The 114,927-nt window shown below is 74.1% G+C and carries 90 protein-coding genes, 3 tRNA genes and 1 pseudogene; 45 read left to right on the top strand and 49 right to left on the bottom strand.

Translation table 11 applies throughout. The features are described from left to right. Nucleotides 1-158 precede the first annotated feature (158 nt). From ACFQ8T_RS11230 to ACFQ8T_RS11210, 5 genes are all read left to right on the top strand, one after another. Nucleotides 159-1,826, top strand: coding sequence for a glycoside hydrolase family 13 protein (locus ACFQ8T_RS11230; protein ID WP_430546613.1), 1,668 nt, complete (start codon nt 159-161; stop codon nt 1,824-1,826). Nucleotides 1,827-1,911: 85 nt separating this feature from the next. After that, the gene (locus ACFQ8T_RS11225) at nt 1,912-3,306 is read left to right on the top strand and encodes an extracellular solute-binding protein (protein WP_430546612.1); all 1,395 of its coding nucleotides are present in this window, start codon (nt 1,912-1,914) and stop codon (nt 3,304-3,306) included. Nucleotides 3,307-3,308: 2 nt separating this feature from the next. Continuing rightward, nucleotides 3,309-4,274 carry a carbohydrate ABC transporter permease gene (locus ACFQ8T_RS11220; protein WP_430546611.1) on the top strand — a complete coding sequence of 322 codons (966 nt, stop codon included), beginning with the start codon at nt 3,309-3,311 and terminating at the stop codon, nt 4,272-4,274. Then, on the top strand, nt 4,271-5,218 hold the full coding sequence (locus tag ACFQ8T_RS11215) for a carbohydrate ABC transporter permease (RefSeq protein ID WP_430546610.1): 948 nt from the start codon (nt 4,271-4,273) through the stop codon (nt 5,216-5,218). Before ACFQ8T_RS11220 ends, ACFQ8T_RS11215 begins: the two co-directional genes overlap by 4 nt. Before the next feature lie 99 nt (nt 5,219-5,317). Beyond that, nucleotides 5,318-6,805 (top strand): helix-turn-helix domain-containing protein, encoded by a 1,488-nt coding sequence (locus ACFQ8T_RS11210; RefSeq protein ID WP_430546609.1) that lies wholly within the window; start codon nt 5,318-5,320, stop codon nt 6,803-6,805. Between the two features lie 107 nt (nt 6,806-6,912). Here ACFQ8T_RS11210 and ACFQ8T_RS11205 read toward each other — a convergent pair whose 3' ends face one another. The 3 genes from ACFQ8T_RS11205 to ACFQ8T_RS11195 all read right to left on the bottom strand — a co-directional run bounded on the left by ACFQ8T_RS11205 (nt 6,913) and on the right by ACFQ8T_RS11195 (nt 9,495). Next, entirely contained in the window at nt 6,913-7,230 is a 318-nt protein-coding gene (locus tag ACFQ8T_RS11205; RefSeq protein ID WP_430546608.1) for a hypothetical protein, read from the bottom strand. After that, complete coding sequence (locus ACFQ8T_RS11200; protein ID WP_430546607.1) at nt 7,227-7,784, bottom strand: DUF6529 family protein; 558 nt, start codon at nt 7,782-7,784, stop codon at nt 7,227-7,229. Before ACFQ8T_RS11200 ends, ACFQ8T_RS11205 begins: the two co-directional genes overlap by 4 nt. Before the next feature lie 118 nt (nt 7,785-7,902). Then, nucleotides 7,903-9,495: an alpha-N-arabinofuranosidase gene (locus ACFQ8T_RS11195; RefSeq protein ID WP_430546606.1), complete on the bottom strand. Its 1,593-nt coding sequence runs from the start codon at nt 9,493-9,495 to the stop codon at nt 7,903-7,905. Nucleotides 9,496-9,631: 136 nt separating this feature from the next. On the opposite strand from ACFQ8T_RS11195, the gene ACFQ8T_RS11190 reads away from it, so the two are divergent. From ACFQ8T_RS11190 to ACFQ8T_RS11175, 4 genes are all read left to right on the top strand, one after another. After that, nucleotides 9,632-10,981, top strand: a complete 1,350-nt coding sequence (locus ACFQ8T_RS11190) for an ABC transporter substrate-binding protein (protein ID WP_430546605.1) — start codon at nt 9,632-9,634, stop codon at nt 10,979-10,981. Nucleotides 10,982-11,040: 59 nt separating this feature from the next. After that, nucleotides 11,041-12,003 carry a carbohydrate ABC transporter permease gene (locus ACFQ8T_RS11185; RefSeq protein ID WP_430546604.1) on the top strand — a complete coding sequence of 321 codons (963 nt, stop codon included), beginning with the start codon at nt 11,041-11,043 and terminating at the stop codon, nt 12,001-12,003. After that, nucleotides 12,003-12,890 (top strand): carbohydrate ABC transporter permease, encoded by an 888-nt coding sequence (locus ACFQ8T_RS11180; RefSeq protein ID WP_430546603.1) that lies wholly within the window; start codon nt 12,003-12,005, stop codon nt 12,888-12,890. Before ACFQ8T_RS11185 ends, ACFQ8T_RS11180 begins: the two co-directional genes overlap by 1 nt. 79 nt (nt 12,891-12,969) lie before the next feature. Then, nucleotides 12,970-14,058: a LacI family DNA-binding transcriptional regulator gene (locus ACFQ8T_RS11175; protein ID WP_430546602.1), complete on the top strand. Its 1,089-nt coding sequence runs from the start codon at nt 12,970-12,972 to the stop codon at nt 14,056-14,058. On the opposite strand, the gene ACFQ8T_RS11170 is transcribed toward ACFQ8T_RS11175, so the two are convergent. The 6 genes from ACFQ8T_RS11170 to ACFQ8T_RS11145 are packed head-to-tail and all read right to left on the bottom strand — an operon-like array spanning nt 14,042 to nt 20,001. Then, on the bottom strand, nt 14,042-15,340 hold the full coding sequence (locus ACFQ8T_RS11170) for an MFS transporter (protein ID WP_430546601.1): 1,299 nt from the start codon (nt 15,338-15,340) through the stop codon (nt 14,042-14,044). The genes ACFQ8T_RS11175 and ACFQ8T_RS11170 overlap by 17 nt on opposite strands. Next, entirely contained in the window at nt 15,337-15,960 is a 624-nt protein-coding gene (locus ACFQ8T_RS11165) for an ArsR/SmtB family transcription factor (protein WP_430546600.1), read from the bottom strand. Before ACFQ8T_RS11165 ends, ACFQ8T_RS11170 begins: the two co-directional genes overlap by 4 nt. A gap of 56 nt (nt 15,961-16,016) precedes the next feature. After that, entirely contained in the window at nt 16,017-16,727 is a 711-nt protein-coding gene (locus ACFQ8T_RS11160) for a DUF624 domain-containing protein (RefSeq protein ID WP_430546599.1), read from the bottom strand. Further along, on the bottom strand, nt 16,724-18,109 hold the full coding sequence (locus ACFQ8T_RS11155) for an arabinan endo-1,5-alpha-L-arabinosidase (protein ID WP_430546598.1): 1,386 nt from the start codon (nt 18,107-18,109) through the stop codon (nt 16,724-16,726). The genes ACFQ8T_RS11160 and ACFQ8T_RS11155 overlap by 4 nt, the downstream gene beginning before the upstream one ends. 2 nt (nt 18,110-18,111) lie before the next feature. Beyond that, entirely contained in the window at nt 18,112-19,017 is a 906-nt protein-coding gene (locus tag ACFQ8T_RS11150) for a carbohydrate ABC transporter permease (protein WP_430546597.1), read from the bottom strand. A 15-nt stretch (nt 19,018-19,032) separates the two neighbouring features. Beyond that, nucleotides 19,033-20,001: a carbohydrate ABC transporter permease gene (locus tag ACFQ8T_RS11145; protein ID WP_430546596.1), complete on the bottom strand. Its 969-nt coding sequence runs from the start codon at nt 19,999-20,001 to the stop codon at nt 19,033-19,035. Nucleotides 20,002-20,271: 270 nt separating this feature from the next. Here ACFQ8T_RS11145 and ACFQ8T_RS11140 point away from each other — a divergent pair, with 270 nt between their 5' ends. Beyond that, on the top strand, nt 20,272-21,531 hold the full coding sequence (locus ACFQ8T_RS11140) for an MFS transporter (RefSeq protein ID WP_430546595.1): 1,260 nt from the start codon (nt 20,272-20,274) through the stop codon (nt 21,529-21,531). On the opposite strand, the gene ACFQ8T_RS11135 is transcribed toward ACFQ8T_RS11140, so the two are convergent. After that, nucleotides 21,438-22,352, bottom strand: coding sequence for a helix-turn-helix domain-containing protein (locus tag ACFQ8T_RS11135; protein ID WP_430546594.1), 915 nt, complete (start codon nt 22,350-22,352; stop codon nt 21,438-21,440). The two genes, ACFQ8T_RS11140 and ACFQ8T_RS11135, sit on opposite strands and share 94 nt — an antisense overlap. Next, nucleotides 22,349-25,039, bottom strand: coding sequence for a flippase-like domain-containing protein (locus tag ACFQ8T_RS11130; protein ID WP_430546593.1), 2,691 nt, complete (start codon nt 25,037-25,039; stop codon nt 22,349-22,351). Before ACFQ8T_RS11130 ends, ACFQ8T_RS11135 begins: the two co-directional genes overlap by 4 nt. 205 nt (nt 25,040-25,244) lie before the next feature. On the opposite strand from ACFQ8T_RS11130, the gene ACFQ8T_RS11125 reads away from it, so the two are divergent. The 4 genes from ACFQ8T_RS11125 to ACFQ8T_RS11110 are packed head-to-tail and all read left to right on the top strand — an operon-like array spanning nt 25,245 to nt 30,774. Then, entirely contained in the window at nt 25,245-26,888 is a 1,644-nt protein-coding gene (locus ACFQ8T_RS11125; protein ID WP_430546592.1) for an ABC transporter substrate-binding protein, read from the top strand. A gap of 21 nt (nt 26,889-26,909) precedes the next feature. Continuing rightward, nucleotides 26,910-27,953 (top strand): ABC transporter permease, encoded by a 1,044-nt coding sequence (locus ACFQ8T_RS11120; protein ID WP_430546591.1) that lies wholly within the window; start codon nt 26,910-26,912, stop codon nt 27,951-27,953. Next, a complete protein-coding gene (locus tag ACFQ8T_RS11115; RefSeq protein ID WP_430546590.1) occupies nt 27,953-29,041 on the top strand; it encodes an ABC transporter permease in 1,089 nt (362 codons plus the stop codon). Before ACFQ8T_RS11120 ends, ACFQ8T_RS11115 begins: the two co-directional genes overlap by 1 nt. Continuing rightward, on the top strand, nt 29,038-30,774 hold the full coding sequence (locus ACFQ8T_RS11110; RefSeq protein WP_430546589.1) for a dipeptide ABC transporter ATP-binding protein: 1,737 nt from the start codon (nt 29,038-29,040) through the stop codon (nt 30,772-30,774). The genes ACFQ8T_RS11115 and ACFQ8T_RS11110 overlap by 4 nt, the downstream gene beginning before the upstream one ends. 26 nt (nt 30,775-30,800) lie before the next feature. On the opposite strand, the gene ACFQ8T_RS11105 is transcribed toward ACFQ8T_RS11110, so the two are convergent. From ACFQ8T_RS11105 to ACFQ8T_RS11095, 3 genes are read right to left on the bottom strand one after another with little or no spacing between them, the layout of a single operon-like run. Further along, nucleotides 30,801-31,595, bottom strand: a complete 795-nt coding sequence (locus ACFQ8T_RS11105; RefSeq protein WP_430546671.1) for a CPBP family intramembrane glutamic endopeptidase — start codon at nt 31,593-31,595, stop codon at nt 30,801-30,803. Nucleotides 31,596-31,646: 51 nt separating this feature from the next. Further along, entirely contained in the window at nt 31,647-31,937 is a 291-nt protein-coding gene (locus tag ACFQ8T_RS11100; protein WP_430546588.1) for a hypothetical protein, read from the bottom strand. Next, nucleotides 31,934-32,881, bottom strand: a complete 948-nt coding sequence (locus ACFQ8T_RS11095) for an SPFH domain-containing protein (protein ID WP_430546587.1) — start codon at nt 32,879-32,881, stop codon at nt 31,934-31,936. Before ACFQ8T_RS11095 ends, ACFQ8T_RS11100 begins: the two co-directional genes overlap by 4 nt. A 155-nt stretch (nt 32,882-33,036) precedes the next feature. Here ACFQ8T_RS11095 and ACFQ8T_RS11090 point away from each other — a divergent pair, with 155 nt between their 5' ends. The 4 genes from ACFQ8T_RS11090 to ACFQ8T_RS11075 are packed head-to-tail and all read left to right on the top strand — an operon-like array spanning nt 33,037 to nt 35,777. Beyond that, the gene (locus tag ACFQ8T_RS11090) at nt 33,037-33,714 is read left to right on the top strand and encodes a hypothetical protein (protein WP_430546586.1); all 678 of its coding nucleotides are present in this window, start codon (nt 33,037-33,039) and stop codon (nt 33,712-33,714) included. Continuing rightward, nucleotides 33,707-34,009 carry a transcriptional regulator gene (locus ACFQ8T_RS11085; protein WP_429763150.1) on the top strand — a complete coding sequence of 101 codons (303 nt, stop codon included), beginning with the start codon at nt 33,707-33,709 and terminating at the stop codon, nt 34,007-34,009. Before ACFQ8T_RS11090 ends, ACFQ8T_RS11085 begins: the two co-directional genes overlap by 8 nt. Then, nucleotides 34,006-34,989, top strand: coding sequence for an ABC transporter ATP-binding protein (locus ACFQ8T_RS11080; RefSeq protein ID WP_430546585.1), 984 nt, complete (start codon nt 34,006-34,008; stop codon nt 34,987-34,989). The genes ACFQ8T_RS11085 and ACFQ8T_RS11080 overlap by 4 nt, the downstream gene beginning before the upstream one ends. After that, on the top strand, nt 34,986-35,777 hold the full coding sequence (locus ACFQ8T_RS11075) for an ABC transporter permease (protein ID WP_430546584.1): 792 nt from the start codon (nt 34,986-34,988) through the stop codon (nt 35,775-35,777). Before ACFQ8T_RS11080 ends, ACFQ8T_RS11075 begins: the two co-directional genes overlap by 4 nt. Nucleotides 35,778-35,859: 82 nt before the next feature. On the opposite strand, the gene ACFQ8T_RS11070 is transcribed toward ACFQ8T_RS11075, so the two are convergent. The 3 genes from ACFQ8T_RS11070 to ACFQ8T_RS11060 form a co-directional block, all read right to left on the bottom strand. Continuing rightward, nucleotides 35,860-38,397 (bottom strand): heavy metal translocating P-type ATPase, encoded by a 2,538-nt coding sequence (locus ACFQ8T_RS11070; RefSeq protein ID WP_430546583.1) that lies wholly within the window; start codon nt 38,395-38,397, stop codon nt 35,860-35,862. A 194-nt stretch (nt 38,398-38,591) separates the two neighbouring features. Continuing rightward, nucleotides 38,592-38,972: a heavy-metal-associated domain-containing protein gene (locus ACFQ8T_RS11065; protein WP_430546582.1), complete on the bottom strand. Its 381-nt coding sequence runs from the start codon at nt 38,970-38,972 to the stop codon at nt 38,592-38,594. 46 nt (nt 38,973-39,018) lie between these two features. Next, nucleotides 39,019-39,363 carry a metal-sensitive transcriptional regulator gene (locus ACFQ8T_RS11060; RefSeq protein ID WP_430546581.1) on the bottom strand — a complete coding sequence of 115 codons (345 nt, stop codon included), beginning with the start codon at nt 39,361-39,363 and terminating at the stop codon, nt 39,019-39,021. A 104-nt stretch (nt 39,364-39,467) separates the two neighbouring features. Here ACFQ8T_RS11060 and ACFQ8T_RS11055 point away from each other — a divergent pair, with 104 nt between their 5' ends. Further along, a complete protein-coding gene (locus ACFQ8T_RS11055) occupies nt 39,468-45,809 on the top strand; it encodes a hypothetical protein (RefSeq protein ID WP_430546580.1) in 6,342 nt (2,113 codons plus the stop codon). A gap of 34 nt (nt 45,810-45,843) precedes the next feature. Here the strand turns inward: ACFQ8T_RS11055 and ACFQ8T_RS11050 are convergent, their stop codons facing one another. The 15 genes from ACFQ8T_RS11050 to hemE form a co-directional block, all read right to left on the bottom strand. Further along, nucleotides 45,844-48,129, bottom strand: a complete 2,286-nt coding sequence (locus tag ACFQ8T_RS11050) for a glycoside hydrolase family 3 N-terminal domain-containing protein (protein WP_430546579.1) — start codon at nt 48,127-48,129, stop codon at nt 45,844-45,846. 103 nt (nt 48,130-48,232) lie between these two features. Further along, complete coding sequence (locus tag ACFQ8T_RS11045; protein ID WP_430546578.1) at nt 48,233-49,408, bottom strand: glycoside hydrolase family 1 protein; 1,176 nt, start codon at nt 49,406-49,408, stop codon at nt 48,233-48,235. A gap of 40 nt (nt 49,409-49,448) precedes the next feature. Continuing rightward, complete coding sequence (locus ACFQ8T_RS11040) at nt 49,449-50,366, bottom strand: alpha/beta fold hydrolase (protein ID WP_430546577.1); 918 nt, start codon at nt 50,364-50,366, stop codon at nt 49,449-49,451. After that, a complete protein-coding gene (locus ACFQ8T_RS11035) occupies nt 50,363-52,063 on the bottom strand; it encodes an ABC transporter ATP-binding protein (RefSeq protein WP_430546576.1) in 1,701 nt (566 codons plus the stop codon). The genes ACFQ8T_RS11040 and ACFQ8T_RS11035 overlap by 4 nt, the downstream gene beginning before the upstream one ends. Next, entirely contained in the window at nt 52,060-53,028 is a 969-nt protein-coding gene (locus ACFQ8T_RS11030; protein ID WP_430546575.1) for an ABC transporter permease, read from the bottom strand. Before ACFQ8T_RS11030 ends, ACFQ8T_RS11035 begins: the two co-directional genes overlap by 4 nt. A gap of 5 nt (nt 53,029-53,033) precedes the next feature. Further along, nucleotides 53,034-54,014, bottom strand: coding sequence for an ABC transporter permease (locus ACFQ8T_RS11025; RefSeq protein WP_429730146.1), 981 nt, complete (start codon nt 54,012-54,014; stop codon nt 53,034-53,036). Nucleotides 54,015-54,144: 130 nt separating this feature from the next. Beyond that, nucleotides 54,145-55,806: an ABC transporter substrate-binding protein gene (locus ACFQ8T_RS11020; protein WP_430546574.1), complete on the bottom strand. Its 1,662-nt coding sequence runs from the start codon at nt 55,804-55,806 to the stop codon at nt 54,145-54,147. 159 nt (nt 55,807-55,965) lie between these two features. Then, nucleotides 55,966-57,096: a LacI family DNA-binding transcriptional regulator gene (locus tag ACFQ8T_RS11015; RefSeq protein ID WP_430546573.1), complete on the bottom strand. Its 1,131-nt coding sequence runs from the start codon at nt 57,094-57,096 to the stop codon at nt 55,966-55,968. A 326-nt stretch (nt 57,097-57,422) separates the two neighbouring features. Beyond that, nucleotides 57,423-57,947: a cysteine hydrolase family protein gene (locus tag ACFQ8T_RS11010; protein ID WP_430546572.1), complete on the bottom strand. Its 525-nt coding sequence runs from the start codon at nt 57,945-57,947 to the stop codon at nt 57,423-57,425. A 53-nt stretch (nt 57,948-58,000) separates the two neighbouring features. Beyond that, complete coding sequence (hemL, locus tag ACFQ8T_RS11005) at nt 58,001-59,335, bottom strand: glutamate-1-semialdehyde 2,1-aminomutase (RefSeq protein WP_430546571.1); 1,335 nt, start codon at nt 59,333-59,335, stop codon at nt 58,001-58,003. Between the two features lie 2 nt (nt 59,336-59,337). Continuing rightward, nucleotides 59,338-60,303, bottom strand: a complete 966-nt coding sequence (gene hemB / locus ACFQ8T_RS11000) for a porphobilinogen synthase (RefSeq protein ID WP_430546670.1) — start codon at nt 60,301-60,303, stop codon at nt 59,338-59,340. A gap of 56 nt (nt 60,304-60,359) precedes the next feature. After that, nucleotides 60,360-61,217, bottom strand: coding sequence for a uroporphyrinogen-III synthase (locus tag ACFQ8T_RS10995; protein WP_430546570.1), 858 nt, complete (start codon nt 61,215-61,217; stop codon nt 60,360-60,362). Beyond that, a complete protein-coding gene (gene hemC, locus ACFQ8T_RS10990) occupies nt 61,214-62,302 on the bottom strand; it encodes a hydroxymethylbilane synthase (RefSeq protein ID WP_430546569.1) in 1,089 nt (362 codons plus the stop codon). Before hemC ends, ACFQ8T_RS10995 begins: the two co-directional genes overlap by 4 nt. Before the next feature lie 132 nt (nt 62,303-62,434). Next, entirely contained in the window at nt 62,435-63,955 is a 1,521-nt protein-coding gene (locus ACFQ8T_RS10985) for a protoporphyrinogen/coproporphyrinogen oxidase (RefSeq protein WP_430546568.1), read from the bottom strand. Next, entirely contained in the window at nt 63,952-65,112 is a 1,161-nt protein-coding gene (gene hemE / locus ACFQ8T_RS10980; protein WP_430546567.1) for a uroporphyrinogen decarboxylase, read from the bottom strand. The genes ACFQ8T_RS10985 and hemE overlap by 4 nt, the downstream gene beginning before the upstream one ends. 49 nt (nt 65,113-65,161) lie before the next feature. Here hemE and ACFQ8T_RS10975 point away from each other — a divergent pair, with 49 nt between their 5' ends. From ACFQ8T_RS10975 to ACFQ8T_RS10965, 3 genes are all read left to right on the top strand, one after another. After that, a complete protein-coding gene (locus ACFQ8T_RS10975) occupies nt 65,162-66,568 on the top strand; it encodes a glutamyl-tRNA reductase (RefSeq protein ID WP_430546566.1) in 1,407 nt (468 codons plus the stop codon). Between the two features lie 176 nt (nt 66,569-66,744). After that, nucleotides 66,745-67,119, top strand: coding sequence for an SHOCT domain-containing protein (locus ACFQ8T_RS10970; RefSeq protein ID WP_430546565.1), 375 nt, complete (start codon nt 66,745-66,747; stop codon nt 67,117-67,119). A gap of 108 nt (nt 67,120-67,227) precedes the next feature. After that, nucleotides 67,228-68,178, top strand: coding sequence for a Ppx/GppA phosphatase family protein (locus ACFQ8T_RS10965; protein ID WP_430546564.1), 951 nt, complete (start codon nt 67,228-67,230; stop codon nt 68,176-68,178). A gap of 39 nt (nt 68,179-68,217) precedes the next feature. On the opposite strand, the gene ACFQ8T_RS10960 is transcribed toward ACFQ8T_RS10965, so the two are convergent. From ACFQ8T_RS10960 to ACFQ8T_RS10945, 4 genes are all read right to left on the bottom strand, one after another. Beyond that, entirely contained in the window at nt 68,218-68,505 is a 288-nt protein-coding gene (locus tag ACFQ8T_RS10960; protein WP_430546563.1) for a DUF6510 family protein, read from the bottom strand. Next, on the bottom strand, nt 68,505-69,215 hold the full coding sequence (locus ACFQ8T_RS10955) for an FAD-binding oxidoreductase (protein WP_430546562.1): 711 nt from the start codon (nt 69,213-69,215) through the stop codon (nt 68,505-68,507). The genes ACFQ8T_RS10960 and ACFQ8T_RS10955 overlap by 1 nt, the downstream gene beginning before the upstream one ends. After that, a complete protein-coding gene (locus ACFQ8T_RS10950) occupies nt 69,212-69,805 on the bottom strand; it encodes a molybdopterin-dependent oxidoreductase (RefSeq protein WP_430546561.1) in 594 nt (197 codons plus the stop codon). Before ACFQ8T_RS10950 ends, ACFQ8T_RS10955 begins: the two co-directional genes overlap by 4 nt. A gap of 95 nt (nt 69,806-69,900) precedes the next feature. Next, entirely contained in the window at nt 69,901-71,277 is a 1,377-nt protein-coding gene (locus tag ACFQ8T_RS10945) for a CoA transferase (RefSeq protein ID WP_430546560.1), read from the bottom strand. Nucleotides 71,278-71,436: 159 nt separating this feature from the next. Between ACFQ8T_RS10945 and ACFQ8T_RS10940 the strand changes: the two genes are divergently transcribed. The 5 genes from ACFQ8T_RS10940 (at nt 71,437) to ACFQ8T_RS10920 (ending at nt 77,057) form a co-directional block, all read left to right on the top strand. Then, nucleotides 71,437-72,270 carry a DUF5926 family protein gene (locus ACFQ8T_RS10940; protein WP_430546559.1) on the top strand — a complete coding sequence of 278 codons (834 nt, stop codon included), beginning with the start codon at nt 71,437-71,439 and terminating at the stop codon, nt 72,268-72,270. 367 nt (nt 72,271-72,637) lie between these two features. Then, nucleotides 72,638-73,435 (top strand): glycosyltransferase family 2 protein, encoded by a 798-nt coding sequence (locus ACFQ8T_RS10935; protein ID WP_430546669.1) that lies wholly within the window; start codon nt 72,638-72,640, stop codon nt 73,433-73,435. Nucleotides 73,436-73,576: 141 nt separating this feature from the next. Then, entirely contained in the window at nt 73,577-74,746 is a 1,170-nt protein-coding gene (locus tag ACFQ8T_RS10930; protein WP_430546558.1) for an ROK family protein, read from the top strand. Further along, nucleotides 74,743-75,717 (top strand): ChbG/HpnK family deacetylase, encoded by a 975-nt coding sequence (locus ACFQ8T_RS10925; RefSeq protein WP_430546557.1) that lies wholly within the window; start codon nt 74,743-74,745, stop codon nt 75,715-75,717. The genes ACFQ8T_RS10930 and ACFQ8T_RS10925 overlap by 4 nt, the downstream gene beginning before the upstream one ends. Further along, nucleotides 75,714-77,057 (top strand): MFS transporter, encoded by a 1,344-nt coding sequence (locus tag ACFQ8T_RS10920; protein ID WP_430546556.1) that lies wholly within the window; start codon nt 75,714-75,716, stop codon nt 77,055-77,057. Before ACFQ8T_RS10925 ends, ACFQ8T_RS10920 begins: the two co-directional genes overlap by 4 nt. Nucleotides 77,058-77,066: 9 nt before the next feature. Here ACFQ8T_RS10920 and ACFQ8T_RS10915 read toward each other — a convergent pair whose 3' ends face one another. The 5 genes from ACFQ8T_RS10915 to ACFQ8T_RS10895 form a co-directional block, all read right to left on the bottom strand. Further along, nucleotides 77,067-78,284, bottom strand: a complete 1,218-nt coding sequence (locus ACFQ8T_RS10915) for an MFS transporter (protein WP_430546555.1) — start codon at nt 78,282-78,284, stop codon at nt 77,067-77,069. Nucleotides 78,285-78,425: 141 nt separating this feature from the next. After that, nucleotides 78,426-80,102: a glycoside hydrolase family 13 protein gene (locus tag ACFQ8T_RS10910; protein WP_430546554.1), complete on the bottom strand. Its 1,677-nt coding sequence runs from the start codon at nt 80,100-80,102 to the stop codon at nt 78,426-78,428. A gap of 48 nt (nt 80,103-80,150) precedes the next feature. Continuing rightward, nucleotides 80,151-81,041 (bottom strand): carbohydrate ABC transporter permease, encoded by an 891-nt coding sequence (locus ACFQ8T_RS10905; protein WP_430546553.1) that lies wholly within the window; start codon nt 81,039-81,041, stop codon nt 80,151-80,153. Beyond that, complete coding sequence (locus ACFQ8T_RS10900; protein ID WP_430546552.1) at nt 81,041-81,967, bottom strand: carbohydrate ABC transporter permease; 927 nt, start codon at nt 81,965-81,967, stop codon at nt 81,041-81,043. The genes ACFQ8T_RS10905 and ACFQ8T_RS10900 overlap by 1 nt, the downstream gene beginning before the upstream one ends. A 30-nt stretch (nt 81,968-81,997) precedes the next feature. Further along, nucleotides 81,998-83,266, bottom strand: a complete 1,269-nt coding sequence (locus ACFQ8T_RS10895; RefSeq protein ID WP_430546551.1) for an ABC transporter substrate-binding protein — start codon at nt 83,264-83,266, stop codon at nt 81,998-82,000. 194 nt (nt 83,267-83,460) lie between these two features. Between ACFQ8T_RS10895 and ACFQ8T_RS10890 the strand changes: the two genes are divergently transcribed. Further along, nucleotides 83,461-84,672 (top strand): ROK family transcriptional regulator, encoded by a 1,212-nt coding sequence (locus ACFQ8T_RS10890; protein ID WP_430546550.1) that lies wholly within the window; start codon nt 83,461-83,463, stop codon nt 84,670-84,672. A 26-nt stretch (nt 84,673-84,698) separates the two neighbouring features. Here ACFQ8T_RS10890 and ACFQ8T_RS10885 read toward each other — a convergent pair whose 3' ends face one another. Then, nucleotides 84,699-85,091: a MerR family transcriptional regulator gene (locus ACFQ8T_RS10885; RefSeq protein WP_429763191.1), complete on the bottom strand. Its 393-nt coding sequence runs from the start codon at nt 85,089-85,091 to the stop codon at nt 84,699-84,701. Nucleotides 85,092-85,378: 287 nt separating this feature from the next. Between ACFQ8T_RS10885 and ACFQ8T_RS10880 the strand changes: the two are divergent. Together ACFQ8T_RS10880 and lgt are read left to right on the top strand one after the other, a co-directional pair. After that, a pseudogene (locus tag ACFQ8T_RS10880) lies at nt 85,379-86,894 on the top strand (SulP family inorganic anion transporter). Between the two features lie 47 nt (nt 86,895-86,941). Beyond that, nucleotides 86,942-87,964, top strand: a complete 1,023-nt coding sequence (gene lgt / locus ACFQ8T_RS10875; protein ID WP_430546549.1) for a prolipoprotein diacylglyceryl transferase — start codon at nt 86,942-86,944, stop codon at nt 87,962-87,964. Between the two features lie 4,651 nt (nt 87,965-92,615). Here lgt and ACFQ8T_RS10870 read toward each other — a convergent pair. Continuing rightward, the gene (locus tag ACFQ8T_RS10870; RefSeq protein WP_430546548.1) at nt 92,616-93,731 is read right to left on the bottom strand and encodes a diacylglycerol/lipid kinase family protein; all 1,116 of its coding nucleotides are present in this window, start codon (nt 93,729-93,731) and stop codon (nt 92,616-92,618) included. Nucleotides 93,732-93,923: 192 nt separating this feature from the next. On the opposite strand from ACFQ8T_RS10870, the gene serS reads away from it, so the two are divergent. Both serS and ACFQ8T_RS10860 read left to right on the top strand, forming a co-directional pair. Further along, complete coding sequence (gene serS, locus ACFQ8T_RS10865; RefSeq protein WP_430546547.1) at nt 93,924-95,195, top strand: serine--tRNA ligase; 1,272 nt, start codon at nt 93,924-93,926, stop codon at nt 95,193-95,195. After that, nucleotides 95,192-95,998 (top strand): HAD family hydrolase, encoded by an 807-nt coding sequence (locus ACFQ8T_RS10860; RefSeq protein ID WP_430546546.1) that lies wholly within the window; start codon nt 95,192-95,194, stop codon nt 95,996-95,998. The genes serS and ACFQ8T_RS10860 overlap by 4 nt, the downstream gene beginning before the upstream one ends. A 51-nt stretch (nt 95,999-96,049) precedes the next feature. On the opposite strand, the gene ACFQ8T_RS10855 is transcribed toward ACFQ8T_RS10860, so the two are convergent. Beyond that, nucleotides 96,050-96,370, bottom strand: coding sequence for a winged helix-turn-helix transcriptional regulator (locus ACFQ8T_RS10855; protein WP_430546545.1), 321 nt, complete (start codon nt 96,368-96,370; stop codon nt 96,050-96,052). A 167-nt stretch (nt 96,371-96,537) separates the two neighbouring features. On the opposite strand from ACFQ8T_RS10855, the gene ACFQ8T_RS10850 reads away from it, so the two are divergent. Further along, complete coding sequence (locus ACFQ8T_RS10850; protein ID WP_430546544.1) at nt 96,538-96,834, top strand: DUF1330 domain-containing protein; 297 nt, start codon at nt 96,538-96,540, stop codon at nt 96,832-96,834. 34 nt (nt 96,835-96,868) lie between these two features. On the opposite strand, the gene map is transcribed toward ACFQ8T_RS10850, so the two are convergent. Next, complete coding sequence (map, locus tag ACFQ8T_RS10845; RefSeq protein WP_430546543.1) at nt 96,869-97,651, bottom strand: type I methionyl aminopeptidase; 783 nt, start codon at nt 97,649-97,651, stop codon at nt 96,869-96,871. A gap of 222 nt (nt 97,652-97,873) precedes the next feature. On the opposite strand from map, the gene ACFQ8T_RS10840 reads away from it, so the two are divergent. From ACFQ8T_RS10840 to ACFQ8T_RS10830, 3 genes are all read left to right on the top strand, one after another. After that, the gene (locus ACFQ8T_RS10840) at nt 97,874-99,262 is read left to right on the top strand and encodes an ABC transporter substrate-binding protein (RefSeq protein WP_430546542.1); all 1,389 of its coding nucleotides are present in this window, start codon (nt 97,874-97,876) and stop codon (nt 99,260-99,262) included. Between the two features lie 110 nt (nt 99,263-99,372). Continuing rightward, nucleotides 99,373-100,362, top strand: coding sequence for a carbohydrate ABC transporter permease (locus tag ACFQ8T_RS10835; RefSeq protein ID WP_430546541.1), 990 nt, complete (start codon nt 99,373-99,375; stop codon nt 100,360-100,362). Then, on the top strand, nt 100,359-101,321 hold the full coding sequence (locus ACFQ8T_RS10830; protein WP_430546540.1) for a carbohydrate ABC transporter permease: 963 nt from the start codon (nt 100,359-100,361) through the stop codon (nt 101,319-101,321). The genes ACFQ8T_RS10835 and ACFQ8T_RS10830 overlap by 4 nt, the downstream gene beginning before the upstream one ends. Before the next feature lie 172 nt (nt 101,322-101,493). On the opposite strand, the gene ACFQ8T_RS10825 is transcribed toward ACFQ8T_RS10830, so the two are convergent. Further along, nucleotides 101,494-101,937, bottom strand: a complete 444-nt coding sequence (locus ACFQ8T_RS10825) for a DUF805 domain-containing protein (RefSeq protein ID WP_430546539.1) — start codon at nt 101,935-101,937, stop codon at nt 101,494-101,496. Between the two features lie 254 nt (nt 101,938-102,191). On the opposite strand from ACFQ8T_RS10825, the gene ACFQ8T_RS10820 reads away from it, so the two are divergent. Beyond that, complete coding sequence (locus ACFQ8T_RS10820) at nt 102,192-103,022, top strand: DMT family transporter (RefSeq protein WP_430546668.1); 831 nt, start codon at nt 102,192-102,194, stop codon at nt 103,020-103,022. Nucleotides 103,023-103,060: 38 nt separating this feature from the next. Here the strand turns inward: ACFQ8T_RS10820 and ACFQ8T_RS10815 are convergent, their stop codons facing one another. Together ACFQ8T_RS10815 and ACFQ8T_RS10810 are read right to left on the bottom strand one after the other, a co-directional pair. Further along, entirely contained in the window at nt 103,061-103,654 is a 594-nt protein-coding gene (locus tag ACFQ8T_RS10815; RefSeq protein WP_430546538.1) for a bacterial proteasome activator family protein, read from the bottom strand. A gap of 56 nt (nt 103,655-103,710) precedes the next feature. Further along, nucleotides 103,711-104,688, bottom strand: a complete 978-nt coding sequence (locus ACFQ8T_RS10810; RefSeq protein ID WP_430546537.1) for an NAD(P)H-quinone oxidoreductase — start codon at nt 104,686-104,688, stop codon at nt 103,711-103,713. 181 nt (nt 104,689-104,869) lie between these two features. Here ACFQ8T_RS10810 and ACFQ8T_RS10805 point away from each other — a divergent pair, with 181 nt between their 5' ends. The 5 genes from ACFQ8T_RS10805 (at nt 104,870) to ACFQ8T_RS10785 (ending at nt 110,735) form a co-directional block, all read left to right on the top strand. Further along, on the top strand, nt 104,870-108,667 hold the full coding sequence (locus ACFQ8T_RS10805) for an ATP-binding protein (RefSeq protein WP_430546536.1): 3,798 nt from the start codon (nt 104,870-104,872) through the stop codon (nt 108,665-108,667). Nucleotides 108,668-108,700: 33 nt separating this feature from the next. After that, nucleotides 108,701-109,150, top strand: a complete 450-nt coding sequence (locus tag ACFQ8T_RS10800) for a roadblock/LC7 domain-containing protein (RefSeq protein ID WP_079573344.1) — start codon at nt 108,701-108,703, stop codon at nt 109,148-109,150. Between the two features lie 10 nt (nt 109,151-109,160). Next, nucleotides 109,161-109,577 (top strand): DUF742 domain-containing protein, encoded by a 417-nt coding sequence (locus tag ACFQ8T_RS10795; RefSeq protein WP_429730019.1) that lies wholly within the window; start codon nt 109,161-109,163, stop codon nt 109,575-109,577. Between the two features lie 406 nt (nt 109,578-109,983). After that, nucleotides 109,984-110,538 (top strand): GTP-binding protein, encoded by a 555-nt coding sequence (locus ACFQ8T_RS10790; RefSeq protein ID WP_429731380.1) that lies wholly within the window; start codon nt 109,984-109,986, stop codon nt 110,536-110,538. A gap of 112 nt (nt 110,539-110,650) precedes the next feature. After that, a tRNA-Ser gene (locus ACFQ8T_RS10785) sits at nt 110,651-110,735 on the top strand. Nucleotides 110,736-110,790: 55 nt separating this feature from the next. Here ACFQ8T_RS10785 and ACFQ8T_RS10780 read toward each other — a convergent pair. Beyond that, nucleotides 110,791-112,665 (bottom strand): GMC family oxidoreductase N-terminal domain-containing protein, encoded by a 1,875-nt coding sequence (locus ACFQ8T_RS10780; RefSeq protein WP_430546535.1) that lies wholly within the window; start codon nt 112,663-112,665, stop codon nt 110,791-110,793. 112 nt (nt 112,666-112,777) lie between these two features. Between ACFQ8T_RS10780 and ACFQ8T_RS10775 the strand changes: the two genes are divergently transcribed. The 3 genes from ACFQ8T_RS10775 (at nt 112,778) to putP (ending at nt 114,801) form a co-directional block, all read left to right on the top strand. Continuing rightward, nucleotides 112,778-112,869 (top strand) — tRNA-Ser (locus ACFQ8T_RS10775). 155 nt (nt 112,870-113,024) lie between these two features. Beyond that, nucleotides 113,025-113,097, top strand: a tRNA-Arg gene (locus ACFQ8T_RS10770). A gap of 192 nt (nt 113,098-113,289) precedes the next feature. Continuing rightward, a complete protein-coding gene (gene putP / locus ACFQ8T_RS10765) occupies nt 113,290-114,801 on the top strand; it encodes a sodium/proline symporter PutP (RefSeq protein WP_430546534.1) in 1,512 nt (503 codons plus the stop codon). Nucleotides 114,802-114,927 lie beyond the last annotated feature (126 nt).

Below are 114,927 nucleotides of genomic sequence, written 5' to 3'. Positions count from 1 at the left end.
GCCCGGGGGTCCGGGGCCCCCCCCCCGGGCCGTTCCTCTGCGCGCGTCTGTTCGCTGTTGATGTCGCGGTTCGATAACGCTGCTGTCAAGTTCTTGCGCTGTATGCGTCACATCATTACTGTCCTGCTCATCGACGGCGACGGGGAAGGGGCTCATCGGTGAGCAAGGGGCACGACGCCGAGTGGTGGCGCAGCGCGGTGATCTATCAGGTCTACCCGCGCTCGTTCGCCGACGGGAACGGCGACGGCACGGGCGACCTCGCCGGGGTGCGGCAGCGCCTCGGGTACCTCCGGGACCTCGGGGTCGACGCGATCTGGTTCACCCCCTGGTACGTGTCGCCGCTGGCGGACGGGGGGTACGACGTCGCGGACTACCGCGCGATCGACCCGCAGTTCGGCACGCTCGCCGAGGCGGAGGCGCTCATCGCCGAGGCCCGCACCCTGGGGATCCGCACGATCGTCGACGTCGTCCCGAACCATGTCTCGGACGAGCACCCGTGGTTCCGCGACGCCCTGGCCGCCGGCCCCGGGTCGCCGGAGCGCGAGCGGTTCTGGTTCCGGCCCGGCCGGGGGGAGAGCGGCGACGAGCTGCCCACCCGCTGGGTCTCCGACTTCCAGGGCACCACCTGGACCCGCACCACGAACGCCGACGGCACCCCCGGCGAGTGGTACCTGCACCTGTTCGCCCCGTCGCAGCCGGACCTCAACTGGGACCACCCCGACGTGCGCCGCGAGCACGAGGAGATCCTGCGCTTCTGGTTCGACCGCGGCGCCGCCGGCATCCGCATCGACTCCGCCGCGCTGCTCGTCAAGGACCCGGCGCTGCCCGAGGTCCCGGAGCACCCGGCGCCGGGGGAGCACCCGCACGTCGACCGGGACGAGCTGCACGACGTGTACCGGGCCTGGCGGGCGGTGGCCGACTCCTACGACGAGCCGCGCGTGCTGGTCGGCGAGGTGTGGCTGCCGGACACGGACCGCTTCACGCGGTTCCTGCGCCCCGACGAGATGCACACGGCGTTCAACTTCGACTTCATGGCGCGCCCGTGGGACGCCAAGGCGCTGCGCGAGTCGATCACGACGACGCTCGACGCGCACGCCCCCGTCGGCGCACCGGCCACCTGGGTGCTGTCCAACCACGACGTCACCCGGCCGGTGACCCGCTACGGGCGCGCGGACTCGTCGTTCGCGTTCGCGGCCAAGCGCTTCGGCACCCCGACGGACCTCGACCTCGGGCGCCGCCGGGCCCGCGCCGCGGCCCTGCTCGTCGCCGCCCTGCCGGGCGCCCTGTACGTCTACCAGGGCGACGAGCTGGGCCTCCCCGAGGTCGAGGACCTGCCGCGCGAGCTCATCCAGGACCCGATGCACGACCGCTCCGGCGGCGTCGACCCCGGCCGCGACGGCTGCCGCGTGCCGCTGCCCTGGACGCGCGGCGGCCGCTCGTTCGGCTTCGGCCCCGACGGCGGCGCTCCGCCCTGGCTGCCGCAGCCGGCGGCGTGGGGCGGGCTGTCGGTCGAGGCGCAGGAGGCGGACCCGGCGTCGACGCTCGCCCTGTACCGCCGGGCGCTCGCGGCCCGGCGTGCCGAGCCCGCCCTGCACCACGGCGGCCTGCGCTGGCTCGACGCCGTCGGCGACGTCCGGGTCGGCGACGCCGCCCTCGCGTTCGCCCGCGGCGACGGCCACGGCGCCGCCGGGCTGGTGTGCGTCGTCAACCTCGGGCCCGAGCCCGTCCCGCTTCCGGCCGGCGCCGACGTCGTGCTGCACAGCGCCGACCCCCGCGAGCCGCTCACGCGGATCGCCACCGACGTCGCGGTCTGGCTCCGCCCGTGAGCCGGCTCGCCTGAACCCTCCTGCCCGCACCGACCAGCTGCACCACCGCGATTCCTTCGACGGTGACATCGACAAGGGAGTGACGATGAAGTCCACACGAAAGCCGGCCGCGCTCGCCCTGGTGGGCGCGCTCACGGCGGGCGCCCTCGCGGCATGCTCCGGCGGGGGCGACCCGCAGGACGAGAGCACGAACTCGGCGGGTCAGGTCACCCTCTCGGTGGTCTCCCTGCTGCCCGGGTCCACCGAGGAGGCGGTCGCCGCCTTCGAGGACCAGGTCGCGGAGTTCGAGAAGGCGAACCCCGACATCGACGTCCAGCCCGAGGAGTACGAGTGGAAGGCGACGACGTTCGCCGCCCAGCTCGCGGGCGGCACGCTGCCCGACGTCTTCGAGATCCCGTTCACCGACGCCCAGGGCCTGGTGGAGAACGGCCAGCTCGCCGACATGGACGCCCAGTTCCGCGCCCTGCCGTACGCCGAGCAGTTCAACCCGACGATCCTCGAGGCCGGCACGGGCGAGGACGGCCACGTGTACGCGATCCCCGCGAAGAACGCCTACCCGGTCGCCCTGCACTACAACCGCCAGCTCTTCGAGTCGGCCGGCCTCGACCCCGACAGCCCGCCGACCACCTGGGATCAGGTGCGCGAGTACGCGAAGAAGATCGCCGACGCCAACCCGGGCGTCGCCGGCTACGCCACGATGACCCAGAACAACACGGGCGGCTGGCAGCTCACGGCGCAGACCGTCGCGCGCGGCGGCCGCACCGTCGAGACCGACGCGGACCAGAAGGCCACGGCGACCCTCGACAACGCGGGCACCAAGGAGACGCTCCAGTTCCTCCACGACCTGCGGTGGGAGGACGAGTCGATGGGCGGCAACTTCCTGCTCGACTGGGGCAGCATCAACCAGGAGTTCGCGGCGGGCCAGGTGGGCATGTTCACCTCGGGCTCGGACATCTACACCTCGCTGGTGCAGACCAACGCCGTCGACCCGGACACCTACGGCCTCGCGCCGATCCCGCTGTCAGACGCCCCCGAGGCGGCCACGCTCACCGGCGGCACCCTCGCGGGGGTCCCGGCGAACGTGGACGACGGCGTCAAGGACGCCGCGATCAAGTGGATCGACTTCTTCTACCTCAACAAGCTGGTCGACGAGGACCGCGCCGTCGCCGACGCCGAGACCCTCGCCAAGAACGACCAGCCCGTGGGCACGCCCGTCCTGCCGATGTTCTCGAAGGAGCAGTACGAGCTGAACCAGGAGTGGATCGCGGACTACGTCAACGTGCCGCTCGACCAGATGTCGGCGTTCACCGACGCGATGTTCGACCTGCCGCTGGCCGGCGAGCCGTCGCAGAAGACGCAGGAGGTGTACGCGCTGCTCGACCCGGTCGTGCAGGCGGTGCTCACGGACGAGGGCGCGGACATCGACGCCCTGCTCGCCGACGCGAACACGCAGGCCCAGGCGCTGCTCGACCAGGGCTGACCGTGACCGTCACCACCACTCCTCGCGGCGACGTCGCCGCACCCGCGCGGGCGGCCGGTGCCGGCCGCCCGCGCCGCGGCCCGGCCACCTGGCTGCGCGGGGGCGGCCTGCACAGCCTCGTGTTCCTGCTCCCGCTGCTGGTGATCTTCGGCGTCTTCTCGTGGTTCCCGATCGTGCGCGCCGTGATCATGAGCGTGCAGGAGACGAACCTCGTCACCGACCCGACGTTCGTCGGGCTGGACAACTTCCGGCACGTGCTGGCCGACCCGCTGCTGTGGAAGGCCGTGCAGAACACGCTGTACTTCGCGTTCCTGGCCCTGCTGTTCGGCTACCCCGTGCCCCTGGTCGCCGCCGTGCTCATGCGCGAGGTGCGCCGCGGCCGCGGCCTGTACTCGGCCCTCGCGTACCTGCCGGTCGTGGTGCCGCCCGTCGTCGCCGTCCTGCTGTGGAAGTTCTTCTACAAGGGCGGGCCGACCGGCGTGTTCAACACGATCCTCGGCTGGGTGGGTCTCGGCCCGTACCCGTGGCTGCAGGACGCGTCGTGGGCGATGCCGTCCCTCGTGCTCGCCGCGACCTGGGCCGGCGCCGGCGGCACGGTGATCATCTACCTGGCGGCCCTCACGAGCGTGCCCGCCGAGCTGTACGACGCCTCCGAGGTGGACGGCGCCGGGCTGTGGCGCAAGATCTGGCACGTCACGCTGCCGCAGCTGCGCGGGGTGCTGTTCATCACGCTGATCCTGCAGGTCATCGGCACGGCGCAGGTGTTCCTCGAGCCGTACCTGTTCACCGGGGGCGGGCCGAACAACGCCACCGTGACCGTGCTGCTGCTCATCTACCGGTACGCGTTCCAGAACAGCCTCGGCGGCGACTACGGCGCCGCGACCGCGCTGTCGCTCATGCTGGCGGCGGTCCTCGCGGTCTTCTCCGTCCTCTACTTCCGGCTCACCCGGTCCTGGAGCACGTCATGACGCCCTCGTCCACCGCACGTCCCGCCCCGGCGCGCGCCGCGCGCCGTCGCGCCACCCCCTCCGACGACGGCGACCGCGGCGCGCTGTCCGCGCCCGACTGGCGCCGTCCCGCGGTCCGCTGGGGGATGGGCGGCACGCACGTGCTGCTGCTCGTGCTGCTCGTCGTCGTCGGGCTGGGCCCGATGCTGCTGCTGGCGAAGTACGCCGTCACCCCGACGCAGGACATCCTGCGCACGCCCCTGGCCCTGTTCCCGCACGGCATCGCGTGGGAGAACCTCGAGCGGGCGTGGAACGACGTCCAGGTCAGCCGGTACTTCTTGAACACCGTGTGGCTGGCGCTCGGGTCGTGGGCCGTGCAGCTCGTGGTCGCGACGACGGGCGGATACGCGCTGTCCGTGCTGCGGCCGCGCTACGGGAAGGTGGTGCAGGCGCTCGTCCTGTCGACGATGTTCGTGCCCGCCGTCGTGCTGCTCGTGCCGCTGTACCTGACGATCCTCGACCCGCCGCTGCTGGGCCGGTCGCTCGTCGACAGCTTCTGGGCCGTGTGGCTCCCGGCCGGCGCGAGCGCGTTCAACGTGCTGCTGGTGCAGCGGTTCTTCGACAACCTGCCGCGCGAGGTCTTCGAGGCCGCGCGGGTCGACGGGGCCGGGCCGTACCGGCTGTTCTGGTCGATCGTGCTGCCCATGTCGAAGCCGATCCTCGGCGTCGTGTCCGTGTTCGCCGTCATCGCGGCCTGGAAGGACTTCCTGTGGCCGCTGCTGGTGCTCAAGGACCCGGCGATCCAGCCGCTGTCGGTGCGGCTGCCCGCGATCGAGGCGTCCACCGAGCTGGGCGTCTTCCTCGCGGCCCTGGCGATCTCGACCGTGCTCCCGGTGGCGATGTTCCTGGTCTTCCAGCGGCTGTTCCTGCGCGGCGCCGGGCTCGGGGGAGCGGTCAAGGGCTGACGGGTTCACCCGCGGTGTCGTTGACGCCTGGATCGTCCCAATGCTGGTATATGCGCAGATCTGACAGGTGCGCAGATCAGCGACTCCCGGAGGAATGACGTGACCCAGCACGACCCCACGACCGACACGACGGGCTCCGCCCGCGCCACGGTGCGCTACCGCGGGCGGCACCTGCCGATGGTCGCGGTCGTCGTCGCCGCGACCATCGCGACCGCCCTGGCGTACAGCGGCATGGTGCTGTTCGGCCTGGAGGTGGCGGGGATGTCCCCGGCGGAGGCGTACGCCCTCGCCGGATTCCTCGAGGTCAGCCTCGTCGCCGTCGCCCTCATGGCACGCAACGCCGCCCTGGAGGGGCGGCCGTACGGGGTGCTCCTCACCCTGACGTGGATCCTGTCCGGCACGTCCGGCATGTTCGCGGCGCTGCACGAGATCGCCGTGCCGGACGCGAGCACGCCGTACATGGTCGCGTTCCGGTTCGTGCCGCCGCTGGTCGCCGCCCTCATGTGGCACCTGGCGCTGGTGGGCGAGCGCCACCTCGTCACGGGGCACACGCTCGACGAGCGCCGCCGCGAGCACCGCGTGCACCAGTACGTCACCGCCCTCGAGCTGTGGCGCGACGCGCGCCTCGACAGCTCCGGGAACCACGCGGGTATGCGCAAGGTGCGGACGGCGCACAGCCGCCAGCGGGCCGCCCGCGACGCCGCGCTGAAGCTGCTCACGGTCGAGGACTTCGAGCGGCGCATGCAGGTCTGGGTGGAGCGGCTCGAGGCCGCCGAGCGGCACGGCAACCGCCTCGACCTCATCGGCGCCAGCTCCGTCGAGCGCGGCGTCGCCCGCGGTGCGGCGGCCTCGGGCCCGCGCGCGCTGCCGGCGCCTGCCGCGCCGGCGCCGACGGCCCTGCGGCAGCCCGCCCCCGAGCCGGTCGCCACGACGACGGCGGTGGAGGGCGGCGCGTTCGCCGACGACGCCTTCGCCGACGACCTCCAGGCGGCGCTCACGGGCGCGACGCCCGTCGTCGACGAGGCCGGGCGCCGGGACGACGCGGTGGACGACGCCGCGGTGCAGGCCTGGTTCGACGACGTGGACGAGGACCTGGGGCCGGACCCGGCGGTCGAACCCGTCGTGCAGGTCGGCGGCGCCGAGGACGGTGACGCGCCGGAGCTCCTGCCCGCCGACGTGGAGGTGGACAGCGGGCTGCCGGGCACGCGCGAGCCGCTGCCGGGGACGGGCCACACCCGCCGGGTCGAGGTGTTCGACCTGCTCCGGCAGGCGGACCCGGCGCTGGGCGGCGCGCTCGCGCAGCGGTCCGCGTTCCTCACGGCCCACGGCACGTCGCCGGACGGGGACGCCACGGAGGACACCACTTTCGACGTCCCGGTCGAGCGTGCGGCGCCACAGGCGCCCGCGGTCACGGCGGAGGAGCCCGCGGCCGCGACGGCCGACGAGCAGCCCGACGACCGGGGCGACCGCGACCGCCGGATCGTCGAGCTCGCCGACGACGGGCTCACGCACCGGGAGATCGCCGAGCGCTTCGACGTGTCCCGCGCGACGGTGAGCCGCATCGTGAGGCGGCACGCCACCGTCTGAGTCCCGTCGGGGCGCCGGTCAGCGCCACGCGGCCAGCATCGCGCCGACGGTCGCGGCGGCCAGCGCGATCAGCACCAGCGTGGGCAGGCGCTGCCGGAACGGTCGTCTCATCCTCGCCCCCGGTCCGGACCGCTGCGGTCCTCGTCGTCGTCCTGCTCGTCGTCCTGCCGGTCCTCGTCGTCGTCACGCTCGTCGTCCTGCCGGTCCTCGAGCTCGTCCTGCTGCTCGTCGCGCTGGTCCTGGCGCTCCTGGCGCTCCTCGCGCTCCTCGCGCTCGGCCTCGGACGGCGGGCCGGCGGCGGAGAACCAGGCGAAGCCGCCGACGCCGGCGACCAGCGCGACGGCGAGGCCCTCGACGACGTCGCGGCGCGACGGTCCCGGACCGCCCGGGGCGGGAGCGTCGGGGGCGGCACCGGGACCCGTCACGCGATGCCCCCGGTGAGGTACCAGAGTGCGGAGGTGGACCAGACGAGGGCCAGCAGCGCCACCACCGCGCCGCCGAGCAGGGGCAGCACGGCGGGCGGCAGGCCGCGCACGCGCAGGGCGAGCATCTTGACCGTGAACGCGCCGTAGAACAGGCAGCCGGCGACGGAGTGCACCAGCACCCGCGCGGGGTCGTCCTCCAGCCCGATCGACCAGACGCACGCGAAGGCGACCGGCAGCGTGAGCCCGAACGCGGCCACGCCGCTCCACCGGTGCAGCACGCCGACCCAACCCGGGGCCTGCCGGGAGCCCGGCAGCCGGCCGTACATCGCCAGGGCGGAGACGAGCTGGACCAGGAGCAGCGCGACGGCGCCGGTGGACAGCCACACCTTCATCGCCAGCATGTCGGTGAACCACAGGGTCAGCAGCGGGGCGCCGTCGCCCGGGTGGGCGTCCGCGTACGAGCCGAGCGCCGCCGCCACGGCCACGCCGGCCACCGTCGCGGCGGCCAGGGCCCAGCGCCACGACGCGCGGGGGACCGCGGGGGACTCGCCCATGCGGTCACAGTGCCCGGTCGGGCGGTTGCCGGCCACCGGACACGACGCGGCACAGGCGGTGGCGCACCTTCCGAGGCCTCGGAAGGTGCGCCGCCGCCTGAGCGGCGTCAGCGGCGGCTCAGGCGCGGGCGAACGTCCCGGCGAACGCCGTCCAGGACTCGGGGGCGAGGCGCACGCGGGTGTTGCCGCCCTCGCCGGCGGTCGCGGCGGAGGCGACGTCGACCGTGGACCAGCAGGCCTCGGCGACCTTCGCGGCGTGCTCCGGGCCCTCGATGGCGGGCTCGTGGTCCGCCACCATCTGCCAGCCCTCGGTGAGGCCGAGCGCGGCGCCGACGTGGGCCAGCTCCACCTCGGCCACCCGGTCGGACCGGTTGGTGAGGAACAGGCCGAGCGAGCCGTCGTCGTCCACCGTCGCGGCGGCGGTGACGACCGGCGCGGCGCCGTGCTGCGCGGTGTCGTACGTCGGCGCGTCCACGCGCACGTCGAGCGCCGTGCCGCGGGCGAGGCGCGACGTCGTCGCGAACGGGTGGAACGTGGGCTGGCGCCACGCCTCGCCGCCCGGCGCGGTCATGATCGGCGCGATCACGTTGACGAGCTGCGCGAGGCACGCGACGGGCACGCGGTCGGCGTGGTTGAGCAGGGTGACCATGAGGTCGCCCACCACGACGGCGTCGAGGCCGGAGTAGACGTCCTCGATGATGCGCGGGGCGTCGCGCTGGATCGGCAGGTTCTCCTCGCCGCCGAAGCGGGTGGTGTTGTACCAGACGTTCCACTCGTCGAAGCTGATGGTGATGGCCTTGTCGCTGCGCCGCTCGGCGCCGACGGCGTCCGCCGAGGCGACGACCCGGTCGATGAACCGGTCCATGGCGGTGCCCGACGCGAGGAAGGACGCGCGGTCGCCGTCGATCTCCTCGTAGTAGGCGTGCATGGAGATGTGGTCCACCAGGTCGTACGTGTACGACAGGACGGTGCGCTCCCACTCGCCGAACGTCGGCATCTGCATGGACGACGAACCGCACACGATCAGCGAGATCGACGGGTCGACGAGCTTCATCGCCTTGCCGGCCTCGGCGGCGAGCTTGCCGTACTCGTGAGCGTCCTTCTGCCCGATCTGCCACGGGCCGTCCATCTCGTTGCCGAGGCACCACAGCGTCACGCCGTAGGGCTTCTCGCGGCCGTTGGCGATGCGCAGGTCGGCCCACCGGGTGCCGGCCTCGCCGTTGCAGTACTCGACCAGGGCGGCCGCGGCGTCGACGCCGCGGGTGCCGAGGTTGACCGCCATCATCGGCTCGACCCCCTCGCGCTCGGCCCACTGCAGGAACTCGTCGGTGCCGACAAGGTTCGGCTCGACGGTGCGCCAGGCGAGGTCGAGGAACGGCTTGCGCTGCTCGACCGGGCCGACGGCGTCCTCCCACACGTAGTTGGAGACGAAGTTGCCGCCGGGGTAGCGCACCATCGGCACGCCCAGCTCGTGGACCAGGTCCGCGACGTCGCGGCGGAAGCCGTGCTCGTCCGCGGCGGGGTGACCCGGCTCGTAGATGCCGGTGTACACGGCACGGCCGAGGTGCTCGACGAACGAGCCGAACAGGCGTCGGTCGACGGCGCCGCGGCGGAAGTCGGGGTGCAGGGTGACGCGGGCGCCTGCGGCGGCGCCGGGGGCGTGGTCGGGAGCGGCGGGGGCGGGGCGGGCATCGGTGTGGGGAGCCGTCATGGGTCTCACGTTCCTCGTCGAAGTGGGCGATGGTGAAGCCACCGTGTACAACGATGTAGAGTCAACCACGGTCGCCGCGCGCGGCACCAATCGGCCCAGGAGGATCTGGGTCCGGACGACTCGAGGAGGAATCGGCATGCGCAGAGGCTTGCGACGCGCCGTGGCGGCGACGGCCGCCGGTCTGGCCGGCCTGTCGCTCGCGGCGTGCGCGCCCGGCGACGACGCCGGCCCGGCGAACCACACGAGCTGCACCAACGAGATCACCAAGCCCGACGCCACCCGCGTCACCCTCTGGGCCTGGTACCCCGCCGTCGAGCAGATCGTGGACACGTTCAACGACCAGCACGACGACGTCCAGATCTGCTGGACCAACGCGGGCCAGGGCGCCGACGAGTACGGCAAGTTCTCCACCGCCCTCGAGGCGGGCACCGGCGCGCCCGACGTCATCCAGCTCGAGTCCGAGATCCTGCCGACCTACACGATCCTCGACGGGCTCGCCGACCTCGCGCCGTACGGCGCGGCCGAGCTCGAGGACCAGTTCCCGGCGGGCGCCTGGTCCGACGTCTCCTCCGGGGGCTCGGTGTTCGCCGTCCCCGTCGACGGCGGCCCCGTCGGCATGCTCTACCGGGCCGACATCTTCGAGACGTACGGCGTCGAGCCGCCCACCACCTGGGACCAGTTCGCCCAGGCCGCGCAGGACCTGCGCGACGCCGGCTACGACGGCTACATCACCAACTACGCCACGAACGGCGGCGCGTTCAACTACGCGCTGTTCGCGCAGGCCGGCTGGGCACCGTTCGCCTACGACCCGGCACAGCGCGACCAGATCGGCATCGACGTCGACACGCCCGAGGCGCGCCACGTCCTGTCCTACTGGGAGGACCTCATCGACCGCGGCCTCGTGTCGAGCGACGACGCCTTCACCAGCGACTACAACACGTCCCTGGTGGACGGCACCTACGCCGTGTACATCGCCGCCGCGTGGGGCCCGGGCTACCTCGAGGGGCTGTCGGACGCCGACTCCGGCGCCGAGTGGAAGGCCGCGCCGCTGCCGCAGTGGGACCCGGCGAACCCGGTCCAGGTGAACCAGGGCGGCTCGGCGCTCGCGGTCACCTCCCAGGCCACGGACCCCGAGGCGGCCGCCACCGTCGCGATGGAGCTGTTCGACGACGAGGAGACGTGGAAGATCGGCGTCGAGGACGCCGGCCTGTTCCCGCTGTGGAACCTCGCGCTCGACGCGCCGTGGTTCACCGACCGCCGCTACCCGTTCTTCGGCGGCCAGCAGGTCAACCGCGACGTCTTCCTCGACGCGGCGGCCCGGTACCCGGGCTTCACGTTCAGCCCGTTCCAGGTGTACGCGTACGACCGCCAGACCATGGCCCTCTACGACATGGTCGAGGGCGACTCGACCGCCGCCGACGCGCTGGCGACCATCCAGGACAGCCTGGTGCGCTACGCCGAGCAGCAGGGGTTCACGGTCCGATGACGCGCACAGGATCGACAAGCACAGGGTCGACAAGCACCGCACCGACCGGAGGGGGCTCCGTGACGACCTCGACGACTTCCGCCGCGCCGGCGACGGCGCAGCGCGTCCGCGCCGCGGGCGGACGACGCGGGCAGAGCCTGCTCGACACGAAGCGGCAGTGGTGGGGCTGGCTGTTCCTCGCCCCGTTCACGGTCGTGTTCGTGCTGTTCCTGCTGGTGCCGCTCGGGTACGCCTTCTGGCTCAGCCTGCACACCAAGGGCATCGCGACCGGGGGCGAGAGCGTCTTCACCGGCGTGGCCAACTACGTGCGCGTGTTCACCGACGCGGACTTCCTGTCCGGCATGGCGCGGGTGGGCCGGTTCGTGCTCGTCATGGTGCCGATCCAGATCGGCCTCGCCGTGGCGATCGCGCTCGTGCTCGACACGCTGGCCACCCGCCTGTCGAAGGCGTCGCGGCTGCTCGTCTTCGTGCCGTACGCCATCCCCGCCGTCATCGGCGCGCTCATGTGGGGCTTCCTGTACAGCCCGCGGTTCGGCCCCGCGAACGACGTCTTCGGGCTCTTCGGCCTGGCCGCGCCCGACTTCCTCAGCCGCGACCTCGTGTTCGGCTCGCTGGTCAACATCGTGACCTGGCAGTGGGTGGGCTACTACATGATCATCGTCTACGCCGCGCTGCGGGCGATCGACCCGTCGGTGTACGAGGCCGCCAGGCTCGACGGCGCCGGGAACTGGGCGATCGCGTTCCGGATCAAGATCCCGATGATCGCCTCGTCGATGGTGATGATCGTGGTGTTCGCGCTCATCGGCACCCTGCAGTTCTTCACCGAGCCGACGGTGCTGCGGTCGGTCGCGCAGGGCGCGATCCCCACCACCTACACCCCGAACATGTACGCGTACTCGATGGCGTTCTCCTACAGCCAGTTCAACTACGCCTCCACGATCGCGTTCGCGCTGGGGATCCTCGTGTTCATCGGGTCGTACGTCTTCCTGTACGCCACCCGCAAGCAGAGCGGACTGAAGTGATGACGACCGTGACGACGCAGCAGACCCCCGCGCGCCGGCCGCGACAGCGCCGGATCGGCTCCCACGTGTTCCTGCTCCTCGCGGTGCTCTACTTCGTCGTGCCGCTGTGGTGGCTCGTCGTCGGGTCCACGAAGTCGAACAGCGGCCTGTTCGTGGGCTCCGGCGGTGCTCTGTGGTTCAACGACGAGTTCGCGCTGTGGGACAACGTGAAGCAGCTGTTCACGTACCAGGGCGGCATCTACTGGACGTGGATGCGCAACTCGTTCGTGTACGCGATCGTCGGCGGCGTGGGGTCCACGGTGCTCGCCGTGCTGGCCGGGTACGCCCTGGCCAAGTACCGGTTCCGCGGCCGCAACCTCTACTTCTCCATGCTGCTGGGCTCCGTGATGGTGCCGCTCACGGCGCTGACCATCCCGACGTTCGTGCTGCTCAGCCAGCTCGGCATGATCAACACGATGTGGGCCGTGATCCTGCCGTCGCTGCTCAGCCCGATCGGCGTCTACCTCGTGCGCGTGTACGCCGTCGACGCCATCCCGGACGAGATGCTCGACGCCGGGCGGGTCGACGGCGCGGGGGAGCTGCGCCTGTTCTTCCGCGTCGCGCTGCCGCTGCTGCGGCCGGCGTTCGTCACGGTCCTGCTGCTGACGACCGTCGCGACGTGGAACAACTTCTTCCTCCCGCTGGCGGTGCTGCGCGACCCGCAGCTGCTGCCCGTCACGGTCGGCATCAACCAGTGGCAGGCGCTGTCGAACGCGGGCGCGGGCGGCGAGCAGGTGTGGAACCTCATCACCACCGGCGCGCTCGTGTCGATCCTGCCGCTGATCGTGGCGTTCCTCGCCCTGCAGAAGTACTGGCAGGGCGGCCTGTCCCTGGGGTCGATCAAGTGACCGTCGTCGCGCCGGCCGGGCGGCCGCGCCGTGCGGCCGGTGCCCTACGCTGTGGGGGGCGAACGGGGAGGTGAGCGGCATGCGCGTGACCATGCACGACGTGGCCCAGCGGGCGGACGTGTCGATCAAGACGGTGTCGAACGTCGTCAACGGGTACCCGCACATCCGGCCCGAGACGCGCCGGCGTGTCGAGGAGGCGATCGAGCACCTCGGCTACCGCCTCAACACCACGGCCCGCAACCTGCGCACGCAGCGCACGGACATGATCACCCTGGCCGTGCCGGAGCTCAAGCTCCCGTACTTCGCGGAGCTCGCGGACTCCGTGATCCGCTCGGCGGAGGAGCAGGGCCTCACCGTGCTCATCGAGCAGACAGGGTCGGTGCGCGAGCGCGAGATCGAGCTGCTCGACGGCCGCCGGCGCCACCTCACGGACGGCGTGATCTTCTCGCCGCTGGCGCTCGGGCAGGACGACGTGGGGCTGTTCGAGGTCGACTTCCCGCTGGTGGTGCTGGGCGAGCGCGTCTTCGACGCCCCCGCCGACCACGTGACGATGAACAACGTGGCCGCGGCGCGCGCCGCCACCCTGCACCTGGCGTCGCTGGGCCGGACGCGGATCGCGGTCGTCGGCGCGCACGAGGGCGAGCTGGTCGGCTCCGCCGCCCTGCGGACCGAGGGCTACCGGCAGGGTCTGGAGGCCGCCGGGCTCCCGTACGACCCCGCGCTGGTCTCCGAGGCCGGGCTGTGGCACCGCTCGACCGGATCGGAGGCGATGGCGCGGCTGCTCGACTCCGGCGTCGAGATCGACGCCGTCTTCGCCCTCAACGACGCGATGGCCCTGGGCGCGCTGCACGCGCTGCACGCCCGCCGGATCGAGGTGCCGGGCGACGTCGCGCTGATCGGCTTCGACGACGTCGACGACGTGCGGTACTCCGTGCCGACCCTCAGCTCCGTGGACCCGGGGCGCGAGCAGATCGCCCGCACGGCGGTGGACCTGCTCGTCGAGCGGATCGCCGGTGGTGACGAGCGTCCGTTCCGCCGGGTGGTCCCGGACTCGCGCGTCGTGGGCCGGGAGTCCACCGGCGACGCCGCGGAGGGCATGGAGAAGGTGGTGGCCGTCCAGCCCGGCGGCAACGAGGAGATCGGGTCGCCGGTCAGCGCGACGGCGTGACGACCGGCGGCATCTCCCGAGGTGCCGGCATCTCCCGCAGGCCGCGCAGCGGGCTGCGCAGCGCGCTGAGGCAGGCGGCGCAGTGCACCGCCGCCATGAGCACCACGGTCTCGCGCACGCCGAGCACCTCGCCCAGGGCTCCTGCGGCGAGCCCGGCGAGCGGCATCGTGCCGAAGTTGACGAACTGGCTGGTCGTGACGACGCGACCCATCAGGGGCTGCGGCACGTAGCGCTGCCGCCAGGCCCCGCGCAGCACGTTCCCGGAGACGACCGCGAGCCCGACCAGGAAGAGGCCGGCGACGGTCCACGCGACCTGCGCGCCGCCGCCCCCGAGGCCCACCAGGAGCGCGGGCGGCCCGCCGGCGACGATGAGCAGCACCGTGGCGCGGGCGCTGCCGAGGCGCCGGCTGAGCCAGGTGGCCACGGTCGCGCCGAGCAGCCCGCCGCACGCGCCGACGGTCATCACGACGCCCAGCGCGGACGGGCCGAGGCCGACGGTGTCCACGAGGAACAGCACGAGCAGCGCGGTGTACCCGGTGAGGCCGAAGTTGGAGATCCCGCCCACGACGACGAACCAGCGCAGGTAGCGGTCGGAGGCCACGAACGCCACGCCCTCGCGGATGCGCACCCGTAGCGGCGCCTGGGGCGGCCGCTCCGGCTGCCGCACCGGTCGGACGCGCCAGAGGCAGAGGGCCGAGACGAGGAAGCTCGCCGCGTCCAGGGCCAGCCCGGCGGCGGCGCCGAGGGCCTGCGCCATCGCGCCGCCGATCCCCGGCCCTGCCACCTGCATGCCCGACTCCGTGCCGAGCAGGCGCGCGTTCGCGGCCTCGAGCTGCTCGTCGGGCACGATCTGGGGGAGGAAGACGGTGTAGGCGGTGCGGAAGAAGACGGTGCTGACGCCCGCGGCGAGCGCGGCGCCGACGAGGTGCGGCAGGGTCAGCGCGTCGAGCGCGGCGGCGACGGGGACGCTGCCGACGGCGACGGCGGCCACCAGGTCGGCCACGATCATCACGGCCCGTGCCGGGAGCCGGTCGACCCACGCGCCGGCGGGCAGGCCGATCACGAGCCACGGCAGCCACGCCGCCGCCGTGAGCAGGCCGACCACCGCGGCCCCGGCGTCGAGCTCGAGCACCGCGACGAGGGGGAGCAGCACCGACGTGGTGGCGTTGCCCAGCACGCTGACGCCCTCGCCCACCCAGAGCCGCCGGAAGCCGCGGTTGCGCGCGAGCGGGACGACGGCGGCGCCGGCCGTGGCGGCGCGGCGGCCCGTGGTGGCGGTCATGGCTGGGCGGGGAACCCGCGGCCGAAGACGAGCACGGGCTCGCGCTCGACGCCGTCGTCCGGGCGCGGGCGCTCGGCCCAGCGCACGAGGACGGCCGTGATCTCCTCGCCCAGCGCGACGAGCTCGGCGGGGGACAGGTGCACCCACGTCTCGGTCGCGAACGCGGCCCCGTCCCACTCGGGAGCCGAGCCGGCGTTCGCCTGCCACTCCCGGACCCGGTCGAACTGGCGCTGGAGGTGGAGCGCCTCGGCGGCCTGGGCGGCGGTGACGGCCGCGGAGTCCCCGGCGAACTCCTGGCGCGACCAGCGCAGCCGCGGCGCGACGAGGCGCCACCAGCGCTCGCGGCGGTCGCGGGCCAGCTCGGGGGCCTCGGCGACGAGGCCGGCGTCGTGCAGCACCTTGAGGTGGTGGCTGGCGCTGCCGACGGCCTGCCCGGTGCGGCGCGCGAGCGCGGACGCGGTGGAAGGACCGTCGACCTTGAGCGCGTCCATGAGGCGGGCGCGGTACGGGTTGGCGAGGGCGGCGAGCGCCTTCGCCTCGGTGACGGTGCGCACGCCCTGCTGCGGGTCGGGTGCGCCGTCCTGCGGGGTGCCCTCGGGAGAGGTGGGTGGCTGCGTCATCCCGCCACCGTAGACCCACAAGAGATGTTGTACAAGAGTTCTTGTGGAACTCTGGGTCAGGCCGCGGGGCCTCCCGAGACCTGGGCGTCGATCCGGTCGAGCCGGTCGGCGGCGAGGCGGCCGGTGGCCCACAGCCAGAAGCCGGGGCCGACCAGCACGGCCAGGAGCGGCAGCGCCCAGACGGCGGCGAGCAGGGCAGCGGCCACCACGAGGACCGCGAGCGACGTCGCCGGGCCGAGCAGGGGGAGCAGCAGCAGGAGCCGCCAGGTCGCCACGGGCCCGCTCGCGTACCGCGCGACCACCACCGGCCAGCAGGCGAGCACGACGGCGCCCCACGCGCCGACGGCCAGCAGGCCCCCGGTGAGGACCGCGCGACCGGGTCCGCCGACGAGGCCCGACCCGTCGAGCAGGCCCAGCGCCGCGCCGTCGAGCCACAGCAGGCCGGCGACCGCCCAGACGGGGGCGAAGAGCGCGGCGGTGCGGGCGAAGCCGTCGCGCCACGTCCGCCAGAACGTCCGCCACGGCGTGGGCTCCGCCGTCATCCGGGCGGCGACGACCCCGCCCGCGCGCAGCGCCGGGCCGAGGCCGAGCAGCACGCCCCCGGCGAGGGTGCCCAGCACCACCATGGCGGAGACCTCGACGAGGAGCGTCGCCCAGCGCAGCGCGAGCATGACGCCGCCCGCCCAGCCGGGCACCTCCGCCTCGGCGACGGCGGTGCGCACCGCGCCCTCCGCAGGTCCGGTGCGGTCCGGTGCGCGAGCCGTCACGGGAGCCTCGTCGCGAGGGTGACGCGACCCGCGTCGTCGAGCGCCTCGAGGCACAGGGTGGCGCGGCCGCGGACGCCGTCCCACGCCGGGTGCACGACGGCGGAGACGGCCGCGCCGTCGGGGGCGGTCCAGGCGAACCGTCCGCCGCCCAGGGCCCGCACCGCGGTCCGGGCGTCCAGCGGCCCGACGACGCCGTCCTGCACGTGCGTCGGGTCGGCGCCCGGGGTGAGGCGCTCCCACGTGCCGTCGAGGACGGCAGGGTCGGCCGGCCAGCGCGAGACGTCGTCCACCTCCCGCTCGGCGCCGGCCCAGGGCTGCGGGGCGACGAGCGGCCAGCCGTCGTGCGTCCACACCAGCCGCCGCACCTGGAGCCGGTGCTCGGTGGGGGCGTCGGCGTCGCGGACGTGGTGCACCAGGAGCTGGCGCACGTGCGAGCCCGCCTCGGGGGCCGCGGCGTGCACCCGCTCGGTGAGCACGGACGCGTGGCCGGGCGCGAGGATCCCCGGGCCGCCGGCGAGGCGGTGCCCGGACAGCACCGGCACGCCGACCGCCCACGGGTCGGCGTCGACGTCGGTCATGAGATGGCCGACACGGTCGCGGTACGGGCCCGGGACGGCGTCGCCGACGGCCGCCCGGAGGTGATAGCTGCCCCCGAGCGAGTCGTAGGAGACGAGCAGCGCCCAGCCGCCGCCGGGCCGGGGGAGCACGAACGCCCCCTCGACCGCGCCGTCGGCCGCCCGCGCCCGGTGCGCCAGGAGGCGGCCCGGCGCGGCGTGCAGCTCGCCCGGCGCGGGCACGAACCCGTCCGCCACGAACCCGGTCGCGGCGTCGAGGGGGAGCGCGTGGATCCCGCCGAAGAACGACCCGTACACGAGCCACTGCGTCCCGTCCGGCGCGGTCACGACGTTGGCGTCGATGGCGTTGGGGTGGCCGAGCCCGGCCGGCGGGTCGGCGTGCTCGCTCGACACGACGACACCCTGGTCGGTCCACGGGCCCGCCGGGTGCGGCGCCTCCGCCAGGCCGATCGCCGAACGGCGCGAGCCGAACGTCGAGGCCGAGTAGTACATGCGCCAGGTGGTGCCCGCCGGAGTACCGACCCGCACGACCTCGGGCGCCCAGAGGCCCTCGGCGCCCGACCACGCCGCCGCGGGCGCGGGCACGCCCGGCAGCGCCCAGCCGTGGAAGTCCCAGGTCACGAGGTCGGTCGAGCGGCGCACCTGCACGCCCCCGCGCACGGGGCCGTCGGAGCGCGCGTCCGTGGAGAAGAGCCAGTAGACGCCGTCGTCGTCCCGCACCGCGGTGGGGTCGTGCACGTGGCGGCCGCCCCAGGTCGCCGTGTCGAGGGCGGTGTCGGTCGTGGCGTCGGTCGTGGTGTCCGTCATCGTCAGCCCTTCGTGCCGGTGAGGGCGACGGACTCGATGATCTGCCGCTGGAAGATCAGGAAGACCACGAGGATGGGCAGCACGGCGACGACGGACGCGGCCATGATCAGCGGGTAGTCGCGCTGGGTCGCGTACTGGACGTTCATGTTCGCGATGACCACCTGCAGCGTCTGCTTCTCGGGGGTGTTCAGGTACAGGATCGGCGCCAGGTAGTCGTTCCAGACCGCCATGAACCACAGGATGAACTGGGCGGCGACGGCGGGCCGGATGATCGGCATGATCATGCGCCAGAAGATCTGCCAGTAGGAGGCGCCGTCGATCTTGGCCGCCTCGACGAGGGAGTCCGGCACGCTCGACAGGTACTGGCGCAGGAAGAAGATCATCACGATGTTGCCGAAGATCGCCGGCACGATCAGGGGCCACAGCGTGTCCACCCAGCCGATCTTCGAGAACATCACGAACTGCGGGATCATGATCGTCGGGAACGGGATCATGATGCCGGTGAGCAGGCCGATGAAGATCGCGTTCTTGAACGGCATCCGCATCTTGGCGAGGGCGAACGCCGCCAGCGAGCACGTGAACGTCCCGATCACCGTGACGCTGAGCGACACGACCAGGCTGTTCTTGATGCCGTCGAGAACGTAGGAGTCCGTCCACATGCGGACGTAGGTGTCCCACTGGGGGACCTCCGGGATCCACACCGGGGGGAGGGCGAAGACCTCGAGCTTCGTCTTCAGGGACGTGGAGAGCATCCACACCAGCGGGGCGATCATGAAGACCGCACCCGCCGCGAGGACGACCCACACGATCGTGTCGGTGAGGCGCGAGCGTGCCGAGCGGCCGAGGCGCGTGCCCATCGGGGCGCCGGTCGTGGTGGCGGTCGTGGGAGCGGGCGTCGTGGTGGTCATGGTGTCTCCCTGGCCTCAGTCGACGACGAAGCCGGCGTTGCGCCGGTTCAGCCGGAACTGGATGAGCGTGATGACGAGGATGAGGAGCCCGAGCACCACCGACATCGCGGTGGCGTAGCCCATCTGCTGGTACCGGAACGCCTGGAGCCAGATGTGGTAGACGACGGAGGCCGTGGAGTACTCCGGCCCGCCGGTGGGCGTCATGATCTGGATCTCGATGAAGATCATCGCGCCGCCGATGACCTGCGTGACGATGAGGAAGAACGTCACCGGCTGCACCATCGGCAGCGTGATGGAGCGGAACTTCTGCCAGCCGCCGGCGCCGTCGAGCTCGGCGGCCTCGTAGAGGGAGCGGGGCACGGACTGGATCGCGGCCAGGTACAGCAGCATCGAGTACCCGAGCCCCTTCCAGACCGCCATCATGATGATCGCGGGCTTGGCCCAGACCGGGTCGGCCAGCCAGTTCGGGCCGTCGATCCCGAAGAGCCCCAGGAACTGGTTCACCAGGCCGAAGTCGCCGTTGTAGGCCCACTGCCACAGGATCGCGATCGCGGCGATGGACGAGATCACGGGGACGTAGTAGATGGCCCGGAACGCGGCGCGACCGAAGATCTTCCGGTTCATCATCACGGCGAGCGCGAGCGAGATCGCCAGCCCGATCGGGATGCCGATCATGTAGAAGAACGTGTTGAACAAGGTCTGGCGGAACCGCTCGTCGCCCAGCAGGGCGACGTAGTTGTCGAGCCCGATGAACTGCATCGGCCCCAGCCCGTTCCACCGGGTCAGCGACGCGTACAGCGCGAAGAGGGTGGGGTAGAGGATGAAGAGCAGGTAGCCGAGCACGGGCGCCGCGACGAACAGCAGCGCCCACCTCTTCTCGGTGCGGTGGAGCCGCGAGGTCCCGCCGCGTCGTGGCGGCGCGGGAGCGGGGTCCGGCGCCGGGAGGCGGGTGCCGGCCGTGGCCGGCGTGGCGGTGGACGTCATCGCAGACTCCTTCGTCCAGGGACGTGCGAGGGGGACGAGCGGGGGAGGTGCGGTGGGGGGGCCCCCGGGGGGGGGGGGCCCCCCCCCCCCCCCCCCCCGGCCCCGGGGCCGCGGCGCGCCCCCCGGCCGCCCCCCCCCCCCCATCCTGCGAGCGGCGGGCCTCCGGCGTCCCCGGCCCCGGGGGCGGACGGCGTCCGGCGCGTGGCGTCTGGATCGAGTCCGTCGGCGTCCCGGTCGGCCCGGGTGCCGCCGCGCGTTGTTGCGACCTGCATGACGACGAACCCGATCGACACCGCCGCGGCTCCCGCGGCGGCCACCACGACGGCCACCACGGCGGTCACGGGGGCGCCCGGCCCCCTCCCGCGCCGACGCGCCGCGCTGGCGCTGGCCACGATGTTCCTGGGCAGCTTCTCCCTCGTGACGGCGGAGTTCCTGCCGCCCGGGGTGCTCACCCCGGTGGCGCAGGACCTCGGGGTGACCGAGGGCGTCGTGGGCCTCTCCGTGAGCGCCACGGCCCTCACCGCGCTGCTCACCGCCCTCGTGCTGGGCTCGCTGTTCCCGCGCACCGACCGCCGCACGCTGCTCGTGGTGCTCGCGCTGGGCGCGGTCGCCTCCAACGTGCTGGTGGCGCTGGCGCCGAGCATCGGCGTGCTCATGGCGGCCCGGCTGCTGCTGGGCGCGGCGCTGGGCGGCTACTGGTCGATGTCGCTGGTCATCGCGACGCAGCTCGTCCCCGCGGACCGGGTGGGCAGGGCCATGATGGTGGTGAACGCCGGCACGACCGTCGCCACGGTGGCCGGCGTGCCGCTGGGCGTGATCCTCAGCGCCGCGGCCGGCTGGCGGGTCGTGTTCGTGGCCGCCGCGGTGATCACGGTGGTGACGGCGGTCGCGATGCGCGTCGCCCTGCCGCCCGTGGCGCCGACGCCGGGCATCGGCTGGTCGGCGACGGGCCGGGCGCTGCGGTCGCCGGGCGTCGGCCTGGGCCTCGTGGCGATCGTCGCGGTCATCGGCGGGCACTTCGCCGGCTACACGTACGTGCGGCCCGCGCTGTCGCAGCTGCCGGGGTCCGACGTCGGGCAGGTCGCGGTGCTGCTCGCGCTGTTCGGCGTGGGCGGCCTGGTCGGGAACTTCGCGATCGGGGCGCTCGTCGACCGGCACCTCGCGGTGCTGCTGCTCGCAGTGCCCGTGGCGATCGGCGCGGGCGTCGCCGCCGTCGGGCTGGCGTCCGCCCTGCCGCTGCTCGTGTACCCCGCGGTGATCGTGTGGGGCGCGGCGTTCGGCGGCGTCCTCAACGTGGTGCAGGTGTGGATCACCCGCATGATGCCCGGCCAGGTCGAGGCGGGCAGCGGGCTCGTCGTCGCGGCGTTCCAGACGGCGATCATCCTCGGCTCCGCGGTGGGCGGCCTCGGCGTCGACTCCGTGGGGGTCGGCTGGACCTACCTCGTGGCGGCGGTGGCCGCCGTCGCGGGCGGGGTCCTGGTGCGCAGCACGCTGTCGCGGCGGTACTCGGACGGCGTCGCGCCCGTGTGACGGCGGAAGGCGCGGCCGAACGCCGTGTCCGAGCCGTAGCCCAGACGGCGGGCGATCGTCGCGACCGGCAGGTCGCCCGCCGTCAGGAGGCAGCGCGCGTGCGCCACGCGCACCTGCGCCAGGTAGCGCCCGGGCGTCAGCCCCGTCGCGGAGCGGAAGCGGGCGGCGAACCCGGACCGGGAGGCGAGCGCCACGCGGGCCAGGTCGTCCACCGTCCACTCGCGGCCGGGGTCGGCGTGGATCGCGGCGACGGCGCTCGCCAGGCCCGGGTCCTCGCGCTGCATCAACCAGCGGGCCGGGGCACAGCCGCGCGCGTACCAGGCGCTGATCGCCATCGACGCGACGAGCGTGACGACCCGGTCGCCCAGCACGCTGCGCGGGGCGCGGTAGTCCTCGACCAGCGAGCGCAGCATCGTCGCGGCCGTCGGCTCGGTCTGCGGCAGCTCGGTGAGGAGCACGACGGCGGGCAGCACGCCCGCGCCGTCGTCCGCGCCCACGGGCGCCACCCGCACGCACTGCACGGCGGCGGTCGAGAGCGCGTGCACCTCGAAGCGCGGGCCGTGCGGCAGGAACAGGAAGTCGCCGGGCGCGAGGTCGGCGACGTCGCCCACGCCGCGCACGCGCACCAGGCCGTCGGTGACGAGCAGGAGCGCCGCGTCCCCGGAGGCGTGCTCGGCCCACTCGCCGGCGGCCAGCGTGTGCCGGGACCGTGCCACGAAGCGCCACTGCAGCCCCGCGAGCACGCGGTCGAGCTCCTCCGCGGCGGCCGACGCCGACGACGTGCTCGACGAGCAGCCGGGCGCAGAGCCCACCGCCGTCACAGGTCGCCGGTCTTCTCGAGGCGCTTCATCGCCACCCAGCCGATCGGCACGCGGGCCCAGTAGGTGACGACGCGGTAGAGCATGGTCACGGTGACGGCGAGCGACGCCGGGATGCCGGCGGCGGTGAGCCCGGCGATGAGCGCGCCCTCGACGCCGCCCAGGCCGCCGGGCGTGGGCACCATCGCGCCCACGGAGTTGCCGACCAGGTAGATCACCGCGACGTCGATGAGGTTGAGCGACTGCCCGAACGCGGCCAGGGCGAAGTCGAACGCCAGCACGTACCCGAGCGTCATGACGACGTTGCCCCCGAGGCCCAGCGCGAGGCGGGTGGGCTGGCCCAGCATCGCCGACAGCCGGGGCCAGACCTGCTCGAGCGTCGGGCGCGCCTTCTCCCACGCCCACCGGCGGACGGAGGGCACCAGGAGCGTGGCGACGACGGCGATGCCGACGCCGGCGATCGCCAGCAGCACGGTCGTCGACGGCAGGTCGATGAGACCGCCCGACCCGGTGGACACCGACAGCACGACGAGCAGCAGCACCGTGACGACGAACTGCGACAGCTGCACCAGCGCGACCGTCGCGACCGCCATCGGCGTGGTCACGCCGCGCCGGGTGAGCATGCGCAGGTTGAGCGCCGCGGGCCCGATGCCCGCCGGGGCGGCGAGCGCGACGAACGAGCCGGCCATCTGCGTGAGCGTGGCGCGCCACAGCGGGAGCTTCTCCGGCGAGAAGGCGCTGAACGTCAGGGCCGCGCCGAACCAGGTGAGGGCCCCGAGCAGGAACGACGCCGCGACCCACCACGGGTTCGCCTCGGTGATCGCCGAGGCGATCTCCTCGAAGTTCAGGGTCGTGACGACCACCGTGACGGCGACGATCGTCAGCGTGAGCATGATGACCGTGCGGGCGCCGAAGCGGGTGATGTTCTGGGGCTGCACGTCCGCCTGCGGCAGCCGCTCGACGAGGGCCTCGCGCAGCTCGTCCAGCAGGCCCTTCGCGCGCCGCACCTCCTCGCGCGTCGGGCTGGGCAGCGCGATGGACTGCAGCAGCGGCCCGATGGCGGCGATGTCCTCGTCGGGCAGGGCGCGCACCGCGGAGGCGAGCGCGCGACGCGCCCCGACCCGCAGGGCCAGCAGCGCGAGCATCTGCGTGAGGTCCAGGCGTCGCGACAGGGTGCCCGACGCGATCTCGCCCTGCTCCCAGCCGGTGAGCCACACGTGCGGCGCGCCGGAGAGGTCCCGGTGCACCAGCACGACGTCGGGCGTGAGGGCGTGGTGGGTCAGCCCGGCGTCGTGCGCCCGCCGCAGCTGCTCCCACGCCTGGGCGAGCACGGCGTCGCCCCGCGGCCCGTCGAGGTCGTCGGGCTCGAGGTCGCGCAGGGAGACGGCGCCGCGCGCGTGCTCCTGCACCAGCACCACCGAGTCGTCGGCGACGCCGATGCCCTCCAGCCGAGGGGTGCGCACGCCGGCCGCCTGGGCGGCGTACGCGAGCAGGGCGGTGCGCTCGGCCGCGGCGCGCAGCGAGATCGCTGCGCGGCCCTCCAGGCCGCGCAGCCGCAGGGCGCGCCACAGCCGCTGCACCGTGGTCAGCACCTGTCGGTCGCCGTCCAGCACGACGACGTCGCGGCGGGGCTCGCCGTCGCCGGTGAACAGCGCGTACACCCGGTTGTCGCCGGAGCGGGTGAGGGCCACGGCCGCCGCGTCCGCGGTCGTGGGGTCCGGCGGGAGGGTGTGTTCCTCGTCCTCCGGGGCGTCCACGACGTCGCCGTCGGCGTCGTAGGAGGCCACCGGGTCCTCCGGCAGGGCGGGAGGGCCGTCGGCGTCCGCCTCGGCGTCGTCGACGACGGCGGAGACGTCGCGCACCCGCACCAGCGCGGTCGGGTGGAACCCGGCCCGCCGCACCGCCGCCACGAGGTCGGCGCCGTACGCGCGCTCGCTGCGCACGCCGGACACGTACTGCACCGCCTGCCCGGCGAGGCGGCCGAGCAGCAGGGCGACGAGCACGCCCGGCAGCGACACCTGCCCCGTGATGAGCACGATGAACAGGGCCAGGTACAGCACGTTCCACGACCAGCGCACCGTCCGCCGGCGGGTGCGCGGCCCCGCCGTGGTGAGCAGGCCGGCGATCGCCGCCACGTACCCGGGGATGGTGAGCTGCCACGCGCCGTCGGTGAACACCGACAGCCCGCGCATCAGCTCGTCGCTGCCGAAGCGGGAGATGGTCAGGGCCGTGACGACGCCGAGCACGAGCCCGAGCGCGGCGGCGCAGATGGACTCCACCACCTGGCGGCCCAGCCGGCGCCAGCCCAGCTCGATCAGCACGGCCGCGGGCACGAACAGGGTGATGAGGCCCTCGAGGAGCGCGACCGGGATGAACAGGATGCGCGCCAGCAGGGAGCTGAAGGTCCGCACGTCCTGGGTGACGCCCTCGGTGGTGGCGTGCGCGACGACCGACAGCACCAGCACCAGGGCCACGCCCAGCGCGCTGACCACCATGCCGAGCATGTCGGACGGGTGCCGCACCCGGGCCTCGGGGGTGTCGACGACGCGCACGAGGTCGGTCGGCGTGCCCTGGTCCGAGGTGTCGTCGCCGAGCAGGGCCCGGAGCGGGCCGGTCGGCGGCGCCGTGTCGCTCGCGGGGCTCCGGTGCGGAGGATCCTGGGCAGGACCCGCGGTGCTCGCTCCGGACATGCCGGAAAGTCTAGGTGTTACCGGGCCTCACGGCCTGTGACACGAGGTAGAGAGCGGTGGTAGGTTCCCGGACCACGATGCGAACCTGCCTCCGGGTGTGACCCACACCCGTGACGGGAGCGACACACCGGTGTGCTAGAAACCCGCATCGTGACGAGTCCGCGGCCACCCGCCGCGGCCGGCCTGGACGAAGGGGACCACGACCATGAGTGCCATCAGAGGCTCGCGACGGCTGCTCGCCGGCGCCGCAGGGACCGCAGCGCTCGCGCTGGTGCTGACCGCGTGCGGCGGCGGTTCGGGCGACGGCGGGAGCGGCGACGGCGGCGGCAGCGCCGAGTCGCTGGTCGTCGGGACCACGGACAAGATCACGTCGCTCGACCCGGCCGGGTCGTACGACAACGGGTCGTTCGCGGTGATGAACCAGATCTACCCGTTCCTCATGAACACCCCGTACGGCAGCCCGGACGTCGAGCCGGACATCGCCGAGTCGGCGGAGTTCACGTCGCCCAAGGAGTACACGGTCAAGCTCAAGCCGGGCCTGAAGTGGGCCAACGGCAACGACCTCACCTCCTCCGACGTCAAGTTCACCTTCGACCGCCAGCTCGCGATCGCGGACGAGAACGGCCCGTCGTCGCTGCTGTACAACCTCGACTCGGTGGAGACGCCGGACGACACGACCGTCGTCTTCAAGCTCAAGAGCGAGAACGACCAGATCTTCCCGCAGATCCTGTCGTCCCCCGTCGGCCCCATCGTGGACGAGGACGTCTTCTCGGCCGACGCCGTGACGCCGGACCAGGAGATCGTCGACGGCAAGGCGTTCGCCGGCCAGTACTCGATCACGAGCTACAAGACGAACGAGCTCATCAGCTACGAGGCGTACGACGGCTACCAGGGCATCCTCGGCGCGGCCAAGACGCCGAAGGTCGCCGCCAAGTACTTCACGGACGCCTCCAACCTCAAGCTCGAGGTGCAGGACGGCTCGGTGGACGTCGCCCTCCGGTCGCTGTCGCCCACGGACATCGAGGACCTCCGCGGCGACGACGCGGTGAAGGTCGTCGACGGGCCCGGCGGCGAGATCCGCTACATCACGTTCAACTTCAACACCCAGCCCTACGGCGAGAAGCAGTCGGACGCCGACCCGGAGAAGGCGACCGCGGTCCGCCAGGCCGTCGCCGACCTCATCGACCGCGAGGCCCTGGCCGACCAGGTCTACAAGGGCACCTACACCCCGCTGTACTCCTTCGTCCCGGACGGCCTCACCGGCGCCACGGAGCCCCTCAAGGAGATGTACGGCGACGGCCAGGGCGGCGCCGACGCCGACGCGGCGAAGAAGCGCCTCGACGACGCCGGGGTCACCACCCCGGTCGAGCTGAACCTGCAGTACTCGAACGACCACTACGGCCCGTCGTCGGGCGACGAGTACGCGCTCATCAAGGACCAGCTCGAGGCGGACGGCCTGTTCACGGTCAACCTGCAGACCACCGAGTGGGTGCAGTACTCCAAGGACCGCACGTCCGACGTCTACCCGGCCTACCAGCTCGGCTGGTTCCCGGACTACTCGGACGCGGACAACTACCTCACGCCGTTCTTCCTCAAGGAGAACTTCCTGGGCAACCACTACGTGAACCAGGACGTGGAGGACATGATCCTCGAGCAGGCCGTCACGGCCGACGAGGCGAAGCGCACCGAGCTCCTGGGCCAGATCCAGGAGGCCGAGGCCGAGGACCTGTCGACCGTCCCGTACCTGCAGGGTGCGCAGGTCGCGGTCACCGGCGCCGACGTCACGGGCGTCGAGGACACGCTGGACGCGTCGTTCAAGGTCCGCTACGCCGCGATGGCCAAGGGCTGAGAGACGGACTGAGCACTTCTCGTGTCTGCACGTAGCACGGCAGGGAGCGCACTGGGACGCTACGTCCTGGTGCGCTTCCTGCTCATCATCCCCACCGTGTTCATCCTGGTCACCACTGTCTTCGTGCTCATGCGCGCGACCGGTGACCCCATCACCGCCGCGCTGGGCGGCAAGCTTCCGCCCGACCAGCTCGCCGAGCTGATCCATGCGGCCGGCTACGACCGACCCATCGTCGTCCAGTACTGGGAGTACCTCACCGGGATCTTCTCCGGCGACTTCGGCACCACGATCAGCGACAACCGACCGGTCACCGAGGTGCTCACGACCTACGGGACGGCGACGCTGGAGCTCGCGTCCTACGCGATCGTCGCGGCTCTCGTGCTGGGCGTCCCGTTCGGCATGGTCAGCGGCTACTTCCGCGACCGTCTGCCCGACGCGGTGCTCCGCATCCTCGCGATCCTCGCGTACGCGACGCCGGTGTTCTTCGCCGGCCTCATCCTCAAGCTGGTGTTCTCCGTCTGGCTGGGCTGGTTCCCGGTGGCAGGCCGCGTGTCCACCGACGGGGAGATCGCGATGCAGCTCGCCGGGGCCGACTCCGGGTTCATGCTGATCGACGCGTTCAAGACGGGGGACCCCGAGGTCGTGCTCGACGTGCTGTCGCACGCCGCGCTGCCGGCGATCGCGCTCGGCCTGCTCACCGCCGGCGTGTTCCTGCGCCTCGTGCGCACCAACATGATCGGCACCCTCGGTACCGGCTACATCGACGCGGCCCGCTCGCGGGGCGTCAAGGAGAGCCGCCTCGTGCGCAAGCACGCGTGGCGCCCGGCGCTCATCCCGATCATCACCGTGGCCGGCATGCAGGTCGCGATGCTGCTCGTGGGCGCCGTGCTCACCGAGACCACGTTCGAGTGGCGCGGCCTCGGCTTCCAGCTGTCGGAGTACCTGCAGGCGCGCGACTTCGTCGCCGTGCAGGGGATCGTCGTGCTGATGGCCGTGGTCGTGGCGGTGACGAACTTCCTCGTGGACGTCCTCGCCGCCCTGATCGACCCGAGGGTGAGGTACTGATGACCAGCGGAGAGATCACGAGCGTCGGCACGGCCGGCGCAGCCCCCGAGCACGTCGCCGGCCGCGGGGCCTGGTTCAAGAAGCTGCCGGTGGTGCACCAGGTGCGCCAGAGCGTCGGGCTCCAGCGGGGCATGCTCATCGCGGGCCTCGTCCTGACGACGCTGTTCGTGCTGGTCGCGGTCTTCGCGCCGCTCCTGGCACCGTACGGCTGGTCGCAGCTGCGCAGCGGGGACGGCGTCGCGTTCGGTGCCCAGCAGCCGCCGTCCGCGGAGCACTGGTTCGGCACCACCGTCGGCGGCTACGACGTCCTGTCCCGCGTGGTGTGGGGCGCGCAGACGTCCCTGCTCGTCGTGCTCGTCGCGGTCGTGGCGTCGATCGTCGTGGGCGTGCTGCTCGGCCTGGTGTCGGGGTACTTCGGCGGCTGGCTCGACCGGGTGCTCGTGGTGATCGCGGACGCGATCTACGCGTTCCCGTCCCTGCTGCTCGCGATCCTGCTCGCCATCGTCATCTCGGGCGGGCAGTCGAGCATGTGGGGCGGCATCCTCGCCGCCGCGCTGTCGATCACCGTGGTGTTCGTGCCGCAGTACTTCCGGGTGGTGCGCGCCGAGGTGGTGCGGATCAAGGCGGAGGCGTTCGTCGACTCGGCGCGCGTGCTCGGCACCGGGCACTGGCGCATCATGACCCGGCACGTGCTGCGCAACTCCACGCGCACGCTGCCGCTCATCGTCACGCTCAACGCGTCGGAGGCGATCCTCACGCTCGCCGGCCTGGGGTTCCTCGGCTTCGGCATCGAGCCGACGGCGGCAGCCGAGTGGGGTTACGACCTGCAGCGCTCGCTCGCCGACGTCACCTCGGGCATCTGGTGGACCGCGCTGTTCCCGGGTCTCGCCATCGTCCTCGCGGCGATGGGCATGACCCTCGTGGGCGAGTCGCTCAACGACCTGGCCGACCCGCGCCTGCGCTCGCGCGCACGCTCCGGCCAGGTGGCGGGGGCGGTCGCGGCGACGTCGGTCGAGGCGGACGCCTCCGACCCGGAGAACCCGGCGTCCGCCGAGCACTCGGAGAACCCGAAGGGAGACGACGCATGAGCGCCGAAGCATCGAACAGCGCCGTCGCGTCGCACGACGCCGTCGCGCCGAACGGCGCTGTCGCGTCGGTCAGGGACCTCGAGGTCTCGTTCGCCACGGACGCCGGCCCCGTGCGGGCCGTCGCCGGCGTGAGCCTCGACGTCCAGCCGGGCGAGGTGCTCGCCGTCGTCGGCGAGTCCGGCTCGGGCAAGACCGTCACGGCCAAGACCATCCTGGGCCTGCTGCCGGAGACGGCGACCACGAGCGGCGCCGTCGTCCTCACGGGGCGCGACGGCGCGGCGACGGACGTCGTCGCGGTCTCGGCGTCGAAGCTGCGCCAGGTGCGCGGCCGCGACGTGGCGATGGTGTTCCAGGAGCCCTCCAGCGTGCTCAACCCCGTGTACACGGTGGGGTGGCAGATCGCCGAGGGCATCCGTGCGCACGGCGACGTGTCGAAGAAGGAGGCGCGGCGGCGGGCGATCGAGGTGCTCGGCACGGTCGGCATCCCCGACCCCGAGCACCGCGTGGACCACTACCCGCACCAGTTCTCGGGCGGGCAGAAGCAGCGCATCGTCATCGCGATGGCGCTGGTGCTGGGGCCGAGCCTCATCGTCGCGGACGAGCCGACGACGGCGCTGGACGTCACCGTCCAGGCCGAGATCCTCGACCTGCTGCGCCACCTGCGCGACGAGACCGGCACGGCGATCGTGCTCATCACGCACAACATGGGCGTGGTGGCGGACCTGGCCGACCGGGTCGCCGTGATGTACCAGGGCAAGGTCGTGGAGCAGGCGGCGGTGGGCGACCTGTTCGCCGACCCGCAGGCCGACTACACGAAGGCGCTGCTCAAGGCCGTGCCGCGCATCGGTGAGGGCGCCGTCCGCGCCGTCGAGCGCGCCGCCGCCCGCCCCGAGGGATGGGCGGCGTCCGAGCCGGTGGTGCGGGCCGAGGGCCTGACCATCACGTACCCGGGGCGGTTCCGGCAACCGGCGTTCACCGCGGTGGACGGCGTGGACCTCGCGATCCGCCCCGGCGAGGTGCTGGGGCTGGTCGGGGAGTCGGGCTCGGGCAAGACGACGATCGCCCGCGCGATCGCCGGCCTCACGCCCGTGAGCGGCGGGTCGCTGCAGGTGCTCGGCACCGAGATGCGCGGCGCCAGGGGGCGTGACCTCAAGGCGATGCGCCCGCGGCTAGGGTTCGTGTTCCAGGACCCGGCCACGTCGTTCAACCCGCTGCTGACCATCGCCGAGTGCGTGGCGGAGCCGCTGGTCGTGCACGGACGGGTGCGCAACCCGGAGGCCGCGCGCGGCCGCGTCGACCAGCTGCTCGAGGCCGTCCAGCTGCCCCGCAGCTACGGCGACCGCTTCCCGCACGAGCTGTCCGGCGGGCAGCGGCAGCGCGCGTCGCTGGCGCGCGGCCTGGCGCTCGACCCGGAGCTGCTCATCGCCGACGAGCCGACGTCGGCCCTCGACGTGTCGGTGCAGGCGCGGGTGCTGGAGCTCTTCGCCGAGCTGCAGAAGGAGCTCGGCTTCGCCTGCCTGTTCGTGTCGCACGACCTCGCCGTCGTGGACCTCCTGGCCGACCGCATCGCGGTGCTCTACCGCGGGCACCTGGTCGAGGAGGGCACGGGCGAGCAGGTGCTCGGCGCGCCGCGCGAGGACTACACGAAGCAGCTGCTGGCCTCGCTGCCGGTGCCCGACCCTGAGGCGCAGGCCGTGCACCGGGAGGAGCTGCTCGCCCTCCGGCGGGGCTGACCCGGCGGGACGCGCTCGGCCTCCGATCAGAGGCCGAGCGCGTTCTTCCACCCCTGCGGCAGGAGCGCGTAGCCGACGAAGGCGACGACGTCGAGCAGGGTGTGCGCGACGACGAGCGGCACCACCCGCTGCCGGCCCCACCGGCTGGTGTAGAACCACGAGAACACCAGCCCCATCACGACGTTGCCGAAGAACGGGCCGATGCCCTGGTACAGGTGGTACGAGCCGCGCAGCAGCGAGCTCCACACCACGAACCACAGGCGGGACCATCCGAGGTCGCGGGTGCGCTCGTGCAGGTACGCGACGGCCACGACCTCCTCGAGCAGACCGTTCTGCAGGGCGGCGAGGACGAGGACCGGCACCGTCCACCAGTGCTCGTTCAGGGCGCTGGCCTGTACCTGGACCGTGATGCCGAGCAGGCGGCCGAGGGCGTAGAACGCGAGCCCCGGGATGCCGATGGCGGCTGCCAGCGCGAAGCCCCATGCGACGTCGCGGCCGGGTCGCGCGTCCTCCAGACCCCAGTCGAGGCCGATCCGACGACGCGTGCCCCGCCACGTGGCGCCCGCCCGCCCGCTGAGCAGGTACAGCGCCAGCGCGACCGGGACCAGCGCGAAGAAGATCCCCAGCAGCTGGTAGGTGAGGTCGAGGAGCGAGCGGTCCGACTGGCTGGCGTTGAGGGTCGCGGACTGCTCCGCGAGCGGGGTCTCGGCCGTGAGCCTCGCGATGATGTTGACCAGGGCGTACACGCCGCTCTGCCCCAGGCTGAGGCCCAGCACGATCCAGATCTCGGCGGTGGTGCGGCGTCGCGCCGCGGGCGTCATCGTCTGCGGGTCGGCCACCGTCCGGTTATAGCACCCGCCCCTGGACGGCGATCAGGAGGACGGGGGGCGTCCGGGACGCCGGGTGGGCGCCGCGTCGCGCGGGAGCCGCCCGGCGTCCTTGAGCGCCCGGCGCAGCAGCAGGTCGATCTGGGCGTTGACGCTGCGCAGGTCGTCGGCGGCCCAGCGGGCGACGGCGTCGTGGATCGCGGGGTCGAGGCGCAGCAGCACCTGCTTGCGCGCGGGCCGGGCGGGACGCCCGAGACCCTCAGGACGCTCGGCGCCCGGGGACGACGGCGCGTCGTCCCCGGGCTCTTCCCCAGGTGCAGGGGGTGCGGGCGTCACTGGTACAGCGATCCCGCGTTGACGACGGGGGTGGCGCGGCTCTCGCCGCACAGCACCACCAGCAGGTTGGAGACCATGGTGGCGCGGCGTTCGTCGTCGAGCGTGACGACGCCCTCGGACTCGAGGCGGTTCAGCGCGTCCTCGACCATCGAGACGGCGCCCTCGACGATCCGCGAGCGGGCGGCGATGATCGCGCCCGCCTGCTGGCGCTGCAGCATGGCCTGGGCGATCTCCGGGGCGTAGGCGAGGTTCGAGATGCGGGCCTCGACGACCTCGACGCCGGCGACCGCGACGCGGGCGGCGACCTCCGCCGCGATCTCCCCGGACACGAGCTCCGTCGCGCCGCGCAGCGACTCGACGCCGTCCCCGCCGTCGTACGGGTGGGACATGGCCACGTGCCGCAGCGCAGACTCGGCCTGCACGGAGACGAAGTCGTCGTAGTCCTCGACGGCGAAGCTCGCCCGGGCGGTGTCGGCCACCTGCCAGACGACGATCGCGGCGATGTTGATGGGGTTGCCGTCGGCGTCGTTGACCTTGAGCTCGCTGGTCTCGAAGTTGCGGACCCGCACCGACACGCGGCGCTTCGTGCTGAGCGGCACGGTCATGACCAGGCCCGTGCGGCGGATCGTGCCGAGGTAGCGGCCGAACAGCTGCACGACCAGCGTCTCGCCGGGGCTGATCACGGAGATGCCGGTGAGCACCGCGAGCGCGAGCAGCAGGCCGACGGCCAGGAGCCACACCATGGCCGGGGCGTCGTTCGAGACGGCGCCGAGCGTGCCGAGCGCGAGGACGAGCAGGGACAGGACCACGCCGAGGACGGCGCCGCCCGCGCCGACCGACCAGGCGGCGCGTTCCTCCACCTCGACGCGGGTCCCGTCGTGGCCGACGGGACGGCCGGCGGGGGTACCGCCGGTGGTGGCCTGCGGGGGAGTGCTGTCGCTCATCGATGCTCCAGGGTCGGGGGACGCGCGGGTCGGGTGCGCTGCGATAGCAAAGTGATATCACATTTCCGAGGGGTTGTGCACGGAGCCGCTCAGTGCCATGATCGACAAAGCAGTTTGCAGCGCAAAGTCGTCTGCAGGATCTCCGAGAGGCAGCGATGACCGAACACCCCGACCGCCCTGGCGACGCCAACGACGACGCGGGGCTGGCCGCCGCCGACTCGCTCCGGCTCATCCGCGAGCAGCAGGACCGGGCCCGCGCGGCCCTCGGGCCGGACGGCCGCGCACTCTACGGCGCGTGGGGCGTCGCGTGGCTGGCCGGCTACCTCGTGCTGTGGTTCAGCGCGCAGGGCCGCGAGCAGCCGGAGGCCTGGGCGTACTGGGTCTTCGCCGGCGCCCTCGCCGCGGCCGTCGTGTTCACGATGGTGCACACCATGAGCCGCACGTCCGGCACGCGCGGCGTCTCCGCCCGGACGGGCGCGATGTACGGCTGGGCGTGGATGCTCGGCTTCCTCACCTTCAGCGCGTTCCTCGGCGGGCTCGCCCGTGCGGGAGCGGACGGGGAGCTCATGGGCCTCGCCAGCAACGGCGGCGCGTGCCTCGTCGTCGGGCTGCTGTACCTGGGCGGGGCGGTCGCGTTCGACGACCGCTCCCTGTTCGTCCTGGGCGGGTGGATCCTGCTGGTCGCCGCGGCCGCGACGCTCGCCGGCCTGCCCCTCACCTACCTCGTGATGGCGTTCGCCGGCGGGGGCGGCTTCCTCGTGATGGCCCTCGTCGAGCACCTGCGCATCGTGCGCCGACGGCGCCGGGCGGGGGAGGGGGCGGGCCGTGGCTGACGCCCTCGACCCGGTCATCCACGCGCCCGCCCGGCTGCGCGTCGTCGCGACACTCGCCGCCCTGGACGCCGGCGACGAGCTGAGCTTCCCCAGGCTGCAGAAGCTGCTCGACATGACCGCCGGGAACCTGTCCACCCATCTGCGCAAGCTCGAGGACGCGGGCTACGTCCGCGTCACCAAGACCCACGAGGGCCGCACCCCCGCGACCTACCTCGCGCTCACCCCGCAGGGGCGCCGCGCGTTCGAGGACTACCAAGAGGCCCTGACCGGCCTGCTGAGAGGAGCCGGATCATGACCCGCACCCGCCCCCCGGAGCGTGCACCCGCCCGGGTCGACGCGCCGTCCGCGCCCGACGCCGCGCCCGACGCTCCGTCCGACCCCGGGCACGCAGCGGTGCCCGCCGTCGTCGCCGTGCGCGGCGTCACCCGGCGGTTCGGCGACGTCGTCGCGCTCGACGACGTGTCGCTCGACGTCGGCCCCGGCGAGCTCGTGGGGCTGCTCGGGCCCAACGGGGCCGGCAAGTCCACGCTGCTCTCGCTGGTCAGCGGCCAGCGCCGCCCCGACGCGGGCACCGTGCGCCTGCTGGGCGGCGACCCGCGCGACGCCGCCAGCCGCACCGGCCTCGGCATCACCCCGCAGGAGACGGGGCTGCCCGCCACGCTGCGGGTGCGCGAGGTGGTCGACTTCGTGGGCGGGCACTTCGCCGACCCGGTGCCCACGGGCGAGCTGCTGGAGCAGTTCGGGCTCGCCGACCTGGCCCGCCGCCAGACGGGCGCCCTGTCCGGCGGGCAGAAGCGGCGGCTCGCCGTCGCGCTGTCGCTGGTGGGGCGGCCGCGCGTCGTCCTGCTCGACGAGCCCACCACCGGGCTCGACGTCGGTGCCCGCCAGGCGCTGTGGGACGCGATCCGCGCCTACCACGCGGCCGGCGGCACGGTGCTGCTCACCAGCCACTACCTCGAGGAGGTGCAGGCGCTGGCGCAGCGCGTCGTCGTCATCGACCGCGGCGTGGTGCGGGCGGACGACACGCTCGACGCCATCCTGCGACGCGTGGGCCTGCGCCGGGTGGCGCTCCGCGCGACGGCGGACCTGGCCGCATGGCCCGGCGTCGTGCGCTCCGAGCGCCTCGACGACGGCACGCAGGAGCTGTACACGGCGGACGCCGACGAGCTCGTCCGGTCGCTGGTGCGCGTCGACGTGGACTTCCACGACCTCCGCATCCGGGGCGCGAGCCTCGAGGAGGCGTTCGAGGAGATGGTGACGGAGGCGGCACGATGAGCGCGACGACGCCCCCCGCCCGGGCGGGGAGGGCCCCGGGACCGCTGCGGCTGACCTGGCTGCACCTGCGTTACCAGTTCCTCGAGACGGTGCGCGTGCCCATCGCGGTGCTCGGCAACATGCTGTTCCCGGCGTTGGCGATGTTCTTCTTCGTCGTGCCGCAGCGCGAGGTCGCGAACAACCCGCTGTGGGCGACCATGTCGGTGGCGAGCCTCGGCCTGTTCGCCGTCTGCTCGGCGAGCCTGTTCACCTACGGGCTGGGCGTGGCCGAGGACCGGCAGCTCCCGTTCGACCCGTTCCTGCGCTCCCTGCCGGCCGGCCCCGGCCCGCGGATGGTCGCGCGGATCGGCAACGGCGCGATCTTCGCCCTGTTCGGGCTGGTCCCGCTGATCCTCATCGGCTGGCTGTTCACCGCCGCGACCGTGACGTTCGGGCAGCTGCTCGCCGGGGTGGCCACGATCCTGCTGGTCTCCGTGCCGTTCGTGCTGCTCGGGATGGCGGTGGGGTACTCGCTGTCCGCGAAGGCCGCGCTGCCGGTCGTGCAGGCGATGCTGTTCCCCCTGGCGTTCGCGGGCGGCCTGTTCCTGCCGCCGCAGGCGTTCCCGGAGTGGCTGGACGCGATCTCGCAGGCCACCCCGACGCGCGCCGGTCGTGACCTGCTGGTGCAGGCGCTCACCGGCGAGCCCGCCTACGGGCTGGCGTGGGTCGTGCTGCTGGGCTGGACCGCGCTGTTCGCCGTCCTCGCCGTCGGCGCCTACCGCCGCGACGAGGGCCGCCGCTTCCGCTGATCCCGGGGAAGCGTTGTGGGTGGGATCGTGGCCCGGGTTCGCACCGAGAACGGGCCACGATCCCACCCACAACGCTTCGCGGTCAGCCGGCGCGGCGCAGGCGCAGCGAGTTGCCGACGACGATGACGGACGACGCGGCCATGGCCGCCCCGGCGATCATCGGGTTGAGCAGCCCCGCCGCGGCGAGCGGGATGGCCGCCACGTTGTAGGCGAACGCCCAGAACAGGTTCTGCTTGATCACGCGCAGCGTGCCGCGCGAGAGCCTGACGGCGGCGGGCGCGGAGCGCAGATCGCCGCGGACGAGCGTGATGTCGCTCGCCTCGATCGCGACGTCGGTGCCCGTGCCCATCGCGAGCCCCAGGTCCGCGGTGGCGAGGGCGGCGGCGTCGTTCACGCCGTCGCCGACCATCGCCACGACCCGGCCCTCGGTGCGCAGTCGCGTCACGACCGCCGCCTTGTCCTGCGGCAGCACGCGGGCGATGACGTCCTCCTCGGCGATGCCGACCTCGCGGGCGGCGACGCGGGCCGCACCCTCGCCGTCGCCGGTGAGCAGCACCGGCCGGAGCCCGAGGTCGCGCAGCTCGCGCACGGCCTCGGCGGACGTCGCCTTGACCGGGTCGCGCAGCACGACGACGCCGCGGGCGGCACCGTCCCACGCGACGACGACGGCGCTCGCCCCGGTCGCCTCGGCGTCGGCGAACGCTGCCGCCAGTCCGTCCGTGCCGCCGACGTCGAACGCGACGCCCTGCCCGGCCAGCCATGACGGTTGCCCCACGAGCACCCGCCGGGCGTTCAGCCCGCCGTCCGCGGCGAGCCCGGCGAGGCCCGAGTGCGCCCGCCGCACGACCGCCTCGACCCCGCCGCCCGGCGTCGCGCGGAAGTCGAACGCCTGCAGCGCGCCGATCCCGACGCCGTCCGCCCCCGTCCCGACCGAGCTGTCGGGGCCAGGACCCTCAGAGCCTGCTCGTGGCCCTGACAGCTCGCGTGCGGCGGCGGCCACCGCGTGGGCGATCGGGTGCTCGCTGAGGGCCTCGACGGCGCCGGCGTACGCCAGCACCTCCCGCTCCCGCGACGTGTCGGGGCCAGGACTCCCAGAACCTGCTCGTGGCCCTGACAGGTCGGGGACGAGCACGCGCTCCACCTGCATGCGGCCCTCGGTGACGGTGCCGGTCTTGTCGAGCACGACGGTGTCGACGCGGCGCGTGGACTCCAGGATCTCCGGGCCCTTGATGAGGATGCCGAGCTGCGCGCCGCGGCCCGTGCCGACCAGCAGCGCGGTGGGCGTCGCGAGGCCGAGGGCGCACGGGCACGCGATGATCAGCACCGCGACGGCGGCGGTGAACGCGAGCTGGACGTCGGCGCCGGCCACCAGCCAGCCCACCAGGGTGAGCACGGACAGCCCGATGACGATCGGCACGAAGACGGCGGAGATGCGGTCGGCGAGCCGGGCGACGGGCGCCTTGCCGGTCTGCGCCTGCGACACGAGCCGCCCGATCTGCGCGAGCGTGGTCTCCTCGCCCACGCGCGTGGCGCGCACCAGCAGGTGGCCGGACGTGTTGACGGTCGCGCCGGTGACGGCGTCCCCGGGGGCGACGTCGACCGGGACCGGTTCGCCCGTGAGCAGCGACGTGTCGACGGCGCTCGCGCCCTCGACCACCTCGCCGTCGGTGGCGACCTTCTCGCCCGGCCGCACGACGAACACGTCGCCGACGGCGAGGTCCGCGACGGGCACGCGATCGGTGACGCGCCCGCCGTCGGGACCGGTCAGCGGCGCGCCGTCGGGGCCGAGCCGTACGCGTTCGGCGTCCTTCGCGCCCAGCTCCAGCAGGGAGCGCAGGGCGTCGCCGGCGCGGCGGCGGGAGCGGTGCTCGGCGTACCGGCCGGCGAGCAGGAACGTCGTGACGACCGCCGCGACCTCGAAGTACAGCTCGGGCGCGCCGCCCGACTCGGACGGGATCAGCGACGGCCGCATCCGCATCCCGAGCTCGCCCGTGCCGCCGAGGGTGAGCGCCCACAGCGACCACAGGGTCGCGGCGATCACGCCGAGGGAGACCAGCGTGTCCATCGTGGACGCGCCGTGCCGGGCGGCCCGCGCCGCGGCGGTGTGGAACGGCCACGCGCCCCACGTCACGACCGGCAGCGCGGCGGCGGCGACCACCCACTGCCAGCCCGTGAACTGCAGCGCGGGGATCATCGACAGCGCGACCACCGGCACGGTGAGCACCGCGGACGCGACGAGCCGACGGCGCAGGTCCGCGCCGCGGGCGTCGCCCGGGGCCGAGGTGTCAGACGTGTGGTGCGCAGGGGTGCGCTGAGCGTCCGACTGGTCGGGGGCGGGCGGTGCGACGTCGCGGCGGCCGGTGACGCGGGCGCCGTAGCCGGCCTTCTCGACGGCTTCGACCAGCGCGGCGTCGTCGACGGGCGCGGTGAGCTCGACGTGGGCGCTCTCGAGCGGCAGGTTCACCGTCGCGGTGACGCCGTCGACGCGGTTGAGCCGCTTCTCGACGCGCGCCACGCACGACGCGCAGGTCATGCCCTCGATGGCGAGGTCGATCTCCAGGATCGGAGGGCCGGCGGCGGGCCCTGCCGGGTCGACCGGCGAGGACGTGGGGGTGCTCATGAGGGTGACTCCCTGAGGTGCTGGGTGGAGGTCACCCGCGACGACCCGGGGCGGCGGGGTCGCGGTGGGGGCGCCGGGTCGGGGGACGACGGCGCGGCGCGGAGGGCCTGGGTCGCGGCGGCCCGGTCCGGGGCGGGCGGGGCGGGCGACGGTTCGGCAGGCGGTCCGCGGGGGTGGCTCCGGGGAGCGGGGACTCAGGCGCGCGGGGGCACGGCCAGGTCGTAGGTCTTCTGCGCCGGGGCGGTCTCGGTGGCGGAGGCCTCACCGGTGCCGCAGCCGCAGGCGCAGTTGTGCGCCTCCTGGCGGGCGGGCGCCTGAGCGGCCTGCTGGGCGGCGAGCGCGTCCTGCTGGACGGCGACGGACTCGACGTCGTAGCCGGCCTCGTCGACGGCCTCGCGCAGCGCGGCCTCGTCGAGCGGGGCGTCGGAGAAGACGGTGACGTCGGAGGTACCGCCGACGTGCAGCTCGACCGAGACGTCCTCGACGCCGGGGACGGCGGAGAGGTCCTTGGTCACGTGCGCGACGCAGTTGCCGCAGGTCATGCCGGTGACGCCCAGGGTGGTGACGGTGCTCATGCGTGCTCCTTCATCGAGGGTGGATCAGCAGGGAGTGAGACGTGGGTCAGGACCGGACGAGCCGGCCGATGGCGTCGGCCGCCTCCTTGACCTTCGCGGCGCCCTCGGCCTCGGACGCGCGGGCCGCGTCGACGACGCAGTGGCCCAGGTGGTCCTCGACGAGGCCGATGGAGACGGCCTGCAGCGCCTTGGTCACGGCGGACACCTGGGTGAGGATGTCGATGCAGTAGACGTCCTCGTCGATCATGCGGGCGATGCCGCGCACCTGGCCCTCGATGCGGCGCATGCGCTTGAGGTAGGCCTCCTTGTCGGAGGCGTAGCCGTGCGGGCCGTCGTGCGGGTGGCCGCCGTCGGTCGCGAGGTCGGGGAGGGGCATGCCGGTGTCGGTCATGAGTCCACCATACCCCTAGGGGGTAACGTGTCAAGCCTGCCGCCCGGCTGCCCGCGCCCGCGGCGCCGCCTGCCCCTAGTCTCGCCATGAGGGGTGGAGGCGGTATGCGCACTGCGATCCGGCGGGTGGCTGCGGCCCTGGGCGTGCTCGCGCTGGCCTTCGTCACGCTCACGCTTCCCGCGGCCGCGCCCGCGTCGGCGGCCCCCACGCAGCCGTTCACGGTCAAGTTCTCGACCAACGCCAACGGCGCGCTCACGACCGTCGGCAACAACCTCCTGACCTGCAGCGCGTCCTCGTCCTGCACGAACGCACAGAACGGCGCGGCCACCGACAACAACGGCTTCACCATGACGCAGCTCGACGCCGACGGGATGCCCGGGACGACCAACTCGTCCGCGTCCCGGCTCGACCTGCCCGAGGGTGCGACCGTGCTGTGGGCGGGCCTGTACTGGGGTGCGCGGCTGGACGCCGGGTCCGGGGGGCAGAGCGCGTCCGCGAGCGCGATCGGCGGGATGTCGCTGCGCGCCCCCGGGGACACCGGCTACCGCACGGTCGCGGCGTCGACGGCCACGCACGACCAGTTCGGCCCCAACACCTCGAGCTACGGCGCGTACCAACGCTTCGCCGACGTCACGACGATCGTCAGGTCCGCGGGCAACGGGAGCTACTGGGGCGCGAACGTGGCCGCCGCGACCGGGCAGGACCGGTACGCCGGCTGGGCTCTCACGGTCGCGTACTCGGCCCCCGGCCTGCCGCTGCGCAACCTCACCGTGTTCGACGGGTTCGACGTCGTGAGCAACAGGAGCCCGCAGTCGGTGCAGGTCTCAGGGTTCCTCGCGCCGCGGTCGGGCACGGTCGACGCGCAGCTGACGATGGTGGCCTACGAGGGCGACCTCTCGCAGACCGGCGACTACACGAGGCTCGACAGCACCCAGCTGGCGACGGCGGCGTCGCCGGGTTCCAACTTCTTCGACTCCACCAACGACAGCAACGGGTCGTCGGTCGCCACCCGCACGCCCGCGCACCGGAACATGCTCGGGTTCGACGTGAAGAACCTCGGCGCCTCGGGGGTGATCCCGAACGGCGCCACGAGCGCGACCTTCACGTTCTCCAGCAACGGGGACGTCTACTACCCGGGAGTGGTGGGCCTGGCGATCAACCTCTACGCCCCCGACTTCACGGCGTCGGCCAAGACGGTCGTGAACCTCAGCGGGCACAGTCCGGCACGCCCGGGCGACACGCTGGAGTACACCGTCCACTACTCCAACACGGGGCAGGACCCCGCTGTCGACGCCGTGTCGGAGGACGACCTGCCGCCCGGCACCTCTTACGTGCCGGGGTCGTTGCGCTACCTCGCGTCGCCGGTGTCGCCGCCGGGCGAGCTCACCGACGGCGCAGGCGACGACCGGGGTGAGGTCGACGGGCGGACGGTGCGCGTCCGCGTGGGGACGGGGGCGACGGCGTCGGCCGGGGGCACGGTCGACATCGGCGCGGCGCCCGCCTACGCGTTCCAGGTGACGCTGGACGACGACGCGGGCGGGACCACCGTCGCGAACCTCGCGAACCTCGACTACGCGACGGCGACCACCGGGACGGCGGCGCGCTACACGACCCAGCCCGCGACCGTGGACGTGGCGCGGCAGGCCGACGTGTCGGTCACCAAGACGATGTCCCCCGACCCGGCGGCGGTCGGTCAGGACGTGACCGCGACGCTCGTCGTCCGCAACGACGGGCCGAACGCCGCCACGGACGTGACGGTCACAGACCCGGTGCCCGCCGGCTGGGACGGCGTGACCGCGACGTCTACGGCCGGGACCTGCTCCGTGGCCGAGGGGACCGTGAGCTGCGCGCTCGGTGACCTCGCCGACGGGGCGACCGCGACCGTGACCCTCACCGGCACGACGTCGTCGGGCTCGACGGCGACGTCCCTGACCAACGTCGCGACGGTGAGCACGTCGTCCCTGGACCCGACGCCCGCGAACAACGTCTCCGGCGCCACCGTCACGCTCGCGCGGCGGGCCGACCTGTCGGTCACCAAGACGCCGTCCCCGACGACGGCCGGCCCGGGCGCCGAGACGACCTGGACCCTCCGGGTGTCGAACGCCGGGCCGTCCGACGCACGTGCCGTGCGGATCACCGACGCGCTCGACGACGCCGGCCGGGCCACGCTCACCGGCGCGACGATCACGTCGGCGGACGGGTCGGCCCCCGCGTGCGAGGAGCCGACGGGCCGCGGGGCGACCTGCACGCTCGACAGGCTCCCTGCGGGGGCGACGGCGACCGTGACCGTCACGGGGACGCTCGCGACGAACCTCACGGCGGGCGCCACCGTCGCGAACACGGCGACCGTGTCGTCGGCGACGCCCGACCCGGCGACCGACGACAACACCGCGACGGCGACCGTGACAGCGTCCGCCCCGGAGGCCGACGTCCGGGTCACCAAGGCCGGGCCGGCCGACGTGGTGGCGGGCCGGAGCATCGCGTGGACGGTGACCGCCACGAACTACGGGCCCGCGGACGCGACCGGCGTGGTGGTCACGGACGCCGTCCCCGACGGGGTCACCGGCGTCGGGGCGACGACGTCCCGCGGCGACGCGTGCACCGTCGAGGTCCGGACGGTCACGTGCCCGGTCGGCGCCCTGCCGTCCGCCGGCGCGGGCACGGCGGGAGCGGCGGTGACGATCACGGTGACCGGCCTCGTGGCGCCCGGGGCGACCGGCACGCTCCGCAACACCGCGACGGCGACGTCCACGTCCACCGACCCGGCGGGCGGGAACGACACCGCCACGTCCGACACCGCGGTGCGCGCCGAGTACGACCTCGCCGTGACCAAGACGGCCAACCGCACGACCCTGCCGGGCGAGGCGCCGCGGCCGGTCGACTACCGGATCACGATCACCAACAACGGCCCGTCCGCGGCGCGCGACATCGACGTGAGCGACGCCCTGCCCGACGCGCTGGACCTGCGCGGGGCGGACCCCGTCACCGGGTGCGCGGCGGACGTCACCGCGGACGGGTTCACGTGCACGGTGCCCGGCCCGGTCGCGCCCGGCGAGACCGCCGTCGTCACCGTGGCGATGCAGGCCGACGAGGTGCTCGCGGGCGGCCCGGACGTCGTGCAGACGGTCACGATCGACGCGCCGGGGGACACCGACCCGTCGAACGACGAGGCGTCGTGGACGCTCAGCGGGCTCCCGTTCGTGGACCTCTCGCTCGCCAAGACGGCTGACGCCACGGTGACGGCGGGGGGCACCACCACCTACGACCTCGTCGTCACCAACACGAACGACCCCGGCGACGTCACGGAGAACCTCGCCGCCCTCCGCCCGGTCCTCACGGACACGCTGCCGGACGGCATGACCTTCCAGGGCGCGACCGTCACCTCCGGCGGCGGTCAGAGCGTCACCTGCGGCACCAGCGGGCAGACGCTCACCTGCCAGCTGGGGGCCAACCTGGACGCCGGGACGTCGGCGACGGTCGAGGTCACGGTCGACGTGGCGCCGGACGTCGCGGCCGGGGCCACGCTGGTGAACGCGGCCACGGTCGTCACGGGGAACATGGAGACCAACCCCGACAACAACCTGGCGAACAACAGCGCGCAGGCGTCCAGCACCGTGGACGCCGAGGCGGACGTGGCGGTCACCGGTCTCTCCGTCGAGCCCGTCGACCCGGAGGCGACCGGCCCCGGCACCCATCGGCGGGTCCACCTCACGGTGTCCAACGAGGGGCCGTCGGTGGCCCGCGACGTGACCCTGCGCATCGAGCGCACCGAGGACGGCGTGCTCGTGGACCCCGGGACGCTGCCCGCGGACTGCACCGCGACGGCACGGGAGATCGTCTGCACCCTGGACGGCCGTGACCTCGCGCCCGGCGAGTCGGTCGACATCGACTACGTCCTGGAGGTCGCGAGCTACGTCGACCCGGGGACCTACGTGAAGACGGCGCAGGCCGCCAGCTCCACCCCGGAGACCGACCTCACGAACAACACGCAGCAGGCGTCCACCGTCGTGGGCACCCCCGTGACCGACCTGGCCGTGACCAAGACGGCGACGGGCACCGTCCCCAACCCGGACGAGGCCTCCGACCCGCACGACTCTTTCGTTGCGGGCGGCGCCTTCACCTACCGCATCGAGGTCGCCGTGGCTGAGGCCGCCCGGCCCGGGGCGGGCTACGCGGACGCGCAGGACGTCGTCGTGGAGGACCTCCTGCCGCTCGGCTTCGTCGCCACCGGGGCCAGCACCGGCAGCGGAACCTGCACGATCACCCCCGCGGTGGAGCCGGGCGGGGGAGTGCGCAGCGCGCTCTCGTGCTCGCTCGGCACCGTGCACGGCTGGTCGGGGGCGACCGCGCCCGCCCCGGTGGTCGTCACCGTGCACGGCACGCTGGACCCGGACGCCAACAACCTCAACGGGGGCGACCGGTTCGCCGAGCAGGTGCCGAACACCGCCACGGCCACCACCGGCACCCCGCTGGCCGGCGGCGCGACGAGCGTGCAGGACGCCGCCGCGGTCGACGTCGTCGAGATCGCCGACCTCCACCTGGTCAAGACGCCCGACGCGGCCACCGTCAACGCGGGCGGTACGGTCGGGTACACGCTGACCGTCGTGAACTCGGGGGCGTCCGGCGTGGAGCACGCGGTCGTCACCGACTCCCTGCCGGCCGGGTTCACGCTGGTGGACGCCCTGTCGGAGTGCACGCCGCCGCAGACGACGCCGGTCGACGAGACCGAGGCCCGGCCGCAGGTGCCCGACGGGCCCGGGCAGGAGATCGCGTGCCGGCTGGGCGCGGTCCCGGCGGGCGGCTCGGCCACGATCCACGTGGTGGCCTCGACGCCGGACACGCTGGCGGCGGGCACGGCGACGAACACCGCCACGGTCGGCCTGCTGGCGAACGAGGCCGCGCCGGACGACAACACGGCCACGGCCGACGTCGACGTGCGGCGCGTGACGAACCTCGGTATCTCCGCCTCCGCGAGCACGCTGACGCCGGCGGCCGGCCAGGACGTGACGTTCACCGGCTTCGCCGTGAACAACGGCCCGTCCACCGCCGACGGGACGAACGGCGACACCGTCTTCCCGCCCGGGTTCGTGCCCTACGCGGACAGCGTCGACGTGCCGTTCAACGACTGCACCTGGAACCGCACGCCGCCCGACGACCCCACGACGGCGTCGTGGGAGGACTTCCGGTACGTGCTGCACTGCGAGCCCCTGACGCCCGGGGCCCGGTGGGAGGCCGGAGGCGCGACCACCAACGTCGTGACCGTGCACGTCCCCGGCGACACCCCCGCGGGCAGCTACTCCGGCCGGGCGGTGATCCGCTCGGACACGCCGGAGACCACGGAGGAGGACAACGAGGCCCCGCTGACGCTGACCGTCCAGCACGTCTCGGACACCAGCCTCGTCAAGGACCTCGTCGACCCGCACCCGATGGTCGCCGGGAGCCCGGCGACGTGGCGGCTGACGATGCGCAACGCCGGGCCGTCGGTGGCCGAGGACGTCGTCGTGTCGGACACGGTGCCGGGCGGCATGACGTTCGTGTCCGCGGAGCTCGAGGGCGGCGCCGACTGCCCCGTCCCGGAGACGCACGGCCTCCCGAACGGCGACACCGAGACGATCGTGCGCTGTCCCGTGGGCCGGATCCCGGTGGGGGAGTCGGCGTCGGTGCTCGTGACGTTCGACGTGGCCGCGGACCAGGTGGGCGAGAACCTGTGCAACTCGGCGCTGGTCGGCTCCGGGTCCCTCGACCCGGCCGCCGTGGACAACGAGGGCGAGAGCTGCGGCGAGGTCGCCGCCCCGCCGGGCACCGACGTCTCGCTGGTGCTGTCGCCGCCCACGCAGACCCACCTGTCCGGCGAGCGCGCGGAGCTCACCGCGACGGTGCGCAACGAGGGGCCCGACGACGCCACCGACGTCGTGGCCGTCCTCGACGTGCCGCCCGGGCTCACGGACTACAGCGGGGTGGCGGTGTCCTGGCCGGCCGGGAGGCCGCAGCCGCCCGACGGGGTGGTCGGCTCGCTGACGCTCGACGTCGGGGACCTCGCGCCGGGCGAGGAGGTCGTGTACCGGGTCGTCGGGACGGCGACCGGCAGCCCTGGCGACGTGCTGCCCGTGGACGGCGTCGTCACCCACGAGGAGCCGGACACCGTCGAGCCCAACGACACCGACGAGGCGCGGATCCTCATCGTGGAGCCCGACGTGTCGCCGAGCCCGTCGCCCAGCCCGTCCGGCGCGCCGAGCGTGCCTCCGTCGCCCGGCCCCACGTCGGGCGCCCCCGCGGTGCCGCCCGGCCCCGGGGAACCCGGTGGCACGACGACCGCGCCCCCGTCGACGTCCGGGCCGCTGCCGGTCACGGGCGCGCAGGTGGCCGGGTGGGCGATCGCGGCGCTGGTCGTGACCGGCGTCGGGCTCGCGCTGCTCGCCGCCGCGCGGCGCCGCCGGGAGGGCTGACCGCGCCGACGAGGAGGCCCCGCGCCGGAAGCCGTCAGGAGATGCGGAAGGGAGCGACCAGGAGGTCGTCGCGGCGCGAGCTCGGACCGACGAGCAGCTCGAACTCGCCGGGCTCGACGACGCGGCGGCCGGCGGCGTCGACGATCGTGCAGTCCGTGGCGGGCACCTCGACCTCGACGACGACGCGCTCGCCGGGCGCCAGCGGCACGCGGCGGAACGTCTTGAGCTCGCGGTCGGCCCACGTCACCGACGTGACCTTGTCGCTCACGTAGACCTGCACGGTCTCGACCGCCGGGCGGGGGCCGGTGTTGGCCACGGTGACGCGGCCGCGCACCACGCCGTCGGCCGCCACGTCGGCGGCGTCCAGCGCGAGCCCCGAGTACTCGACGGTCGTGTACGACCGGCCCTCGCCGAACACATACGGCGGGCGCTGCGTGAGGTCGGCGTACCGCGTGCCGTGCTGGCCGCGCACCTGGTGGTAGAAGACGGGCTGCTGCCCGGCGTGCATGGCGTAGGAGATCGGCAGGCGGCCGGTCGGCTCGACCAGCCCGAGCAGCAGCTCCGCGACGGCCCGGCCGCCGCGCATGCCGGGATTGGCGGCGTGCACCAGGGCGGCGGCTCGGCCCACGGCCTCGGGCAGCACGAGCGGCTTCGAGGCGACGAGCACGACGACCACGGGCGTGCCGGTCGCGACCAGCCGCTCCAGCAGCTCCACCTGGCCGCCCTGGAGCTCCAGGGTGGCGGTGGACTTCCCCTCGCCGGCGAGCGCGACCTCGTCGCCCAGCACGGCGACGACGACGTCCGCGGCGCGGGCCGCCTCCTCCGCCTCGGCCAGCAGGGCCGGGTCGGACGGCGCGGGCAGGGCCGCCGGCGGGCGCGGCTGCCCGTCGGGGAAGTGCGTGCCGTCGGGGTCCGGTCCCAGCTCGACGATGTCGGCGCCGCGGGCGTGCGTCACCTCCCACGACGGCGGCATGACGGCGCGCAGCCCGTCCAGCACCGTCTCGGTCAGCTCGCGCGGGTGGCCGTCGCGGATCCAGCTCACCTGCCCCGACGCGCCGGCCCAGTCGCCGAGCTGGGCGTGCGGGTCGTCGGCGTTCGGCCCGACGACGGCGACGCGCAGCGGCGCGGCACCGGTCGGGGCGACCGCGCGCCCGTCGTCGTCCGCCACGAGACCGCCCGTGAGCGGCAGGGTGCCGTCGTTCTCCAGCAGCACCAGCGAGCCACGCGCGACGTCGAGGGCGAGGTCGCGGTGCTCCGCCGAGCCGACGACGGCCTCGATGCGCTCGGCGACGGGCGCCCGCGGGTCCTCGAACAGCCCGAGGTCCACCTTGAGGCGCAGGATGCGCCGCACCGCGTCGTCGAGCCGCTTCTCGTCGATGCGCCCGTCGGCGAGGGCCTCCTGCGCGCCCTCGAAGAACGTCGGCGTCGCCATGATGACGTCGTTGCCGGCGTCGACGGCGGCGGCCGACGCGGCCGCGTGGTCGGGGCTGACGAACTGCTCCCACACCATGCGGCCCACGTTGTCCCAGTCGGTGACGAGGGTGCCGTCGAAGCCCCACTCGTCCTTGAGCACGCCCTGCAGCAGCCAGCGGCTGGTCGTGATGGGGACGCCGTCGATGGCCTGGTAGCCGATCATCACGGTGCGCACGCCCTCGCGGACGACGCGCTCGAACGGCGGCAGGAACCAGGAGCGGAGCTTGCGCGGCGTGAGGTCGGCCTCGGTGGCGTCGCGGCCGCCCTGGGTCTCGGAGTAGCCGGCGAAGTGCTTCGCCGTCGCGAGCACCGCCGTCGGGTCGGTGAGGCCCTCGCCCTGGTAGCCGCGCACCATCGCGGCGCCCATCTCCCCGATGAGGTGCGGGTCCTCGCCGAACGTCTCGTTCACGCGGCCCCAGCGCAGGTCGCGCGTCGCGCACAGCACGGGGGAGAAGGTCCAGTGGAGGCCGGTCGCGGCGGCCTCGACCGCCGTCGCGCGTGCCGCCCGCTCCACCAGGTCGAGGTCCCACGTGGCCGCCATCCCCAGCTGGCTGGGGAAGACGGTCGCGCCGGGGAAGAACCCGTGCCCGTGGATGGCGTCGTCCGCGACCAGCAGCGGGATCCCCAGCCGGGTGCCGCGGGCCAGCTCGATCGCCTCGACGACGCGCGAGGGCGACGCGTGCAGGATCGACCCCGCCAGCCGCTCGACGACGATCTCGTCGAGGTCGTCCATCGCGTTGAGCTGCAGCATCTGCCCGACCTTCTCGGGCAGCGTCATGCGGCTCAGCAGGTCCTCCACCCGTGCGGCGGGGGAGAGGGACAGGTCGCGGTACGGCAGGTCGGTCATGGCTCCTGAGCCTTCCGTCGGTCGAGGATCGCTGAGGGAGGACGAGTCTCCGCGAGGTAGCACCGTCCTCCCTCGGCGGGGTCCGTACTACCTCGCGGAGGGGTCAGCGGACGGTGAGGCCGTTCGCCTGCGCGACGGAGCCGAGCCAGCCGAGCGACGGCTTCGGGCGGCGCTCGAACGTCTCCTTGTCGAACTCGACGAGCCCGAACGTGGGGCGGAACCCGGAGGCCCACTCGTAGTTGTCCAGCAGGCTCCAGTGCAGGTAGCCGCGCACGTCGATGCCGTCGGAGATGGCGGCGTGCAGGCCGGCCAGCGCGCCCTCGGTGTAATCGATGCGGCGGGCGTCGTCCTGCGTCGCCATGCCGTTCTCGGTGACGAACACCGGCACGCCCTCGGTCTTCTCCCATGCCGAGCGCACGCCGTGCTCCAGGGCGAGGGGGTAGAACTCCCAGCCGGTGAGGGTCGTCTCGACGCCCTCGGGCACCTGGCGCGGGCCGTCGGGGCCGATGACGGTGCGGGTGTAGGCCTGGACGCCCACCCAGTCGTCGCCGCGGGCGGCCTCGAGGTACCAGTCGTCGCGCTGGTGGCCGTACTCGTGGGCCACGTCCTCGCAGCCCGGCTCGGGCTGGAAGTCCTGGGTGGCGACGGTCCAGCCGGAGCTGATGCCACCCACGCCGGCGAGGATCTCGCGCGAGCGCCGGTGCGACTCCAGCAGCGTGTCCGCCACCTGCAGGTCGGGGGCGGGCAGCCCGTAGGCGACCAGGTTGGCCGGGTCCTCGCCCCCCGCGATCATCGCGGCGATGTTGGGCTCGTTGATGGTGCAGACGTAGTCGACGTCGTTCCCGAGGATCGGCAGGGCGAGCTCGGTGAAGCGCGCGAAGCGGTCGGCCGCCTTCGGGGAGCGCCACATGCCCTCCTCGTAGAACCAGCGCGGCACCGTGAAGTGCATGAGCGTGACCATCGGGGTGATGCCGAGCTCGAGGCACGTCTCCACCATGCGGCGGTAGTGCGCGATCTCGGCGCGGGAGACGAAGCCCTCCTCGGGCTCGATCCGCGCCCACTCGATGGAGAAGCGGTACGTGTCGAGGCCGGCGTCGCGCAGGAGCGTCATGTCCTCGCGGTAGCGGTGGTAGCTGTCGGCGGCGTCGCCGCTGGGCTCGACGATCGAGGTGCCGGCGGCGTGCTCGCGCACCCACCAGTCGCTGGAGACGTTGTTGCCCTCGATCTGGTGGGCCGCGGTGGCGGCGCCCCAGCGGAAGCCCTCGGGGAAGTGCAGCACGGGATGGTCCTAACGTTGTGGAGCGGTGTTCGGGGGTGGCTCAGCGGGAGGAGGTCCAGAAGCCGGCCAGGAGGTCCGCCGTCGCGGCGGGGTTCTCGACGTTGGGCAGATGACCGGCGTCGGCGATCACCTCGTAGCGGGCGCCGAGCCGCTCGGCCATGGCGCGCTGCCACGGCTGCGGCCACGCCGCGTCGTCCACGCCGTGCGCGACCAGCACCGGCAGGCCGGTCGCGGCCAGGTCGGGCGTCACGTCACGGACGTCGGCGAGGACGTCGATCGCGCCCAGCAGGTTGTCCGTGCTGGTCGCGATCGAGCGGTCGCGGTGGAAGCGGGCGTCGACGTCGAGGGCGGCCAGGGCGGCCGGGTCCTCGGACAGGCGCCGGGCGAGCCCGGGGTTGTCGAGCGTCCACAGGTCGACGAGCCCGGCGGCGGCGAGCAGCCGGTCGCGCTCGGCGTCCTTGCGTCCCGGCCAGCCGTGCGGGCCCGAGCAGAGCATGGTGAGGCTGGCGAACGGCGCGGCGTCGCGCGCGGCCGTGGCCGCCGCGACCGTGCCGCCGAAGCTGTGCCCCAGCAGGTGGAGGTCGCCGGCGGGGATGCCGGCGGCCGCGCCCACGACGGCGGCGACGTCGAGCGCGTCGCCCGTGAAGTCGTCGCGGCGGTAGGCGCCCACCCCGCGCGGCGCGACCGAGTCGGCCTGCCCGCGCTGGGAGTACGTCCACGCCTCGACCCCGCGCTCGGCCAGCAGCGGCAGCAGCAGCCGGTGGTCCTCCCTCGACCCGGTGAACCCGGGGACCAGCAGCGCGACGGCGCGGCGCTCCACGCCGTCCGGCACGACCGACCGCAGCGCGGTCAGCGGGCCCACCGGCACGTCCAGCACGAGCGGCTCGACGCCTTCCGGCAGCGGCAGCACCGAGAACGGCGCCCCCCGCCGGACGGCCGCCGGGGCGGGCGCGGTCACGACGCGGCTCCGTCGGAGAACCGGCGGGCCGGCTGCGGGATCGCGTCGAGCAGCTGGGTAGTGTACGCGTCCTCGGGGAACCGGAGCACCTGGGTGGTGCCGCCGGACTCCACGACCTCGCCGTGGTGCAGCACCATGATCTGGTCGGTGACGACGCGCGCGGACAGCAGGTCGTGCGTGATGTACAGCAGCGAGACGCCGAGGTCGGCGCGCAGGTCCTCCAGCAGGCTGAGCACGCCGGCGCGCAGCGACACGTCGAGCATGGAGACCGGCTCGTCGGCGATGAGCACCTGCGGGTTCGACGCCAGGGCGCGCGCGACGACGACGCGCTGGCGCTGCCCGCCCGACAGCTGGTGCGGCAGCTTGGCCGCGTACTGCTCGACGGGCGTGAGGCCCACGGTCTCGAGCAGCTCCAGCACGCGCTCGCGCGCCGCCTCGCCCTTGAGCCCGGTGAAGTTCTCCACCGGCCGCGTGAGCGTGTACTCCACGGTGTGCAGCGGGTTGAGCGCCGAGTACGGGTCCTGGAAGACCATCTGGACGTCGGCGTGCAGCGTCTTGAGCTGGCGGCGGCGCAGCCGGTCGACCCGCAGGTCGCCGAACGTCACGGTGCCCGACGTCGGCCGCTCCACGCCGGTGACCATCTTGGCGATGGTCGACTTGCCGGAGCCCGACTGGCCGACCAGCGCCATCGCGGCGCCTGGCTCCAGCCGGAACGAGACGTCGTCGACGGCGGTGACCGCCTTCTCGCCGCGGCGCGGCGGCGGGTACACCTTCGACACGTGGTCGACGACGATCGCGTCGTGCGCGGCCGCGCGCCCCTCGTGAGCGCCCGTGCGGGCCGCGCCGTCCTTCGCCCCGTCGGTCGCTGCGGCCGCAGGGGCCTTGCGCTCGAAGCCGGGCAGCTCGACGACCTCGGCCCGCGGGTCGGCGTAGTGGCTCAGCAGCATCTGCGTGTACGGGTGCGCGGGCGCGGAGAAGATCTGCCGCGAGGCGCCGTCCTCGACGATCTCGCCGTCGTGCATGACGACGACGCGCTCGGCGGACTCCAGCACCACGCCCAGGTCGTGCGAGATGAGCACGGCGGTGAAGCCCTCCGCGGCCTGCAGCTCGCGGATGGTGTCCATGACGGCGTGCTGCACCAGCACGTCGAGGGCGGTCGTGGGCTCGTCGAACACCATGAGGCGCGGCTCGAGCGACAGGGCCAGCGCGATCGAGACACGCTGGCGCATGCCGCCGGAGAGCTCGCCGGGGTAGCGGTCGAGCACCGTGGAGGGCAGCTGCACCTTGTCGAGCAGCTCGACGGCGCGCTGGCGGCGCCTGCCCTTCGGCACGTGGCCGTGCGCCGCGAAGATGTCGCCGAAGTGGTGCGCGATGGTGCGCACCGGGTTGAGCGCGTTCATGCCCGACTGGAGCACCATCGCGAACCCGCCGCGGCGCTGCACGCGCAGCTCCTCGGCGTCCAGGTGCGCGATGTCGGTGCCGTCGAACACGATGCGGCCGGCGGAGATGCGCGCCGGGGCCTTGGCGAGGCGGGTGACGGCGAAGCCGAGCGTCGACTTGCCGGAGCCGGACTCGCCGACCAGGCCCACGAACTCGCCCTGCTCCAGGGTGAGGTTCGCGTTCTTGACGGCGTGCGTCGGGACGGCCCCGCGGGGCTCGTAGACGACGGACAGGTCCTGGATCTCGAGCAGGCTCATCGGCCGGTCCCTTCCCGCAGGCGCGGGTTGGACAACCCGTCGACGCCGAAGTTCACGAGGGTCATGGAGGTCGCCAGCAGCGCGATGCACAGACCCGGGGCGAACAGCAGGATCCACTGGCCGGTGAGGATCGCCATCGAGTTCTGGGCCCAGAAGATCATCGAGCCCCAGCTCACGGTGGCCATGTCGCCCAGGCCGAGGAACGACAGGCCGGACTCGGCGAGCACCGCCGACGTCGCGGCGCCGAAGAACGACCCCGCGATCATCGAGGTCATGTTCGGCAGGATCTCGCGGAAGATCACGCGGGCCGAGCTCTCGCCGGAGAAGATCGCCGCCGTCACGAAGTCGCGCGAGCGCAGCGACTGCGTCTGCGAGCGCAGCACGCGGGCGCCCCACGCCCAGCCGGTGATGACGACGACCAGGATGATCATCGGCAGCCCGCCGTTCTGCAGGTACGCCGCGATGATGATCATCAGCGGCAGGCCCGGCATCACGAGGAAGAGGTTGACGAGGAAGTTGACGACGTCGTTGCCCCAGCCGCGCAGGTAGCCCCACGACAGGCCGATGACGACGGCGACGACGGTCGACAGGCCGCCTGCGACGAAGCCGACGAGCAGGGAGACGCGGGCGCCGTAGATCACCTGGGACAGCACGTCCTCGCCGGCGCCGGTGGTGCCGAGCCAGTGCGCGGCGCTGCCGGGCTCGTTGCGGGCGAACGAGTCGTCGTGCGGGGAGTACGGGGCCAGCAGCGGCGCGAAGATCGCCATGAGGACGAACAGGCCCAGGATGACGAGGCCCACGCGGGCCTTGGGGTTGGCCCAGACGGTGGCGAACGCGCGGCCGAGCACCTGGCCGGTGCGGCCGAGACGGGTGCGGGCGGGCCGCTGCGGTCCGCGGGCCGCCTCGGGGGCGGGACCCTCGGGGTCCGGGATCGTCGCGGTGGTGGTGGTGGTCGGGTCAGCCATCGGGGTCACCGCCTCGTTCGGGGGTCGAGGACGCCGTAGAGGATCTCCACCAGGAAGTTCGCGAGCAGCACGCTCACGGTGATCATGAGGAAGAGGGCCTGCATCAGCGGGAAGTCCTGGTTGGTGACGGCGTTGAACAGCAGGTAGCCGACGCCGGGGTACGCGAACACCTGCTCGACGAGCAGGGAGCCGCCGACGACGCCGCCGAGCGCCATGCCGAACCCGGTGAGGTTGGGCAGGATCGCGTTGCGGGCGGCGTAGCGGATCGCGACCGTGCGGCCGCGCAGGCCGTTGGCCTCGGCGAACGTCACGTAGTCGTCACCGAGCGTGTTGATCATCGTGTTGCGCATGCCGAGGATCCAGCCGCCGAGCGACGTGATGAGGATCGTCACCGCGGGCAGGGCCGCGTGGTACAGCACGTCGCCGAGGAACTCCCACGACAGGTTCGGCACCGCGGTCGCGGAGTAGGCGCCCGAGGTGGGGAACCAGCCGAGCACGTAGCCCAGGAAGAAGACGATGAGCAGCGCGGTCCAGAAGTAGGGGAACGCGGAGAGGAAGCTGCCGGCCACCGTGGGCAGGGAGTCCATCCAGGTGCCGCGCTTCCAGGCCGCCCCGATGCCGATCAGGGTGCCGAGCACGAACGCCACGACGGTCACGGCGCCGACCATGATCAGCGTCCAGGGCAGGGCGCCGGCGACGAGCTCGGAGACCTGCTGCGGGAAGAAGGTGTACGACACCCCGAAGTCGAGGTGGATGACGTTGTTCAGGTACGTGACGTACTGGTCCCAGATGCTGCCGCCGGGCACGCCGAGCTGGGCCTCGATCGCCGCCTGCACCGACGGCGTCACAGGGCCGTTCTGGGCGAGCTTGGCGATGGCCGCGTCAGCGGGCGAGCCGGGCATGAGGCGCGGGATGACGAAGTTCAGCGTCACCGCCGCCCACAGCGTGAGGACCAGCAGGCCGAGCTTGCGGAGCGCGTAGCGCAACGGAGCCTCCGGGTCGGTGGTCGGTCGGTCGGTCGGGGTGGGGTCGTGCGGGCGATCGTCGTGGGTGGGCTCGTGGCCCTGTTTCGTGTCGGAACAGGGCCACGGGCCCACCCACGACGACCTGACCGGGTCAGCCCTGGGCGGGCTCGAGGTGCGTGAGGATCAGCAGCGGGGTGGAGTCCCACGTCTTCGGGGAGGCGTAGGGGTCGTCCGCGCTGGGCCAGCCGGTGAAGTTCTTGTTCGAGAACAGGCCCCACGAGCCGCCGTAGAACAGGGCGATCATCGGCAGCTGCTCGTAGGTGATCTGCTCCAGCTGGTGCGTGATCTCGAGCTGCTTCGCCTCGTCGGTGGTCACCTTGAGCTCGGCGAGCAGCTCGTCGGCCTCCTTCGACTCGAAGCGGCCGAAGTTGCCGGCGGAGGTCTTGCCGACGGGCAGCAGGAACTCCGAGCCCATGAGGCCGTTGTAGTCCTGGAACGGCTGCCCGGTGCCGCCGACGGTGCCCATGATCATGTCGAAGTCGCCCGTGCGGAGCTCCTTCTGGTACGCCGCGGCCTGCGGCTGCACGACGGTGACGTCGATGCCGATCGCGGTGAGCTGGCCCTTGACCTGTTCGACGCCCTGCAGCCAGTCGGACCAGCCGTTCGGGGTGGTGATCGTGACCTTCAGCGGCTTGCCGGACGAGTCGACGAGCTTGTCGCCCTTCTTCGTGTACCCGGCCTTCTCGAACGAGGCGAGGGCGGCGTCGGTGTCCTGGTCGACGTAGCCCTGGTTCGGGATCGACGGGTCGAGGATGGCCTCCTGGTTCGGCAGCATGAGGCCGGTCTGGCTGGCCCGGTCGACGTAGCCCTGCTCGGCCTTGTCGGCGATGACCTGCTTGTCCAGGGCCAGTGCGATGCCCTTGCGGAAGTCGACGTCGTCGTACGGCGCCTTCGTCATGTTCGGGATCAGCGAGATCGCCGCGCCCGCCGGGAACCAGTAGGTGTTGTTCTCGGGGTCGGCCTTGACCCAGGTGTCCTCGACGTCGCTCATGAACGCGTAGGCCCAGTCGTAGCCGTTGTTGACGATGTCCAGCTCGGAGTTGGCGGCGGGCTGCACGAGCTCCTCCACGGCCACCTTGTCCGCCTGCCAGTACTTGTCGTTCTTCGTCAGCGTGTACTGGTTCGGCGTGAACTCGCCGAGCGTGTAGGGGCCGGAGCCGACGGGCTCCTCGTTGGTCCAGGTGACCGGGTCCTTGACCTCGGACCAGATGTGCTCCGGCACGATGAGCTGCTGGGCGAGGATCTTCGCGGCCGGGACGTCCTCGGTCTTCAGGTGCATGACGACCGTGGTGCCGTCCACCTCGACCGACTTCAGGTGCGACCAGGCACCCTTGAGGTCCATCTCGGGGTGCTTCTTGACGAGGTCGAAGGAGTACTTGACGTCCTCGGCGGTGAGGGGCTCGCCGTCCGACCACGTGACGCCGTCACGGATGGTGAAGACGACGGTCTTGGCGTCGGGCTGCTCGTACCCCGTGGCCAGCCAGGGGGTCTCCTCGCCGCTCATCTCGTTGATGATGACCAGCGGCTCGTACATGTACGTCGTCGTGTTCCGCTTGCCGGACGAGTACGGGTTGAAGTTCCGGTCGAACGTCGGCGAGCCGTTGTCGGCCGCGATGAGCATCGACGTCGCGCCGCCGGCGGCGCCGTCGTCACCCTTGTTCTGCACCGGTGCCGAGCAGGCCGCCGTGGCCAGCACCGCGACGGTGGCCGCGATGGCGGCCAGGCGCCGCCCCGAGCGCGCTGTGCGCGTCATGGACATCCACTCCTCTTCGTCGAGGCCTCTCCTGTGAGGGCCCGCGCACGCCGGGGTCGGCGTGCGACGTCCCGGCGAGTGTATGCGCATACATTTCGGAGCGGCAAACCGTGTGGCCAACGGCCCGGGCGTGCGTTGCGGTGCCCCCGGCGGCGAGGGTCACGAGCAGCCGCAGCTCTCGCGCAGCAGCACGCGGACGGGCAGGTTCACCGTGGCTGCGGGCGCCGACGGGTCGGCCAGGCGAGTGCGCAGCAGCTCCACGGCGGCGCGCCCCAGCTCGACCATCGGCTGGCTCACGGTGGTGAGCCGCGGCATCGACGCCTGGGTGGCGTCGATGCCGTCGAACCCGGTGAGGACGACGTCTCCGGGGACGTCGATCCCCGCCTCGGTGAGGACGTCGAGGAAGCCGAGCGCCGTCTGGTCGTTGGAGCACACCAGCGCGCGGGGGAGCGCCTGCCCCGTGGCCCCCGCCCCCCGGCCGGTCACGTGGGCCTGGAGCATCCGACGGGCGAGGTCGCGGGCGCCGGCCCGCGTGAAGTCGCTGCGTGCCGCCGGCTCGTCGGGCACCGGCAGGCCCGCCGCGGCGAGCGCGTCGCGGAAGCCCTGGAAGCGCTCGTGCGCGTCGGGGGAGTCGAACGGCCCGCCCACGAACGCCAGGTCGCGGAGGCCGTGCTCGGCGATGAGGTGGTCCACCAGGGCGCGGGTGCCCGCGCGGTTGTCCACCGAGATGTGGTCATAGGCGTCGTCCTGCGGCGGGCCGGCCATGACGACGACGGGGACGCGGCGGGCGATGTGCGCCAGCAGGTCGTCGGGCACCGACTTCGACAGCACCGCCAGGCCGTCCACGCGTCCGGCGAGCTCGTTGACCGCCTGCGCGCGGCGCAGCCCCCGCGCGACGCCGATCATCACCGCGTGGCCGGTGCGCCACGCCTCCAGCTCCGCGCCGCGCATCACCTCGCCGAGGTACAGGTTGCTCCAGCGCGCCGTGACCGGGCCGCCGACGTCGCGCACCACCTCGACCGCCTCGCCCACGCGCACCGGGTCGGGCAGGTCGGCGGCCTCGTCGATGCCGTCCACGTCGGGGAAGCACAGGCCCAGCACGCCCGTCGAGCGCGCCGCCAGCCCGCGGGCCGCGCCGGACGGCACGTACCCCAGCTCGCGGATCGCCTCGTGCACCACCGTGCGGGTGCGCTCGCGCACGTCGTCCGGGCGCCGCAGCACCCGTGAGACCGTCGCGATCGAGACCCCCGCGCGCTGCGCGACGTCGTACACCGTGGGGGCCTTCGCCACCGGAACTCCTTGACCGCATCCCTCGCCCGCACGGCCGTGCGAGCGGTCCCACGATAGTGAACGCGCATACATCTCTGCATCGCGGCTGGTCAGGCTCTCCCGAGCGCGCCGCCTCGTCGAGCAGCCCACCCCGACAACACCTTCCAGCAAGCGATCTGTCGCGCCATCGGACCGGACGGCGCGACAGATCGCTTGCTGGAAGGCAGGTGGGGTCAGGCGGCGGCCCGGACCCGGCCGCCCTCCATCACGAGGATGCGGTCGGCGTCCAGCACCGAGGACAGCCGGTGCGCCACGGTCACGACGGGCCTCGCGTCAGGGACCTCGCGTCAGGCCCGCAGGTCGACGCTGTCGTGCGGGGCCACGCCGTGCGAGCGGCCCGGGTACCGCAGCCCGGAGAAGTACATGGTCGTGTGCGCCACGATGTGCTCGGCCGGGACCACGACGCCCTCCCACTCGGCGTCCGTCGTCGTGTGGGCGTCGCTGACGAGCGTGACGTCGAGACCGCGGGCCGCGGCGGCCTGCGTCGTGGTGCGGATGCAGTAGTCGGACTGCGCCCCGGCGACGACGAGGCGCGTCGCGCCGAGGTCGCGCAGCACGTCCTCCAGGTCCGTGCCCGCGAACGAGTCGCGGTACGCCTTGCGCACCAGCGGCTCGCCCGGGGCCCGCTCGAGGGGCGCCGCGAGCTCCCAGCCGGGGGAGCCCTCGGGCAGGTCGCCGTGGTCCTGGACCCAGACGACGGGCGTCCCCGCTCGGCGGGCCCGGTCCACGAGCGCGGCGGTGCGGTACACGACGCCGTCGGCGTCGAGGCAGCCGTCGAGCACGCCGACCTGAAGGTCGATCACCAGCAGCACGGACCGCTCGGACCCGAGGGCCCGTGGCGTCGGGTGCGTGACCACCCCCGGCGTCAGGCGGTCGCCGCGGCCGCGGCGCGGGCGCCGGCGGGCAGGGCGTCGAGGATGCGGTTCACCGCGTCGTCGTCGTGCGCGGCGGAGACGAACCACGCCTCGAAGACGGACGGCGGCAGGTTGACGCCGGCGTCGAGCAGCGCGTGGAACAGCGCGCGGTAGCGGTACGCCTCCTGCGGCTGGGCCTGCGCGTAGTCGCGCACTCCCTCGGCAGCGGCGAACGGGCCGAAGAACGTCGAGAACAGCGACCCGGCGCGCTGCACGCGGTGCTCCACGCCCTCGGCGGACAGGGCGTCGCCGAGCGCGCCGGCGATCGTGTCCGCGACGGCGTCGACCCGCGCGTAGACGGCGTCGTCGGCGAGGCGCAGCGTCGTGAGGCCGGCCGCGACCGCCACCGGGTTCCCGGACAGCGTGCCCGCCTGGTAGACCGGGCCGGTCGGGGCGAGCTGGTCCATGATCGACGCCGGGCCGCCCAGGCCAGCCACGGGCATGCCGCCGCCCACGACCTTGCCGAAGGTGATCAGGTCCGGGGTGTACCCCTCGCCGCCCTCGCCCCGGATGCGCGCGTTCTCCAGTCCCCACCAGCCGGACGGGCCGACGCGGAACCCGGTGAGCACCTCGTCCATGACGAACAGGGCGCCGTGCGCGCGCGTGATCCGGCGCAGGCCCTCGTTGAACCCCTCGGCCGGGGGCACCACGCCCATGTTGGCGGGGCTCGCCTCGGTGATGACGGCGGCGATCCGCGAGCCGTGCTGCGCGAACGCTGCCTCGACGGCGGCGAGGTCGTTGTAGGGGAGCACCAGCGTCTCGGCCGCCGACGCCTCCGTGACCCCGGCGGTGCCCGGCATGGCGAGCGTCGCGACGCCCGACCCGGCCTCCGCCAGCAGCGCGTCGACGTGGCCGTGGTAGCAGCCGGCGAACTTCACGACGAGCGGCCGGCCGGTGACGCCGCGCGCCAGCCGGACCGCCGTCATCGTCGCCTCGGTGCCCGTGGACACCAGGCGCACCCGCTCGGCGACGGGCACCCGGCAGCGGATCTCCTCCGCGAGCTCCACCTCGGCCACCGTGGGCGCGCCGAACGACAGGCCGCGGGCGGCGGCGTCCTGCACGGCCGCGACGACCTCGGGGTGCGCGTGGCCCAGCAGCGCCGGGCCCCACGAGCAGACCAGGTCCACGTACTCGCGCCCCGCGACGTCGGTGACGTACGGGCCGCGCGCGCTCGCGAGGAACCGCGGGTCACCGCCCACCGAGCCGTACGCCCGGACCGGGGAGTTCACGCCCCCGGGGATCGCGGCCTGCGCGCGCAGGAACGCGGCGTGGTTGTCGGTCGTCATGGTCACTTGATCCACTCCGCGATCTCGTTGGCCCAGTAGGTGAGGACGATGTCGGCGCCGGCGCGCTTGATGGCGGTGACGGACTCGAGCACGGCGCCCCGGCGGTCGATCCAGCCGTTCGCGGCTGCCGCCTCGATCATCGCGTACTCGCCGCTGACCTGGTACGCCGCCACGGGCACGTCGGACCGGTCCGCGACGCCGCGCAGCACGTCGAGCGACGTCCCGGCGGGCTTCACCATGACCATGTCCGCGCCCTCGGCGAGGTCGAGGTCCGCCTCGCGCAGGCCCTCGCGGGCGTTGGCGGCGTCCATCTGGTACGTCCGGCGGTCGCCCTGCAGGGCGCTGTCGACGGCCTCGCGGAACGGGCCGTAGAAGGCGCTCGCGTACTTGGCGCTGTAGGCGAGGATGCTCACCTGGTCGAACCCGGCGTCGTCGAGCGCGTCGCGGATGACGGCCACCTGGCCGTCCATCATCCCGGACGGCGCCACGACCTCCGCGCCCGCCCGGGCCTGGGCCACGGCCATCGCCGCGTACCGGTCGAGGGTCGCGTCGTTGTCCACGGTGCCGTCGGCGGCGAGCACGCCGCAGTGGCCGTGGTCGGTGAACTCGTCCAGGCAGGTGTCGGCCATGACGACCGGGCCGGGGCGGCCGGCGGTGCCCGACGACCCCTCCGCCTCCACGGCGGCGACGGCCTCGCGCGCGACGCGGATGCCGCGCTGCAGGACGCCGTCCGGGTCGTCGCCGGCGGTGCCGGTCGCGTCGCGCTCGGCGGGGATGCCGAACAGCATGACGCCGCCCAGCCCCGCGCGGGCCGCCTCGGCGACGGCGTCGCGCAGCGTGGCCTCGGTGTGCTGCACCTGGCCGGGCATCGACGTGATCGGCGCCGGCTCGGCCAGGCCCTCCTTGACGAACAGCGGCAGCACGAGGTCCGCCGCGTGCAGGCGGGTCTCGGCAGCCAGGCGCCGCATGCGCGGCGTGGTGCGCAGGCGGCGCGGTCGGTACACGATGCCGGTGCCCGAGGTGCTCACGGGTGCTCCTTCGCTGAGGTGTCAGGCGCACGGTTCTCTCCCGTGGGCCGTGGTTCTGACGGTGCCGGGTCTGACGGCGCGGGCTCTGACAGCGCCTGCTCGACGGCGGCGGCGAGCGCGTCGTCGGTGGGGTGCGCCGCGACCGCGGCGACGCGCAGGCCGGCCTCGCGTGCGGCGTCGGCCGAGGGGGCGCCGATGGCGACGACGGGCGTGCCGGTGCCCGCCTGGTCGGCGATCTCGCGCGCCACCGAGCCGGACGAGACGACGACGACGTCGAAGCCTCCGGCGCGGGCGCGCTCCGCGACGTCCGAGGGCAGCGCGTGGCGGACCGTCCGGTAGGCCGTCACGACGTGCGGCGCCCAGCCGCGGTCGGCCAGCCCGTCGTCGAGGGTCGGGCGGGCGAGGTCGCCGAGCGGCAGCAGCACGGCCGGCGTCTCCGGGTCGGTGACGGCCGGGTCGGGGAACGCCGCGACCAGGCCGGCGGCGGTGGCGTCGTCCTCGGGGACGAGGTCGGTCGTGATGCCGACCGCGGCGAGGGCACGGGTCGTCGCGGGCCCGACGGCGGCCCAGCGCGCGGGGGTCTCCGCGAGGCTCGTGCCGGTCCGGGCGGCGGCGTCGGCGAGCGCCTCGACGGCGTTGACGCTGGTCACGACCGCCCACACGTAGGCGCCACGGGCCAGGCCGCGGACGGCGTCGTCGAGCGGGGCGGGGTCCGCCAGGGCGCGCTCGATCACCGGCGCGACGACGACCTCCAGCCCGGCGTCCCGGAGCCGGGCCTCGAGGCCGGCCGCACGCTCGGGGGCCCGCGCCACCAGCACGGCGCGGGCCGGGGTCGCGGGGGTGTCGGGTGTCACGCGCCCTCCGGGTCGTCGGTGCCGGTGGGCGTGTGCAGAGGCTCGACGTCGGAGCGCGGCGCGACGGCGTCCGCCTCGCCCCGGCGCGGCTCGCCCGTGCCGCCCACCAGTGGCGCGAGCCGCGCCGCGCCGTCGGCGAGCAGCGCCTCGGCCACGCGGACGCCCAGGGCCGTCGCGGCGTCGTCCTGCGCGGCCTGGTCGAGGGGGGCGCCGTCCGCGGCGAGGACCGCCGACGCGCTGTGCGTGAGCTGCTCGGTCCCGTCGACGCGCGCGACGACGGCGGTGAGCTGCAGCTCGCCCGCCTCGACGCGGGCGTGCGCGCCGACCGGCGCCGCGCACCCGGCCTCGAGCCGCGCCAGCACCGCGCGCTCGGCCAGCACGGCGAGCCGCGTGGGGCGGTGGTCGAGGGCGGCGAACGCGTCGGCCAGGGGCGTGCCGGGCGCGAGGTCGGCGGTGCGGGCCTCGACCGCGAGGGCGCCCTGCCCGGGGGCGGGGGCCACGACGGCCGGGTCGAGCGCCTGCGTGACCACCTCGGTCCGGCCCAGCCGTGTCAGGCCGGCGAGCGCGAGCACGACGGCGTCCAGGTCGGCGTCCGGGCCGAGCGCGCGGGCGAGGCGGGTCTCGACGTTGCCGCGGATGTCCACCAGCTCGACGTCGGGGCGTGCCGCCTGCACCTGTGCCGCCCGGCGCGGGGAGCCGGTCCCGACGCGCGCGCCGCGGGGCAGGGTGTCGAGGGTGAGGCCGTCGCGGGCGCACAGCGCGTCGCGCGGGTCCTCCCGCTCGGGGGTGACGATCGTGAGCTCGGCGGGCTGCGCCGTCGGCAGGTCCTTGAGCGAGTGCACGGCGACGTCGCAGCGACCGCCCGCCAGCGCCTCCCGCAGCGCGGTGACGAACACGCCCGTGCCGCCCAGCGAGGCGAGCGAGCCCGTCTTCACGTCGCCCTCCGTGCGGATGCGCACCAGCTCGACCGGCCGGCCCAGCAGCTCCTCCAGCCGGCGCGCGACCAGGCCGGACTGCGTCGTCGCGAGGGCGCTGCCGCGGGTGCCGAGGCGCAGCGGGGCGGGGGCGGTCTCGGGGGTGCTCACCCGTCCAGTGTCGCGCAGCGGCGACGCCCGTGGACAACTCCCGGCGGGCTGGAGTCCGATCTCACACCGTTCGCCCCGACGTCGTGACGCCAGGTCATGACGATGCGTCACCACGCCCTGACACGCCGCGGGTCAGAGGGCGGCGACGGCGGCCTGCGCGTGCGCGACGATCGCCGCGAGGCCGGTGCCGGCCACCCAGCCTCCCGTCACGGCCAGCCCGGGCGTGTGACCGACGGCGGCGGTGAACGCCGCGACCTGCGCGCGGTAGGCGGGGGTCGGCGGGGGCAGGGAGCCGTCCCAGCGCTGCAGCAGGTGGTCGCGGACCCGGTCGGTGAGGTCGACGCCGAGCAGGGCGGACGCGTCGCGGGCGGCCTCCTCGGCGGACGGGGGCTCGGTCGCGGCGCCGATCCGCCCGTACGACAGCCGCACCACGTGCACCCCCGGCCCGGCGGCCGCGCGGACCCGGTCGGCCAACCACGGCCACTTCGCCGTCGCGTGCGTCAGCGCCTTGGCGCGCACCCCTGACGTGTGCCCGTCTGCCGCGTCCTCGGCGTCGGGCGCGACGAGCATCCCGGAGCCGCGGGGGGCGTCGTCGAGCTCGGGCGCGTCGAGCAGGAGCGTCGCGAGCCAGATGTCGGCGCCGGCCTCCGCTGCCGGCACGGGCACGGACCCCGGCTCGACCTCGCCCGGAGCCGTCACCCACGGGGACAGCAGCGGCGCGACCTGCGGCGTCGTCACGACCAGCCGCGGCGCGCGCACGGTGTCCCCGACGGTCGTGGTGACCTGCCAGTCGGCGCCGACCCGCTCGACGCCGTCGACCTGCTGCCCCACGCGCACGGCGGCGTGGATCGGCCCGGTCGCGTCGGTGCGCGGCGAGTCGGCGAACTCCTCGGCGCTCGCGGCGATCTCGCCCGTGAGCGCCTCGACGATCGCGTGGATGCCGCCGTCGATGCCGCGCACGGCGGACCCGGCGGGGGCGGCGGCCCGCAGCTCGCCGACGGCGCGCGACAGCGACCCTGTGCGGGCGAACGCGTCGAGCAGCCCGGGCGCGACGGCGGCGACGTCGAGGCGGTCGAGCGGGGCGGAGTGCACCCCCGTCGCGACGGGCGCGACGAGCCGGTCGGTCACGCGTCGGCCGAGCCGGGAGCGCACCAGCGTCCCGAGGTCGGTGGTGTCGGCGACGAACCGCGGCAGCACGCGGTCCACGGCCGCTCGTGCGACGCCGGGCCAGCCGATCGCGCGGCGGACGTCGGGCGCCCACGGCACGGAGGGGATGCCGAGCACGCCCGCCTTCGGCAGCGGGAAGGCGCGGCCCGCCGCGTACCCCCAGGCGGACAGCGGGGCCGGGCTCACGACGTCCAGCCCGAGCTCCTCGGCCAGGTCCGTGACGGTGGTGCCGCGCGCCGCGAAGGACTCGGCGCCGAGGTCGAGCCGCACGGGGAGCGAGCCGAACGCCCCGCCGCGCACGGGCCCGCCCACGCGGTCGGACGCCTCGAGCACCACCACCTGCAGGCCGCGGTGCACCAGCGTGCGGGCCGCGACGAGACCGCCGATCCCGCCGCCGACCACCACCGCGTCGACGTGCTCGGGCGGCCGGGCGGGCCGGCCGGAGGGCACGTCGACGGGGGCGCCGAGCGGCGGGAGCGGCGTCACAGCGAGTGGACCAGCTCGACGACGCGCGTGAGCACGGTCGGGTCGGTGTCCGGCGGGACGCCGTGGCCCAGGTTGACCACGTGGCCGGGGGCACCGGCGCCGCGCGCGACGACGTCGCGCACGTGCGCCTCGAGCACGGGCCACGGGGCGCCCAGCAGCGCGGGGTCGATGTTGCCCTGCACGGGCACGGCGCCGCGGGGGTGGTCGGCGAGCAGCGCGGCGGCCTCGTCCAGCGGGGTGCGGTAGTCGACGCCGACGGCGGGGTACCCGATCCCGGCGGTGTCGAGCACGTCGCGCAGCGCGGGCAGCAGGTGCCCGGTGCCGGTGCCGAAGTGGATCGCCGGGAGGCCGCCGCCCTCGTCGGCGCCCGGCGTGCGCAGGTCGGCGACGTGCGCCAGCGCGGCGGTCGACGACGGCGCCACGTGCGAGGTGTAGTCGGCGAGCGAGAGGGAGCCCGCCCACGAGTCGAAGAGCTGCACCGCGGACGCGCCGGCGAGCACCTGCGTGCGCAGGAAGCGGCCGGTGAGCTCGGCGGTCCAGGCGGTGAGGCGGGCCCACGTCTCGGGGTCGGCGTGCATGAGGGTGCGCGCGGCGAGGTGGTCGCGCGAGGGCCGGCCCTCGACCAGGTAGGCGGCGAGGGTGAACGGCGCGCCGCCGAAGCCGAGCAGCGGCACGTCGCCCAGCTCGGCCACGGTGAGGCGCACGGCCTCCGCGATCGGCGCGAGCGCGCCGTCGTCGAGCGTCCGCGAGGTGAGCCGCGCGACGTCCTCGGCCGTGCGGTACGGCTGGTCCATGACGGGCCCGACGCCGGGCTTGATGTCCACGTCCACGCCCGCGAGCCGCAGCGGCACGACGATGTCGCTGAAGAAGACGGCGGCGTCCACCCGGTGGCGGCGCACCGGCTGGAGGGTGATTTCCGCGGCGAGAGGTGGCCGGAGGCAGGAGTCGAGCATCCCTACTCCCTGACGGACCTCGCGGTACTCGGGCAGGGAGCGGCCCGCCTGCCGCATGAACCATACGGGGGTCACGTCCGGACGGTCGCCCCGCAGGGCACGCACCAGCGGGGCACGCGTCGTCCGGCCGTCGACCAGCGGGTGGTCGGCGGGGAGCGGGTGGGTCTCGCGGCTCGGCTCGGGAGCGATCGTGGGGGATGTCACGGTTCATGATTCTGCCCCGCCTCGTCGGCCCTCTTAAAGTGGAGCCACTGTGGTACTCCTCTCCCTGACCGCCTCGCACCGCGAGCTGGACCTGGACGCGCTCGAGCGGCTGTCCACCGGGTCCGGCTCTGTCGGGCGCGTCGCCGTGGGGTCGTGCGGGCCCGTGCAGGGCGCCGTCGTGATCTCCACGTGCAACCGTTTCGAGCTCTACCTGGACGTCGACGCCCCGTTGCACGGCGACGCCGTCCGGCACACGACGAAGCACGTCGCGGCGCTGGTCGCGGCCGGCTCCGGGGTCTCGGAGGAGGTCGCGGCCGACTCGTTCACGGTCCGCACCGGGCCGGAGGTCACCTCGCACCTGTTCACGGTGGCCGCGGGCCTGGACTCGATGGTCGTGGGAGAGCGCGAGATCGCCGGGCAGGTGAAGCGCGCCCTCGCCGAGGCGCGCGACGACGGCACCACGTCCAAGACCCTCGAGCTGTTGTTCCAGACGGCGTCGCGCACCTCCAAGCGCGTCGGCACGAGGACGGAGCTCGGCGCCGCCGGGCGCTCGGTCGTGTCGCTCGGGCTGGACCTCGCCGGGCAGGACCTGTGGCGCGGACGCGCGGCCGAGCTCGACGCGTCGTGGCGGGGCCTGCGCGTGGTGCTCATCGGCACGGGCTCGTACGCGGGTGCCTCGGTGGCGGCGCTGCGCGCCCGCGGCTGCGACGACGTGCGGGTGTACTCGCGCTCCGGCCGCGCCGAGGTCTTCGCGCAGGGCCACGACGTCGAGGCGGCGCCGGACCTCGTCGAGGCGCTCGCCGACGCCGACCTGGTGGTGTCGTGCTCGGGCGCCCGCGGCCGCCGGCCCGGCGGGGTCACGGACGGGCGGGCCGAGGCCTCCCTGGAGTACGTGCTCGACGCGGCCGCCGTGGTGCGCTCGCGCGAGCGGGCCGCGGCCGCCGCGGGCGAGGAGCCGGAGCCGCGCCCCCTGGTCGTGCTCGACCTCGCGCTGCACCGCGACGTCGACCCGCGCGTCGCGGACGTCGAGGGCGTGCTGCTGTACGACCTGGGCACGCTCAAGGCGCACGCCCCGGCCACCGCCGCGGACGTCGTCGACCGTGCTCGGCGCATCGTGGACGACGCGGCCGCGGGCTTCGAGGAGACCCGCCTGGGCCGGGCCGCGGACGCCGCCGTCGTGGCGTTGTTCGACGCGGCCGAGGTCGAGGTGCGCCGGGAGGTCGACGCGGCGGTCGACCGGCTCACCACGGAGCTGGCGGCGCGCGGCGGGACCCCCGAGGAGGCCGACGTCGACGCCATCGCGCGCGACGTCCGCAAGCGGGTGCACGCCGCGCTGCACGGCGAGATCGTGGCGGTGCGCGCCGACGCGCTGGCCCGGGCGCGGGCCGAGGAGGCCGCCGTCGTGGCGGGCGCCGAGGAGCTCGTCGAGGACGCCGAGCGCGCCGACCGGCGCTGATCGTCCCGCCTGTCGCGAACCTCCCGCAGAGCCCGGTTCGCCGGGTCACGGCGTAGATCACCCCGTTTCAGCGCGCGCGTCCGGCATGTCGGCACTAGCGTGCCGAACGCGGGCACCTGGCCGCCCCTGTCGGCCGTCGACGGTGTGGGAACCGCCTTCGAAAGGACGCGCTGAACATGGACACCTTCTGGGACTTCTTCTGGTACCTCGTCTGGATCTTCCTGTTCGTGGCCTACCTGATCGTCCTCTTCCAGATCCTCACCGACCTCTTCCGTGACCGGGACCTGTCGGGCTGGTGGAAGGCCGTGTGGGTCATCTTCCTGATCTTCGTCCCGATGATCACCGCGCTGGTCTACCTCATCGCCCGCGGCCGGGGGATGTCGGAGCGTCAGCTCGCGGCGGTGAAGGAGGCCAAGGCCGGCACCGACGCGTACATCCGGGAGGTCGCGGGCAGCCCCGCCGACCACATCGCCCAGGCGAAGAGGCTGCTCGACGAGGGCACCATCACGCCGGAGGAGTACGCGCAGCTCAAGGCGAAGGCGCTCTCCTGACCATCCCCCGCTGACCGGCTCACGACGCCCGGCCCCGCCCCGCGGGACCGGGCGTCGTCGTGCACGGGGCGGGTACGGCGTCCGGCGCCGCCGCTACGCTCGGCTGCCATGAGCAGCGCAGCCCGGGCCTCCGCGCCCCGCCTCGGCGTGATCGACATCGGCTCCAACACGGTGCACCTGCTCGTGCTGGACGCGCGGTACGGCGTGCGGCCCGTGCCGCACGCGGAGCGCAAGATCACGGTGCGGCTCATGCGGTATCTCGACGCCGACGGCGCGGTCACGGCCGAGGGGCGGCGCACGATCCTGGCCGCCGTCGACGACGTCATGGAGCTCGCCCGCGAGTCCGCGGTCGACGAGCTGCTGCCGATGGCGACCTCCGCGCTGCGGGACGCGGCGAACGGCACCGCGGTGCTCGCGGAGATCGCCGGGCGGGTGGGTCGCGAGGTGGTCGTGCTGTCGGGCGAGGACGAGGCCCGGCTCACGTTCCTCGCCGCCCGCCGCTGGCACGGGTGGGCCGCCGGCCGGCTCCTGGTGCTCGACATCGGCGGCGGCTCGCTGGAGATCGCGTCCGGCGTCGACGAGGAGCCGGACCTCGCCGCGTCCGTGCCGCTCGGCGCCGGCCGGACCACGAGGGAGTACCTGCCCGACGACCCGCCCCCGCCCGACCAGGTCCAGGCGCTGCGCGTGCACGCCCGCGCGCTGCTGGCGCCCGTCGTCGACCGGCTGGCCACGGTGCCGGCACCCGACCACGTCGTCGCGACGTCGAAGACGTTCCGCTCGCTCGCGCGGCTGGCCGGCATGCAGGTGGAGGCCGTCGGCCCGGACGACCGCTGGCGACTGCGCCTGCCCCAGCTCGCGGACTGGGTGCCGCGACTGGCCCGCCTCACCGCCGAGGGCCGCACGGCGCTGCCGGGTGTGACGCCGGAGCGCACCTATCAGATCGTCGGCGGCGCGGTCGTGGCGGAGGAGACCATGCGCGCGCTCGGCGTCGACGAGGTCGAGATCTGCCCGTGGGCGCTGCGCGAGGGCGCCGTGCTGCAGTGGCTCGACCACCTGTGAGCCGAGGGCCTCGGCGCGGCAGGCTCTGATCCGACGGGCTCAGCGGGGCGGGGCCTGCACCCAGGCCGCGCCGGACGCGGACACGCGGACGCCGTCGGGGTGCTCGACGACGACGAGCAGGACGGCGGCGCAGGTCGCGCAGCGCACGACGCCGCCCATGGCGGACAGGTGCACGGTCGTGCGGGCGAGGACGTCGGTGTGCCCGCAGCTCCCGCAGCGCACGACGGCGCGCGTGGTCTCGAAGGCGTAGACCTCGCTCAGCGCGCCGGCCAGGGCCGACCCGTCGAGGACGGGCCCGCCCGGGGCGGTCGGCTCGGGGGACGACATCAGGCACCTCCGAATCGCTCGGTGCGGACACGGTCGGGCGGGTGCCCGAGGCCGGTCAGCAGGCCGGCCGCCGCCTCCACGAAACCGGTGGGGCCGCAGACGAAGACGTCCGTGCCGTCGCCCGGGCCGAACCCAGGGGCGACGAGGTCGTCGGCCGTGATCCGGCGCGGCGGCGTCGGCCATCCCGGCGGGCCCTCGCGCGTGAAGACCCAGCGCACGTCGAACCCGCGGTCGGGGGTGTCGACCTCCCCGCGCTCGATGGCGTCGTCGGGCGTGCGCACGGAGCACACGAGGCGGAACGGCGCGCGGCGACCGGTGCTGCGGCGGGCGCGCAGCATCGCGAGGAACGGCACGACGCCGGAGCCGCCGGCCACGAGCAGCACCGGGGCGGTGTCGGCGTCGTGCCAGACGAAGTACCCGCCGAGCGGGCCGCGCACCTCGAGCTGGTCGCCCGGCCTGGCGTCGCGGACCAGGTAGGGCGACACCTCGCCGTCGGGGACCTCGTCCACGACGAGGTCGACGCGCTCGTCGTGGCCCGTCTCGGCGAGCGAGTAGGCGCGGGTGGCCTGGTAGCCGTCGGGAGCGGTGAGCCGCACGTCGACGTGCTGGCCGGGCAGCGCCCCGACGAACCCGGGCACCGCCAGGGTCAGGGCGCGGGCGGTGCGCGTCAGGGGCCGCGCCCCGACGACCGTCGCGACGTGCCAGCTCACGCGTACCGCTGCTCGAGCCAGGGGTCGCCGTAGGCGTGGTACCCGTTCTGCTCCCAGAACCCCAGGTCGTCGTCGTCCATGAGGTCGAGGCCGCGCAGCCACTTGGCGCTCTTCCAGAAGTACAGGTGCGGCACCAGCAGGCGGGCCGGCCCGCCGTGCACCGGCTCCAGCGGCTCGCCCTCGAACTCGTACGCGACCCACGCCTGCCCGTCGAGCAGGTCCTGCAGCGGCAGGTTCGTGGTGTACCCGCCGTACGAGCGCGCCATGACGAACTCGGCGCTCGTCTCGACGTCGGCCAGCAGCGTGTCCAGGGAGACGCCGCGCCACGTCGTGCCGAGCTTGGTCCAGTGCGTCACGCAGTGGATGTCGGTGACGACGTCCTCGGCCGGCAGCGCCAGGAGCTGCTCCCACGTCCACGAGACGCCCTCGCCCGTCTCCGTGCGGACGGTCAGCTCCCAGCGGGACTCGTCCACGTTCGGGGTCGGCCCCGCCGACAGCACGGGGAAGTCGTCCGTGACGAACTGCCCCGGCGGCACCTCGTGCTCCGGCTCGGGGCGCCGGCCCCCGAACCCCCGTGTCACGACCGCCATCGCCGACCCCTCTCACGCGCCGCCCGGACGGTGCGTGCCGGGTCAGGTCCGATGACACCAGAGGCCCGGCCCCTTCGCACGTCCCGGGCCGAGGATCACCCCGGCTCCGGCTCCGGCTCGGGCGTCGACCAGGCGGCGTGGTCCGTGCCCCAGGGGTGGGCGGGCGCCGGGTGGTCGTCGTGGCCGGGCAGCGCGGGGCGGGCGGTCGTGACGCGCGGGTGACGGCCGTGACTCACGACCGCCTCCGGTCCGGGCGCCGCGGCCGGCGGGTGCGCGGGGTCGCGGCCACCGGCGTCGAGCAGCCAGGCGGCGGTGCGCGCGAGCGACGCCGCGACGTCGCGCCCGCGGCCGTCGTCACGGCGGGCGGCGAGCGCGTCCACGGCGCCGGCGGCGAGCAGGTAGCCCGTCGCGTGGTCGAGCGCCTGCGCGGGCAGCGCGCCGGGGATCCCGCCGTCGGGCGACTCGAGCAGCGCGACGCCCGACGCGGCCTGCACGATCGAGTCGAAGCCGCGACGGTGCGCCCACGGCCCGCCGGCGCCCCATGCGGACACGTGCGCGACGACGGCGCCCGACGGCGGGCGAAGCCCGAACCGCGCCAGGGCCCCGGGACGGTAGCCGGTGACCAGCACGTCGGCGTCGTCGAGCAGGGCCTGCGCGCGCTCGCGGTCGCCGTCGTCGCGCAGGTCGAGCAGGGTCGTGCGCTTGCCCTGCCCGACGTCGAGGTGCTGGTGCCGGATCTCGGCGGGCACGGGCGGGTCCACGCGCAGCACGTCGGCGCCGAGGGCGGCCAGCGCCCGGGTGGCGACGGGGCCGGCGATGACGCGGGTGAGGTCGAGCACGCGCACCCCCGCGAGGGGCGCGGCCCCGCCCGCGAGGGCGGCCGGCCGGGCGACGACGTCGTCGCGCGCCCCGGCCCGCACCAGCGGCCCCCGCGAGGCGGCCCGGCCGGGCGCGGACGCGCGCCACCCCGCCTCGGGGCGCACGCGGACGGCGATCGCGCCCGCGGCCGCGGCGTCGTCCTCCACTCCGCCGGCCGAGGCGTCCGCGAGCCGGGCCGCGAGGTCGTCCCGGTCGGCGCCGTCGGGAAGGCCCAGCAGGTGCAGCAACCGGGCCCGGTGGTGCGGGTAGTTGGCGTGCGTGCGCACCCAGCCGTCGCGGGTGCGGAAGAACCCGGACAGCGGCGCGAACCCCGGGACCGGCCGCCCGTCGAGCCGCAGCAGCCGGTCGGAGCCGAACGACGCCGCGAGCCGCGCCGGCGACGGCCCGCGCTCCACCAGGGGGCCCGTCGCGCCCGCCCGGCGGGCGGCCGTGGCGAGGGCCGCGACCGACCCTGCCGCCAGGTCCAGCGCCGGCAACGTGCCGGCGAGCCAGGCGTCCCGCGCGCCGTCGAGCGGCGGGACGTCGTCGTCGGGCCGGGCGCGATCGCCGAGCCCGGACCGGTAGTCCGCCACGAGGCGGCGCCACGGCTCCATCCCGCCACCGTACCCACGCCCTCCGGGGACGACCCGACCCGGGGAGGTGGTACCGGGACCCGGCGAGCGTCGTACTACCTCGGCGAGCCCCGTACTACCTCGGCAGACCGGCACGACCCGGGCGGGAGGGGGGTGTGCCGGGCCGATAGGATCGCGGGCATGGCCAAGAGCTCTGCGACCGCCCCTGTCCTGCGTCCGTTCGAGGGTCTTCCCGGGGAGGCGGACTGGGTCGCGCTGCGCGAGGTGGTGCCGTCCGCCACGGCGACGGCGCGCACGACGGCCGACCACGGCGGGCGCGACGTCACCGTCACGACCGTCCTGCCCGGCGGCTGGTGCGCGCTGCACCGCGAGGACGGCACGGTCCTGCTCGCGCTGCAGGGCCTGGGCGCCTCCGACGACCTCAGCCGCGACCTGGCCGCCGCGCTCCTCGCGGCGCTCGCGGCGGAGCCCGGCTCGGGCGTGCTGCCCGAGGAGCTGCCGGCCCCGGCGGACGACGACCCGCGCCTGCAGGACCTGCTCGACCTCGACGTCCCGTTCGAGGTGACCGTGCACGACGGCTACGACTACTGGATCGACGCCGGCACGCAGATGACGGACGAGATCCGCGAGTCCCTCGACGAGGCGGCGGAGTCGTCCATCCCCACCGTGAAGCTGGCGTCGGTCCCCGCGGCGTACTGGTGCCGGATGTCGCGCGAGTTCCTGCGCTGGGCGCGCACGGAGGACGAGGACGCCGTGGTCGACGCGATCGCGCGGCTGCACGCGCGCCGCGAGTCGGGCCTCGCGGGCGGCAAGTTCCTCGGGATGTTCCGCGCCTGCGGGCTGGTCGTGCCGGTGTGGGAGCTGCCGCGCGGCACCGAGGCGGCGGAGCTGGAGGAGCCGGTGGCGGAGCTCGCGGCCAGGCTCGACGAGGCGCTCGCGGCGACCGAGCCGCTGGATGCGAACGAGCGACGCGCCCGGGCCGGTATCGTCTCCCGACAGGTGACGCTGCGCTGACGCGGCGCCGCCCGGCGGCCTCGGCCGCCGGCGGTCACCCGCGACGTCGCGGCTCCGCACGATCTTCACGGACCGTCCCGCTCGACACCGTTTCTTGACCAGAGGTCGGGCGTTCCGGGGGAGTACAGTTTCTCAGGAAAAGTTTGCTCTTCTGATTCCCGGTGATTCCCCCAAGGGGGCACCGCACAGCACGCCGGCGGACCGCCGGCCGACACGGGCGAGAGAACCCAACAGGCAGGGAGTCGTGAACACGGACCACGGGGCGACCCGCACGGGCGCTGAGGTGTCCACCAGCCAGGACGAGGCCGGCGAGCGGAACTCCGTCGCCGGCGGCGACGGCAGCGTCGTGACCACCCGCGTGGGCGCGCTGCCGGTCGCCAAGACCCCGCGGCCACCGGTCGCGCAGGGGCGGCGCAACCCGCAGCGCGTCGCGGTGATCATCCCCGCGAAGGACGAGGCGGCGCGCATCGCGGCGACCGTGCGCTCGGCCCGCGCGATCCCGCACGTCGACCTCGTGCTCGTGGTCGACGACGGCTCGACCGACGACACGCAGCACGTCGCGCGCGACGCGGGTGCCGTCGTCGTGCGCCACTCGCACAACCGCGGCAAGGCGTCCGCGATGGAGACCGGCGCGGCGGTCGTCGCGATGCGCGACGCCGACGGCCGGGCCCCGCGGCTCCTGCTGTTCGTCGACGGGGACCTCGGCGACACCGCCGTCAACACGGCGCCCCTCGTCGCCCCGGTGCGCGAGGGCGTGGCCGACCTCGCCATCGCGCTGCTGCCGAAGCAGACCGGGGCCGGCGGTCGCGGCATCGTCGTCGGCACGGCGCGCCGCGCCATCCAGCACCTCACCGGGTGGAGCCCGAGCCAGCCGCTGTCCGGGATGCGCTGCCTCACCCGCGAGGCGTTCGAGGCGGCGACGCCGCTGGCGCACGGCTGGGGCGTGGAGACGGGCATGACGATCGACCTGCTCCGCCAGGGCTACGTCGCCGTCGAGGTGCCGTGCGACCTCAAGCACCGCGCGTCGTCGAACGACCTCAAGGGCCAGCTGCACCGGGCCGGGCAGTACCGGGACGTCGTGCTCGCGGTCAACGCGCGCCGCGTGCGCGGGGCGGTGGACGCGGTGCGCGGCATCGGGCGCTCGCACGAGAGCGCGCAGTCCTGACCCGGGCGACCTGACCGGGCCGCCCGGGGCCGATCTGGTCCCTGATCAGCGCCGACACGTCGCGTCGACAACCTCGCCGGGGCGTGGCTAGGCTCGCAGCGCCGGGACGAACGCGTCCCGTCCCGCCCCGACGGAGGCCAGATGCCCACCACCACTGACACCGGAGCTCCCGGCCCGCTGCGCGGGTCCGACGTCCTGGAGGTGCTCGACGCGCTGGTGGCCGACGGCCCGGCCGACGACGCCTCGGTCGCCGAGGCGACCGGCCTGCCCCGCCCGACCGCCGCAGACGCCCTCGCGGCGCTCCGGGCGAGCGGCGCGGCCGCGGACGACGGCGCCGCGGGCGCGTTCCGGGTGGACCCGGACACCGCCTTCGGGCTCGGCGTGGACGTCGCCCGGGACCGGGTGCGGGTCGCCCTGGTCGACGCGACCGGGGCCGTCCGGGCGCGCGCGGAGCGGCGGGACGTGCAGCGCACCCCCGTGGCGCGGGCGCGGGCCGCGGCGGTGCTGGCGAACTCCTGCCGAGAGGACGTCGAGGCGCGGCTCGCGCCGGGCCGCCGGGTCGAGGTGAGCCGCGCGGTCGTGGCGTTCCCCGCCGTCGTGGGGGCCGACCGGACCACGGTGCTGCACGTGCCCGGGTACGAGAAGGGCGGGACGGCGCTGCACGACGCGCTGGTGGACGCGCTGGCCTGCCCCGTGACGCTGGACAACGACGTGAACCTGGCCGCGGTGGCGGAGCAGCACCGGGGAGCCGGGCGCGGGCGCTCGTCCTTCGTGACGGTCTCGTTCGGCGAGGGGTTCGGGGCCGGCATCGTGCTCGACGGCCGGGTGCACCGGGGCGCCGCGGGCATCGCGGGCGAGGTGGCGTTCCTTCCGCAGCCGGGGCACGCGCTGGGGGAGCAGGTGCTGGGCGACGCCGCGATCGCGGCGCTGGCGAAGGACCACGACCTGCCGGAGGACGTCACCGTCCGTGAGCTCCTCGACCGCGCGGAGCACGGCGACGGCGTCGCGGACGAGGTCGTCGCGGAGCTGGCGCGCCGGGTCGCCGTCATCGTCGCGTCGCTGGCGATCGTGCTCGACCCGGAGGCCTTCGTCCTGGCCGACGAGGCCGCGCGCCCCGCGATCCACGACCGGGTCGCCACCTACCTCCGCGACCGCATCGGCGTCCTGCCCGTGCACATCGACGCGTCGCCGCTCGGCGCGGACGGTGCCGTGCTGGGCGCCGCGTGGGCCGCTGGCGAGGCGCTGCGCGCGCGGATCGCCGACGACGTGGCCGACGACGCGGCGGCGGTCGTCGACGGGGCCACCCGGTGAGCGCGGCCGACGCGCCGCCGTCAGACCTGACTTCCCGCCTGGGGCTCCCCCCCGACGCCCGCGCGATCATCCTCAACGCGGACGACCTGGGCATGTGCCGGGCCGCCAACCGCGCGATCCTGCCGCTGCTCGGCGAGGGTCTCCTGGACTCCTCGACGGTGATGGTGCCGTGCCCGTGGGCGCCGGACGCCCTCACGGCGGCAGCGGCGGACCCGGGGCTGGACGTGGGCGTGCACCTGGTCCTCACGAGCGAGTGGACCCGCTACCGGTGGCGGCCGCTCACCGGCGTGGGCACGTCGCTGGTGGACGACGCCGGGTACTTCCCCACCGCGGTGGACGTCGTCGAGCGTCACGCGCGGGACGAGGACGTCGCCGCCGAGCTCGCGGCCCAGCTCGACGCCGCGCTCGCCGCGGGCGTCGACGTCAGCCACCTGGACAACCACATGGGCTCGGTCTACGGGCTCGCCACCGGGCGCACGTTCCTGCCGCAGGTGCTGGAGCTCGCGGCGACGCGCGGCCTGCCGTTCCGGCTGCCGCGCTCGCTGGACGGGCTCGCGGCGATGGGCGCCGACCCCGACGCGCCGGGATCGCAGGCGATCCTCGACGCCGCGACCGCCGCCGCCGACGCGGCCGGCGTCGTCATCCTCGACCGGCTGTGGACGCACCCGTTCGAGCTGGCGGGCGAGGGCACCCCCGACGCGGAGGGGTACGACGCGGTGAAGGCCGGCTTCCTCGACCTGCTGCGCGGCGTGCAGCAGGGGGTCACGGAGATCTTCCTGCACCCGATGCTGCACGACGACGAGCTGCGCGACGCCGTCGACTACGCGGCGTCCAAGCGTGGCTACGAGGAGCGGCTGCTCCGCGACCCGGACGTCGCCGCCGTGATCGCGGACGAGGGCCTGGTCCGCGTCGGCTGGCGCGACCTGCGCGCGGTGCAGCGGGGCGAGACCGTGCGGCGGGGCGAGCAGTGAGCGACACCGGGACCCGCGCGGGCGTCCTCGCCCGGCTGCGCGACCGGCGCCTCGAGGGGGACCCGACCCGGGCGCAGGCCGTCGCCTACGGCGCGTCCGCGTTCCCGGCGAACCTCATGCTGCAGACGTTCTCCGCGTTCGTCGTCTTCTTCTACGTGGACCACCTGGGCGTGCCCGCCGGCTGGGTCGCGGGCGCGATGGTGGCGCACGGCCTCCTCAACGCCGTCCTCAACCCGGTGGTCGGGGCGGCGTCCGACCGGCGCCGCACGCGCTGGGGACGCCGCGTCCCGTGGATCGTGCTGGGGATCGTGCCGCTCGTCGTGTCGTTCGCGCTCGTGTGGGCGCCGCCGTCCCTGCCCGCGGCGGGGCTGGTGGTGTGGTTCCTGCTCGTCGTCGCGGTGTTCGACGTCGCCTACGTGGCGGTCGTGCTCAACGTGTCCGCGCTGTTCCCGGAGATCTTCCGGACGACGGCGGAGCGGGCGCGCGGCAACGCGCCCCGGCAGCTCTTCGCCCTGGTGGGCATGATCCTCGGCACCGCGGGGGCGCCGCTGCTGTACGACGCGATCGGCTGGGCCGGGATGGGCGTCGCGCTCGCCGTCGTGTGCGCCGCGTTCTTCGCCTGGTCGCTGCTCGGGATGATGGAGCGCGACGCCGACGACGCCGTGCGGGCCCGCGAGTCCGCCGTCGGGCTGCGCGACCAGCTGCGGTACACGTTCGCCAACCGCGCGTTCGTCACGTACGTGCTCGGGTCGCTGCTGCTGCAGAGCACCACGGCGGTGCTGCTGGCCGGGATCCCGTTCTACGTGAAGTACACCGTGGGCGGCACGGAGGCGGACGCGACGCTGCTCCTGGCGCCGATCTTCGTGGCCGCCACCCCCGCGATCTGGGGCTGGTCGTGGGTGGTGCGCCGGCTCGGGCCGCGCACCACGATGCTCGCCGTCGTCGCCGTGTACGGCCTGGCGACGTGCCTCTACCTGCTGCCGACGACGGTGCTCGGCGCCGCGGTGGCCGGGCTCGCCGTCGGCCTCGGCGTCGCCGGTCTCATGCAGGTGCTGGAGGTGGCCCTCGGCCAGGTGATCGACGACGACGAGCGCCGCACCGGCCTGCGCCGCGAGGGCATGTACTTCGGCGCGAACGGCTTCGTGGTGCGCGGTTCCGTCGTGGTGCAGGCGGTGGTCGTGGCCGGCGTGCTGGCCGCGAGCGGGTACGTCGAGGGTGCGGCGACGCAGGTGCCGCAGGTGGCCACCGGCATCCGCCTGCTCATCGGCGGGGCGCCGGTGGCCCTCGCCGCCCTGGCCTTCGTCTGCTTCTGGCTCTACCCCCTGCGGTCGCGGCGGTGAGGTTGCGGCTCAGGGCCGCGCGACCAGGTCGTCGACCCGCCCGCGCCGTGCGACGAGCCGGTTCAGGCGCTCGGACATGACCAGGCCCAGCGCCACGAGCACCGCGAGGAACAGGGGGAACACCCAGGCCCCGGCCCAGGTCGAGAGCACGCCGAAGACGGGCGGCGCGAGGGTCGAGCCGGTGTACGCCGCGGCCATCTGGATCCCGATGATCGCCTGCGAGCTGCGCGCGCCGAAGTTGACCGGCGTGGAGTGGATGATCGCGGGGTAGATCGGCGCGCACCCCAGGCCCGCGACCACGAGGCCGGCCAGGGCGGGCACCGGCGTGCCGACGGGCAGGGCGACCAGCAGGACACCGAGGCCGACCACCGCGAAGCCGCCGCGGATCAGCAGCGTGTCGCCGATCCTGTCGGCGAAGAATCCGGCGAGGAAGCGCCCGGCCGTGATGCCGAGGAGGAAGAGGGAGGCGAACGCGGCCGCGGTGGCGTCGTCGACCCCGCGGTCGGTGACCAGGTACGTCGACGCCCACAGGATTGCGGTGCTCTCGAGCGCGCAGTAGGCGAAGAACGCGGCCAGGACCAGCAGGACGCCGGGGATCCGCAGCGCCTGTGCGAGCGGGACGTGCGAGCCGCCGGTCGCCGCCGCGCCGTCGTCGGCGTGCTCGGCGCCGGGGGCCGGCCCGACCTTCCGCCAGAGCGGGATGCTGAGGATCAGCACGGCCGTGAGCACCGCCTGCGTGACGCCGACGATGCGGTAGGCGCTGGACCAGCCCAGGCCCGAGGTGATCGCGTAGCTCATGATGAACGGGCTGATCGAGGCGCCCAGGCCCCAGAAGCTGTGCAGCCAGTTCATGTGCCGCGCCGCGAAGTGCAGGGCGACGAAGTTGTTGAGCGCCGCGTCCACCGCGCCCGCCCCCAGGCCGTAGGGGACGGCCCACAGGCAGAGCAGCCAGAACGAGCCCGAGACGGAGAAGCCCACGAGCGCGGCGGCGGTCAGCCCGACGCTCACGGCGGTGACGGCGCCGGCCCCGAACCTCCGGGTCACCCGCTCGGACGCGAGGCTGGAGAGGATCGTGCCGCCCGCGATGATCATGGTGATGACCCCGGCGAAGGCGACGGGGACGCCGAGGTCCTGGTGCATCACGGGCCAGCCCGCACCGACGAGGGAGTCCGGGAGCCCGAGGCTGACGAAGGCGACGTAGATGAGCGCGAGGAGGAGCGAGTACACGGTGGGGCGGGTCGCCTTTCACGGGTGGCTGACGGGAGACACGGCGAGGTCCATCGTCGCAGTCGTCGCCCGGGTCGGGTCGAGCCTGCCGCACCCCGGACGGGGGCGGCAGGCCCGACCTCCGGGACGGTCGGACAGGCGTCAGGACCGGAGCCAGGCGGTCGTGCCGCCGGGCAGCGCGCCGCCGGCGAGCGGCGCGCTGCTCAGCAGCACCTCGCCGTCGGGCAGCGGCACGGCGGCCGTGCCAAAGTTGGTGACGCTGGTCCACCCGTGGGGGCGGCGGAACGCGAGGACGTCCGGCGACCCCGTCTCGAGCCACTCGAGCTCCTCGGCGGTCTGCAGCTGTCGCCGGAGACGCAGCGCGTCGCGGTAGAGCTCCAGCGTCGAGCCCTCGACGCCGTCCTGGGCGTCGGCGGCGTGCTCGGCGAACCACGTCGGCTGCGGCAGGTGCGCGGGCCCGTCGCCGAAGCCGAGCGACGGCCCGTCCGCGGTCCAGGGCAGCGGCACGCGGCAGCCGTCGCGGCCGACCTCGACCCCCCGGTGGCGGAAGAACGTCGGGTCCTGACGCGCGCCGTCGGGGATGTCCGCGACCTCGTGGAGGCCGAGCTCCTCGCCCTGGTAGAGGTACGACGAGCCGGGCAGCGCGAGCTCGAGCAGCGTGGCGGCGCGCGCCCTGGCCAGCCCGGCCGCGCGGTCGAGCCGGTCCTCCGGGCCGCCGGCGAGCAGCCAGTCCGTGCCGCCCTTGCGCCGGTCGTCGCCGCGGGGGGCGAGGCCGTAGCGGGTGGCGTGCCGCACCACGTCGTGGTTGGAGAACACCCAGGTGGTCGACGAGCCCGTCGCCGCGGCCAGCTCCAGGTTGGCCGTGATGATGCGGCGGAACTGCGCGGCGTCGAAGTCGGCCTCGAGCAGGTCGAAGTTGAACGCCTGCCCCAGACCGTCCCTGCTGGCGTACCGCGCGCGGCGCTCGGCGGAGCCCACCCACGCCTCCGCGACGGCGGTACGGGGCGGGTCGTAGGAGTCGAAGACCTCGCGCCACGCGGCGTACACGTCGTGCACGTCGTCGCGGTCGAACAGGGGGTGCTGGCCGTCGCGCGGCAGCGCCTCGAGCTCGTCCTGGGACGGGAGCGGCTCGCCCTCGGCGGGCAGGTCCTTGGTGAGCATGTGCGCCACGTCGATGCGGAACCCGTCGACGCCGCGGTCGGACCAGAAGCGCAGCGTGCGCAGGAAGTCCTCGCGCACCTCCGGGTTGTCCCAGTTGAGGTCCGGCTGCTCGACGGCGAAGTGGTGGAAGTACCACTGCCCGTCGCCCACCGGCTCCCAGGCGGGGCCGCCGAAGGTGGAGGTCCAGTCCGCGGGCGGCAGCTCGCCGTGCTCGCCGAGGCCGTCGCGGAAGATGTAGCGGTCGCGGGCGGGCGACCCCTTCGGCGCGGCGAGAGCCTCGGCGAACCACTCGTGCAGGTTCGAGGTGTGGTTGGGGACGATGTCGACGACGACGCGGATCCCCGCGCCGTGCAGCGCGGCGACCATCTCGTCGAAGTCGGCGAGCGTGCCGATCCTCGGGTCGACGTCGCGGTAGTCGGCGACGTCGTAGCCGCCGTCGGCCAGCGCCGACGGGTAGAACGGGCTGAGCCACACGGCGTCGACGCCGAGGGCGGCCAGGTAGTCCACGCGGGAGGTGATGCCGCGCAGGTTGCCGATGCCGTCGCCGTCGGAGTCCGCGAAGCTGCGGGGGTAGATCTGGTAGACGGCGGCCTGGCGCCACCAGGTGGCGTCGGAGCCCTCGGTGGTGGGGGCGGGGACGTCGAGCAGGTCGCTCATGGGTGCATGCCCTTCTTCGGTGGTGCGGTCTGGCGGGGAGCCGGGCGGTCAGCCCTTCACAGCCCCCTGGGTGACGCCTTCCATCACCCAGCGCTGCGTGAACAGGTACGCGACGATCGCCGGAGCCATCGCCATGAGGTAGGAGGCGAACGAGACGTTGTAGTTGTTGCTGAACTGGGTCTGGAACAGCTGCTGGCGCACCGGCAGCGTCTGGAGGTCGGGGTCGGAGATGATCAGCGACGGCATCATGAAGTCGTTCCAGGCGTAGAGGAACGCGAAGATGCCGACCGTGGCGCTCATGGGGGCCAGGAGGGGGAAGATCAGCCTCCAGAAGGTCTGCCACGTGGTCGCGCCGTCGATCCGGGCGCTCTCCTCGAGCTCCAGCGGGATCGAGCGGAGGAACGCCGTGAACAGCAGGACGCTGAAGCTCAGCTGGAACATCGTGGCGAGCACGATCACGCCGAACGGGTTGTCGAGGCCGAGGCGCCCGGTGAGCTGGATCTGCGGCAGGGCGACGACCGGGAACGGGATGAACATCGCGCCGAGCAGGTAGAAGAACGACCAGCGGAACAGGCGGCGCTCCCAGTTGCGCATGATGGCGAACGACGCGACCGCCGCCAGCAGGATCGTCGCGGCGACCGTGCCCGCCGTCACGAGCACCGACACCGCCAGGCCGACGGGGAACTCGGTGAGCTGCCAGGCCTGGACGAAGCCCTGCACGTCGAACGGGGCCGGCAGCGAGAACGCGTTGCCGTCCACCGCCTGGCCCGTGGTCTTGAACGCCATCGAGACGGTGACGTACAGGGGCAGCAGCACGGTCACCGAGCACAGCAGGAGGAGCAGGGTGCCGGACCTGCTCCACCGTTCCCGGGTCGGTCGCAGCGGGCGCGCGGCGGCGGTGCGCGGCCTGCGCGCGGTCGGTGCGGTGAGCGTGGCCATCAGAGGGAGTTCCTTCCGCGGGTGACCGAGAGCTGGAGGAAGGCGATCAGCACCGTGACGACGAAGAAGATCGTCGCGTTCGCCATCTGGTAGGCGTAGTCGCCGCCGTTGAAGCCGGTGATGATGGTCATCGCGATGCTCCGGGTGGCCGTGCCGGGGCCGCCGTTGGTGAGGCCGACGATGATGTCGTAGGCGTTGAGGAAGTTCTTGAAGCCGAGGATGACGTTGATGACGACGTACCCGGCCATGAGCGGCAGGGTGATCCGCGCGAGCCGCTGCGACCTGGTCGCGCCGTCGATCTCGGCGGCCTCGTACACGTCGCCCGGGATGGCGAGCAGGCCCGCGATGTAGATGAGCAGGGTGCCGGGGACGGCCTGCCAGGCCGTGACGACGACGATCGCGAGCCAGGCCAGGTCCGGGTTCGCGAGCAGGCTCGTCTCCAGGAAGGGGATCCCGACGGCCTGCCCGGCAGCGGGCAGGGAGTTCGAGAACAGGAAGTTGAAGACGTACGCGATGATGATGCCGGAGACGACCATCGGGATGACGAAGACCGCGCGGAGGCCCACCTTCAGCCGGATGCGGGAGGTCAGCCCGACCGCCAGGAGGAACGCCACGACGTTCACCAGCACCACCGTCACGAGCGAGAAGCCGAAGGTGAACAGGTAGCTGCGCAGGATGGCGGGGTCGGTGAACGCGACGGCGTAGTTCGTGAGGCCGACGAAGTCCCAGTCCCCGATGCCGACCGAGTTCGTGAAGCTGAAGAAGATGCCGACGATCGCGGGGACCGGGATCGCCAGGGTGAAGAGCACGAGGCTCGGCAGGAGGAAGAGGTAGTAGATCGGTTCGGTCCGCCTGGCGCCGCGCGGAGCGCGCCGCGAGGCGGCCGGAGCGGGCACGGCCGCGGCGGTCGTGGTGAGGAGAGACATGAGCAAGGACTCCTTCGTTCCGCTCGGGCTCTACTGGCGCCGGGCCAGGCGGGCCCAGTCCGTGTCGAGGGTGCGCATCGTGGCGTCGACGTCGGCGCCGAACGCGATCCCCTGGGTGTAGGCCATGACCGGGATCGTCTTGGGCACGAGCACCGAGGCGCCCTGGTAGACCCGCCCCTCGTCGTAGTACTCCGTCATGCCCGCGAGCCGAGGGTCGGAGGGCGGCGGCGCGTCGGTCGTCGGGGTGTAGCCGAGCTGCGACTCGTTGTAGGCCTCGATGATCTCGGGCCGGTACAGGTACTCGAGGAAGTCGCGCGCGGCCCCCTGGTGGCGCGACCCCTCGGGGACGATCGCGGCGAGGTCGACGTTGACGCGCACCTTGAGGTCGGCCGGGTCCTCGGTCATGGGCAGGGGGAACGTGCCGAGGTCGAGGTCGGGATCGGTCTTGGCGATCTCGCTGAAGGCCCACGGGCCCTGGAGGTACATCGCGGCCTCGCCCTGGGCGAAGGCGAGGTTGCCGTCCCCGTACCCGCGGCTCGCGGCGTCGTCGTTCGTGTGCTGCGCGAGCCGGGTCATCTGCTCGAGGGGGCGGCTGAAGTCCTTCTCGAACGAGACGTCCGAGCGCGGGCCGACGTCCGCGCCCTCGGCGTCGAGCCGGTGGAAGAAGTCGAGGGTGTCGACCTGGCCGCCCACGGCGTAGTCGAACCACCCCTGCGCCACGGTCCAGTCGTCCTTGAACGTGCCGTAGAACGGCGTCACGCCCGCGGCCTCGAGCGTGTCCGCCACCTCGAGCAGCTCGCTCCAGGTCTGCGGCACCTCGAGGTCGTGCTCCGCGAAGACCGCCTTGTCGTAGATCACCGAGGCGGCCATCACCGAGTACGGCAGCGCGCTCGTCCGGCCGTCGCAGGTGCCGTACTGGTCCATGAGGGGCTGCAGGTCCGGCCGGATCCGGGTCGCGGCAGCGGTGTCGCCCAGGTCGCTCAGCGTGCAGCGGTCCACGAACCGCGCGACCTCCATGTTGTAGTTCGCGAGCATGAGGTCGGGCGGGTTGCCCCGCACGAAGCTCGCGGACACGACGTCGACCCCCGAGGTGTCGAGCTCCACGCGGACGTCGTCCTGCGACGCGTTGTAGTCGGCCACGACCTGGGTCATGTACGGGATCGCCTCGCGCTTGCTGAAGGTGAAGCGGACGGGCTCGGCGCCGTCGCCGCCGCCGCACCCCGCGAGGAGGCTGCTGACGAGGGCCAGCCCCAGCGCCCCGGAGATCCCGCGCAGCGCACGTCTCGGTTCCTCAGACACCGTCGTCCTTTCGTCGAGAGAGCTCGAACCGGGTAGATTTCAGCACTAAATGTTGTGTCGAAATTAACTCGGTCGAAGCACCATCTCACCCGCGTGCGCGCAGGGTCAACCCCTCCGGCCGAGAAAATCTCGGCCTAGAATCAACCCGCTCGCCGGCTCGCAGCCGGGAGGGGACCACGACGCGAGGCGGAACGATGACGAACGGCCCGGAGGGGGCCACGACTCCCTCGACCCACCTGGTGCGGCGGCTCAACGCCGAGCGCGTGCTCCAGGAGGTCTGGGACGGGGAGCCCGTGACGGCCAGCGACCTCATGGCCGCCACCGGCCTGGCGCGTTCCACCGTCCTGGCGCTGTGCCGGGAGCTCATGGACCGGGGCTGGCTCGTCGCCCTCGACGACGCCCGCGCCGCCGGCGCGTACACCAAGGGCCGCCCCGCGCTGCGCTACGCCTTCCGGCCCGACGCCGCGCTCGTCGTCGGCGTGGACGCCGGGCAGCACCGTGTCTCGGCGGCGGTCGCGGACCTGCACGGTCGGGTGCTCGCCGAGGAGGCCGTGCGGGTGGACCCGGCGAGCGACGCGGACGCGCGCCGGGCGACGGTCCGCGACGCCGTGGACGCCGCCGTGTCGAGGTCCGGCCGGGACGGCCGGGCCGTCGTCGCCGCGGTGCTGGGGGTGCCCGCGCCCGTGGGGACGGGCGACGTGCCGGCCGGCGCGCGGAACCCGTTCTGGGCGCTGATGAACCCCGGTCTGGGCGACCTGTTCGCGGCCCGCGGCTGGGACGTCGTCGTCGAGAACGACGCGAACCTCGCGGCCGTCGCGGAGACCGAGCACGGCGACGGCGCCGCGGCCTACGCCGCGCTCCTCGTGGGGGAGCGGATCGGGGCCGGGATCGTGCTGGACGGCGCCCTGCGGCGGGGGCCGCGCGGGGCGATCGGGGAGATGCGCATCCTCGACCTGGTCGAGGGGGTGGGCTCCAGCGACGGCCTGGGCGCGCTGGCGCGGGACGAGGCGGGCCGGCTGCTCGACGCCGGACGGGCGGGGAGCGTGCTCGCGGACGTCCCGCGCGAGCGCCTGGACGCCGAGCACGTCCTGGCGGCGGCGGACGCCGGTGACCCCGTGGCACGGGAGGTGGCCGACGGGCTCGCCGACCGGCTGGCCCGGGTGTGCGCCGTCCTCTCCGGTCTCCTCGACCTCGACCGGGTGATCGTCACGGGTGCGATGGCGCCCGCGCTGGGACCGGTCGTGGCGCGCGCCCGCGCGCTGCTCCCGGACCACCTGCACGACCCGGCGGTCGAGGTGGTGCTGTCCGACCTCGGCCCCGACGTCGTGCGGACGGGGGCCGTGCGCCTCGCGGTCGAGCGCGTCCGGTCCCGTGCCCTCGACCGCGACCTGCCCGCGGGCGCCTGACCCCGGCCCCGCGCACCAGGTCCCGGTCAGCGCGAGCGCAGCAGGGCGATGAACTCGTCCGCCATGGCGAGCTTGCGCGCCAGCCCGGCCCGGCGCTCCTCGGCGGCGGCGCGGTAGCCGTCCAGGCGGGCGCGGGCGTCGCCGGCCCCCGCGTCGTCGAGCGTCCCCGCCTCGAGCGCGTCGGTGATCTCCAGCAGCTCCGCCATCTCCTCGAGCGTGAAGCCCAGGGGCTTCATGCGGCGTACGAGCAGGAGTCGCTCGACGTCGTCCTCGGTGTACAGGCGGAACCCGCCCTCGCTGCGCGCCGACGGCCGCACCAGCCCCACCTCGTCGTAGTGGCGCAGCGTCCGCAGCGACAGCTCGGTGCGGCTCGCGACGGCCCCGATGTGCAGCGTGGCGGCGGGGGAGGGGTCGGTCATGGGGACCAGTCTGACGGATCCGGACGGGGTGGAACCCTACCCTCACGTGAGGGTAGAGTCGGCGCCGCCGCGGACGCCCGTGCCCGGTCCGTCCGTCGCCCTCTCGACCTCTTCGCGCGACGACGCGCCCCTCGACCTCGACCATCGGGCAGGGCGTGTCGTCGCCGCGACGCGCGCTCCCGCCCCACCCGGGCGTGCCGTCGGCCGCCCCCGGAACGAACGGAGTCCTCCGCGTGTCGGACGACCTGCGTGCCTCCCTGCCCGACCCGGCCCCCCGCCCCCTCCCGGTGGCGCCCCCCGAGGCGACCTCGTCGGGCTCGTTCCGGGCCGCGTTCAGCTCGGGGAGGACCCTGCGCACCGAGGTCCTCGCGGGCCTCGTCGTGGCGCTCGCGCTCATCCCGGAGGCGATCGCGTTCTCGATCATCGCGGGCGTGGACCCGCGCATCGGCCTGTTCGCGGCGTTCACGATGGCGGTGACGATCTCGTTCGTCGGCGGCCGGCCGGCGATGATCTCCGCGGCCACCGGCGCGGTCGCGCTGGTCATCGCGCCCGTCATGCGCGACCACGGCCTCGACTACCTCGTCGCGACCGTGATCCTCGGCGGCGTCATCCAGGTCGTGCTCGGCGTGCTGGGCGTCGCCAGGCTGATGCGGTTCGTCCCGCGCTCGGTGATGACGGGCTTCGTCAACGCGCTCGCGATCCTCATCTTCACGTCCCAGCTGCCGCACCTGTTCGGCGACAGGGTCACGGCCGACAACCGGTGGTGGGTCTACGCCCTGGTGGTCGTGGGCCTCGCGATCATCGTGCTGCTGCCGCGCTGGACCAGGGTCGTGCCCGCGCCGCTGGTCGCGATCGTGCTGATCACCGCCGCCGCGCTGCTCGGCGGGCTCGACGTCCCGACCGTCGGCGACGAGGGCGAGCTGCCGCAGTCCCTGCCGAGCCTGTTCTTCCCCGACGTGCCGCTGAACCTCGAGACCCTGCGGATCATCGCCCCGTTCGCCCTCGCGATGGCCCTGGTCGGCATCCTCGAGTCGCTCATGACGGCCAAGCTGGTCGACGACATCACCGACACCCACTCGAACAAGACCCGCGAGTCCTGGGGGCAGGGCGTCGCGAACATCGTCACCGGCTTCTTCGGCGGCATGGGCGGCTGCGCCATGATCGGCCAGACGATGATCAACGTGAAGGCGTCGGGCGCCCGCACCCGCCTGTCGACGTTCCTCGCCGGCGCCTTCCTGCTGGCGCTCGTCGTGGGGCTCGGCGACGTCGTCGCGACCATCCCGATGGCCGCGCTCGTCGCCGTGATGATCATGGTGTCGGTGGGCACGTTCGACTGGCACTCGGCCCGGCCGTCGACGCTCCGGCGGATGCCGAAGTCGGAGACGGCGGTCATGCTGGCGACCGTCGCCGTCACCGTGGCCACCCACAACCTCGCCTACGGCGTCGTCGTGGGCGTGGTCGTCGCCGCGGTCCTGTTCCTCCAGCGCGTCGCCCACCTGACCACGGTGACCCGCCTGGACGCGTCGGACGCGGACGACGAGCGGGTCTACGCCGTCGACGGCGAGCTGTTCTTCGCGTCGTCGAACGACCTCGTCTACCAGTTCGACTACGCGGGCGACCCGGCACCGGGTCGTCGTCGACATGTCGAGGACGCACGTGTGGGACGCCTCCACGGTCGCCGCCCTCGACGCCGTGCAGCACCAGTACGCCCAGCACGGGAAGACCGTGGAGTTCCGCGGCCTGGACCCCGACAGCGCGGCGCGTCTCGACCGGCTCGCGGGCCGGCTGGGCGCCGGCCACTGACCTCGGTGCGGGCCCGGAGGGGGCCGGGCGCGCGGTAGGTTCGGGCCATGCCCGCTGCCATGCCCGCTGTCGGAGGACTCGCGTCCTCGATCCCCAGCCCCGACCCCGCGTGGGCGGTGCTCGAGCTCGGCCCGTTCTCGGTCCACGTGTACGCGCTGTGCCTGCTCGCCGGGATCGTGCTGGCCACGTGGATCACGCACCGACGCCTCGTCGCGCGCGGCGCGGGCCCCGAGGTGACGCTCGACATCGTCATGTGGGCGGTGCCGCTGGGCATCGTCGTCGCGCGGATCTACCACGTGCTCACCCACCTGGGCGACTACTCGGACGGCACCGGGACGTGGGGCTACTGGGAGTGGGTGCGCATCTGGGACGGCGGCATCGCCATCTACGGTGCGCTCATCGGTGGGGCGCTCGGCGTGTGGATCGGGTGCCGGCGGGCGGGCCTCCGGTTCTGGTCGTTCGCGGACGCGCTCGCGCCCGGCATGCTCGCGGCCCAGGCGGTGGGCCGGCTCGGCAACTACATGAACCAGGAGCTGTTCGGGGCGCCGACCACGCTGCCCTGGGGCCTGGAGATCGACCACCCGGTGGCCGGCTTCCCGGACGACACCCTGTTCCACCCGCTGTTCCTGTACGAGATGCTCTGGAACCTGCTGGGCGTCGCCGTCCTGCTCCTCGTCGAGCGGGCGGTGCGGCAGCGGGCCGAGGTCCGCGCCGACGCCGTCGGCGAGCCCGGCTACGGGCTGCGCTGGGGCCGGCTGTTCGCCCTGTACCTGGTCTGGTACGGGCTGGGGCGCAGCTGGCTCGAGGCGCTCCGCATCGACCCCACGAGCAACGCGTGGCTCGGCATCCCGGCGAACATCTGGACGTCGTTCGTCGCCGTCGCGCTGGGCGTCGCGCTGTTCGTCGTCCGGGGCCGCCAGCACCCGGAGCCCGAGACGTCCGTCTATCTGCCGGGTCGCTCCGCCCCGTCGGAGGCCGCGAGCACCGCGGACTCCTCCGACACCTCCGGCACCTCGGACGACGCGGGTTCCCCGGACGAGGCCGGCACCCGCTCGGGCGACGCCGGCTGACCCGACCCGTCGGGTTCGCCGGTCATCCACGACCGCAGCACGATCGACCCGACGAGCGGCACGGCGGCCATGAGCATGATCGACACCATGCGGATGCCGTAGTCGTTGACGACGGCGCCGCCGACACCGGCGATGATCAGGCTGATCAGCACGGGCCGCAGCAACGGCCAGCGGTCCTCGGTGCGCTGCAGCCACCGGGCCCGCAGGCGCGGCCCGCCCCACAGCACGGCGACGAGGCCGACGAGGACGGCGAGCGCGAGCCAGGCGGGCACGCCGCCGCTCAGGGAGCGCAGGGCGTAGCCGGCCTTGCGGGCGATGGTCTCGAGGGCGGTGCCGTCGACCACGGACTGCACGAACGCCCCGAGGTGGGTGCGCTGCGCCGGGGGCCGCAGCCAGTCGACGACGCCGATCGCGGCGACGAGGGCCACGCCCGCGAGCCCGGCGAGGATCAGCCGCTTCCACGTGACGCGCGCCTCGACGACGCCCAGCACGAGGACGACGAAGACGGGCACCAGCACCAGCCCGCCGCCGACGTCGGCGCCGAGGGTGGGCCAGACGCTCACGACCAGGGTCACGGCGCCGACCGCCGAGGCGACCACCCCGGCGGGGATCCGGCCCCAGCGGCGCCGCACGGCGGTGGCGAGCCCCGCGGCGGCGATCACGGCGGCCGTCGCGTAGACCGAGTACGTGGGGTTGCCGAAGCCGTAGTAGCGACCGCCCAGGGTCGGGGCGGAGCCCAGCGGGCTGCCGCGGTGCAGGGGCGTGCCGAGCACCGCGTCGATCGTGAGGACGAGGAAGGTGAGCGTCGCGATCACGGTCGCGCCCGCCCACGCGGGGCGGCGGGGGGCCAGGGCGCCGACGAGCGCGACGACGACGGTGCTCAGGCCGAGCGTCACCCACAGGGACGTCGCCGGCTCGGCGAGGCGCCACCAGCCCCACGCCGTCATGAGGAACGCGGCGGCGGGCACCGCGGCGCACGCGAGCAGGACGACGTCGAGCACGCGGGCCCACCGCCCCGCGGCCCGCGGCGACCTGCGGCGCAGGGCCGGCAGCAGCAGGACGACCAGGGCGAACGTCACGAGCCCTACGTACGCGGGGGTGGTGGTGACCGTGCCGGTCGTGACCCGCAGCATGTGGTCGCGCTCGGTGAGTCCGGCGAGCTCGCGCACGGTGGCCCCGGTCCCGCCCGGGCGCTCGGCGGCGAGCTCGATGGGCGAGCCGCTGAGGTCGGCGGGCACGGGCAGGCCGAACGCCGTGACGAGGGTGGTCGGCACGTCGAGCAGCCGCACGACGCCGAGCCAGTGCGTGGCGCCGGACGTGAGGTAGGCGGGCGCGTCGTCCGCGTCCGCGTCCGCCACGCCGACGCCGAGGGACGGGCGGCCGGGGGCCGGGTTGCCGACGTCCATCACCAGCACGGTCGCGTCGGCGGGCACCGCCGCCAGCACGCGGCCGACGGTCGCGTCGACGGCGTGCAGGACGGCGTCGCGGGCGGGGCCGTCGGACGTCGCGTCGTCGGTCAGCGGCACGAGGCCGGTGTAGGCCTCGGGGTCCGGGTGGTACGGCGCGCTCCCGGCGTCGACCAGGGTGACGGGGCACGAGAAGGTGTCGGCCGGGTCGGCGAGCGCCGCGTCGAGGTCGCGGTAGCGCGCCACCGTCCCGTCGCGGCCGGCGAGAGCGAGCGCCGCACCGGGCGCGACGGCGGTGGTGCAGACGCCGCCGTCGGCGAGGGCGTCGCCGAGCACGCCGAGCGTCGGGCGGAACTCGGACGACGACTGCAGCGCGGCGAGCCCGTCCCACCCGTCGACGGTCGCGGCGCCGTCATCACCGGTACCGCCGGGCGTGACCTCCCACGGGGCGCACGTCCACGCGCCGTCGGCGGTCTCGCCGGTCACGGGGCTGCGCCCGGACGACAGGCCGAGCCACCCGGCGGCCGGGCACGTCGCCGAGGCACCGCCGACGGCGGGCGTCACGCCCGCGCCGCTGGCGCCGTCGCGCAGCACGTCCCACAGCGTCGGCGTGGCGGACGGGCTGACGTCCTCCCAGCGCACGCCCTGCGTCCCCACGATGACGACGGGGTGCGCGTCGTCGACCACGGGGGTGCCCGAGGTCGAGACGTCGCCGGCCCGCGCGGACGCCGAGCCGGGGAGCGCCGTGGTGCCGACGAGCAGCGCGACGAGCAGCCCCGCCGACGCCCCGACGAGCACGGCCGGCACGCGGGAGAGCACGGGCCCCGCGGCCCGCGCGGCGTCGTCCCGGGGTCCGGCGCCGGCCGCGCCCGCGTCGTCGACGTGGGCGAGCCGCCCCGCGAGCAGCACGGGCAGCGCGAGGGCGAGCACGATCGCGGCGACCGCGACGCCGGAGTCGTTGAGCAGGGTGCCGACGGCGGCCGTCACGACCAGCGCGACGACGAGCCGCCACAGCACCGGGTCCTGCCGGTAGGCGCGGGCGAGGCCGTCCAGCCGCGCGCGCTCCGGGGAGAGCACGGCCCACGCGGCGGCGACGCACACGAGGAGCGCGGCCGCGCCGGCGGGGTTCGCGACGGTCGCCCACGCGCCGGCGGCCTTCCCGGCCACGACGCCGAGGGCCTTGCCCTCGACCACCGACTCGACGAAGCCGCCGAGGTGGCTGCCCGGGCCGGGCAGGAGCCAGTCCACGACGGACACCACCGCGACCAGGAGCACGGTCCCGGCGGCCACGAGCAGCACGCGCCGCCACGTGATCCGCACCCCCGCCACGCCGAGCGCCAGCACGGCGAAGCCCGGGACGAGCGCGAGGATGCCGCCGAAGTCCGCGCCGAACGGCGGCAGGCCGTCGACCAGCACCGTGACCAGGCCCACCGCGGCCACCGTCCACCCGGCCCGGGCCGGGCTGCCGCCCCGGGCGCGCACGGCCGCCGCCAGCCCCGCGGCGAGGACCAGGCCGACCACCGCGTAGACCGCGAAGACGGTGTTGGAGAAGCCGTAGAACCGCGCGCCCAGGGAGGGCGCCGGGCCCAGCAGGGAGCCCTGCTGCAGCGTCGTGCCGGTGAGCCCGTCCACCGTGGCGACCAGCCATGTCACGCCCGCGAGGCTGGTCGCCAGGCGCCACGGCGACCGCGGCAGCAGGTGGCGCCCGAACCAGGCGACCAGCGCGGCGACCAGGGCCGCGACGGTGAGCGCCAGCACCAGCGTCGTCACCGGCGACGGCGCCGCCCACCAGCGGGACAAGGTCGCCAGCGACGCCGCGACCGGCAGGCTCGAGGCGACCACGAGGACGGCGAGCCCGACGCGGCGGGCGTACCGCGGCCCGGCCGGCCGGGCGGCGTCGGGCGCGTCGGGCCGGGCGCCGCGGCGGCGGGCCAGCAGCAGGGCGCCCACCACGACGACGTCCGCCAGGCCGACGAGCCCCAGCACCAGCGGGGACAGGCGCGGCACGGTGTCCGTGAGCACGCTGAGGTACTGCCGGTTCTCCACCGTGCGGGACACGGAGATGCGGCGGTCGTCGCCCCGCTCCAGCGGGGAGCCGCTGAACGGCGCGAGGGCGGTGGTGAGCGCGTCGTCGGCCTCGTCGGTCCCGTCGGCCGCCGGGTCGTCGTCGGTCGCGGCGTCGTCCTCGGCCGCGGTCCCGGACAGTGCGCCCCCGGTGACGGTGTCGGCGAGGGTCGCTGACAGGTCGGCCAGCACCACCACGCCGGCCCAGCGGGACGACGTCGAGGTCAGCCACGTCGCGCTGCCGCCGGGCGACGTCCAGTCCACGACCACCTGGAGGTCCGCGGGGCCGAGCGGCGTGTCGGAGATCCCCGCCACCACGAGCCGTCCGCCGGCGGGCAGCAGGTCGGCGAGGCGGCCGACCTGGTCGTCGAGCTCCTCGACCGCGGCCGTGCGCTCGCTCGCGGCGTCGGGCAGCACGCCCAGGTCGACGACGGTGGCCGGGCACTCCGCCACGTGGGCGGCCGTGAGCCGCCCCGCGTCGGGGAGGTAGCGCGCCACGTCGCCGGCGGCGTCGGCGAGCGCGACGGCGGCGCCCGGCCCGACGGCGGTCGTGCAGGCGCCCGCGGCGTCGGCGACCTCGCCGAGCGCGCCGGGCTCGGCGGCGTTCGGCGTCAGGGGGTCGCTCGCGGCGAGCTCCGTCCACCCGGGCACGTGCGTGCGCTCCGTGCCGGCCTCCGCGCCTGTCTCCGTGCCGCCCGCCGTCGTGCGGGGCACGGGCACGGAGGTGCAGCCGAGCGCGGGCGCGCCGTCGTCGGGCGCCTGTCCCTCCTCCTCGTCGCCCTCGTCCGCGCCCTCGAGGAGGGTGGGTTGCGCGACGGCCCTGCTGCCCGCGGACAGGGTGAGCCATCCCTCGACCGGGCAGGTGGGGGTGAGGGTGCGCACCGCGATCGAGGCGACCGACCCGCCCCCGATGAGCCGCCACAGGTGCGGGGTTCGCACCGCGTCGACGTCCGACCACTGCAGGCCCGACACCCCGGCGAGCACCAGCGGGGTCTCGGGCGGCTCGGCGTCCGCCGGCGCCGGGGCCGCGGACGCCGCCGGCGCTCCGAGGAGGAGAGCGGCGAGCAGGGCGAACGTCGACGCGACGAGCGCGCGGGCGGGGCGGATCACGCGGGCCAGCCTATGCACCGCCCGGTCGCGGGGTCCGCGAGGCCGCCGCGGGACGCCGGACGTTCACGCGATCATCCCGTCCGGACCACGAGCGCGCCGGGCTCCACCCAGGTCTCCAGCTCGACCGCGTACCCCAGCGGGTCGCCGTCCACCTGCGCCTGCTCGCCGTCGTCCACCCGGATCACCGCGCGGCGCGCGCGGGTGTGGTCGATCCGGCCGATCTTGCCGGGCAGGTCGTTGCGCACGCCGAGGCCCTGCGCCACGACCTCGCCGAACAGCTGCGCCCACCCCGCCAGGCCGCCGCGGGTGTCGATGGCCGCGACGTCGAGCTCGCCGTCGTCGATGACGGCGTCGGGCAGCAGCGTGATGCCGCCTGGCAGCCGGCCGCAGTTGCCGACCATGATGCTGCGCAGCCGCGCCTCGACGGGCTCGCCGTCGTCCAGGCGGATGGTCGCGCGCATGCGCCGGCCGTGCAGGTGCCGCGCCCCGGCGACGAAGTAGGCCACCCAGCCGACCTTGGCCTTGAGCTGGTCGTCCGCGTCGGCCACCATCGCGGCGTCGAAGCCCAGCCCCGCGATGACGAGGAAGAGGTGCGCCTGGTGGGGGTCGCCGTCGACGAGGGGCTCGGCGCCGGAGGCGAACTCGCTGACCCGGGCTCGGCCGACGTCGATGGCACGGTCGGTGCCGCCCAGGACGACGGCGACGGCGTCGGTCACCGACGTGAGCGGCAGGTCGAGGTTGCGGGCGAGGAGGTTGCCGGTGCCGACCGGGATGAGACCCATCGGGCGTCCCGTCCCGGCCAGGACCTCCGCCACGGCGCGCACGGTGCCGTCCCCGCCCGCGGCGACGACGACGTCGGCGCCGTCGGACAGCGCCCGCCGGGCCTGGCCGGTGCCGGGGTCGTCCACCGTGGTCTCGTAGAACAGGGGGTCGGGCAGCGCGGCGTCGGCGCACACCCGCTCCACGACGGCGCGCACGTCCGCCGCGCCCTCCTTGGAAGGGTTGATGACGACGGCGAGCCGCATCCCCTGGGCCTCGCCCTCCTGCGTGCGCTGCGCGTCCCGCGCCGCGAGGACGTGCTCGCGGGTCCGGGCGCGGCGCCACAGCACCAGCGTCGCGGCGAGCGCGCTGAGCACCAGGGCCAGCGCGACGACCAGCGCGACGATCTCCGCGTACTCGTCCGGCATGACGGCAACCTACGACGGATCAGCCGCCCGGACCCGGCGAAGTCGTCCATCTCACGCCGAGGAGGCCCGACCCGCCGAGGTAGGACGGCCCCCGGGCGAGGGAGGACCGGACCTGCCGAGGTGGTACGGCACCCGGCGAGCGCCGCGGATATCCGTGGGGCCGCGCGCGGCCCGGCCGTTAGGCTTGCGGGCGTGATCGACCTCCGACTGCTGCGCGACAACCCCGACGTCGTCCGTGCGAGCCAGCTGGCCCGCGGCGACGACCCCGCCCTCGTGGACGCGGCGCTCGACGCCGACGCGCGCCGTCGCTCCTCCCTCACGGAGTTCGAGTCGCTGCGGGCGGAGCAGAAGGCGCTCGGCAAGCAGGTGGCCAAGGCGCAGGGCGACGAGAAGGCCGAGCTCCTGACCCGCACCAAGCACCTCGCGGAGCGGGTGAAGGCGCGGCAGGCGGAGGCGTCGGACGCCGAGAAGCAGCTCGACGAGCTCCTGTACGGCATCGCGAACGTCGTCGAGGGTGCGCCTCCCGGGGGCGAGGACGACTACGTCGTCGTCAAGGAGGTCGGCACGCCGCGCGACTTCGCCGCCGAGGGTTTCGCCCCGCGCGACCACCTGGAGCTCGGCGAGGGGCTCGCCGCGATCGACACGGCGCGCGGGGCCAAGGTGTCGGGCTCGCGGTTCTACTTCCTCACCGGCATCGGCGCGCGCCTCGAGCTGGCGCTGCTGAACGCGGCGGTGGACCAGGCGGTGAGCGCGGGCTTCACGCCGATGATCACGCCCACGCTGGTCAAGCCGGACACGATGCGCGGCACCGGCTTCCTCGGCAGCCACGCGGACGAGGTGTACCACCTGGAGAAGGACGACCTGTACCTGGTCGGCACCAGCGAGGTGGCGCTCGCGGGCTACCACGCGGACGAGATCATCGACCTGTCGGCGGGGCCGAAGCGGTACGCCGGCTGGAGCGCCTGCTACCGGCGCGAGGCCGGCGCCGCGGGCCGCGACACCCGCGGCATCATCCGCGTGCACCAGTTCCACAAGGTCGAGATGTTCAGCTACTGCGACCCGGAGGACGCGGCCGCCGAGCACCAGCGCCTGCTGGCCTGGGAAGAGGCGATGCTGGCCAAGGTCGAGCTGCCCTACCGCGTCATCGACACGGCCGCGGGCGACCTCGGCACGTCCGCCGCGCGCAAGTTCGACTGCGAGGCGTGGCTGCCCACCCAGGAGCGCTTCCTCGAGCTCACCTCGACGTCGAACTGCACCACGTTCCAGGCCCGTCGCCTGGGCGTGCGCGAGCGGACCGTGGACGGCACCACGCGCCCGGTCGCCACGCTGAACGGCACGCTGGGCACCACCCGCTGGATCGTCGCCATCCTCGAGAACCACCAGCAGGCCGACGGCTCGGTCCGCGTGCCCGAGGGGCTGCGGCCGTACCTGGGCGGCCTCGAGGTGCTCGAGCCGGTCGCGTGAGCGGGCGGCCCGCCCGGCGCCTGGTCGCCCTCGACATCGACGGCACGCTGCTCGGGTACGACGGCGGTCTGTCGCCCGCGGTGCGCGACGCCGTCGCGGCGGTCCAGGCGGCGGGGCACCACGTGGTGCTGTCGTCGGGGCGGTCGCTCATCGCGATGACGCCGGTGGCGCAGCTGCTCGGCATCACGACAGGCTGGATGGTGTGCTCCAACGGCGCCGTGACCGTGCGCCTGGACGCCGCCCTCCCGCACGGCTGGGAGCTCGACGAGGTGCGCACGTTCGACCCGGGCCCCGCGCTGCGCCTGCTGCGCGAGGAGCTGCCCGACGCGCGCTACGCCGTCGAGGACATCGGCATCGGCTTCCGCATGAACGCGCTGTTCCCCGAGGGTGAGCTCGACGGCGTCCACCAGGTCGTCGACTTCGAGCAGCTGTGGGCCCGCGAGGTGACGCGCGTCGTCATCCGCAGCCCCGAGCGCACGCCGGAGGAGTTCAGCACGATGGCGGCGCGCATCGGCCTGGGCGACGTCACCTACGCCGTCGGCTGGACGGCGTGGATGGACGTGGCACCGAAGGGCGTCACCAAGGCGTCCGGGTTGGAGCGGCTGCGCCGGCGCCTGGGCGTCGACCCCGCCGACACCGTGGCCGTCGGCGACGGGCGCAACGACGTCGACATGCTGCGCTGGGCCGGCCGGGGCGTCGCCATGGGGCACGCGGACGACGTCGTGCACGCCGCCGCCGACGAGGTCACCGGACCCGTCGACGAGGACGGTGTCGTGCCGGTGCTGCTCTCGCTCCTGCGATAGCTCCTGCGTGGTCCGGCCCCCGCAGTCCGAGGTGGTCGGCGGACGACGGCGTCATCGGTCCGGCCGGCCGTCGCCCGTCTGCTCGGGGGAGGGCGGGGGGTCAGAGACCTCGGCAGCCCACCGCAGCGACCACTCGATGAGCGGGCGGAGAGCTTCGCGGGCGTCGTGGCCGAGCGGGGTGAGGGTGTGGCGGCCGTCGCTCAGCACCGCGGCGAGCCGGGCTTCCTGGAGCTCGGCGAGCCGTTGCTGCAGGACGCTCGACGACATGTCGTCGCAGCGCCTCTGCAGGAGCCGGAAGCCGAGCGGCTCGTCCCCCAGCTCCCAGACGATGCGCAGGGTCCATCGACGCCCGAACAGGTCCAGCGCCGCCATCAAGGATCGTCCGGTCGTGGACCCGCGGACCGGTCGGCCCGGCATGGGCGTCTGCGGCGCGTTCATGACTCCCGCCCCTCTTGTGCTTCGGATTCCGAATCGGTAGCGTCGCACACCACAGCGCTTCGAATTTCGAAGCGCCCTCTCGTCCGCGAGCTGGAGGTTCCATGTCCAAGGGCTACTGGGTCAGCGTCTATCCCGCCATCGACGACCCCGAGACGCTCGACGCCTACAACGGGCTGGCCGGGAGGGCCGTCGCGGCGGCGGGCGGGCGGGTGCTCGCCGGCGTCGGCAGCCGGATCGTCGCGCACGAGGCCGGGATCGCCGATCGCGTCGTCCTGATCGAGTTCGACGGCTTCGAGCAGGCGGTCGCCGCGTACGAGAGCGCGGCGTACCGGGAGGCGCTGGCTGCCCTCCCGGAGGGTTTCGAGCGCGACTTCCGCATCGTCGAAGGTCTCGGCTGAGGATCGGCGCGGCCCGCCGCCGTGCCGCGCCGGGTCAGTCGCGCGCGGTGAGGACGACCGGGCCGTCGTCCGTGATGGCGATGGTGTGCTCGCTGTGCGCGCCGCGGCTGCCGTCGGCCGACCGCAGGGTCCAGCCGTCGGGGTCGGTGAAGATCTCGTCGGTGGTCTCGAGGAACCACGGCTCGATGGCGATGACGAGGCCCGGCTTGAGCGGGAACCCGCGGCCCGGCCGGCCGTCGTTCGGCACGTGCGGGTCGCCGTGCATGGTGCGCCCGACGCCGTGACCGCCGAAGTCGGTGTTGATGTCGTAGCCGGCGCCGCGGGCCACCTTGGCGATGGCGGCGGAGATGTCGCCGATCCGGTTGCCCGCGACGGCGGCGGCGATGCCCGCCTCGAGCGCCACCTCGGTGGTCTCGATGAGCTTCGCGTCGGCGGCGGCTCGCTGCGGCGTCGCGGAGGCGCCGACGACGAACGACAGGGCGGAGTCGGAGACCCAGCCGTCCACCGACGCGGCGAAGTCGATGCTCAGCAGGTCGCCGTCGCGCAGCGCGTAGTCGTGGGGCAGACCGTGCAGGACGGCGTCGTTCACGGACGTGCAGATCACCTTGCCGAAGGGCATGGCGCCGAACGACGGGTGATAGTCGATGTAGCACGACTCGGCGCCGCGGTCGCGGATCATCCGGTGGGCGAGGGCGTCGAGCTCGAGGAGGTTCACCCCGACGGCGGCGGCGTCGCGGACGGCCGTGAGCACCTCGGCCACGAAGCGCCCCGCGGGGCGCATCTGGTCGATCTCTCGCGGGCTCCTCAGCTCGATCATGGCGGTCCTCTCGGAAGGTACGTGACGGGGTCCGGGTCCAGGGTGTCACGAATCGTCACCGAGTCGTGACCGTGAAACGACTTGCAGGAACTTGCACCTGCCGGTGGGGGTGCGGTGAACTCTGGAGGGAGGCAGTATCCCGGTCAGGGGGACCAGGGGATCACGGGCCGCCGATCGGCGGGAACACCTCCGTGGACCACGACGCAGTGGAGGAGCTCGGCAATGACCAGACGAACGACGACGGCGCGGCGACGCGTACTGGCGCTGGCGGCAGGCGGTGCGGGCCTCGCGCTCGTGCTCGCGGCGTGCAGCGACCCCGACGGTGAGGGTGGTGTCGGCGAGGAGTCCAGCGCCTCCAGCGCGGAGATCGACTGCTCCGCCTACGACGAGTTCGGCGACCTCGACGGCAAGACCGTGAGCGTGTACACCTCGATCGTCGACCCCGAGGGTGCGACGCAGCAGGACTCGTACAAGGCGTTCGAGGACTGCACGGGCGTCAAGATCGACTACGAGGCGTCCCGCGAGTTCGAGGCGCAGCTGCTGGTCCGCATCAAGGCGGGCAACGCGCCCGACATCGCCTACCTGCCGCAGCCGGGCCTGCTCAACACGATCGTCAAGGACTACCCGGACGCGATCAAGCCGGCGCCCGACGCCACGGCCAAGAACGTCGACGAGTTCTTCAACGAGACCTGGAAGGGCTACGGCACGGTCGACGGCACGTTCTACTCGGCCCCGCTGGGCGCCAACGCGAAGTCCTTCGTCTGGTACTCGCCGTCGATGTTCTCCGACGCCGGCTACGAGGTGCCGCAGACGTGGACCGAGCTGATGGACCTCACCCAGAAGATCCACGACGACACCGGCGGCCAGGTCTGGTGCGCGGGCGTCGAATCGGGTGACGCGACCGGCTGGCCGGGCACCGACTTCATCGAGGACATGATGCTGCGCACCGCGGGCGTCGAGGACTACGAGAAGTGGTACACCCACGAGATCCCGTTCAACGACCCGAAGGTGGTCAAGGCGTGGGACACGGCGGGTGAAGTCCTCAAGAACCCGGACTACGTGAACGCGGGCCTGGGCGGCGTCGACTCGATCGCCACGCAGTCGTGGACCGACGCCGGCAACGGCATCCTCGACCAGACCTGCTGGATGCACCGTGCGGCGAACTTCTACCAGACGCAGTGGCCGGAGGGCACCGAGGTGTCTGAGCAGGGCGACGTCTTCGCCTTCTACCTGCCGACGGACCAGACCGACGTCAAGCCGATGCTCGGCGGCGGCGAGTTCGTGGCGGCGTTCGACGACCGTCCCGAGGTGCAGGCCTTCCAGACCTACCTCTCCAGCGCGGACTGGGCCAACCAGAAGGCCCTGAGCACGCCGGACGGCGGCTGGGTCAGCGCCAACAGCGGCCTCGACCCGAACAACCTCTCCACGGAGTTCGACCAGTACGTGGCCGGTGTCCTGTCCGACCCGGACACCGTCGTCGCCTTCGACGCGTCCGACCTCATGCCGGGCGAGGTGGGTGCCGGGACGTTCTGGAACGGCATCGTGGACTGGCTGACGGGGGCGAGCACCCAGGAGGTCACGGACAAGATCGAGGCGTCCTGGCCGAAGTGAGCCGGTGCGCCGCGTGATCCTGCTCGACCGCGCGGTCCGGGGGCGTCGTCCGACGTCCCCGGACCGCGCGCCGCTCCCGTCCCCGTCCCGACTCCTCGAGGAGGTCATCGATGACCTGGTTGCTCGAGCCTGACACCACGGGGCAGAAGTTCCTGCTCATGGTGGTCGCCGTGGTGCTCTTCGCCGCGGTGATGGGCCTCATCCTGTTCCTGGTGGACCGGCCGAAGCGCATCCCGTCGTGGGTGATGGCGGCCGGCTTCGTCGGCGTGCCGCTCCTCTTCCTCGCCTACGGGTTGCTCCGCCCCGGTCTGATCACACTCTGGCAGTCCTTCTTCAACCGCAACGGCACCGAGTTCATCGGGTTCGACAACTACGTCACGGCCTTCACGCAGAGCCAGTTCCAGCAGGTGCTGCTGGTCACCGCCGCCTGGGTGATCCTCGCGCCCCTGCTGAGCGCGGTCATCGGCCTCGGGTACGCCGTGCTGGTCGACCGCACCCGGTTCGAGAAGCTCGCCAAGGCGCTCGTGTTCGTGCCGATGGCGATCTCGATGGTCGGCGCCTCGATCATCTGGAAGTTCGTCTACGAGTTCCGGCCCGACCAGGCGAACATCAACCAGATCGGCTTGCTCAACCAGCTGCTGGTGTGGGTCGGGCTGCCGCCCCAGCAGTTCCTCATCGGCCAGCCGTGGAACACCTGGTTCCTCATCGTGGTGATGATCTGGATCCAGACCGGGTTCGCGATGACCGTGCTGTCGGCGGCCATCAAGGCGATCCCGGACGACATCGTCGAGGCCGCCCGCCTCGACGGCCTGCACGGGTTCGGGATGTTCCGCTACATCACGGTGCCGAGCATCCGGCCCGCGCTGGTGGTGGTGCTCACCACGATCGCCATGGGCACGCTGAAGGCCTTCGACATCGTCCGCACGATGACGGGCGGCCAGTTCGGCACCCAGGTGGTGGCGAACGAGTTCTACACGCAGGCGTTCCGGCAGGGGAACCAGGGGCTGGCGGCGGCGCTCGCCGTGGTCCTGTTCATCCTGGTGATCCCGATCATCGCGTACAACGTGCGGCAGATGCGCAAGTCGGAGGAGATCCGATGACCTCGACCCCCACCCCTGGCCAGGCCGTCGCCGGCTCCGCCCTCGACGACGACGTCCCGCAGACGGGCGTCCGCAAGCTCTCGCGGCTGGAGCGCCGGGCGATCGCCACCAAGGGCAAGCTGAGCTCCCCGTGGGCGTCCGGGATCGCGATCATCATCGCCATCCTCTGGACGATCCCCTCGCTCGGTCTGCTCATCACGTCGTTCCGTCCGCAGGAGGACATCCGCCGGACGGGCTGGTGGACGGTGTTCGGCGACCTGTTCACCGGGGACGCCCAGTTCACGATGGACAACTACAACGAGGCGCTCTACGGGAACAGCAACGACCTGTCCACGTTCTTCGTGAACTCGTTCGTCATCACGATCCCCGCGGTCCTCATCCCGATCACGCTGTCGCTCCTGGCCGCGTACGCGTTCGCGTGGATCAAGTTCCCGGGGCGGAACTTCCTGTTCGTGGCCGTGTTCTCGCTCCAGGTGGTGCCGCTGCAGATCGCCCTGGTGCCGCTGCTGGCGGACTACGTCGACTGGAACGTCAACGGCAGCTTCTGGACCGTCTGGCTCTCGCACTCGATCTTCGCCCTGCCGCTGGCGATCTTCCTGCTGCACAACTTCATGAAGGACATCCCGGCGTCCCTCGTGGAGGCGGCCCGCGTCGACGGCGCCGGGCACGTGAAGATCTTCTTCCGCGTCCTGTTCCCGCTGCTGGTCCCCGCGATCGCGTCGTTCGGGATCTTCCAGTTCCTGTGGGTGTGGAACGACCTGCTCGTGGGCCTGACCTTCGCTGCCCCCGAGTACCAGCCGCTCACGGTGAAGATCGCCGAGCTTGCCGGAACGCGCGGCGGGGACTGGTACCTGCTCACCGCCGGTGCGTTCATCGCGATGATCGTGCCGCTGATCGTGTTCATCGCGCTGCAGCGGTTCTTCGTCCGCGGCATGCTCGCGGGCGCGGTGAAGGGCTGACGCGCTCCGGGGACGACGACGGGGGGCCCGGCCCGGGGCCCGGCCCCCCGCGCCCGCCGGGGGGGGGTGGTGGGGGGTACCCCCGGGGCGGGGGGGGCGCGCGCCCGGGTGCCTCCGCGGGCGCCCCGGGCCGGGGCGGGCGCCGCCGTCGCGCGCGGTGCGTCGTGCGTCGTCAGACCGCCGGGGCGGCGGGCGCGCCGTACGGCGCCGCCTCCAGGGCCTTGGGGTCCGGGCCGAAGCGGTTCGCGCCCACGGTGCCCGCGGTGGCGTAGAAGACGATCATGATGATCGGGCCGGCCAGCGGGATCAAGGTCATGAACCAGAAGAAGCCCGACTTGTCCTGGTCGTGCAGGCGGCGCACCATCACGGCGAGCGTCGGCAGGAGCAGGGCGAGCCAGACGATCGAGACCAGGCTCACGACCACGTAGTACCCGGCGCCGAACGTGCCGGTGGTCGTGTCGATCGACGCGGCGCCCACGGTGCCGAGCAGGACGCCCTCCACCGCGGCGATGATCACCAGGAACAGGTACCAGAACCAGAACTCCGACCGGCGCGCGCGGCCGGTGAAGGTGGCGTACTGCGAGAAGACGGACTTGATCGCGTCCGGGAAGGACATGGCGGCCTCACTGGGTCGTTGGAGAGGGCGGCGGGGACGAAGGTGCCCCGCGGTGCGCGCGGGATCGCGCGCCGGCCCTGACAGCCCCGCGAGCGTAGGGCGTGTGCGCACGCGACGTCCAGGGCTCGTCCACGTCTCGTCCACATCCTGGGTGGGGAGGGCTCCCCGTCGCGGGTTCGGGCCGGATGTGCTGCGCCCGTATGCTCCCGGGGGTGTCCACCCCCGTCCCCTCCTCGCGCGGAGTGCTGGACCGCGTGCCTGCCCCCGCCATGTTCCTGGTCTCCGGGCTCACCCTGTACGCGGGCGCGGCCGTCGCGGTCGGCCTCTTCGACCGTCTGGGCGCGCCCGCGGTCGGCTGGTGGCGCATCGCCCTCGCCGCCGTCGTCCTCCTCGCGTGGCGGCGCCCGTGGCGACGGCGCTGGACCCGCCGCGACCTCGTCGCGGCCGCGCTGTTCGGCGTCGTCCTCGCGGCGATGAACGTCGTGTTCTACGTGGCGGTGGACCACCTGCCCCTCGGCGTCGCCGTCGCGATCGAGTTCCTCGGCCCCGTGGCCGTCGCCGCCGTCACGGGCCGCGGCTGGCAGGAGCGGGCGGCGATCGTGGTGGCGGCGGCCGGCGTGGTGCTGCTCGCGGGCGTCACCCTGGGCTCCGGGATCCCTCGCGAGGATGCCGTGATCGGGCTGAGCGCCGTGCTCGCGGCGGCCGCGTGCTGGGCCGGCTACATCGTGCTGGGCAAGCGGGTCGCCCACGCCGGGTCCGGCGTCGACGGGCTCGCGGTCGGCATGGTGGCGGGTGCCGTCGCGTTCGCGCCGTTCTTCGCGTGGTCGACGCCGGAGGTCGTGACCGACCCGTCCCTCCTGCTGTTCCTGCTGGTCGTGGCGGTCTGCTCGTCCGTCGTCCCGTACGTGCTGGACCAGGTGGTGCTGCGTCGGGTCGGCATGGCCCGGTTCTCCGTCATGCTCGCGCTCCTGCCCGCGACCGCCGTCCTCGTCGGCGCCGTCGTCCTGCAGCAGGTCCCCACCTGGCCTGAGCTGGCCGGCCTCGCGCTCGTCTCCGGCGCCATCGTCATGACGGCGCGGACCTGACCGGTCCCCGCGGGGCCCGGTCGGGCTGCACGGACGGGCTACAGGTACTGACCGGGGGAGGGGCGCCGGTCGTCCTGCCCGGGCTGACCGGACGGCTGGCCCGGGCCTGCCGGCCCGCCGGGGCCGAACGGCGCCGGATGCGCCCCGGGCGGGAGCGCGCGACGCATCTGCGAGAGCTGCGCCTGCGCCGCCATCTGCTGGGCGACGAGCGCCGTCTGGATGCCGTGGAACAGGCCCTCGAGCCAGCCGACCAGCTGGGCCTGCGCCACCCGCAGCTCGGCGTCCGACGGCACTCCCTCGTCCGAGAACGGGAGCGTGATGCGGTGCAGCTCCTCGACGAGGTCGGGGGAGAGGCCCTCCTCGAGCTCCGCGAGGGAGCGCTCGTGGATCTCGGCCAGCCGGGTGCGCGCGGCGTCGTCGAGCGGGGCGTCGCGCACCTCGTCGAGCAGCCGCTTGATCATGCCGCCGATGCGCATCACCTTGGCGGGCTCCTCGATGCGCGACGTCTCCTCGGGCTCGCCCCCCTCGCCGGCGGCCGCGACGCCCTCCGGCTCGGTGGTCTCCCCGTCCGGGGTGACCACCCGCGGGGTGGTGCCGTCGGTGTCGCGAGTGCCGTCGTCGCTCTCGGTCATGCGTCCCAGTGTGGCCCACGGGGCCGACAGGAGCCGGTCGGGACGCCGGGAGGGCGTCAGGGCACCAGCAGCACCTTGCCGAACACCGCGCCGGACTCGAGCAGCTCGTGCGCGGTGGGGGCCTCGGCGAACGGCACCCTGGCGTGCACCACGGGCCGCACCCGGCCGTCGGCGACCATGGGCCACACCCGCTCGCACACGGTCGCGACCAGGGCCGCCTTCTCCGCGGCGCTGCGCGGACGCAGCAGGGTCCCGGTGACCCAGGCGTGCTTGGCCATGAGGGCGTTGAGGTCGAGCTCCCCGCGGCGGCCTCGCTGGAGCCCGATGACGACGAGCCGGCCGCCCGGGGCGAGCGCGCGGACGTTGTCGGCGAGGCCGCCGCCGCCGAGCACGTCCAGCACGACGTCGGCTCCGCGCCCGCCGGTCGCGTCGCGCACCGCGGCCACGACGTCCTGCGTGCGGTGGTCGAGGGCGACGTCCGCGCCGAGCTCGACGCAGCGGGCCACGCGCTCCGGGCCGCCCGCGGTGGCGACGACGCGCGCCCCGAGCGCCGCGGCGAGCTGGATCGCGACGCTGCCGACTCCGCCCGAGCCGCCCTGGACGAGGAGCGTCTCGCCCGCGTGCAGCCGGCCGGTGTCGACGAGGTTGGTCCAGGCGGTGCAGACGGCCTCCGGCAGCGCGGCGCCGTCGACGAGGTCGACGCCGTCGGGCAGGGGCAGCAGCTGGGCCGCACGCGCCACGACCTGCTCGGCGTAGCCCCCGCCCTCGAGCAGCGCGACGACCCGGTCGCCGGGCGCCCAGGTGGTCACCCCCGGCCCGAGCGCGCGGACCGTACCCGAGATCTCCAGACCCGGCCACTCGGGAGCGCCGGTCGGCGGAGGATAGCTTCCGGCGCGTTGCAGCAGGTCAGCGCGGTTGACCCCCGCGGCGGCGACGTCGACCAGAACCTCGCCGGGGCCCGGTTTGCCCAGGTTGACGAGGGATAGGGTGAGTTTCCCTGGACCGCCAGGTGCCGATATCGTGACCGCTCGCACACCGATGGAGCCTACTCGCGTGCCTGGAAGCCCAGCCGGGCGCGGGGGGTGGTGCCGGACGTGATGGCACCCACCCGAGGATCGGACGACGACGGTCGCCCGCCTCGACGAACAGTGTTGGAGAGAGGTTCAGATGCTCCGCAGGTTGGGCGTTCGCGGGAAGATTCTTGCGACACTCGCCGTGCCGATCTTCGTCCTGGCGTTGACGGCGGGCTGGATCACCTGGCAGTCGCTGCAGGAGAACCGCAGCGCCGAGCAGACCGCGGCCCTCATGGAGTCGCTGCAGCTGCAGGACGACGCGGGCTCCGCCGTGGCCGCGGAGCGCGCCACGAACATCGCCGCCGACAAGGGGATCCCGGGTGCCAAGAAGGCGCTCGTCAAGGCCCAGGAGGAGACGGACCGCGCCCTTGACGCCCGCGACGAGGCGCTCGAGGTGCTCGACACCACCGCCCTGCCCACCAACGTGCAGGATGCCGTGAACCGGACGCTCCGCGACCGCACGGTCCTGGACGACCTGCAGCGCAACGTCATCTCCGGCCAGCTCTCCGAGTCGCGCGCGACCGAGCGGTACACCGCGCTGAGCGAGAACGCGCTGGACGTCCCGCGCGCCATCGCCCAGAGCAGCGACGACGCCGGGCTCACGCGGCACATCAACGCCTACGTCGCCCTCGACGAGGCGATGCTCGCCAACACGATGGAGCGACCGGTCGCCGGCGCGGCCCTGAACTTCCTCGCGCAGGGCGAGGCCCCGCCGTCGGACCTCAACGGCCGCATGGTGAGCCTGCTGCAGACCACCGACGGACTGATCGCGACCGCGCAGGAGCAGCTCGACCTGATCCCGGGCGAGCTCGAGGTGCCCGGCTACGAGGCGGACCTCGACCGTGCCCGCCTCCAGCTGCGCTACCTGAACTTCTCCGGCATCGACCCCGAGGTCGCGAGCCAGTGGAACGCGCTCTCGCAGGGCTGGGTCGAGTCCACGCAGCCGGTGCGCGACGAGTCCCGCGACGCCGCGGTCGAGTACTCGAAGGACCTCGCGGGCAGCGCGCAGACCGCCGCCCTGCTGACCGGAGCGGCGGCGTTCGGCGTCGTGCTCGTGTCGTTCCTGCTGGCGCTGCTCATCGCGCGCCGCATCGTGCAGCCGCTGGCCCGCCTGACCTCCGCGACGGCGGAGGTGCGCGACCGTCTGCCCCGCATGGTGGAGCAGATGGCGGTGCCCGGGCAGGCGCCGTCGATCGACCTCGTGCAGGTGCCCGTCGAGTCCAGCGACGAGATCGGGCGCCTCGCGGCCGCGTTCAACGAGGTGAACGAGACGACCATGGTCGTCGCGCGCGAGCAGGCCGCGCTCCGCGGCTCCATCGCGGAGATGTTCGTCAACGTGGCGCGTCGCGACCAGGTGCTCCTCAACCGCCAGCTGTCGTTCCTCGACGAGCTGGAGCGGTCCGAGGAGGACCCGAGCACGCTGTCGAACCTCTTCCGCCTGGACCACCTGGCCACGCGGATGCGGCGCAACGCCGAGTCGCTCCTCGTGCTCGCGGGCATCGACTCGGGCCGGCGCGTGCGCAACCCGATGCCGATCTCCGACGTCGTCCGCACGGCGTCGTCCGAGATCGAGCTCTACGACCGCGTCCGCCTCGACCTGGGGGTGGACCCGCACATGCTCGGCCACAACGCGCTGAGCTCCGCGCACCTGCTGGCGGAGCTGCTGGAGAACGCGACGATGTTCTCCGAGCCGCACACGCCCGTCGAGGTGTCGACGTCGCGCGACGAGCGCGGCGTCGTCGTCACCGTGCGCGACCACGGGCTCGGCATGAGCCCCGAGGAGATCGCGGACGCGAACACCAAGGTCTCCAGCCGATCCGCGTCGGACGCCGTCGGCGCCCAGCGCCTCGGCCTCTACGTGGTCGGCCGCCTGGCCGACCGCCTCAACGCGCAGGTCCGGTACCAGGTCGGGGCGTCGGGGTCGGGCACGGAGGTCACGGTCGTGTTCCCGGCCGACCTGTTCCTGCCCGACGACGCCCTGCCGCTGCCGCAGCCGACCGACCCGCTGGAGGCGGCCACGCAGAACGCCGCCGCCGACCTCGGCGGCCAGATCGCGGAGGCGTTCGAGGAGCAGGCCTCCGGGCCGATCGGCGCGGTGCCCTTCGAGGCTCCGGAGCCCGCACCGTCGTTCGGGATCCCGGACGCGGTGGAGCCCCCCACGATGCCGACCCCGGCGGTCGCCCCGGCGGCCCCGGTGGCCCCGGCGGCCCCGGTCGCGTCGACCGACCTCCCGGTCGAGCCCGAGCCGCCGGCCGCGGTGCCGGTCGACCTGGACGCCCTGACCGACGGCACGACGTCGATCGGCATGCCCCGCCGCCGGCGCTCCGGCGTCGGCTCCGGCGAGGCCGTGACGCGACCGGACACCGGCCCGATCGTGCTGCCGCCGCTCGCGACGCCCGAGCTGCCGGACCTGGACGAGGCGACCACCGACTCCTGGCGGCCGCCGGCCGAGGTCGAGGCCTCGGCAGGCTCGCTGCCGAGCCGGCACCGGGCGCAGCCCGAGCCGGTCGCCGAGCCGGAGCCCGTCTCCGCACCCGTCCTCGGCGTCGACCAGCGGGCGGGCCTGTTCTCGAGCTTCCGCTCGATGGGGTCGCTCGACGTCGCCGAGACCGAGAGCACGCTCCAGCTCGACGCGGTGACGGAGGACCCGGCGGCACTCCCGGACGAGCTCGCCCCGCTGGCGCCGGCCGACCCGGGGCCCGCGGCGCCGGTCCTCCCCGAGCCGGTCGCACCGGTCTCCGCCCAGGACGTCCCGTACGCGGCCGCGCCCACCCCGGCGCCCGTCGAGATGCCCTCCGAGGCACCCGTCGAGGCGCCTGCGGCAGAGGCGTTCGCGCCCGTGCAGCCGGAGCCGTACCGGCCCGCCACCGAGGCGGCGCCGGCCGTGGCGCTGCCGACGCGGGACGTCGCTTCCGCCGCGCCGGTCGAGCCCGCGCCTCCGGTCGTGGAGCCCGTGCGGCACGAGCCCGCGCCTCCGGTCGTGGAGCCCGTGCGGCACGAGCCCGCGCCCGTGCCCTACGCGGAGCCCGTGACGTCGTCGTTCGACCCGGTCGTCCGCGAGGTCACGGAGCCCGCTGCCGGGCCGGTCTCGGCTCCCGTCCCCGGGCCGTCGTTCGACCCCGTGACGCCGCCGTCCGCGAGCCCGTTCGCACCGACGGACTCGCTCGCGCCGGCGGAGGCGCAGGGGCAGGACGCGTTCCAGGAGCTGCCCGCGTTCGAGGACCTCATCGCCGACCTGCCGGGGCGTCGCGCCGGCCGCGAGACGCCCGCGCAGGGTGGTCGTAAGCGCGGCCTCTTCGGGCGCAAGCCCTCGGCCGACGAGCCCGTCGCCCCGGCCGCCCCGACCGCGTCGCCCTTCCCTGCCGCCACCCAGGCCGCGCCGGAGCCGGCGCGACCCGAGGTCCCGGCCTTCGGGGCGACGGCGTACGGGGCGACGCGGGACGAGGCGCCGCTGCCGGCGCCGGCCGACGAGCCGTCCGCCTCGGCCGCGACGTCGTACGGCGGCTCGGTGCTGCCGCTGCGCCCGACGGAGCCGGCGGGCTACGACCCGCTGGACCCGCACTTCGTGCCCGACACCGTCGAGGCGCGGTCGGAGTGGATGGCCTCGGCCGTCCTCTACGAGGAGATGTCCACGATGCTGCAGCGCGGCGTCTTCCAGGAAGGGAACGTGACTTCGACGAACGAGCAGACGTACCGCCCGACGACGGTCGCGGGCGAGGCCGGCGGCCTCGCGCGGCGCCAGCGGGCGGGGGAGTCGACCGCGTCGACCGAGCGGTTCACGGCCCGTATCGAGCGGGACCCGGAGCAGCTGAGGTCGCGACTGTCGGCCTTCCAGTCCGCCACGAGCCGCGGCCGGAACGACGCCGGGGCCGTCCGGGCCTCGACGCAGGCCGCCCCTACCGTGAATGATGTCCCTGGATCCGCGCCGCACCAGCGGTGACCTGCGCCTTCGGCGTATCGACGAGGAGGAAGCGTGACCCTCAGTACTGAAGCGACCAACTTCGGGTGGCTTCTCGACAACTTCGTGCGCACCGTCCCGGGCAGCCGCCACACGCTGGTGGTCTCGGCGGACGGTCTGCTCATGGCGATGTCCGACCAGCTCGACCGCACCAGCGGTGACCAGCTGGCGGCGATCGTCTCCGGCATGTCGAGCCTGACGCGCGGGGCGGCGCGCCAGCTCGACGGCGGCAACGTGCGGCAGGCCGTCATCGAGATGGACAACGGCTTCCTCTTCCTGATGAACGTCTCGAACGGGTCGGTCCTCGCGGTGGTGGCCGAGTCCTCGTGCGACATCGGGCTCATCGGCTACGAGATGGCCCTGCTCGTCTCCCGCACCGAGGCGACGCTCACCCCGCAGCTGATCTCGGAGATGCGCGGGAACCTTCCTGTGGACGGCTCGACGCGCTCCGCGCGGGTGGGATGAGGTCGCGACCATGACGCACGCATCGTTCGGTTCTCTGGGTGCGCACTCGGCAGACGGCTACGAGGCCTCGACGGTGCGTCCCTATGCGGTGACCGGTGGCCGCGTCCGATCCGCCCTGTCCGACCTGCCGCTCGAGGCGCTGGTCGAGGTGATGCCCGGCGCCGTCACGAGCGTCGGCCTCACCCCGGAGAAGCGGGCGATCCTGCAGCACGCCGCGCACACCTACGTCTCGATCGCGGAGCTCTCCGCGCTGCTGCGCCTGCCCCTCGGCGTCGTCCGCATCCTGGTTGCGGACATGCAGGAGGAGGGGCACATCACCGTGCACACCTCGACCCCGGTGAACGTCCACACGGGTCACGGCAGTTCCCACTCGGGCCTGTCTCTGAGCGTCTTGGAGAGTGTTCTCAATGGCATTTCCGCCCTCTGACAGCCCGGCGCCCGGAGCCTCCGGAGGCATGTCCCCGGCGTGGGCTCCGGTGTCCCCGGCCCTCGGCGCCGTGAGCGCGCCGGTGGCCGGTGGGGCGCCGGCGGCGGTCGGCGCCCCGCAGCGGCAGAGCGTGCTGGGCGGTGGCCCGTCCGCCGCCCAGGACTCGCGCCCCGCGGCGGCGCCCCAGGGCCCGATCACGTCCGTGCCTTCCGCCTCGGCGGCGCCGTCGGGAGCGGCGGCGCGGCCCGTGGCGCAGCAGGTGCCGGCCTCCCCGCCGCAGCAGGCGGCGCCCCAGGCGCCGGCCGCCCCGTCGGCCACGGCGCCGCAGCCCGCCGCCTCGCGCCCCGCCGACGCCGCCGCCACGCAGTCGGCCGCCGCGCCCGCGCCGCCCGCCGGCGCCCCGACGGTGACGAAGATCGTGGTCGCCGGTGGCTTCGCCGTCGGCAAGACGACGTTCATCGGCTCGATCTCGGACGTCGAGCCGCTCAACACCGAGGCCGCGATGACCGAGCACTCGGTCGGCGTCGACGACGCGGGCGGGGTCTCCGACCGCAAGACGAGCACCACGGTGGCCATGGACTTCGGGCGGGTGAACCTCCCGGGCAACCTGTGGCTGTACCTGTTCGGCACCCCGGGGCAGGACCGCTTCCTGTTCATGTGGGACGACCTCATCCGCGGCGCCATCGGCGCCGTCGTGCTGGTCGACACGGACCGCCTGGAGCAGTGCTTCCCGGCGATCGACTACTTCGAGTCGCGGGGCGTGCCCTTCGTCGTGGGCGTCAACTGCTTCGACGGCGTGGCCAAGCACCGCCTCGAGGACGTCCGCGAGGCGCTGCAGATCCCGGCGCACGTGCCGATGCTCTACACGGACGCGCGTTCGCGCGCGGCGACCAAGCAGACGCTCATCGCCCTCGTGCAGCTCGCGATGCGCCAGCTGCGCTCGGGCGGCGGCGCGGCCTGAGGGCAGGTCGCACGTCGCTCTCGCGGCCCCGGAACGCCTCGGCGTCCGGGGCCGCGGGCGTACGCCGGCCGGTACACTCCTGTGCCGGGCGGGCGCTCGGACGGCCGTCCCGGGAGGGCTGACAGAGCGGCCTAATGTGACGGTCTTGAAAACCGTTGTGCAGCAATGCACCGGGGGTTCGAATCCCTCGCCCTCCGCCCGACGACGCCCCGACGGCCACGCCGTCGGGGCGTCGTGCGTTCCTGCACCGGCTCAGCCGTGCCGGACCTCGACGAGCGGCAGGCGCAGCGCCCCGGGCGCGGCACCGGGGACGACCGGTCGCAGGGGCGCCGTCGGCGGCACGACGACGTAGCCGGCGCCGGGCGCCGGCCGGGCATCGTCCTGCCCGTGGTTGGGCCACAGGGCGCACGCCCGCTCCGCCTGCGCGGTGATGGTCAGCGACGGGTTGACGCCCAGGTTCGCGGTGACGGCGGACCCGTCGAGCACGTGCAGGCCCGGGTGGCCGTGCACGCGGTGGTACGGGTCGACGACGCCCGTCTCCGGGGTCTCGCCGATGGTGCACCCGCCAAGGATGTGCGCGGTCATCGGCACGTCGAAGGGGTCGCCCGCGCTGCCCCCCGCGAGCCCGCCCATGCGGTCCGCCATCGCGCGCACGGCGTCGTGCGCCACGGGGATCCACGCGGGGTTGGGCTCGCCGGTGCCCTGCCGGGAGGTGAGGCGCCTGCCGAGCGGGCCGCGCCGCGTGAAGGTGGTGAGCGAGTTGTCGCGGCTCTGCATGACGAGCGCGATGACGGTGCGCTGCGACCAGCCGCGCAGGTCGTACAGGGTGGGCAGGTGCCGGCGCTGCCGCCACAGCTCGCCGAGCCAGCGCCGCCAGCGCGGACCCTCCCCGGGCCCGACGCCGTCCACGAGCACCGTCTGCAGCAGACCCATCGCGTTCGACCCGCGCCCGTACCGGACGGGCTCGACGTGCGTCTGCGGGTCCGGGTAGAACGACGACGTGATGGCGACGCCCTCGGAGTAGTCGGGCCCGCCGTCCTTCCCGCGGCGGGCGGGCCGCATGGCGCCGAGCAGCGCCTCGGAGTTGGTGCGTGTGAGGTGCCCGAGGCGGTCGGACAGGCGCGGCAGGTCGCCGCTGTCCCGCATCGCGTGGAGGAGGCGCTGCGTGCCGAGCGTGCCGGCCGCGAGCACGACCTGCCGGGCCCGGTAGGTGCGGCGGCCGGCCCAGCGCCGCCCCGTCCGGTGGGTGCGCACCTCGTACCCGCCACCCGCCCGCGGCACGACGGCGGTGGCGGTGGTCAGCGGGTGCACCCGGGCGCCCGCACCCTCGGCGAGGTGCAGGTAGTTCTTCACGAGCGTGTTCTTCGCGTTGTGCCGGCAGCCGGTCATGCACTCGCCGCAGTGCAGGCACGGGTTGCGGTCGGGCCCGACGCCGCCGAAGAAGGGGTCGGGGACGGCGGGACCGCCGGCGCCGCGCGGGCGCTCGTCGCCGTCCTGGCCGAGGTACACGCCCACCCGTACCTTGCGGAAGGTGTGCCCCACGCCGAGGTCGTCGGCGACGTCGCGCATCAGCTCGTCGGCGGGCGTCGTGCGGCGGTAGTCCACGACGCCGAGCATCCGCTCCGCCTGGTCGTAGTACGGCTCGAGCTCGGCCTTCCAGTCGGTCACGTGGGACCAGGCGGGATCGGTCCAGAAGGCGTCCAGCGGCCGGTACAGCGTGTTGGCGTAGACGAGCGAGCCCCCGCCGACGCCGGCGCCGGCGAGGACCAGCACGTCCCGCAGCCGATGGATCCGCTGGATGCCGAAACAGCCGAGCGCGGGCGCCCACAGGAAGCGGCGCAGGTCCCACGAGGTGCGCGGCAGCTCGTCGTCGGCGAACCGGCGCCCGGCCTCGAGCACGCCCACCCGGTACCCCTTCTCCGTCAGGCGGAGGGCGGCGACGCTGCCCCCGAACCCGGACCCGATCACCAGGACGTCGTAGTCGTCCGGTGCGTCGTCCGGTGCGTCGTCGGGTGGCGTGGAGGGGGGTGGACCGGCGCTCGTGCCGGGGGTCGTGCCGGGGTGCGTGCGGTCGTCCTTGCCCTGGTCGGCACGCTGCGCGTGGTCCTGGTCGTCGTCGTCCAGCATGCGGCAGACCGTAGCGCGGTCGGGCGTGTGGCGGGGACGACGCCGCGCGGCTTTGCCCCCGGGCAAGGTCGCCGGTTAGTCTGGGCGCCGCGGTGTTGCTGTGTTGCCGCGAGGAGACGTCGCATAGTCTGGTCTAGTGCGCCACCCTGCTAAGGTGGTAACGGGGCAACCCGTTCGCGGGTTCAAATCCCGCCGTCTCCGCCAGGAAGGCTCCGGCTGCTGAACGCCCGGGGCCTTTTCTGTTGCCCCGGAAGGGGCACGGCCCGTGTCGTGCATCACGATGCGGCTCCCCGGTTTGGGGAACCGGCTCGAGGGCTGTAATGTTCTCGTCGGTCGGTGCGAGAGCGCCGGCAAGGACTGCGCCCGTAGCTCAACGGATAGAGCATCTGACTACGGATCAGAAGGTTGGGGGTTCGAATCCCTCCGGGCGCACCGAAAGGCACAACGGCTCGATCCTCACCCGGGATCGGGCCGTTGGTCGTTTCGGCACCCTCGGGGTGGCACAGCAGCGAGGTCAGCGCCGACCGCGTCCTGACCTGGCCCCGGTCCGTCGCGCACCAACGCGGCGGTCGGCGCGTCGAGCGCCAGACGCTGCACGACACGACCGAGAGGGTGATCGATCGCATGAGCGATCAGACCTGGCAGACGATCGCGATCGTCGCGTACCTGGTGGCGATGCTGTGCATCGGCTACGCCGCGTACCGCCGCACGGACGACCTGGACGACTACATGCTCGGCGGGCGCAAGCTCCGCCCGGGCGTGGCCGCGCTGAGCGCCGGAGCCTCCGACATGTCGGGCTGGCTGCTCATGGGCCTCCCCGGCGCCATCTACGCCACCGGCCTCGTCGAGGCCTGGATCGCCGTCGGGCTCACGATCGGGGCGTGGCTCAACTGGAAGTTCGTGGCGCCGAGGCTCCGCGCCTACACCGAGGTCGCGAACAACTCGATCACCGTCCCCAGCTTCTTCGACAACCGCCTGCGCGACCCGGCGCACCTGCTGCGCATCGCGGCCGGCGTGATCGTGCTCGTGTTCTTCACGTTCTACGTGTCGTCCGGCATGGTGGCCGGCGGGACGTTCTTCGAGAGCTCGTTCGGCTTCGACTACCTCACCGGGCTGCTCGTCGTGGGCGGCGTGACCCTCGCGTACACCCTCTTCGGCGGCTTCCTCGGGGCCACGTGGACGGACGTCGCGCAGGGCTGCCTCATGCTCGCCGCCCTCGTCGCGGTGCCCGTGATCGCGATCATCGAGCTGGGCGGCTGGGGCGAGGTCCTCGAGGGGATCCGTGCGGTCGACGCCGCGAGCGGGACCGACCACCTGTCGTTCCTCGTGGGGGCGTCGGTCACCGGGGTGATCTCCGCGCTCGCCTGGGGCCTGGGGTACTTCGGGCAGCCGCACATCATCGTGCGCTTCATGGCGATGCGCAGCCCCCAGGACGCGCCCGCCGGCCGCCGGATCGGCATCGGCTGGATGGTCGTGACGGCGGTCGGGGCCGTCACCACCGGGCTCGTCGGCCTGGCGTACGCCAACCTCGAAGGCCTCCAGATCGACAACCCGGAGACCGTCTTCCTCGTGCTCGCCCAGCTGCTCTTCCACCCGCTCGTCGCGGGGCTGGTCCTGGCGGCGGTCCTCGCGGCGATCATGTCGACGATCTCGTCGCAGCTCATCGTCTCGTCGTCCGCACTGGTCGAGGACCTGGTGAAGATGGCGGGCCTGCGCCTGAGCAACCGTGCCGAGGTGATGCTGGGCCGGGCGGGCGTGCTCCTGGTGGCCGTCGTCGCCGGGGTGATCGCGCTGGACCGTACGTCGTCGATCCTCGACCTGGTCGGTTTCGCCTGGGCGGGCTTCGGCGCCGCCTTCGGCCCCGTCGTCATCCTCAGCCTGTACTGGCGCCGCCTCACGCGCTGGGGCGCGCTGTCCGGGATGGTCGCGGGCGCGGTGGTCGCGTTCGTCTGGGGACGGTCGTCCCTCGCGGACTCGCTCTACGAGATCATCCCGGGCTTCACGGTCGGCCTGCTCGTCGCCGTGGTGGTCAGCCTCCTGACGCCGCGGCCCGACGGCGGGGTGGTCGAGGAGTTCGACGCCGCGCGCCGGCTGGCGCGCGGGGAACGGCAGGAGCCGGAGTCCGTGACGGCCTGAGCAGGCCTCCAGGGGTTCTGGTGGCGCCCCGTGGGGGGGGGGGGGGGGGGGCCCCCGGCCCGCCCGGGGGCGGCGGGGGCCCCCCCGGGGGAGGTTTAAATAGGGAACCCCCCCGCGCCCCCCCCA

The sequence above is a fragment of the Isoptericola sp. NPDC056618 genome (assembly GCF_042792715.1).
GTDB classification, from domain to species: Bacteria; Actinomycetota; Actinomycetes; order Actinomycetales; family Cellulomonadaceae; genus Isoptericola; species Isoptericola nanjingensis.
The sequence above is the reverse complement of the archived record's forward strand: the minus strand, read 5'-3'. Positions and strand labels throughout refer to the sequence as shown.

Bases quoted from the DNA above. Each gene is read 5' to 3' on its own strand.
- ACFQ8T_RS10965 (WP_430546564.1), top strand. From the start codon at position 67,228: ATGAGCAGCGCAGCCCGGGCCTCCGCGCCCCGCCTCGGCGTGATCGAC.
- ACFQ8T_RS11145 (WP_430546596.1), bottom strand. From the start codon at position 20,001: ATGACGTCCACCGCCACGCCGGCCACGGCCGGCACCCGCCTCCCGGCG.
- ACFQ8T_RS10900 (WP_430546552.1), bottom strand. From the start codon at position 81,967: ATGTCTCTCCTCACCACGACCGCCGCGGCCGTGCCCGCTCCGGCCGCC.
- ACFQ8T_RS11155 (WP_430546598.1), bottom strand. From the start codon at position 18,109: ATGACGGACACCACGACCGACGCCACGACCGACACCGCCCTCGACACG.
- ACFQ8T_RS10825 (WP_430546539.1), bottom strand. From the start codon at position 101,937: ATGTCCTTCCCGGACGCGATCAAGTCCGTCTTCTCGCAGTACGCCACC.
- ACFQ8T_RS11050 (WP_430546579.1), bottom strand. From the start codon at position 48,129: ATGACCGACCTGCCGTACCGCGACCTGTCCCTCTCCCCCGCCGCACGG.
- map (WP_430546543.1), bottom strand. From the start codon at position 97,651: ATGATCGAGCTGAGGAGCCCGCGAGAGATCGACCAGATGCGCCCCGCG.
- ACFQ8T_RS11035 (WP_430546576.1), bottom strand. From the start codon at position 52,063: ATGAGCCTGCTCGAGATCCAGGACCTGTCCGTCGTCTACGAGCCCCGC.
- ACFQ8T_RS11175 (WP_430546602.1), top strand. From the start codon at position 12,970: ATGCGCGTGACCATGCACGACGTGGCCCAGCGGGCGGACGTGTCGATC.
- ACFQ8T_RS10870 (WP_430546548.1), bottom strand. From the start codon at position 93,731: ATGCCGGACGAGTACGCGGAGATCGTCGCGCTGGTCGTCGCGCTGGCC.
- ACFQ8T_RS11140 (WP_430546595.1), top strand. From the start codon at position 20,272: ATGACGACGAACCCGATCGACACCGCCGCGGCTCCCGCGGCGGCCACC.
- ACFQ8T_RS11200 (WP_430546607.1), bottom strand. From the start codon at position 7,784: ATGGGCGAGTCCCCCGCGGTCCCCCGCGCGTCGTGGCGCTGGGCCCTG.
- ACFQ8T_RS11190 (WP_430546605.1), top strand. From the start codon at position 9,632: ATGCGCAGAGGCTTGCGACGCGCCGTGGCGGCGACGGCCGCCGGTCTG.
- ACFQ8T_RS10940 (WP_430546559.1), top strand. From the start codon at position 71,437: ATGGCCAAGAGCTCTGCGACCGCCCCTGTCCTGCGTCCGTTCGAGGGT.
- ACFQ8T_RS10970 (WP_430546565.1), top strand. From the start codon at position 66,745: ATGGACACCTTCTGGGACTTCTTCTGGTACCTCGTCTGGATCTTCCTG.
- putP (WP_430546534.1), top strand. From the start codon at position 113,290: ATGAGCGATCAGACCTGGCAGACGATCGCGATCGTCGCGTACCTGGTG.
- hemB (WP_430546670.1), bottom strand. From the start codon at position 60,303: ATGCGGCGCCTGGCTGCCGAGACCCGCCTGCACGCGGCGGACCTCGTG.
- ACFQ8T_RS11165 (WP_430546600.1), bottom strand. From the start codon at position 15,960: ATGACGCAGCCACCCACCTCTCCCGAGGGCACCCCGCAGGACGGCGCA.
- ACFQ8T_RS10815 (WP_430546538.1), bottom strand. From the start codon at position 103,654: ATGACCGAGAGCGACGACGGCACTCGCGACACCGACGGCACCACCCCG.
- ACFQ8T_RS11070 (WP_430546583.1), bottom strand. From the start codon at position 38,397: ATGAGCACCCCCACGTCCTCGCCGGTCGACCCGGCAGGGCCCGCCGCC.
- ACFQ8T_RS10850 (WP_430546544.1), top strand. From the start codon at position 96,538: ATGTCCAAGGGCTACTGGGTCAGCGTCTATCCCGCCATCGACGACCCC.
- ACFQ8T_RS11055 (WP_430546580.1), top strand. From the start codon at position 39,468: ATGCGCACTGCGATCCGGCGGGTGGCTGCGGCCCTGGGCGTGCTCGCG.
- lgt (WP_430546549.1), top strand. From the start codon at position 86,942: ATGCCCGCTGCCATGCCCGCTGTCGGAGGACTCGCGTCCTCGATCCCC.
- hemL (WP_430546571.1), bottom strand. From the start codon at position 59,335: ATGACGACCGACAACCACGCCGCGTTCCTGCGCGCGCAGGCCGCGATC.
- ACFQ8T_RS11170 (WP_430546601.1), bottom strand. From the start codon at position 15,340: ATGACCGCCACCACGGGCCGCCGCGCCGCCACGGCCGGCGCCGCCGTC.
- ACFQ8T_RS10905 (WP_430546553.1), bottom strand. From the start codon at position 81,041: ATGGCCACGCTCACCGCACCGACCGCGCGCAGGCCGCGCACCGCCGCC.
- ACFQ8T_RS11195 (WP_430546606.1), bottom strand. From the start codon at position 9,495: ATGACGGCTCCCCACACCGATGCCCGCCCCGCCCCCGCCGCTCCCGAC.
- ACFQ8T_RS11110 (WP_430546589.1), top strand. From the start codon at position 29,038: ATGAGCGCCGAAGCATCGAACAGCGCCGTCGCGTCGCACGACGCCGTC.
- ACFQ8T_RS11020 (WP_430546574.1), bottom strand. From the start codon at position 55,806: ATGACGCGCACAGCGCGCTCGGGGCGGCGCCTGGCCGCCATCGCGGCC.
- ACFQ8T_RS11130 (WP_430546593.1), bottom strand. From the start codon at position 25,039: ATGTCCGGAGCGAGCACCGCGGGTCCTGCCCAGGATCCTCCGCACCGG.
- ACFQ8T_RS11150 (WP_430546597.1), bottom strand. From the start codon at position 19,017: ATGACCACCACGACGCCCGCTCCCACGACCGCCACCACGACCGGCGCC.
- ACFQ8T_RS10830 (WP_430546540.1), top strand. From the start codon at position 100,359: ATGACCTCGACCCCCACCCCTGGCCAGGCCGTCGCCGGCTCCGCCCTC.
- ACFQ8T_RS11060 (WP_430546581.1), bottom strand. From the start codon at position 39,363: ATGACCGACACCGGCATGCCCCTCCCCGACCTCGCGACCGACGGCGGC.
- ACFQ8T_RS11090 (WP_430546586.1), top strand. From the start codon at position 33,037: ATGACCGAACACCCCGACCGCCCTGGCGACGCCAACGACGACGCGGGG.
- ACFQ8T_RS10910 (WP_430546554.1), bottom strand. From the start codon at position 80,102: ATGAGCGACCTGCTCGACGTCCCCGCCCCCACCACCGAGGGCTCCGAC.
- ACFQ8T_RS10890 (WP_430546550.1), top strand. From the start codon at position 83,461: ATGACGAACGGCCCGGAGGGGGCCACGACTCCCTCGACCCACCTGGTG.
- ACFQ8T_RS11080 (WP_430546585.1), top strand. From the start codon at position 34,006: ATGACCCGCACCCGCCCCCCGGAGCGTGCACCCGCCCGGGTCGACGCG.
- ACFQ8T_RS11115 (WP_430546590.1), top strand. From the start codon at position 27,953: ATGACCAGCGGAGAGATCACGAGCGTCGGCACGGCCGGCGCAGCCCCC.
- ACFQ8T_RS10885 (WP_429763191.1), bottom strand. From the start codon at position 85,091: ATGACCGACCCCTCCCCCGCCGCCACGCTGCACATCGGGGCCGTCGCG.
- ACFQ8T_RS10960 (WP_430546563.1), bottom strand. From the start codon at position 68,505: ATGTCGTCCCCCGAGCCGACCGCCCCGGGCGGGCCCGTCCTCGACGGG.
- ACFQ8T_RS10835 (WP_430546541.1), top strand. From the start codon at position 99,373: ATGACCTGGTTGCTCGAGCCTGACACCACGGGGCAGAAGTTCCTGCTC.
- ACFQ8T_RS11105 (WP_430546671.1), bottom strand. From the start codon at position 31,595: ATGACGCCCGCGGCGCGACGCCGCACCACCGCCGAGATCTGGATCGTG.
- ACFQ8T_RS11065 (WP_430546582.1), bottom strand. From the start codon at position 38,972: ATGAGCACCGTCACCACCCTGGGCGTCACCGGCATGACCTGCGGCAAC.
- ACFQ8T_RS10780 (WP_430546535.1), bottom strand. From the start codon at position 112,665: ATGCTGGACGACGACGACCAGGACCACGCGCAGCGTGCCGACCAGGGC.
- ACFQ8T_RS11215 (WP_430546610.1), top strand. From the start codon at position 4,271: ATGACGCCCTCGTCCACCGCACGTCCCGCCCCGGCGCGCGCCGCGCGC.
- ACFQ8T_RS10855 (WP_430546545.1), bottom strand. From the start codon at position 96,370: ATGGCGGCGCTGGACCTGTTCGGGCGTCGATGGACCCTGCGCATCGTC.
- ACFQ8T_RS11225 (WP_430546612.1), top strand. From the start codon at position 1,912: ATGAAGTCCACACGAAAGCCGGCCGCGCTCGCCCTGGTGGGCGCGCTC.
- ACFQ8T_RS11075 (WP_430546584.1), top strand. From the start codon at position 34,986: ATGAGCGCGACGACGCCCCCCGCCCGGGCGGGGAGGGCCCCGGGACCG.
- ACFQ8T_RS10930 (WP_430546558.1), top strand. From the start codon at position 73,577: ATGCCCACCACCACTGACACCGGAGCTCCCGGCCCGCTGCGCGGGTCC.
- ACFQ8T_RS11030 (WP_430546575.1), bottom strand. From the start codon at position 53,028: ATGGCTGACCCGACCACCACCACCACCGCGACGATCCCGGACCCCGAG.
- ACFQ8T_RS10945 (WP_430546560.1), bottom strand. From the start codon at position 71,277: ATGGAGCCGTGGCGCCGCCTCGTGGCGGACTACCGGTCCGGGCTCGGC.
- ACFQ8T_RS10795 (WP_429730019.1), top strand. From the start codon at position 109,161: ATGACGCACGCATCGTTCGGTTCTCTGGGTGCGCACTCGGCAGACGGC.
- ACFQ8T_RS10840 (WP_430546542.1), top strand. From the start codon at position 97,874: ATGACCAGACGAACGACGACGGCGCGGCGACGCGTACTGGCGCTGGCG.
- ACFQ8T_RS11125 (WP_430546592.1), top strand. From the start codon at position 25,245: ATGAGTGCCATCAGAGGCTCGCGACGGCTGCTCGCCGGCGCCGCAGGG.
- ACFQ8T_RS11180 (WP_430546603.1), top strand. From the start codon at position 12,003: ATGACGACCGTGACGACGCAGCAGACCCCCGCGCGCCGGCCGCGACAG.
- ACFQ8T_RS10950 (WP_430546561.1), bottom strand. From the start codon at position 69,805: ATGGCGGTCGTGACACGGGGGTTCGGGGGCCGGCGCCCCGAGCCGGAG.
- ACFQ8T_RS11095 (WP_430546587.1), bottom strand. From the start codon at position 32,881: ATGAGCGACAGCACTCCCCCGCAGGCCACCACCGGCGGTACCCCCGCC.